Here is a 114,728-nt window from a genome sequence, read left to right on the forward strand (position 1 = left end):
GGAAGCTACAATAATAGCATTGATCGCAAGACGGGAATATTTGATGCCTTCCAGTTTCTTATTCATGGGAACTCCTCCTTTCACTTGGTTAACGGCTTATCCCTGTACTTTGGGCAATGTTTTCAGGTCTGCAGCGGCCGGTGTCATTATCGACAGAATGTAGAGGAAAATCCCGAGATTCATCACTACATCTCCGATGCTGATCGCCTGGGTACGCGGATAAGGGCTGGACAGGGGGATGATATCGCCAAGAAACGGCAGGCGTGTTGAGGCGTCAAGCAGATAGTGCTTGGTCACCACATCGCCGCTCTGCAGCATCTCCAGATAAACCGGATCGAGTACAGAAGCCGCTTCAAAGGATACCGGCATTCTCCCTCCGTTGACGAGCATAACCAGGAAGTTAAGGAATACACCCGTCATAATGAGCCAGAATCCTTTGTTGTGCCGGTTCAACCATAAAAAAATCAGCCCAACCACATACACAGCGGTAAAGATATAACCGCTGGCTGCGGCTACAGTGGACGACCGCTCCTGAATATAATACATAAAAAATTGGAATACCAGTAGCAGCGGGAAGATCCATCCTGCCTTGAGCCGGATGTTGCTGAACTGGACAAGGCCGTGTCTTAAACCGCCCCGGAAGAACCCTACAATTAGACCAAGAATGATGCCATCGTAAACCATTACCCTACCTGCCTCTGTTCAAGAATGGAAAATATGAAATAATTGGATTCCTGAGTCTTTCATTCGTTATGCTTCGCCAAAATACCTTTTTTTAGGAAGGTTATTTTTCCTTGACATACCCATGGGGGGTATATTAAACTTAAATTGCAGCCAGGATACAAGGAGGTGCGTAGATGGCGCCCAAAGAAGAGAAGCTGTCTCCTGAATCATGTGATAGCAGTTGTCATACCCCCGGAGAACGCAAGAGCCACCATTCACCGGAATTCAAGAATGGGCTCACGACCCGCCTCAACCGGATTGAAGGGCAGATCCGCGGCATCAAGGGCATGATCGAACGGGATACCTACTGTGACGATGTGCTTAACCAGCTCGCGGCAGTACAGGCTGCGTTGAACGGTGTCGGAAAGCTGCTGCTTGAAGGACATATGAAGAGCTGTATTATTGAGCGCATTGAAGCCGGTGAGCATGAGGTTATTGACGAGCTGCTGATCACGGTTAACAAGCTTATGAAATAAGGATTGTACGAAGTAGAATCAATGAAGTAAAGCTCACAAAACTAAGCGTATGCTTTCGAAGACAGTTTTGTACGAAGTAGAATCAATGAAGTTAAGCTCACAAAACTTTTAGGAGGTTTTTAATATGTCAAACGTAACGTTAACTGTAGAAGGAATGTCCTGCGGTCACTGTGTCAGTGCTGTGGAGAAAGCCGTAAGCGGTCTTGGCGCTGCCGCCAAAGTCGACCTGCCTGCGAAGACTGTCGCTGTTGAATACGATGAGAACAAGGTAAGCCTTAGTGCGATTAAGACAGCAATTGAGGACCAGGGATACGACGTGGTTTAAGTCGGATGAATGAATATGAGGCTTGGGGCGGGGAACTTTGCAGGTTCCGTAGGCTTCAGCCTTTTCTTTTACACATTAATATACCCCTAAGGGGTATGAGGAGGCGCGGAGATCGTGGAGAAGACGACAGAATCCGGCCTGCAGCAGACAACGCTGCAGATTACCGGCATGACTTGCTCGGCTTGCGCGGCCCGGATCGAGAAGGGGCTGTCCCGGATGGAGGGGGTATCGCGGGCCAACGTTAACCTGGCACTGGAGCAAGCAACAGTGGGCTTTGATCCAGCGGTAGCGGGATTGCCGCAAATTGAAGAGAAGATCCGCTCGCTGGGATACGATACGCTGAAGGAGTCGGCAGATTTTGATATTACAGGAATGACCTGTGCCGCTTGCTCGGCAAGGATTGAGAAGGTGCTTGGGCGCATGCCCGGAATCGCGGCGGTCAATGTGAATCTGGCCCTGGAGACGGCGCATGTGGAATATACACCCGGAAACATCAGCACGGCTGAGATCATTGAGAAAGTAAGCAGCATCGGATATAAGGCTGCGCTGAAACAGGACCGCAAGGACACGGCCGATCAGCGCAGCCAGGAAATTGTGCGCAAGCGGAATAAATGGATCATTTCCGCAGTTCTGTCTTTTCCCCTGCTCTGGGCGATGGCGGCGCATTTCTCCTTCACTTCATGGATTCCGGCACCGGATATACTGATGAACCCCTGGTTCCAGCTTGTACTGGCGACCCCTGTGCAGTTCATTATCGGCTGGCAGTTCTATGTCAGCGCCTATAAGGCGCTGAAGAACGGCAGTGCCAATATGGATGTGCTGGTTGTTCTGGGCACCTCGGCTGCTTATTTCTATAGTCTGTACCTGACGATAGATTCCTTGTCGATGGCAGGCATGAGCCATTCGGTGGAATTATATTACGAGACCAGCGCGATTCTGATTACGCTGATTCTAGTCGGCAAATGGTTCGAAGCACTGGCCAAGGGCCGTTCCTCCGACGCCATTAAAAGCCTGATGGGCCTTCAGGCTAAGACGGCGCTGGTCATCCGTGACGGTGTTGAGCTCAGTATTTCTGTGGAAGAGGTCATTCCGGGAGATATTGTGCTGGTTAAGCCGGGAACGAAGGTGCCGGTAGACGGCGAGGTCGTTGAAGGGCTGTCATCTGTGGATGAATCCATGCTGACAGGCGAGAGCATTCCGGTGGAGAAGAAGCCGGGAGATACTGTCATTGGGGCAACACTGAACAAGAACGGAATGCTGAAGATTAAGGCACTCAAAGTTGGCCGTGACACCGCCTTGGCGCAAATCATCAGAGTAGTGGAGGAAGCGCAAGGCTCCAAGGCTCCGATTCAGCGGATTGCCGATGTGATTTCCGGCATCTTTGTGCCGATAGTGGTCGTAATTGCAGCTGTAACCTTTGGAGTCTGGTATATCTGGGGAGCGCCGGGCCAGTTCGCCGATGCACTGGAGAAAGCCATCGCTGTACTGGTCATCGCCTGTCCTTGTGCACTGGGTCTGGCTACACCAACCTCCATTATGGCCGGATCGGGACGCGCGGCTGAATTCGGGATTCTGTTCAAGGGCGGCGAACATCTTGAAGCCGCACAGGGGATCAAGACCGTTGTACTGGATAAGACGGGAACTGTAACCAGCGGCAAGCCGGTGCTGACGGATATTATAACGACAACGGGAATCGCCGCACATGGCAGAGTACTGGCCGAGAACCGGCTGCTGTCCGTTACGGCGGCTGCCGAGAAGCTGTCGGAGCATCCGCTGGCGGATGCCATCGTGGCTGGTGCTGCGGAAAGAAGCCTGGACCTGCCGGGTGCCGAGCAGTTTGAGGCGGTGCCGGGACGCGGCATTTCTGCGGTGGTTGACGGCCAGAGCATCCGCGTGGGAACACGGCGGATGATGGAAGAAAGCGGTGCAGACACCGGTCCGTGGACCGGGCTGATGCAGAAGCTGGAGCAGGAAGGCAAGACGGCGATGCTGGTATCCGTGGACGGGGCCATTGCCGGGATTGTCGCGGTTGCCGATACCATCAAGGATACTTCGCGGGCTGCCGTAGCCAAGCTGCATGATATGGGCATTGAAGTGGTCATGATTACGGGAGACAACAAGCTGACAGCCGAGGCCATTGCCGGGCAGGCCGGCATCCGTACGGTGCTGGCCGAGGTGCTGCCGGAGGGGAAGGCTGCCGAGATCCGCAGGCTGCAGAGCGGGGGAACCAAGGTGGCGATGGTCGGGGACGGCATCAATGATGCCCCTGCCCTGGCCACTGCCGATACCGGTATGGCTATTGGTACCGGCACCGACGTAGCGATGGAAGCAGCGGATATTACCCTCATGCGGGGCGATCTGATGAGCATTCCGGATGCGATCCTGATGAGCCGCAAAACCATGACCAATATTAAGCAGAATTTGTTCTGGGCGCTTGCTTACAATACCATTGGGATACCGATTGCTGCGCTGGGCTTTCTGGCGCCATGGCTTGCCGGTGCGGCAATGGCCTTCAGCTCTGTATCGGTCGTACTGAATGCGCTGCGGCTGCAGCGGGTCAAGCTGTAAATCTCATAATTTTCTCCACAAAGGGAATGCTCCATTATTGGAGCAGAACGGATAAAAAAGCCGCCGGGCATTAAGCCCCGGCGGCTTTCTTGCGTCCCAGACGGTTGGTGCCAATAACCCCTGCAATAATCAGGAACGATCCGATCCAGTGATACACAGTGATGTTTTCCCCGAGAAACACTGCCCCGGCCACAATGGAGACGATGGTCGAGAGATTGGTGAACACACTCGTAAGGGAAGCTTCGATTTTGGACAAAATATAGGTTGATGTTAGGGTGGTGACGAGCGACGCTATAATACCCAAGTAAAGGGTAGACAAGATAAAGGTGCTGCTGCCGAGCGGTTTGAAGAAATCGCCAAGCGTGCCGCTGGACACATGTCCGGTAAGCGAAATGATCAGGAATGTGGCGAAGCCAATTCCCATCATTAAATAGCTGAGTTCAGCGGGGCTGAAATGCTTGGAGAGTGACCGGGCCAGTACGCTGTATCCGGCAAAAGCCAGACAGGTCAGGAATAACAACACAATCCCGGTCATGTTGGACAGATTAATACTGCTCCCTTTCATGACAAAGATGAACACAACGCCGAATACGGACAGGAAGATACACAGCTTCTGCAGAAGCGTCGTGCGCTCTTTCAAGAATATAGAGGCGATGATCATCGTCACAACCGGGGTGAAAGAATAGAGAATTCCTCCCTCGGCAGAGGTGGCATGCTGGAGTCCGAATACCTGGAGGGTGAAGAATCCGAGCGGGTACATGGCTGCCAGCAGCAGCGCTTTACCAATTGGCTTGCCGCTGTAGGATATTTTGACCCAGCCGAAGGCGACCGGGATCGACATCACTATAAATGAAGCCGCGAAGCGGTAGGTCAATGTATCGAGCGGTCCGGCATGACCGAGCGCTACTTTGGTGAATAAGAATGAGAATCCGATAATAACTGCGTTAAGCACGGCAAATATATAAGCCAGCTTAAGTCCTTTTTGCGGCATAGTAGCATCTCCTTTTCGTTAACAGGACAGGATCGTCTAAACGTCTTATCTGTTACTTTAAAATTAAAGGGAAATGCCTGCCCGAACAATACTATTTTTCCATGACTGTACCGATACAGTTCGTTGATTGCTATATAATGAATAGAGACGAATAGTGGTAACATGAACTTACAGTTAGTGTAGAAGGCCATTCAGGAGGCGCATCATGAAAAAGTATCTTTCGGTCTTGTCCGACATGGAAAACCGGATCAGAGAGGGGCAATACAGCCCGGGGCAAAAACTGCCCTCTGTGCGTAGCAGCGCAGAATTCTACGGCTGCAGCATCAGCACTATTCTGCGGGCATACGGGGAGCTGGAAAGACAACACGCGATTTATTCTATTCCGCAGAGCGGATACTACATGGTTGAAAGGTCTGAAGATGCGGGGCCTGCCAGGGGCAGTGAGACGATTGATTTTGCTTCGGCCTCGCCCGATCTGAATGTGTTTCCGTATTTGGATTTTCAGCATTGTCTCAATAAAGCGATTGACAGGCACAAATACCACTTGTTCACCTATGGAGATGCGCTGGGACTGGGTACGCTGCGCCAGACTCTTGTGCCCCATCTGGCCGAATATCAGGTCTTTGCCAAGGTGGGGCAGATCATCATCACTTCGGGAACCCAGCAGGCGCTGGAGGTGCTGGCCAAGATGCCATTTCCGAATGGCGGGACAGAAATCCTTGTTGAACAGCCCGGATATGATCTGTACCTGCGTTATTTGGAGGCGGAGGGGATGCCGGTGAGCGGGATTGCCCGTTCGGCAGCCGGCATTGATCTGCGGGAGCTGGAGGAGAGGTTCAGCGGCGGGGGAATCAAATTCTTTTATACCATGCCCAGATATCATAATCCGCTCGGAACCTCTTTCAGTACGGAGGAACGGAAAGCCATTGCCCGGTTGGCCGGCAAATACGATGTATACATCGTTGAGGATGATTATATGGCAGACCTGGGTGCAGAACGGCGCTTTGATCCTATTTATGCGTATGACCAGACTTCACATGTTATTTATTTGAAAAGCTATTCCAAAATCATTTTTCCGGGTCTCCGGCTGGGTGCGGCTGTTGTACCGGAAACCCTGTTTAAGACATTCTGCGCGTATAAAGGATACACGGACAATTCGTTATTGTCCCAAGCAGCCCTTGAGGTGTATATCAGGAATGGCATGTATGAGCATCACAAGCACAAAATAAAGGCTCTGTATGCTGAAAGAATCAGCGCAATGTACGAGGCACTCCAGCGGCACAATACGGAAGGTCTGATTGAAGTGTCTTCGGACAGCTCCGGGATCTACATGCAGTATAAGCTGCCGGAGACAGTGAATTTGGATCGTGTGGTCAAGCGGCTCGCGCAGAGAAAGATCAGCGTCGTATCAGGCAAGGGATTCTATATGACCGGTTACGGGAACCGGGAGAAGTTTATGCGGATCAGCATTTCACGTGCCCGGCTGGACCAGATCGACGAAGGCGTCAAGGCTATTGTCCAGGAAGTGAAGCGCGGGGGCGGATGGTAAAAGTGAGGCCTGTATTCATTTGTTTATGCACTGATTTGTGTTCATAATATACTTGAAGTCCAGAAAAGAACGAAGTGCTAATAAGGAGAAAAGAGAGGCGAACAGATCATGAAACCCAATAACGAAACCCTTGAATTATTAAATCAGCATGTCTCCGTCCGCCAGTACCTGGACAAGCCGGTAAGTGAAGAACAGCTTGCTGCCATCATCGGCGCAGGCCAGATGGCTTCGACCTCCAGCAATGTCCAGGCTTATAGTGTCATTGCAGTCACTGAGCCCGTGCTTAAAGCCCAGCTTGCCGCCCTATCGGGCAATCAGGCTTATATCGAGCAGTGTCCGGTCTTCCTGGTCTGGTGTGCTGATCTGTACCGGCTGCATGAAACAACGGCACACTATTTGCAATCCGCCGAATCCTTCGATTCCACTGAAAATTTCATTGTTGCCACCGTTGACGCAGCGCTTGCGGCGCAGAACGCTGCCATTGCCGCAGAATCGCTAGGTATGGGCATCGTCTACATCGGCGGAGTCCGCAACAATATCGCCGAATTGTCGGAGCTGCTGAATCTGCCTGAACGGGTCTATCCGGTATTCGGCATGTGTCTCGGGTATCCTGCCGGGGCCTCCGGACTTCGTCCGCGTCTTCCGCTGGAAGCTGTACTGCACCGGAACGGCTATGACAAGGCCAAAACTGCCGGGCAGGTTGCAGCTTATGACGAAGTGTCGAGTGCCTATATGCGCGAGCGGACGGGCGGACAGAGTGATGCACCCTGGTCGGCTATGATGGCTAAACGTTTTGCGGAGCCGGCCCGCATGCATATGAAGGAATTTCTGCAGAAAAAGGGATTTATGCAAAAATAGCATGGTTATAAGCTTCTTGAAGCGATGCAAAGAGCCTCATGCCAAATGCTTGCCGTTTGGTGCGGGGCTCTTTGCTATGCGTTTATGAGCAAGGTGACAGTTGTCATCTCAAAGGAATGACAGTCCATACTGATCTCATTTCCCCGTTTTTTATACCATAGAAATATAGATCAGGGCTTAAGATACGGAGGGGAACGGACATGGACGGTATAGACAACGTGATCGAAATGGATGGGGTAAGTAAAATATTTCACGGAAAAAAAGCGGTGGACGGCATTAGCTTCAAGATTGGCAGGGGTTCGGTTACTGCGATTCTGGGGCCTAACGGGGCGGGGAAAACGACCGTGTTATCCATGCTGCTTGGACTGAAGGAGCAGACGGAAGGCAGCATAAAGGTGTTCGGGCTTCCGCCCGGGAGCCGGTTGGTCCGGGAAAAAACGGGGGCCATGCTGCAGGAAGTAAGCGTAATGGACCGGCTGAAGGTCCGGGAGATCATCGCTCTGATCCGCAGCTATTACCCGCAGCCAATGGCTATGGAGGTTCTGCTGCAGGCGACGGGCCTTGCCAAGGCCGATCTGCAGCGGTATGCCGAGAAGCTCTCCGGCGGCCAGCGGCGCAGCCTGAATTTCGCGCTGGCCCTGGCGGGCAACCCGGATCTGCTGTTCTTTGACGAGCCGACAGTCGGGATGGATATTACAGCGCGGCGGCATTTCTGGGACAGGGTGCGCGGACTGGCCGCTGAAGGAAAGACGATCCTCTTTACGACCCACTATCTGCAGGAGGCCGAGGATATTGCCGACCGGATTCTGCTGTTCAGCCGCGGCGCTCTGGTGGCGGACGGCAGCCCGGATGAGATTAAGGGGAGAATTGTGCGGCAATCGCTGTCCTTTCTGGCTGCAGGCGATCCTGAAGAGCTGCGCGGACGGCTGCGGCAATTGGCGGCGGTCGAGGAAATGTACGATAAAGACGGCCGGATTGTGGTCACGACAGAGAATACGGACGAGGCGCTCCGTGCTATTTTTACCGGCGGGCTTGAAGTGAAGGATGTACGCATCGATCAGGGCCGGCTGGATGAGGCCTTTGAGCAATTGACAATTCAACCGGAGGAGGGCGTCAAGCCATGAAACTAATTATCAACCAATGCAAGTCCGAGCTGCTGCGGATCTTCCGCAATCCTTATTATGTGTTCTGGTCGCTGGTTATGCCGATCATGTTCTATTTCATCTTCACTAAAGTGGTGAATACAGGCATGGACGACGCGGCCCTCTGGCAGGCTCATTATCTGATGTCGATGGCGGCGTTCAGTGTAATGGGGTCAGCGATCATGACGCTTGGCATCCGGCTTGTGCAGGAGCGGACCCAGGGCTGGAACACCTTTATCCGCATTACTCCGCTGCCGTCCTATGTCTATTTCATCGGCAAAATGTTTGCTCAGATGATCATGCAGCTTTTCTCCGTGGTATGCATATTTGCCGCCGGTTATTTGATGAACGGGGTGTCCCTGACTGCAGGGCAGTGGCTGTTCAGCGGATTATGGATTGTTGTCGCCTCCCTGCCTTTTCTGGCGCTGGGCACACTTGTCGGCTTTATGAAACGGGTAGACACGGCAAGCGGTGTCAGCAATGTGCTCTATATGGGGCTGGCGCTGGCCGGCGGCATGTGGATGCCGCTGGATATTCTTCCGGAGCTGATGCAGCGGATCGGCCGCTGGCTGCCTTCTTATAATTATGGAAACGGGGCGTGGGAGATTGTACGGGGCGGCCATCCACAGTGGAGCGGTGTGCTGATTTTGCTCGGCTATCTGGCAATGTTTATGTTACTATCGCTGTATATTCGAAAAAAACAGGAAGCGGTGTAATACATGTTGTCAGGCAGGAAGTTTCGGTTGTTCCCGCAAAAATACGGTTTTTTCCCTTTTGTATGGATGTTCTATTTGTTGCTTCCGGCCTTTAATCTACAGGAGGAGCGGGGCCTGAAGCTGATCATTGGAGCAGCTCTGCTGCTGCTCTTCGCCGTGACATACCGCCAGTTATACTGGGCCGGTGACAAAGCCTTTAACTACTGGCTGGGGCTGCAAATGCTGCTGATTGTGGTGCTGAGCCTATGCTACAACCCGGTTAATTTTTTTATGGGCTTTTTCTCTTCCAACTTTGTCGGCTGGTATGCCGGTAAGAGAGAGTTCAAGATAGCCTATGTAGTTTTTTGCGGTGTAATTCTGGTACCGCTGGTTATAGCGGCATGGGGGATGAATTTGCATGACCTGCTGTTCTTTTTTCCTTTTTTAATTATCATGCTGGTCTCTCCGTTCGGGGTAAAATCTCTAGGCCGTAGAAAAATACTGGAGAAACAGCTGGATCAGGCGAATGAAGTCATCGAGGAGCTGGTCAAACGCGAAGAGCGGATGCGGATCGCCCGGGACCTGCATGATACGATGGGTCATACCCTGTCGCTGATTACGCTGAAAAGCCAGCTTGTCGAGAGGCTTGTCGCCAAGGACCCGGAGCGCGCGCAGGCCGAAGCCAGGGAGATTCAGCGCACCTCGCGTGCGGCACTGCGCCAGGTTCGCGAGCTGGTCTCGGAGATGCGGGCAGTTACCGTAGCCGAGGAACTGGCAGAGGCCGGGAAAATGCTGCGGGCTGCAGAGATCGCCCTTGAAGTGCAGGGGGAGGTGTCGCTGGAGGACGTGCCTGACCTGACACAGAATATCCTCAGCCTCTGCATCAAGGAGGCGGTGACGAATATAGTGAAGCATAGCCAAGCCACCCGTTGCCGAATCGGAATTGCGCTGACGGAGGGGGCAGTGCGGATCACCGTTGAGGATAACGGAATCGGCCTCACTCCTGATGAAGCAGGACGGGAACGCCGCGACGGCAACGGAATGAAAGGGATGGCCGAGCGGTTGTCGCTCGTTGACGGTTCAATGACATTATGCTCCAATCCGGGCGGGGGGACAGCATTATCTGTAGTGATTCCAAGGATTATCAAGGAACATAAGGAGGGGGAATTGGCATGATAGGCATTGTAATCGCCGAGGATCAGCGTTTGCTGCGCGGGGCGATGGCCTCGCTGCTTGACCTGGAGGAGGACATTGAGGTTCTCGGAGAGGCCGGTGACGGGGCGGAGGCGCTTGCGCTGATCGAGCGGCTGGAACCGGACGTGTGTCTTATGGACATCGAAATGCCGCTGAAGAGCGGGCTGGAGGTTGCGGAGCTGCTGAAAGCCAAAGGCTGCCGGACGAAGATCATTATCCTGACGACCTTTGCCCGGCCGGGCTATTTCGAACGGGGCGTGAAGGCCGGGATTCAGGGCTATCTGCTGAAGGACGAGCCGGTCGACAAGCTGGCGGATGCGATCCGGCGCGTCATGGAAGGGCACCGTGAGGTGTCGCCGGAACTGGTCTTTGGCAGCCTGCGGGAAGAGAATCCGCTATCCTCCCGTGAACGGGAGATTCTGCGGCTGGCCGGAGCAGGGCAGACGGCCGGTGAAATTGCCGGGAGTCTGCACCTCTCCTATGGGACAGTACGCAATTACATCTCGGAAATTCTGGGCAAGCTGGAAGTGAAAAGCCGGATCGAAGCCGTACGGCTGGCTGAGGAGAAGGGCTGGATTTAGGCGTTTATTATCTCTTGATATTTCTGAATGCTGCGGTGGGCGTGCTACAGGTGGATTGTTACTGGTTACGTCCGGATAAATTCTATTAAGGTTGAATGCTTAATGGAGCGGCGGGAAGGGGGCCAGTAGTCTCTTTATGGAGCCTATGTATGCCTATAGCTTAAAGGGAAATGGTCCCGCTAATTATGCCACCGACAGAATGGTGCGGCAATCAGAGGGATTTACTACCGGTAATTCCTTTGAAAACGGAAAAAGGGCTTAGTAATTGAATAATATAGGGAGTAATTCCCTCTAAATCAATAAAAATAGGTTTTATATGAAAATAGCGGGCGTGTTTCCTTTTGTTTGTGTTGCGGAGCCCTGCGCTGCCTGAATCAGTGTCGCATTCGGGTGTGGTTATCTTGAAATAACTACATATTAATAAGACCAGCCGTCCGGTTCATCGGACGGCTGGTCTTTTGCACAGGCTGTTAAGCGGATATCGCTTAAGATTACTTGGCGCTCTTCGCCTGCTCTTCCCGCATCCACTGCGACAGCTGGCGCTTGAGCTGGAGGAATTCCGGCGAATCGGCGATTTCCTCGCGGCGCGGCCGGGGAAACGGGACATCGACCGTATGCAGGACGGAGCCGGGACGTCCGGAGAACACATAGATGCGGCTGGAGAGCAGCAACGCTTCTTCGATGTTGTGGGTGATGAACAGCACGGAGCGGCGGTTCTCCTCCCACAGCTCCAGCAGCCAGCGCTGCATTTCGCTGCGCGTCAGCGCATCCAGCGCGCTGAACGGCTCGTCCAGCAGCATCAGCTCCTGCGGCGCGAGCAGAGCCCGCAGGAAGGCTGCCCGCTGCTGCATGCCGCCCGACAGCATATGCGGGTAGGCCCGCTCGAAGCCGCTAAGGCCGACCTTGGCCAGCCAGTGGCGGGCGGTTTCCCGCGCCGCAGCCTGCGGCGCGCCCTTAAGCTCACCGGCGAGCAGGACGTTGTCCTCGATGCTCCGCCAAGGGAACAGCGCGGGCTGCTGCGGCATATAGCTGATCTCTCCGCGCTGCCCTGTAACAAGGTTGCCGTTCATGCTTACCGTTCCGGCATCCGGCAGCTCCAGGCCCCCGATAATATGGAATAAAGTGCTTTTTCCGCAGCCTGAGGGTCCGACAATTGAGACGAATTCCTGCGGCTGCACTGTTAAGGATACGTTGTCCAGCACGCGGGTTTCGCGGCGGCGGTGGGTGAAGGTTTTGGAGACTCCTTTTACCTCAAGTGCAGGCGGTAAGGTCCTGGATTCAGGAATGCCGGCTGCTTCAGTGCCGGATGGCGGGTTATCTGTAATATGCGGCATTGTCGGCCATCCTCCTTTTCTAGGAACTTTTGCGCGGTTTCCAGCGCACCAGCCATTTCTCCAGCAGCGCGATAAGTGCGAACAGCACAAGACTGAGCAGCACGATGATGGCAATGGCGACGAATACGCGGTCTGTGCGGTAAGCGGATTTTTGCAGCAGCATGTAGTAGCCGATGCCCTTGTCAGCGCCGATCCATTCCGCGACAACAGCGCCCATTACGGCGTAGGTGGCCGAAATTTTAAGTCCCGAGAACAGGGCGGGCAGGGAGCCCGGAAGCTCCAGCTTGGTGAAGATCTGCCATTTGTTCGCGCCGGCCATCTTCATATAGTTCAGCATGGTCCGGTCGCTTTGCATCAGGCCGCCCATGGCAGCGACTGAAACCGGGAAGAAGCAGACCAGCGTAATCAGCACAATCTTCGGCAGCAGCCCGAAGCCGAACCAGATAATCAGCAGCGGCGCGAGCGCAATGGAGGGCACATTTTGACTGAGAATGAGCAGCGGGTAGAGCGCTCTCTTGAGCCAAGGCAGCAGATGCAGCAGCAGGGCAACAATAAGACCCACGCCTGTGCCGATAGGGAAGCCGATCAGGGTAAGGCGCAGCGTAGCCGCTGTATGTGCCCAAATGCCGGAAGCATTGCCCGAGGTTTCCCGGGCGATATCGCTTGGGCTGGGAAGAATCCATGACTCGATATGGAACAGGGATACCGAAACTTGCCATAACCCCAGAAAAAAGACGACCGCCACAAGGGGCGGCCAAATCTGTTTCCAATACGATCTCACGGCCGGTATTTCTCCGTCAGCTTGTCCATGCTGATTCCATTCGGGTTATGGGCAATTTTGATCTGGGAGATGACGCTCGGACTGCCTGCTGCAATCAGCGCTTCATGCATCTGGCGCACAACCTCAAGCAGCTCGGTGATGTCGCCCTCCATCGTGGTCTCCAGCGGGTTCACCTGATGTTTCACACCGGATTTCTGAATCACTTCGATGGCTTTGTCCACGTAAGGAATCGAATCCTCGTTGTTCGGAGTTTTGGGAATTACCTGAATGCTTAGCAATGTATTGGCCACAACATATCAATCCTCTCAGTTTAAATGGGTAATCTGCGTACAGCGCGAAACGAACATTCAATCACTTCATCCTTAATCAGTTAGCTGGCAAAAACTCATTCGTAAATGTGCTTGGAACATCCAGCGGCTGATCGAGCAGCTTCAGGCCATACATCCAGTCGGCGTAATCCTGCCAGACCTCGCTCTTCTGCTCGCCCCAGCGGACGGCATCATCCTTGTATTTCGGGCTGATCCATTTCTGGCTGGCCAGGACCAGCTTGGGATCCAGCTCGGGAACAGCTTTGGAAAGAATGGCTGCGGCTTCCTCCGGCTGATCAATGGCGTATTGATAACCTTTCGAGGTAGCCTTAAGGAAAGCCTTCACCAGCTCCGGATGTTCGGCAATTTCCTTCTCGCTCGTAGTCAGTACCGGCGTGTAGTAATCGAGCTGGGGTGCATAATCCTTGAGGTAGAGCATGTCGAGCGGTTCTCCGCGCAGCTCCGCTTCAATCCCGGTCCAGGCATAGAAGATCCAGGCAAAATCAATGTCGCGTTTCACGGCGGTGAAGAAGTCCGCTTCACCGATGTTCACCAGCTTCACCTTTTTCACATCTCCGCCTTCGGGGTCCATAATGGCTTTCATGGCCGCTTCTTCGGCAGGGGAACCCCAGCCACCGTAGGTTTTGCCTTCGAAATCCTTCGGTGTCTTAATATTGCGGTCTTTCGGTGCAGCGAACCCGGAGGTATTATGCTGAATGATAGCGGCGATGGACACGAGCGGCACCTTCTGCAGGCGGGCCAGCGTCAGCGCCTCTTGGGCACTGATGCCAAAAGCAGCTTCGCCCGAGGTAACCATCGTGTCGGACCCGGCAGCACCCGGCTGCACGATTTCAACATCCAGCCCTTCCTCTTCGTAATAGCCCAGCTCTTTTGCCGCATAAAGCCCGGTATGATTTGTATTCGGCGTCCAGTCCAGCGCGACCTTGACCTTGGTCAGCTCCTTCGGAGCGTCCGTTGCTGCCCCGGCAGTGGTTTCAGGAGCAGTGGTGCTGTTCCCGGCAGTGTCTGCTGCATTCCCGCCAGAGTTCCCATTGCTATTGCCGCATCCGGCAATGGCAAAGACCAGCATGCAGGTGAGGCTGAGCTTTAATACTTTTGTGACTCCCATTTCTCTTCTTCTCTCCTTCCAGCAACCCTAGTCTTCCAAATTCTGAATAGTCCCATACAAAAAAGGCGCCCCGAGAATCGGGACACCAGTTACTTGCGCGAGGTTGTGCTTGGGCCATAAACGGCCGTAAGCGATTGACGATTCCTACGCTGGCATTATCCAGATCAGGTATAAGGGTCAGTATCTTGTGGGATACAATCTCAGCCGGCCAATTCCAGCACCCCTGGTACTATGAAGTTATAGGTATTGCTGTGTTCTTACGGTGTATTATAGACGCCCGCTCCATAGTTGTCCAGTAGCAACTCTGCTTAGCTATCAAGCTTCAGCGGCAGGCGCCACGGCCCTTTGAGCAGAAAATGCGGCTCGGACAGCTTAAACCGCAGCTTATCCTCCCCGGGTTTTGTTTCTAAATGGAGGGTTTTCATCACGCCGTAGGTCTGGTCGGTATTCACCCAAGAGAATGAGCTGTTGTCCGCCTGCCCCGGATAGCGAATAAGGAAATACTTCAGCGTCCGTAGTTTTGCGGCATTGAAATTCACATTCACATCGACGCTGGCAGCCGTCTCGCCGGTACGTTCAATGCGGGTGAACTCTACCGGAAAGCCCGCGATTTCCGCGCGTGTGTGGAGCATTTTCTCCTGGCCGATATCAGGCAGCGGAATCTCTACTTCTGCAGATACGGCGTCACGATCTGAAACTTCAATATAAGGAATGAAGACCGTATAAGGCCAAGTGCCCGCCCCGGCAGTCTCATGAAACCGGAAGTCGGAAGGATAGGACATGGATTCAGGCTGCTCCAGTGCCGCCTTTTCTCCTGCCGCGTTCTCTATATAGAGACCTGATCCAGGCACCAGCGGCTCCAGTCCGTAAGAATGGACAGTCAGCCCGGATTCCGCCGTCAGAGTGGGCAATAACTGGACACGGACAAGCCCGCCGCCAAGGTCCACCGGAAAAGCAGTAATCCGCACATCCTGCTGTATATCGCTTGCGCCGAGTTCCCCGAGCTCCTCAGCTGTCTTCGGAGCGGTGAGCTGTAACGGACCAATGGTTGTGCCGCCCAGATGCAGGGTTAGAAGATTATCCTTCTTCAGTTGCAGCGCTTGAGTTGAACTGTAGCTGCCGTACCACTCTCCCTCCGAGGACGAACGCATATAAGAGGTGAAAGTATAGCGGTTACCGCCGATATCTGCCTCAAACTCGCTGACTTCAGGGACTTTCCGGCCGCGAAGCGTAATGCTCCCGCCAAGCTCTTGCAGGAGAACGGCATCTACGGTCAGACTTCCGTCCCCCACAGCAATGTCATAGGGTTTGCTCAGTACATAGATCCGGTCACCGGGGCTGTTCTCCACAACAGTGCCGAAGCCAGGAAGGAAACTCAGCGCCTTTCTTAACCCGGCCTGTACCTCAGGAGAGAAAGCGAGCATACCGGCAGCGATGAGTATTACTGCCGCTGCGGCCGCGAAGATATTCCGCCTCCGGGATCTCCAGGCGAGGGAACGGAAGGTGTGGACAGCGGCTTCGGGCTCCAGACGGGCAAGTGTACATGCTTTGACGCGGGCGAGCGAAGCTGCCTCCTCTTCGTCTGCCAGGTGCGGACCTTGGTCAACCTCCGGCAGAACACCTAAGGCAAGCTCTGCATCGCTGAAGCTCATAGAATCAATCATCCCGAACAGGCGCTGTTCCTCAATTTTCATGTCTTTGGCCATGTTGAGCCTCCTTTCCCTGACTCTCAGACAGGCCTAGCGCCTGCTTGATCAGCGTCCGGCAACGGTATAAGCGGCTTTCGACTGCCCTTTTACTGAGACTGAAGGTTTGCGCTAGCTGATCAAGGCTCTCATAAAGGAAATATCTGCGCAGAAACAGGCTGCGGTCCGGTTCGCCCAGCTGCTGCACGCAGCCGATCAATTCACTGGCCGTCTCTCGGGAAAGAACTTCCTGTTCGGCGGAAATCTCATTCCATGTAGCTCTGGAGGCAGCTGCTTCTCCGGTTCCGCCCCGGCGCAGCAGCTTGCGTCTCAGGTCCAGCGCTTTGTATTTGGCCAGCAGGAACAGCCAGGTGCGGAAGGAGGCGCGCTCGGGCTCATAACGGCTGATTCCGCTCCATGCCGCCATAAACACATCGCTCACACATTCCTCAACATCCTCCGCGCTTCCGGTGCCGGACAGAATACGCCAGACCAGTCTTTGCACATCAGGGCCAAAGAAATCAATCGCTTCTGCGAGTGCTTTTTTATCTTTGTTTTTGAACCGCCCGGCCCATGCCAGGCTGTCATTAGGATTGAACGTCATAGGCAACCTCCGGCGTATATACTATTCATTACTACGTCGTCCGGAGAGCAAATCACTCATGATTGTTTCCGACAGCTTATCAATCCTTGGAATAAAATCTTTTTCTGCGGCGGCTGCGGATTCCGTTCCACAGCTCTTTCAGTGTCAGGAGGATGCTGACGAGGATGCCGGTGAAGGTGAGCAGCAGTGCCAAATATTCAAAAGGAGAGTATTCCAGCATTTTGCTCCATTCAATACGTCCCTTCAAATCTTCAATGACCTGGTTCATCCCGTAGATGCCGCTCACCACTGTGAAGACGGTCAGAATCATCAGCAGCGTATCCCGGCGTTTAGCCTGGAATTTCTCCTGGTACTGGAACAGGTCGTTCAGGGTCATTTTGACTTCATCAAAAAGGGCGTCGTTGCCGTATACTTTGCGCAGCTGGATGAAGATCTCCCGGCCCTGCGACTGTGAAATCAGCTCCAGAAAATAAAACTTGGCCGAAAACTTGTTAATCAGGAAGATCAGATTCTCAATTTCATCATAATCGTGGTTGATACGCAGCCGGGAGTGGAGATTGGAAAGCTTCAACAGGACGATTTTGTGGAAAATACTAAGGAGCAGCCCGTAGTAATACTGCCCGTACATCTGATTGACCAGTGGAGTGGCTACCTCCGGTTCGGCCCGGCTCAGGCAGCAGAAGGTTTGCTCGTTGGTCATATAGTAGGTATCCGGCCCCCAGCGGTTGTACGAATGTGCCTGGCAGTACTCTTCGATGTACTCGGGATCGCTGGCGCTGATATAGGGTTTTCCGTCCAGATTCAGCCCATCCAGCTGGGAGGCGCGGTAACGCAGCTCCACGCTGATTTCGTCTGCGTCCTCCTGCCGGTTGAAGCCATAAAAGGCTTGGACCAGCATTCGTTCATCAACGAAGAAGGGAAGCGTCTCGAAGTAGGCCCCGTCAATTTCCGATTGGTCCATAAACGGCTGCAGGCCATCGGCCAGATTCCTGAACACAAAATCCTCCACCTGATCGAAGGTTTTGTCCTGGCAATGGATATGCGTATGTTTGTCCTGGTAGGAGACATCCTCGAGTGTGCGGAAACGGTCGGCGAATTCCAGCGCGGTGCTGAAGGGCAGGTTCTCTTCCTCGATGCGGACTCTTACGGTCAGAAATCCAAGCTGAAACGGACAAATGAATACATCCGTCGAGAGTACCCGGAAGTTTATGGATTGCTGTGTCATTTCCAGTATGCAGGCCAGCTCGTTTACCCGGGAAAACCGGCGGAAGGAATCTTCCTTATCCTTGTCCCGCGGGAATAGGACATGGGCTGCGAACGGCAGATAGCTGCGCTCCATTTTCTCATGGGATACGCAGTAGCTTTCGCCGTAATAAGCATCCTCCAGCTCTTTGTTGTCGAGAAAAAATCGGGTGAAGCCGTCAAGCCCAAGCTGCCGGGCCAGGCTCTTGTCCTCACCGTCCTTGATGGAGAAGGGGAAAATAAACTGCAGTAGAACGGTATGTAGTGTAGGTTCGGTGTGTTCGGAGAAATGCTCAGTCATTAACGGTTCCACCCTTATGCACAGGATATTGACATCTTCTATATTACCCTAATTTCCAGGCTGCCAAGCTGAGCACAAATAGGATTCCTGCAAAAATGGCCAGCGCCTGCAGCCACGGCGATGACATACATCCAGCTCCATGGCGGGAGAAAAGCATAAGTGAGTTCATGATTTTGTCCCGGATTCATTCTGAACCGGACGGGTACACTATAATAAGCACACATATTGGAAAGGAGCTGTTTCGTCAATGGATAACAATGAGCTGGAGCAAAATATCATCAAAGCGCTGGATGACAATAAGTTCGGTTCCTTCGGCACGATAGAAGCCGGCAACAAACCTAAGGTGCGTTATATGGCGGTATTTCATGACGGCTTAAACATTTACCTCGCTACCAATCGGAAGACGCATAAGGTAGAAGAGCTGAAGGATAATCCGCATGCTTTTCTGTTGCTTGGATATGAAAAGGGCGGCGGCAAGGATGTGCTGGAGATCGAAGCAACAGTCGCGGTCACCAAGGATGAAGGCTTACGGGCCAAAGTATGGAACAAATCACTGGAGCAATGGTTCAAGGGACCGGATGATCCTGACTATGTCATTCTGGAGCTTGCACCGGCACGGATAGAGTATGTTGGCAAAAACGAAGAGCATGGCGTTTGGCAGCCTACAGCTGCCGTTAACGGCTAATAAACCTAAGATATGAAGCAGCTGGCCATCTTAAACCCTACGGTTTATAGATGGCCTTTTGCCGTCCGGAAGATAGCTGGCTTATGGTAAATCATGTTATAATTACTGGACTGAAATCTGACATCTAGAGGCGAGGAGAATGCACATGAACTGCAGTGAGTGCTCTGACATCGAACCGGTAGAGGACGCAGGAGAATTAAAGATGCGGCCCTGCCCGATCCGGAATAGCCGCCTATGCTTCCAGAGAGGAGCTCATGGATTTGCTGGAGCTTCTGGATGGATTGCAGAATGAGTGGGCTACGCCGCTGTCCCTATGTATAAAAGGGCATACCCGGCGTATTCCTGTAGAAATCTGGCTGACGCTGGAATAGCTGAGCGTCCGGTTTGCCAGTGATAATCTGATAACGATCATTTCCAATCATGATTTCTGCAGCCATTTGCAGCCGATCGTGAACTTTAACGAAGAAATTGTGGGTTTTGAATTGCTGCTGCGGCCACTGCCGCAGGGTAGCCCCTTTCAGCCCTATGAGTTGTTTGACCTTCGAAGCGATTCATCGTTTGGAAGAGGACCCGGAAGATTTTGTATTTGAAGCTTCTGCGATCAGGACGACCGGAAACAGAGAAGCGTACTCAATATTGTGAACCGGGCCGGTTCCTTTGGTGCCAAGGTGCTTGCCGAGGGAATCGAACGGCGGGAAGAGTTCCTCTTCTGCCGGGACATCGGCATTGATCTGGGCCAGGGGTATCTCTTCGGGAAGCCGGATGACAAGCCCCCGGCTAGTTTTGGAAACCGTGCATAATCAATACAACCTATATCCTCCCCGAAGCGCAGACGGTCATCCGCCGCCTTCGGGGATTTTATGATGTCCTGCCATTTCCACCGAGAAAGGGATTGAAAGCTAAATGAGCGTTACATTGTTATATGTTGAAGATGACCGGGAGATTGGCAGTGCGGTTTCCGCCGATCTTCGGGAACGCCAGTATGCCGTCCGCTGGCTGGAGAGCGGTGAAGGGGCAGTGGAGGCGGCTGCCGGCTGTCAGTTGGCCATTCTCGATGTCATGCTGCCCGGTCTTGACGGCTTCACCATTGGGCAGCGGCTGAAGCGGACGTACCCGGGGCTGCCAATTCTGATGCTCTCCGCCCGCACCTCCATCGACGATAAGCTCCAGGGGCTGGAATTCGCCGATGATTATTTGACCAAGCCGTTTCACCCGGATGAGCTGGCTGCACGGATTGAAGTCCTGCTGAGAAGGAGCGGTGCTGCGGCACCTGCACCGCTAAGGATTAAGCATCTGATCGTCCATGAAGGGGAACACCTTATTCAAGAGGCGGCAAGCGGCAAAGAAATCCTGTTAACCGGCAAGCAGTTTCAGATATTCTCCTACCTGCTCCGCCATCTTGGGCAGATTCTGACCAAGGAACAGATCTATGAAGCCGTCTGGGGTGAGGCTTACATAGAGGGGGACAAGACGCTGATGGTACATATCCGTTATTTGCGCGAGAAGCTGGAGCTTGACCCGGCAGCACCGGAGATTATAGAGACGGTCCGGGGAATCGGCTACCGGGTGAGAGCATGAAGGCCAGCGGGCGCTCGCACAAACTGCGCAGCTCGCTGCTCTCCCGTTATCTGCTGATTATTGTTGCTGCGCTGCTGTTCCTGCCTGTCATGATGACGGCAACTTTTGTCGGATACGGCGTATTCAGCGCATGGACCCGGGAAGGTCCGCCTGATGAATATGCCCCTTACTCCAGCATCACCAAGCTGGAGAAGATGTGGCATCAGGAAGCGCTGGGTCTGCTGGGCAAACCGCCGGAGGCGATCAATGAGCGGATGCGGCAACTCAGCAGTGAGTATTCTTTGGCCGGGATGTTCTGGGTAGACAGCCACGGGAAAACCAGGCTAAGCCTTATGCCGGAAGATCCCGAGCTGCAGAAGCAGGTAGAGGGTGATGTTTTGCCCGCGCAGTGGAGTGCTGCAGAAGCGGTTGCCTTTATGAAAAAGAGCACAGAGCTTAATCCGCTCGCCATTGTCGCCTTTGTAGGAGACCGTGCGGAAGCCGGAGAAGGTTTTATGGTGATGCAAATTCCGGATGCATTGAGGGATGAAGAAAGTATTGATGGGCTAAGCTCGTGGTATTTAATCGTTCTGGTTTTGTTTTTTGCCGGCTTCATTGTGGTGTCGCTGCTGTTCTTCATAGGGATCCGAACCCGGCTGCTGCGCCTGCAGACGGCCATGAGTTTCACGGGCGGGGCCGGAATTCCGAAGTCTGTTACTTCCGGCGGCAGAACGGATGAGATTGGCCGTCTGGAGGAGGCCTTTAATACGATGGTGACTGAGCTTACTGCCAGCCGGTCCAGAGAGGCGGAAGAGGAGGGACTGCGCAAGCGCCTGGTTTCGGATCTGTCGCATGATTTGCGGACTCCCCTCACCGTAATCCGTACTCATCTCCATGTGCTGGGCAAGGAAAGCCTATCGCCGCGCGGGCAGGAATCGCTGGAGCTGATGGATGAACGGATTGCCGGGCTCAGCGTGCTGATCGAGAATCTGCTCTCTTATAATCTGCTCAGCAGCGGAAAGATAACGCTGAAGCTGGAGCGCAGGGACGTGCTGCGGCTGCTGCGCGAAAGTGCCGCTGCCTGGTATCCGCTTTGGGAGAAGGAAGGGTTCCAGGTTGATATTGACCTGGAGGGTGAACCTCTATACTGGACTATAGACGAGAGCTGGTTCCGCCGGATTCTGGACAACCTGTTTCAGAATATCCTGCGCCACGCCCGCTGCGGACTATATGTAGGCATTGCGCTGGAAGTCCGGGACAGCCGCCCTGTGATTGTCGTCTCGGACCATGGCAAGGGAATGATGAGCAACTCCGACTCCAAAGGGGCGGGACTTGGTTTGTCTATTGTAGAGCTGCTGCTTAAGCGGATGGAGCTGGAGTGGACGGTCGACAGCAGTGAGCAGGGTACCTCTATTGTCATTTCTCAGCGCCGGGACAAAATTTAAACGAAATTTAAACTTGCTGCCGCCGCTCTTTTAACCTTGGGACGTTATGCTAGTTACCGAGGTGAACGAGAATGAAAGAAACTGTGATTGAAACAAAGGATTTACTGAAGGAATACCGCGGCCGGGCTGCGGTGGAGCGTTTGAACCTGAATATCGGCAAAGGTGAAATTTACGGCTTTCTTGGACCCAACGGCGCAGGCAAAACAACGACTATCCGCATGCTGCTGGGGCTGATCAAGCCGACATCGGGGCAAATTAAGGTATTCGGCCAGGAGCTCCGTAAAAATAAGCTGCAGATTCTGCGCAAAGTGGGGTCACTTGTGGAGTCCCCGTCATATTACGGGCATTTGAGCGCACTGGACAATCTGGAGGCGATCCGCCGGATTCTTAATGTGCCTAAGCAGCGGATCGCCGAGGTGCTGGATATTGTCTCGCTGACAGGAGAAGAAAAGCGGCCTGTGAAGGGCTTCTCGCTGGGCATGAAGCAGCGGCTGGGCATTGCTGCCGCACTGCTCGGCAGTCCGGAGCTGCTGATCCTCGATGAGCCGACCAATGGGCTTGATCCGTCAGGTATACAGGAGATCCGCTCGCTGATCAAGCGGCTTCCGGAAGAGCAGGGAATTACCGTGCTTGTGTCCAGCCACCTGCTGAGCGAAATTGAACAGATGGCGGATACGGTCGGCATCATCCGCCAGGGTAAGATGGTTTATCAGGACTCCATTGCTCATCTGCAGCAGCAGGCGGCAGGAGACCTCCGGCTTGCCGTATCCGAGCCGGAAGCCGCACTGGCGCTCGCGTTGCGAAGAGGCTGCGGCGGTGAAATGCAGGAGGGGCGGCTCGTGCTGCCGCGGATGAGCGATGCTAGAGTGGCGCTCCTGATTAAAGAACTGGTCGAGGATGGACATGCAATCTACCGGGTGGAAGAACGCAGACAATCACTGGAGGAATTCTTCCTGCAGGTTGTTGAGGGAGGCGCATCATGATGTGGCGGGCGTTGTCCGCTGACTGGCTCAAAATCCGCGGCAAAGGCCTGTGGTTCCTGGTCTTTCTCGGCCCCATCGGCCTGCTTGCCATGCAGGGGCTGAACTTTGGGCTGCGTTACGATTATCTGACCCAGCAATATCGTGCCGATTTATGGGGCGGACTGCTCAGCAATGTGGCCGACTTCGTTCCGGTGGCCCTTTATCTGGGGGGCACGCTGATCTGTTCGATGATGGCCAACGTGGAGCACCAAATGAGCTCGTGGAAGCAGCTCCTGGCGTTGCCGATTTCCCGGACCTCTGTCTTTATGGCTAAGCTGCTGCTCTGCCTGCTGCTGCTTACTATCTCCTGTCTGCTGCTGGCGGCGGGTACGGTGGGCTTGGGAGTGATCCTCGGGTTCCAATCGCAGCCAATCCCTTATGCGAAGGTGCTGCAAATCGGCTTTGCTTCTTATGCTGCAGCACTCCCGGTGATCTCACTGCAGCTGTGGTTCTCCCTGTCCAGCCGCAATCAGACGTTTCCGGTGTCGGTGGGAATTACCTTGTCGCTGCTAAGCATCTTCTCCTTGTTTCTGTCGGAATGGGTTCCCCTGAGCTGGCCGGCCCTAGCCTGGAGCGCTCCCCGGCCCTGGCTGTTCAGCGGAGCAGGCTTGCTGCTTGGCCTGCTGATTCTGCTGCCGGGATCCATACATTTTGCGCGAAAGGATGTGGACTAGGATGAGAACCTTTTGGAGAGTTCTATCGGCTGAAAAGCTGAAAATGTCCAAATCTCATGTCTGGCTGCTTATTTTGCTCAGTCCGGCTGTCGCGCTGCCTATCGGAGGGCTAGCCGATATGCAGGATGATGGGCAGATCACCTGGCAGGTGCTGCTGAGTGTAATGTCGCTAATGCATTCAATGTTGTTCCTTCCCGTGCTTGCCGGTATATTTGCGGCTCTAATCTGCCGTTCCGAGCATACCGACGGCGGCTGGAAGCAGTTGTTGTCCCTGCCTGTAACACGAAGTTCAGTGTACCTGGCTAAATTCACACTGATTATGGGAATGCTGGCCGCCGTGCAGCTGCTGTTTATCGTTGTAGTGGTAGGCCTAGGGATATATCGCGGTGCGGAAGGCGCCGTGCCTTGGCAGCTGCTTCTCACCAGCCTCTTCGGCGGCTGGTTCGCCTGCCTGCCGCTGGCCGCGCTGCAATTGGCAGTATCCCAGGGCTGGAGCAGCTTCGGCGCACCGCTGGCACTGAATGTAAGCCTGACTTTACCGAATATGCTCATCTCCAATTCAGCCACCTACGGCCCATATTATCCCTGGGTGCAGCCGATGCTGGCCATGTCCCCTTACGGTGAAGATAAGTTCGGAGCTTTTAATTTGCCGATGGAGAGCTTGATGCTGGTAGTTACAGGAAGCCTGGTTCTCTTTTTGGCGGGAGGCCTGCTCCACTTCTGGCGCAAAGCGGTATAATATCGCGTATGCTGCATGCTGTGCTGAATCCTCTCATGGACATCCGGTGAAGTTTTTTCTATAATTAATCGTAGAAGATACTATTAACAACCAGTAACACCGGATAAGCATATTAGAGGAGGGCGAGAGCATGGAGCCAGCGGCACTTGAAGAATGCGACAACACATGCAATGGTTCGGAGCTGGAACCGGAATCTATAGCGCTGATTCTGCCGGACCGCGGAACAACGGATAAAATGGCGGAAATGTTCAAAGCGCTGGGCGACCCGACCCGGGTACGGCTCATTTACGCTTTGTCGCAGAGAGAGCTGTGTGTGCACGATTTGTCGGTCATCCTCGACATGGGGCAATCGGCCGTATCCCATCAGCTCCGCTATTTGCGCAATCTGCGGATCGTAAAGCGCCGCAAGGAAGGCAAGACGGTCTATTATTCACTAAATGATGCGCATGTGGAACAGATTTTTCTGCAGACGCATGAGCATATCAGACACGAATAGATTTTCATGAGAACTCAGCTGTAAACACAAAACCGTCCTGCGCTGGCTTAGCGCAAGGACGGTTTCTTTTGTTTGCGTCAGGAGATTTCACAGTCCTACTAATGCACGTTAAACCTTCAGGCTTCTGTGCTTCATGGAGGAGTTCTCAATTTGCAGCGTCGAATGCTGAATGCTGAAAGTTTCTTCCACGAGGCTGGTGGCCTCCTGGAGAACACGCTGATGATCCTTATGGTCCTGAATCAGCAGATGGCCGCTAAGCGCATCCAGCCCTGAGGTAATGGTCCAGATATGCAGGTCATGAACCTCGACGACTCCGTCAATGCGCAGCAGCGCTTCTTGAACATCACGGGTATTCACGTTAAGCGGAGTTCCTTCCATTAAAATATGGAATGCCTGTTGTATTACGCCCCAGGCTCCTCTCAGGATGAGCAGTGCGACAAGCACGCTGATGATTGGATCTGCAATATACCAGGAGAATAATTTCATGATTAACCCGGCAAGCAGAGCTCCGACCGAGCCTAGTGCATCGCTAACGATATGAAGATAGGCGCTGCGGACATTGATGTTCTCTTGCACATTGCTTTTTCGCATTAAAGACCATGCACTGACCAGGTTGGCCAGCAATCCGACTGCTGCAATGATCATCATTGTACCGCTTGCTACCTCCGGAGGTGAGAAGAAACGCTGATACGCTTCCCATATAATAAATCCGGCAATGATAAACAGCGTAACTCCGTTGAATAAGGCTGCCATAATCTCGAATCTGTAGTAACCGTAAGAATTTTTCAGAGAAGGGGGCTTTACAGCAAAGATCATGGCGACAAGGCTTAAGGCCAGCGAAACAGTATCGCCCAGCATATGGCCGGAGTCTGACAGCAGGGCCAAGCTGCCCGTAACCAGACCGCCGAAGAACTCCAGCAGCATGATGCTTCCGGTAATGATCAGAGCGATTAATAGGCCTTTGAGGTTATCGGGTGCGTGAGAGTGGGAATGAGAATGGCCGGAATGATTATGTTCCGAATGATTGTGTCCATGCTCATGCCCCTGATGTTCATGCCCCTGATGTTCATGCTTATGGTGGCTATCGTTGTGTTGATGATTTGTCATACAGGTACCCCTTCCTAAAATAACATATGAATGATTGCTCATATGTTAATAGTATTCGCAACTCAGCTGAATTACAAGTCCCTTTTGGAAACAATTGTGATCTTCTTATCATTTAAAAAAAAGTGGTGAAGTATACGGAATCTGCATTGACACTGCAAGTTTAGGGAGAATATAATATGTGTAAGTAAACATATGAACAGATACTCATATATAGTTTTTTCCAAGGGAGATGAGTGATTTGAATGCGGTGGAGGGAAACGTAAGACGTCAGTGGGTGCTTGAGGGTCTGGATTGCGCAAATTGCGCCATGAAAATTGAGAACAAGGTGAAAAAGATTGAAGGAGTGTCATCCTGCTCCGTAAATTTCGCCATGAAGATGATGACACTGGAGACTGCCGCAGCTTATGCGGACACGGTATCCGAAGAGGCAAAGCGGACAGTAACTACCCTTGAGCCGCATGTGAAGCTGAAGGAGGTTCAAACTGCCGGTGCAAGAAAGAAGCAACAGGCTGCTGCTGTGAATTCTGCATCCTCAGTAGCACAAGGGCAAGCCCACAGTCATGCCCAACATGAACATCAAGGCCACACTCACGGACATAGCCAGGGAGAGGCCCACGGACACAGTCACACTCATGGCAGTGATGATGCCCATAATCATGATCATGCACAGGATGAAGCTCATGGCCACACCCATAGCCATGAGCACGGGGAAGGGGATACACGCAAAATCCTGCTGCGGCTGGGCGCCGGCGGAATTCTAGCGGCAGCCGGAATGTTCCTGCCGGTCAGCGGATTCCCGGAGCTGTTGATTTTCCTGGCCGCTTATTTTATTGTCGGCGGCGAGGTCGTCTGGTCAGCCGCAAGGAATATTGTCCGCGGCCAAGTGTTCGATGAGAATTTCCTGATGGCACTGGCGACGATCGGGGCTTTCGCCATCGGCGAGTACCCGGAAGGCGTTGCTGTCATGCTCTTTTATCAGGTTGGAGAACTCTTCCAGGGTCTGGCAGTTAACCGTTCCCGCCGCTCCATTACAGCGCTGATGGATATCCGTCCGGAATTTGCCTTTCTCAAGGAAGGGGAGAAGCTGAGAAAAGTATCGCCGGAGGAAGTAGCCGTCGGAGACATCATTGTTATCAAGCCGGGTGAGAAGGTGCCGCTTGACGGAACAATCCTCGAGGGCAGTGCAATGATGGATACGTCCGCGCTTACCGGAGAATCGGTGCCACGCTCGGCTGAGCCGGGCGCTCAGGTGCTGAGCGGCTTTATCAACCGCAACGGTGTGATTACCGTTCAGGTCACTCAAACCTTCGGGGAATCAGCGGTATCCAAAATTCTTGAACTGGTGCAGAATGCTTCCAGCAACAAGGCGAAAACAGAGAATTTCATTACGAAATTTGCCCGGGCCTACACTCCGGTTGTAGTCATTACAGCTTTGCTGCTGGCAGTACTGCCGCCACTGTTTATCAGTGGTGCCACCTTCTCGGATTGGATCTACCGGGCGCTTGTCTTCCTCGTCATTTCCTGCCCCTGCGCGCTGGTCGTCTCCATTCCGCTTGGCTTCTTCGGCGGCATTGGAGCGGCTTCCCGGAATGGCATTCTGGTCAAAGGCAGCAATTATCTTGAGGCACTGAATGATGTGAAGATTGTCGTGTTCGATAAGACGGGAACACTGACGAAAGGGCAGTTCAAAGTTACTGGCATCTTTCCTGCGGAAGGTATTGCCGAGAGTGAGCTGCTGCGGCTTGCCGCTTATGCAGAGAGCCATTCGCCCCATCCTATTGCAGAATCCATCCGGTCGGCTTACGGCGCAGATATTCCGGGTGAAGCTATTGCCGATTACAATGAAATCTCCGGTCATGGCATAGCCGTTACTGTAGAAGGCAGGGCAGTGCTCGCCGGAAATGCCCGGCTCATGGAGCGTGAGGGAATCTCCAGCGGGACTCCTGAGGTGAGCGGAACAATTGTTCATATCGCTGTTGATAAACAATATGCAGGATATCTGGTCATATCTGATGAAGTGAAGGACGACTCCCTTCAGGCGATCCGCAAACTGAAGGCGTTGGGCATCCGCAAGACAGTCATGCTGACAGGTGACGCTTCATCGGTAGCGGAGGCTGTCGGGCGCCAGCTGGGAATTGATGAAATTCATGCCGAGCTTCTGCCGCAGCATAAAGTGGAAGCTGTCGAAAGATTGGAGAAGGAGAAGTCACAGCGGGAGAAAATTATTTTTGTCGGCGACGGAATCAACGATACCCCTGTGCTGGCGAGGGCAGATGTGGGCATTGCAATGGGCGGACTTGGCTCGGATGCAGCGATTGAAGCGGCGGATATTGTCATTATGACCGACGAACCGTCGAAGATTGCGGAAGCCATCGGAATAGCCAAGCGGACGCGGAGCATTGTCTGGCAGAATATAATTTTTGCCCTGGCCGTCAAGGCGATCTTTCTGCTGCTGGGTGCATTCGGGATTGCTACAATGTGGGAGGCGGTATTCTCGGATGTGGGTGTAACCGTACTCGCTGTGCTGAACAGTATCAGGGCGCTGCAGGTGCCTAAAACAGAATGAATGTCATAGGAATGGAAGTGACGGAGGGGAAGTTTGGAACTGTAGGAGCGATAGCGACCGCCTGAAAGCTTTCCGCAGGAAAGCTCGCTTCGGAAGCATAACCAGTCTACGGATTTCAACCGCAAACAGCGGAATAAATTCAAGAAATCTGTAGACAACAGCAGCCGGAAGTCCAAACATTCACCGCAGTTGCGTTCTATGCCGGCCCGGTAAATTTAAGTTCAACTTGTATAGCTTGAAAATTATGTGAAAAAACATGAAAATAGTATGAAAAAGTAAGCTCTTTAGATTCCATATTGTGGGACTAAGGGCTTATTTTTTGTCGTGAATATAATGATTTATGTCTGTTTTTGCCGATATATTAGTATACATTTACAGCAATTGGAAAACTGTATCTAGTACTGCTAGGAGGACTTAAGGTGGAAGAGACAGAAATGAAGCAGAAAAAAATGAAAATGAAAGCAAAGAAAAGAAAGCCAGTATCCGTGCAGACGAAATGGTCGCTTGTGATTCTTGCCATTTCCATCGTGCCTTTGCTGGGAGCTACCATCTTTTTTATGCAGTATTTCGGCGGTGTAACCAAGTCGGATAGTCAAGAGCTGGCGGAAAGTACTCTGAACATGAATAGTTCCCAGCTCGGGAAATGGCTGGAGTCCAAAACCTCTGCGGTGCAGGAACTGATCGCTATGCATCCCGAGTTCGATACGGCAGTGCCGGAGAGCATTTTTCCGGTAATCAGTGTGCTCGAAGACAGTGACACTCAGTCTGAAGGCTATAGCGTTATCAGTAAAGAAGGCAAACTCAGCAATATGATGGGGATGACGGCGGATTCGGGTGCCTCCCCGTATTTCTTGGAGGCCAAGGAGACACATAAACCGTCAATAGCTGATATGACTTTTCTGGAACAGCTAAATAAACATATCATTACGATTATGGTCCCGATTATGGATAAGAATAACCAGTTTAACGGCGGTATTGCCTTTTCGGTTACACCGGAGATAATGATGGAAATGGCCAAAAATATCAAGGTGGGAGAAACCGGGTACGGATTTATAGTTTCAGGGGAAGGGAACTATTATGCATCCTCTGATCCGAGCAAGATCGGAAAAAATATTGCGGATTATGCAGAGAAACCCGGGACGCAAAATGCGGTTAAAAGTATATTGAGCAAGCCTAACGGTTCGGTAACCTATAAGGGCGAAGAGGGCGAAGCTCTTATTACATATTTCAAAACCATCCCTGGCACCGATTGGAAGCTGCTGATTAATGTTCCCAAAAGCGAAGTTTACGCTAAAGTGAATTCGGCCCAGACCTTGACGACAATTTTTGTAGTCATCGTTATTTTGCTTGTCGTGGTATTGTCCCTCTATCTTACCCGGAAGATTGTTAAGCCGATTGTCGCTATTTCGGAAGTGATGAAAAGGGTGGCAGACGGACGGCTGAATGAGCGGGTGGCTGTTAGCTCAGAGGATGAAATTGGCCAGATGAGCCGGAGTATTAATCATATGATTGAATCCCTGTCCGGAATTGTCAGCAAGATCGATACAACCGTAGTGGAGGTAGCGGTATCTGCGGAAGGTCTGCTGGATTACGCCACTCAGTCCTCCAACACTTCGGCAGAGATTGCAGAGGTGATTCAGGAAGTGGCTCAGGGAATGGAGGAGCAGTTCAGAGGTTCAGAGCAGTCCGCACGGGCTACGGAAGAGATGGCGGTAGGCTTGCAAAGGATTGCTGAATCCTCCGTGAGTGTATCTGATCAGGCGGAGTCCGTAAGTATGGAGGTCGAGAACGGCTATCATGAGATCAAGGCGACTTTTGAACAGATGAAGGTAATCAGTTCTACTGCGGGCCAGACTGCTGAACTCATCGGCACACTGACACAGCAATCGGAACAAATCGGGCAAATCGTCGATGTGATTTCAGAGATATCCAACCAGACTGGGCTGCTGTCCTTGAATGCTTCCATCGAGGCAGCCAGAGCGGGTGAGCATGGACGGGGCTTCGGAGTGGTAGCGAATGAAGTGAAGAAGCTGGCCGAGCGTACCAATACAGCGATTGTGCATATTGTTGAATTAATCAGACAAATTCAGAATTCGACAACGAATGCCGCAGTATCCATGGAGAAGAGCATTTCCGAAATCGGCGATGGTATGGACAAGATGACGAAAGTTGGGGCTGCCTTTGACCATATCCGTTCCTCCATCCGTGAGGTTTCGGTGCAGATCCAGGACGTATCCGCTATTAATGAAGAGATGTCTGCAGGCACGGAAGAAATTACGGCATCCGTTTCCGATATGATGACTATCGCCAAGAATTCCGCGGACAACGCCCAGGCGGTCGCTGAGGCCTCGACAGATCAGAAGAAGCTAATGAAGCAGGTAGTCAATTCTGCGGAATCACTGAATCTGATGATGTCCGAGCTGAAAGAAGAGATCGAAAAATTCCGTTAATCAGCAGATAAAATAAGAACAGCCCCCGGCTTCGCGCGTTGCAGCGCGGCAGCCGGGGGCTGTTTCGTTAAAATATAAGAATTTATATGCTTCACGCTATAAATTATCCTTCTATTTCTCGCTGAAACGGATACCGTCCTTTTGAGGACGGCGAAGCCGTTTCCACTTGAGAATTAAACCTTCTCTTCCAGGTGCAGGCTTTCGATGCCGGATCGGATGATGCCGCATGAAGCATCAAACTTCGCATACTCCTGATCACTGAGATTCAGCTCCAGCAGTTCCTGAATGCCGCCCCCGCCGATAATGGCAGGAGCTCCGGCGCATACATTCTTTTGCCCGTACTCCCCGTCCAGAATCGCCGAGACGGCAATGATTTTGTGTTCATCATTCAGGATGGAGCGCGTGATATAAGCCAGAGCACTGCCGATGCCAAAATGCGTGGAGCCTTTGCGTGTGAAGATCTCCCAGCCGGCATCCTTCGTTTTGCGGGCGAGATCCTCCAGATCCAGATCCCTGAACCGCTCGCGGTGCTGCTCCATAATCTGCAGAAGCGGTTTGCCGCCGATCGTTACATGCGACCAGGCAACAAACTGCGATTCTCCATGTTCGCCGAGTGCATAGCCGTTCACACTGCGGGGATCAATGGAGAATACTTCCGACAGCAGCGTCTTCAGCCGCGATGAATCAATAGAGGTGCCGGTGCCGATAATGCGGTGGCGCGGCAGTCCGGAGATTTTCCATACCATATAGGTGACAATATCAACCGGATTGGCGGCAATTACAAAGATACCGTCGAATCCGCCAGCCATAATTTCCGTAATAATAGACTTGGTTATAACCGCAGCATCATCCAGGACATCAAGTCTGGTCTGACCCGGTTTGGGATTGGCCCCGGCAGTCAGGATAACGACATCCATTCCGCCGCAATCGCTAGCGGTACCGGCATATACTTTGGTGCGTGTTCCTGTGAAATCCATGCAGTGCGAGAGGTCAAGCGCTTGTGCCATGGCCCAGTCATAGGTGCGGTCGACCATCATGATCTCATCGCATATCGCTTGGTTGACCATGGAATAGGCACAGCTGGAGCCCACATTACCGGAGCCGACGATCGCCACTTTTCTCGATTTTGTTTTCAATTGCCTTATCCTCGCTCTCTAAAAAATAATACGTTTCCTATTCCTTGGTGAAGTATGCTTATATTTTAACTGATCTGATTGCAAGTTACCTGACATGAAGGTGAAAAAGCGTGTTTTGACCGAACATTTTTTGCCACAAATGACATGAAAGGTTAGGAATGACTGGGCGGAGTTATAGAATATTCTATGCTTGTAGCGTGAAGGTGGACTTCCGGAAATAAAAAAAAGAGCATTCGTGCGGCCCTAAGGGTCAATGAAATGCTCTTTTTACTCATTTGATGCTTCATTCTTATCCGCGGGGCTGGGGAATAGGTGCCTTCGGCAGAGCCATTCGGGTATAGCGCTTATACATGTACACCCTCCAGTGGAGGATCATGCCAAAGGCCAGAATGAAAAATAATCCGCCTGACTGCGGTATGGATACATATCGGTTGATAAACTCATGAAGCACTGTGCGGATTAGCAGTAATCCGAGCAGAATGAAGGCGAAACTCTTGGAACGCTGGGCGTAGATCAGCCCGTCCCGTTCTTCAAAGACTGTGCTGCGCATTAGCGGATAGGCGAAAATGAACCAGCCGATCAGGAAAGCCGTAACTGCCCACCACCAGGGAAACCGGACCTCTGGTACAACGAACATGGCAAAACCTGTGGACATGCCGAGCGGCGGTATCCATATTTTACGGAGGGTTACCGGTCTCGCACTTGCCTTCAGGCGGATAAAAATAACCATCAGCGCCATAAACACGGCCCCCAGTGTGGAGCCCACATGCAGAAGCGAGGGGTTAATATTGCCCATGATTCACTTTCCTCTCTGTGATTTGTGTCACTATTTCTCCATTATAGCAGAAATTCTGTGATGTTCAGAATCGCAGCTGAAACTAAAATTCAAGCGGGTTTGCTGAGGATCTCTGATCGTCCAGACACAATAAACCCGCCAGGGTGACCCTGGCGGGTTGTGTCCAAATGTTCAACTCATCTGGTCAGCTTCGATCGCCGGCAAGCTTAAGAACGGCTGCGTCCACCGACCGAACGGAGGATCAGGCTGACGATAAAGATCAGGACAATGGCACCAATCAATGAAGGGAAGACGTAGAAATCACTGATTTTTGGTCCCCAGCTTCCGAGCAGCATGCCACCGAGCCATGAACCCAGAACACCGGCAATAATGTTGCCGATAATGCCCCCAGGAATATCTCTGCCCATGATCAGACCTGCCAACCAACCAATTACTCCGCCTACAATTAACATCCATAATAAACTCATTATGCTTCAGCTCCTTTGTGTTTGTTATCTTCGATGGTTACTATTAACCTCAAGCGGAACGTTTAAACCATGTGTAAAATATTGCCTTGCTGCTTATTATCAGTATTCAAGTATGCCCCAAAAGATGCTGTTTAATCCGCATAATGTGTTGGGTATATAAACATGTTATAGTGAAAATGAAGCGCGGATATGAGTGAACAGGGTGCTTTGCAGGGTATATAAGAAGTAAGGGAATACACCTGCAAACGATGGCTCCGAAAGCGGGTCTGCCGGGGTCAAGCAAGATACGCTGCTATTACACTAAAAGGAGACGCTGCTATGCAACAGCCTAATGAAGTACTATTTTATGTAGGGACTTATAATAGCAAGGAAGAGGATGCTATTCTGCTGGGGGCTTTGAACAAGGATACAGGGGAAATGAGAGTTCTGAACGGTACTAAGGGCATTGAGAATCCATCTTATCTGGCTGTAAACCGTGCGGGAACTGTTCTATATGCAGTCAGCGAACAGGATGAGGGCGAAATTCATGCCTTTACCATTGAAGCCGGAACCAAAGCCTTGCACCCGCTAGGCGGCAGAAGTACAGAAGGCGGTGCCCCCTGTTATGTCTCCATTCATCCGCAAGGGGATTACATATATGTCGCCAATTACACGGGCGGCAATGTCAACGTGTTCCCTGTGGGCGGGGACGGTTCTCTCCAAGAGATGTCGGCCCAGGTCCGGCATGAAGGCTCAGGGATTCGCACAGACCGCCAGGAAGCGCCGCATCCCCATTCGGTAATTCCCGATAGTACCGGCGGGCGGGTGCTGGTCTGCGATCTGGGTCTCGATCAGGTTCTGCTGTACCGTGTGCAGGACGGCAAGCTGATTACACATCGTGAAGTGGATCTGCCTCCCGGTTCGGGGCCGCGCCACCTGGCCTATCACCCCACGGAACAATGGTTATATCTGATCAATGAGCTGAACAGCACCATTACGGTATTTGCAAGCGACGAACAGCAGGGGAACCTGAGAGTACTCCAGAGTGTCAGCTCACTGCCGGAGCAGTACACAGCGGGCAGTGATGATACGGCTGCTGACATTCATGTTTCTCCTTGCGGACGGTTCCTTTATGCCTCTAACCGCGGGCATGACAGTATCGCCCTATTCCTTATAGATGCAGCTACAGGTCTGCTTGAACCGGCGGACTGGGTCAATTCGGGCGGCCGGACGCCGCGCAACTTTGCTATTATGGGGGGAATGCTGCTCGCTGCCAATCAGAACAGCGGCAATATCGTCTCGTTTAGAATCGACTGTGAGAGTGGCAGGCTGATTCCTACCGGTAATGAACTGGAAGTTCCTTCACCGGTCTGTATAAAAGCCCTGTAACAAGAAACAAGAAGGAATTGTAATAGGTATAATAGGATAAGGGCCTCTCCCTTCGCTGTTAATCAGCAAAAGGGAGAGGCCCTATTTAGTGCAACCCATTGATTTCGCCGGATCAGTTATAAAATCCGATATCGTCGAGCATGATTTTATCGCCTTCTTCCTGCAGATAGAAGGTTATTTCAGTCAGCTTGCCGGGATCAAGTGCAGGCTCTTCCTCCAGGAAGGCTTCAAGCGGCAGCTCGTAGGTCTGGAACACGGCTTCCGAAAGATCACCGTATTTGCCATCGCTCATCCGTTTTTCCAGCCAGGGATTTACCGTGAACTGGGTTTGGGGCAGCGGCAGAACCTCCATCACCTCATCCAGCGGCAGGCGGGCGGCAATGTCATTGCTATCCGTGAGTTCGACCACTACATCAGGCGAGAGGGAAGGCTTAGTATTGTCGGCAGTGCCGGTATCCTCATCCTCATCCTCATCAGCATCAGCGTTGCGGTTAGCCAGGGAAAAGCTCAGGCCTTCTGCATCGGACTCGGCAATATCGTTAGTGACACTATCCTTAAGCGTGATGGTGTAAGCAGCTTCTTCACCGCTCTTGCTGGCACTGCGTTCCAGCAGGATGCCATGTGTTGCTTTGCTCTTCAGCTCACGGTCCCGGGCAACTTCTTCCGTCCAGCTAAGTCCCGTGGCAGCTGCCGTTCCGCCTAGTACTGTGTTCTTGTTGCGGTCTTCGTCAAAAGTGGCTACCGGGATGAATTCTCCGCTCTGAAATCGGCTATAATACGCAGTATCCGGCAGCCACTTCGCTCCGCTGCGGTAATCGCGGAATAGCCCGCGATAGTCAGCCTCTCCATGCAGGGTTGTTTCCAGGAACGCGGCTACATAGACCTTGGCAATTTGCCGCTGCTCGTCTCCGTCCATAATATGCGTTCGGCTGAGGAACAATCCTGCCGGCAATGACTGATCCAAGAGTCCCCAGTCGGTATTGAACTGGCTATGATTGGCATCGGCGATATATAAAGAGCTTTTGAAAGCGGAGGAGCCGCGGGAATAACTAGAACGAATATACTGGCGGTCTCCATAGAAGTCATGTACATCCCCGTCCCGTGCGCCTTGCAGGGTCAGGTAATTGACGTCAATCAGCTTAGCCTGCTGCTCGTCGATTGCCTTATCTGTGGGAGCGAGGGCAATGACCGAGGCTATCGAAAACTTTTTGGCGTCAGCCAGCACGGGATCGCTTTTGAACCAGCGTTCGGCATCGGCAGCCATGGCAACAGCCTGCCCGCCGCGGCTATGGCCGAGCAGGGCGGTCTTGGTGTAATCCACCTTGTGATAGAAAGGGTTGCCGGCCTGCTCGTTGAAGACACCGATCTGCTGGAGATGCTTCAGAATCATCCAGGTCCGCACCTTGAAGTCGTTGTCGGGAATGCCGGACCAGGCTGAATAATTCAGGAAGTTCTCATCCAGGGAGAGCGCGATAAATCCCCGGCTGGCCAGCAGCTGGCCCAAGTAAGTGTAGCCTTCGTCGGAGTAGTCCTCCATCATATGGTTGCCATGAACCATAAGCACAAGCGGGAAGGGGCCTTCACCGTCGGGCATCCAGACACGGGCATTTAACGGGAGCGAGCTGTAGTCGAATCCCCAGAATATAGTCCGCAGCTTGGGCCAGGTTTTGATATAGGCCGAGGCATCCGCAGTGGAGGAGAGAAGACCGACTTCCTTGCCGTATTCAGAACGGTGCAAGTCCTCGCCGCTGCCGTAAGTAAAGCTGCGATAGGTATAGTCACCGGGCTCTCCCGGATTTGCGGCGGGGATATCATCCTCCATCACCGTGGACGCTGCTAACACGGGCATCGCTCCGCCGTAGCTCTTGATGGGCAGGGCTATCGAAGATAAGGCGACAGCAACTGCGAGCAGCAGTCCCGAAACGATCCGCCTGCTGCGCAGCAGGCCAAGTACGAGTCCTCCGAACCCGCCGAATAAGGCGGCAAGAACAGCAACGGCAGCCGCTGCTTCAATCTCCAATTCAGCATAATAGAGGATTAGCAGAACGGCGCCCGCCGCACTCAATATAGAGCCCGTAAATAACCGCGGGATAGGCAGTCCGGTCAATGCCAGCACCAGAGCCAATATGTTAGCTGCCAGAGCGAGGAAGATGGTCCCGGTTCCGGCCGCCAATATAATATCCGCCGGGGCACCCAGGCCGGTGGGGATGCCCAGAATAGCCGCCGTAAATATAAGAACACATATTATCCAAGGACCGGTAAGTGCCATCCTCCATAGTGCTGTATCATAACGGTAAGTTTCCCTAATTCGCTGTGCAAGGCTGCTGCGTATCCTCCGGTGCAGCCGCGGTCTCCCCGGCGCCGGAGCATACTCCAAATCCATTCCCATGATTGTCTCCCCCGACATTTTGCGGTGATTTCCACTCTCTCTTTTTCCCCTATTAGATGTAGCAATCTTATTACTTTAGAGCTTTAATGACAAGTGGATCTTGCAGGAACGGCCGCCACTTGCTGCCGCTCAGCCGGAGAATGTCTGATTGCCGTCTTTTTCTAAAAAAAGGTTTGACAGGGTAAGGAGCTTTCAGTATTATGTCTTTATAACCTACTAAATGGGTAGGAATAATTGAATAATAGTTCTTACCGTACAGACGGAGGAACGCCCGCTTCAGGCTCGCAGATACGTGTCTTTCAGGACCGATTTGACCTGCCATACGTGGGCCTTCCTCCGTCCTTTTTTTGCAAACATTAGCGCATAGAGAGTTCAGCAATCATCTATTTAAGAGAAAATATGGGGGAGTGATTGTGATGAAGAAAGGGATCAAGAAGGGGCTGCTCGCCGGATTTACACTATTGTTGACGGCAGGGCTTACTGCTTGCGGAAGTAATACTAACAATACGAACAACAGCGCAGGTGCAGCAACCGGTACGCCGGAGAGCACCAATGCGGCGGCAACGGCAGAAGCGACCAAAGCACCGTCTAAAAATCCGGTAGAGCTGCTGAATGTATCCTATGATCCTACACGTGAGCTTTATGAGAGCTACAACAAGGCTTTTTCGGCTTATTGGGAGCAGGAAACTGGCCAGAAAGTAACGATCAAGCAGTCCCATGGCGGGTCAGGCAAACAAAGCCGTGCCGTTATTGACGGTCTGGAAGCGGATGTGGTCACGCTGGCGTTAGGATATGACATTGACGCTTTGCAGGAAACAGGACTCATCAATGAAGGCTGGCAAAATAAATTTGAGCTTAACAGCTCGCCCTACACGTCGACTATTGTTTTCCTCGTGCGCAAAGGCAATCCGAAGGGCATAAAGGACTGGCCGGATTTGCTTAAGGAAGGTGTAGAGGTGATTACACCAAATCCGAAAACCTCCGGCGGTGCACGCTGGAACTATCTGGCGGCTTGGGGATATGCGCTCGACCACAACAATAATGACGAAGCCAAAGCACAGGAATTTGTGCAGGAGCTGTTCAAGCATGTGCCGGTACTGGATACCGGGGCGCGTGGTTCTACGACAACCTTTGTGGAACGCGGAATCGGTGATGTGCTGATTGCCTGGGAGAATGAAGCCTATCTGTCCATCAAAGAGCTGGGGCCGGACAAATTTGAAATTGTGAATCCTTCCGAGAGCATTCTGGCTGAACCTCCGGTTGCCGTAGTCGACAAGGTTGTCGATAAAAGAGGGACACGTGAGGTATCCGAGGCTTATCTGAAATATCTCTACACCGAAGAAGGTCAAAAAATAGCTGCAGAGAACTACTACCGCCCCACACTGGAAAGTGTGAAGGAGCAGTTCAAGGACCAATTCCCGGACATCAAGCTGTTTACACTGGCTGATAAATTCGGCACATGGAAAGAAACGCAGGAGAAACATTTCAATGACGGAGGCATTTTCGACAAGATTTATGTACCGGGCAGCTAACAAATCTTACTTTAAGTGCGGGTCATTTATAACTCGCTGCTGGTGATAGAGCCGCAGGATCTGTAAAGATAGGCTTCGGAAAGTTCGTCCCGTTAAGGGTGCTGATCAGCCCATAAGCTGAAGGCAGGAAAGGATGAATACGTAAATGAATGTCACTACTACGGCTGCGGTGCGGCGTAAGGTGCTGCCCGGCTTCGGGCTTACGATGGGCTACAGTGTACTGTATTTGAGTCTCGTTGTCCTGCTGCCGCTTTCGGCGCTGCTCTTCAACTCCACCGGGCTCAGCTGGGCTAAATTCTGGGATGTAGCCACAGACACGCGCGTCCTGGCTTCCTACCGGGTCAGCTTGGGCACTGCGGCAGCGGCAGCTTTGACGAATGCTTTTCTGGGACTGCTGCTGGCATGGGTGCTGGTACGCTATGAGTTTCCGGGAAAAAGAGTATTCGACGCCCTGATCGATCTCCCGTTTGCACTGCCGACAGCCGTAGCGGGTGTCTCGTTGACAGCACTTTACTCACAGAATGGCTGGATCGGCTCCCTGCTGGAGCCGCTCGGCCTGAAGGTTGCCTTCACGCCGCTGGGCATCACGCTTGCGCTGATGTTTATCGGCATTCCGTTTGTTGTCCGCACCGTACAGCCCGTGCTGGAGGATCTGGACAGAGACATGGAAGAAGCCGCCGCGACGCTGGGGGCAGGCCGCTGGCGGACCTTTCTGCGGATTGTGCTGCCGGAGCTGTTCCCTGCGCTGCTCACCGGCTTTGCACTGGCTTTTGCCCGGGGGATCGGAGAATACGGGTCCGTGGTATTCATCTCCGGCAACATGCCGATGAGAACGGAGATTGCCCCGCTGCTCATTATGACCAAGCTGGAGCAATTCGATTATGCCGGAGCCACAGCGGTGGCGCTTCTTCTCCTGCTGATCTCCTTCCTGATGCTGTTCGTGATTAACCTGCTGCAGCGCTGGGCCCGCAAAAGCTCACGGTAAGGGAAGTGCAAAACTTAAGCGTATGCTTGCGAAGCGATTTTTGTCGAAGCCCATTTGGTGAGGTATTGCTCACAAAAATTAAGCGTATGCTTTCGAAGCCAGTTTTGTACGAAGATTAATCAATGCTGCTTATCCTAACAAAACTTTTAGGAGGAATAATTATGGCCGGTACTGTGCCGATGCTCGCTCCAGGGCGGAAGACCAGCGTATCCTCGCCTGCGACGAACGAATCTCCTGCGGTGAAGTGGGTGCTGATTGCCGCCGCCGGGCTGGTGCTGTTCTGGCTGATCGCCCTGCCGCTGATTGTCGTGCTGACAGAAGCGTTGAAGAGGGGCTGGGATGTCTACTGGGCCGCGCTGACTGATCCCGACGCCGCTTCGGCGCTTCGGCTGACACTGCTGGTGGCCGCGATTACCGTCCCGCTGAATACAATCTTTGGCGTGGCGGCCGCCTGGGCAGTGACCAAATTCCGTTTTCGCGGCAAAGGCTTCCTCATTACCTTAATTGATCTGCCATTCGCCGTATCACCGGTCATCGGCGGGCTGATCTTTATTCTGGTCTTCGGCGCGCATGGCTGGTTCGGGTCCTGGCTCAGCGACCATGATATCAAGATCGTATTTGCGCTTCCGGGTATTGTGCTGGCTACGCTGTTTGTGACTTTTCCTTTTGTGGCCCGTGAGCTGATTCCGCTGATGGAAGATCAAGGTACACAGGAGGAAGAAGCTGCGATTACACTGGGGGCGCACGGCTGGCAGATTTTCTGGCGTGTGACACTGCCCAATATTAAATGGGGTTTGCTGTACGGGATTATTCTCTGTAATGCCCGTGCTATGGGCGAGTTCGGCGCGGTATCGGTAGTCTCCGGGCATATCCGCGGAGAAACGAATACGCTGCCGCTGCATGTCGAGATTTTGTATAATGAATATCAATTTTCGGCATCGTTCGCGGTGGCTTCATTGCTGCTGCTGCTCGCCTTGGTAACGATGATCATCAAAAGCTGGTTATTACGAAAAAATGCTCATTGACAGCTCTTTTGATTCCATGCTAAGTTAAATCTTAGTAAACAAGTTGGTAATAACGGGATTCAAGGCGGAGAACATCCCCTGTCCGGGGAAAGGGAGGCTGGAGAATGGTTAAGCCACTGAAAGTGGATGAGGTATGGCTGACGCGGATTGCAGGACTTCTGGATGACATGGAGTTTGGCTCATTGCACATCGTAGTGCATGAAGGTCAGATAGTACAGATGGAGCGTACGGAACGCAAACGTTTCGAGAACAGCACTGCAAATGCACGATATAGTGGAGAGACCGGAAGCCGGCGCACCGATACCCGTTCTGCGGGACGAGGATAGAAGGTATAAAGAAAGACCTCCATCAGTTGAAGGTCTTTCTTTTTTTTGATTTAACTAAGGCTTCCCATTCGTCAAAAGATAATTTGTCAGTAATATGCTTCAGTTCTGCCGGAACCTTGACAGAGCACATCAGTTCCAGGCTATTGCCATCCGGGGCATTAAAAATAAGTATTGCCTTAATAACGCGGTCCCCGACGGGAAGAGGAGAGGCCTTCAAGCAGTAAGACTATCGCCGTGATCACATGCATGATCCAGCCAACGATCGGAATTAGAGCGACTATCGAGGTAATGATACCAATGACGTTGCCGATAAAAGGCCCCCGTTCCTTAAGCATGATTATAACAGCCACTGCGTGCAGCAAAAAGGCGATGCCGAGCGGGACCCATGCATTGGCTACAACGAACACCCCTCCAATGATCGGCAGGGCCAGGAACGCTTCATAAGTGAAAATCCCCCATTTCAATAATTTCCCCAGAGAAGACATGAGTGCTTCACCAATCCTTTCTTTATGATATTGTGAATATTTGGTTTTATCTCTAGGTTACCCCGGGATGCAGGCTGAGAATAATAGTATTGCTTTTCTAAACAATTTATTAGTTCTGTTACGTCAGAATTCCTTCAACGTTTCAAATCTCCGCATGTACCCATTCCGCCAGCCGGTTACCCGGCCTTGCTTGAAATCAATGCTTAAGTATATATTGGTAACAGCATTGCAGATCCTGAGACCGTTAGTAGGAACGAGAAGGGAAGGACCGTATGGATGCAGCAGAAAAAGTAGAAATTAGACATGAATGCCCCTCGGTGGAGCAATATCTGGCGCTGCGGGTTGAGGCAGGACTTAGTCCGATGAGTATAGAGGGGGCTAAGACCGGACTTCCGCGTTCTTGTTATGCAGTATCCCTCTATGAAGAGGACATGCTGGTAGGGATGGGACGCGTCATTGGGGACGGAGGCTGTTTCTTTCAGGTGACGGATATTGCCGTCAAGCCCTCCCGTCAAGGGCGTGGCTTGGGGAAAGTCATTATGGGTGAGATCAGGGCATTCCTGGATACGGTGCCCAATCCGTCGTATGTTAGCCTCATTGCTGACGGAAATGCTTCGAAGCTGTATGATCAGTATGGTTTTGTTCCGGTAATGCCTTATTCGCAAGGGATGTTCTTGCGGCGGTAGCGGGCCGGAATGGAAGATTGTAATCTTATGATAGTGAGGCTGGCCGACCCCCACCTAACGGGGGTCTTTGAATGCTGCTTCTACCCGAAGGGTTTCAGAACGCCACTATGGGATAAATTAGAATTAGGGCTTGAGAAAGCGAGGAAAACTAGAGATGGATGTTGTTGTGCTAGGTGCGTCGGGGACGCTGGGAAAAGCAATTGTACAGGAAGCACTAAAAAGAAAACACGAAGTAACCGCAGCCGTCCGCCATCCGGATTCGCTGCAAATCGAGCATGAGCGGCTGCAGATTGCCACCGTTGATATCCTGAATCCTTCCTCGGTAGCTGCCGTAGTTGGCGGGCACGGGGAGGTCATCAGTGCGTTCGGACCGGATTCCGGGCGGGAAAATGATCTGCTTGGCGCAGCGGATTCGCTGCTGGAGGGGATGCGTGTAGCCGGGGTGGAACGGCTGATGATCGTCGGCGGAGCGGGTAGTCTGAAGACGGAATCGGGAGAGTGGCTGATGGACACGGCTGAATTCCCGGAGGAGCTGCGGCCGCTGGCTGCCGCACATGCCAACGCCTATGAAATCTATAGAGGTTCGGCACTTGATTATACGTATATCAGCCCGCCTGCGGTCATCGTGCCGGGCCGGCGGACAGGCATGTTCCGCATCGGACTGGACCGGCTTATCGTGGATGAAAATGGTGAGAGCAGCATCAGCGTGGAGGATTTTGCCGTGGCGGTCATTGATGAGCTGGAGGAAGGCAATTTCAGCCGGGAGAGATTTACGGTAGCTTATTAGCCGAGCCGGGTACAGAACAGAAGCAGTTGTAAGGCTGACTTGAACTGAACAACAGGACAGATACAGTGCCGGGCGTGGATTCCGGCTATGCGCAAAGGGTAAGACTTATTGCATTTTATGCCGTAAGGCTTACCCTTTATTGCGATGGACATGTAGCGAAAGGGGTGCGAGTCATGGATCTGGTAACTGCTGAGCAGATGCGGCAATTGGACCGCAAAACGATTGAGGGTTTGAGCATTCCGGCGGTTGCGCTGATGGAGAATGCAGGTCGGGCCATCGCCGAGGAGGTTATTGCGCTGTGCCGTAGCAGGCACGGCGGAGGCGCAGGCGGAGAAGACCGGAACGGTGGACGGGCCGGAACGGGAAACGGCTGGGCTGATGCTGTTATAGCGGGGCGCGGCGGCTATATAAACGGGGGACCGGGTGCAGAGAACGGCAGAGACGAGGAACCGGGAGCAGGGCGTGGCAGCGGCAGAGGTGTTGCTGCCATCCAGGGAAGCGGCGGCCCGGGGATTCAGCTGCCGGGATTCACAGTCAGCGGCGATGCTGCGCTGACCCTGGACTCTGCCGAAGCCGAGCACTGGCTGATTCTCGTCGGCAAAGGCAATAACGGCGGCGACGGCCTCGCCGCCGCCAGGCATCTGCGTGAGGCGGGCCTCGCCGTCACGCTGGTGTACGCGGCCGCGCCGGAGTCGCTGGCCGGCGAAGCCGCGCTGCAGCGGGATGCCGCTGCAGCCATGGGCCTGCCCGCCGCCGTCTACGGCGTGGACCGGCCGGACTTTGCCGCATGCAGCGGCATCGTGGATGCGCTGCTCGGCACCGGCAGCGCGGGGGCCCCGCGCGGTGCCTATGCGGAGCTGATTGCCGCCGCGAACGGCAGCGGCAAACCGGTGGTGTCCGCGGACATCCCGAGCGGGCTGAACGCGGACACTGGCGAGCTGCATGAGCCGTGCATTCATGCAGCAGTGACAGTCTGCCTCGCGTTTCTCAAACGCGGGCTGGTGCAATATCCCGGCGCGGGAGCAGCCGGGCATGTGGTGGTCCGCTCCATCGGCATTCCGGCTGCCTTGGCCCGGGAACACGGCGTGCAGGCTTGCCTGCTGACGCCGGAGGTGCTGCGGACACGTCTTCAGATCGACGTGTCGCGCCGCCGCTCGCCCGAAGGCCACAAGGGCACTTACGGGCATGTCCTGCTGGCCGGCGGAAGCCTGGCCATGAGCGGTGCAGGCCTGCTCTCCGCCCGGGCTGCGCTGCGGGCGGGTTGCGGCTTGGTTACCTGGGCACTGCCCGGCGGGCTGCTGCCCTATGTGATCGGTGCCGCCCCTGAAATGATGCTGGCTGCAGCCGGCAGCGCAGAGGATGGCACCTGGAAAGCAGGCACGGCCGCAGAGGTGCTGCGGCTGGGTGCCGGAAAGGAGGTTATCGCCGTTGGTCCTGGCCTTGGCCGGTTCGAGGGCGATACGGATTGGCTCCGCACGATTTGGGAGAGGACGGAAACGCCCCTGGTCATCGATGCCGATGCTTTAAACATCCTGGCTGATGCCGATTACAGCTCCTGGACCCGCCGGGGGCCTGTGATCTTGACGCCGCATCCGGGAGAAATGGCCCGGCTGGCAGGTCTTCCCACGGCAGAAGTGCAGCGCGACCGGATCGGTCTGGCATTGGACTATGCCCGGGAGCATGGCGTGGTGCTTGTGCTGAAAGGGGCGCATACAGTTATTGCAACGCCTGAAGGACAAGCCTATGTAAATGTCACAGGCCATCCGGGTATGGGAACCGGCGGAGCGGGCGATGTGCTGACAGGCATCATTTCCGGACTGCTGGCTCAAGGGCTGAATGCCGTACAGGCTGCGGCTTTTGGCGTGTATCTGCACGGACTGGCCGGAGAACGGGCAGCCCGCCTGCGGCATCATCCGGCGGCATTAATTGCCGGGGATATCATTGAAGCACTCTGATTGCAGGAAGCTGTGTGGAGAAGCCTGATCACACTATCTTGCCGGATGCATGCCGGTCCGGCACCCGGTGCAACTGCCTGCAGGCTAAAGCAGCAGCAGGCAGAGCAGCGGGATGAATAGCGCGAATACAGGAAGCAGCAGCGGCTGCCGCTCGCCGGCTACCTGGGCGAGCCGGAATACCAGGAGTACAGCTATGCCGTAGATGCCGCAGGTCATGGCTTCTCCGCCCTGCTCCGAGGCCAGCCACAGACCTGCGCCAAAGCCGGCAGCCGCATACAGGACCAGTGACGGCCCGAGCGAAGACGAACGGAACATGCGCAGCAGCAGATCTGCCAGCAGTGCCGCCGGCAGTCCATAAGCGTAAATGGCATAAGGCACCGATATCGGCCAGCCTTCCGGCACTCCGCCTTCGTGCGGAAAGAACAGCATCAGCAGGGAGACGAGCATAAAGGTCAGACCGGCGGCGGAGAGTTTCGCCAGTGCGTACATGCCTGCGGATAGGCGGACGGACGGAAGATCGTAATCCTTGATTTTATTCATCCTAAAACTTCCTTTCAGGGTGGGATTAACGCTACTATGGCGGACTTAGGGCCTCTGCCGGAGGCAGCTCAGCTTGTGACCATGTCCCCTCCATTAACATGAATACATGTGCCTGTGACATAAGAAGAATCGGAACTGGCCAGATAGACATAGGCTCCGGCCAATTCATAAGGCTGAGCCGCACGCCGGAGCGGAGTATCCGTTCCGAAGACGCTGACCTCGGCAGCGGAGTAGCTGGAGGAAATGAGCGGTGTCCAGACCGGCCCGGGGGCGACACTGTTGACACGGATTCCGGTATCAGCGAGCGAAAGGGCAAGAGAGCGTGTAAAGGTGACGATGGCACCTTTGGTGGTTGAATAATCGATGAGCTCTTTGTGGCCCTGGTAAGCGGTGATTGAGGCAGTGTTTATGATGGAGCTGCCTTTTTTCAAATGTGGAAGTGCGGCCTGTGTCAGGTAAAAGAACGGAATAATGTTGGTATGAAAGGTCTGGAGCAGCTGTTCTTCTGAAATATCGAGAATGCTCTTCTGCGGATACTGCACGCCATGGTTATTGACGAGGATATCCAGCTTGCCAAAGGTCTGTACTGTCTGCTCTACGGCATGGAAGCAGTTTTGCTTATGCCGCAAATCAGTTTCGATCCGCAGGCAACGGCGGCCCAATTGTTCAATGCGCTGCTGTGTGACTTCGGCATCCGAGGCTTCGTACAGATAGGCAATGGCTACATCAGCCCCTTCCCTGGCAAATGCGATGGCCGCCGCCTTGCCGATGCCGCTGTCCCCTCCGGTAATCAGCGCCACCTTGCCTTCCAGCTTTCGGCTGCCGAAGCTCTCAGGATTTTCGCTGATCGGGCGGGGGTTCATCAGACTTTCAAGGCCCGGCTGGCGGTTCTGATGCTGCGGCGGAAAGGCAATGGGCTGCTTGCAGCATACCGTCTGTTCCCCATAATAGGGGTAAGTGGGATTCATATCGCGGTTATCCTCCTTGGATGCTGTCATTCGTATATTTTTATGCATGCGCCCAGGAAAGCGTGCGCTTCCGCAGTGTGAATCCGGCATTTGAAGCGGGCAATGATCAGGGGGACAAATCTTGCATTCTATGAAAAAAATTATGATATATTACCTGGGAGGAACGTATGGCGGATCGTGTGAACTGGTTCAATATTGCCTATTTGCAGCAGGGCACGGTACTTCAACGAGAGGTATACAATCTGCTTCAGGAACTGCGGATTATGGAGCTTCTTGCGGACTATGAACCGCTGCTTGCAGGTACGATACCTCTGGGAATTCAAGTGGAAGGCAGCGATCTCGATCTGATCTGCGAGGTACATGACCCCATGCGCTTTACCGCCAAGGTTCACGGTTATTTCGGGCATTGGACCGGATATTCCGCCGTAACCCGGGTGGTTGGGGGAATAACACGCACCAAGATTAATTTTCATGCCGGAGGCTGGCCGATTGAATTGTTCGGGCAAGCCAAGCCAGCGCGGCAGCAGAACGCTTGGCTGCATATGCTGGTAGAGGGGCGGATATTGGATCTGCTGGGGGAAAGTTTCCGCGAAGAAATTATTTTGCTGAAGTCAGGCGGAATGAAGACGGAACCGGCTTTTGCGAGACTGCTGAAGCTGGAAGGCGATCCTTATGAGGTGCTGCTGGACCTTGGCGGGCTTCGTCAAGAGGAGCTGGAACACATGTGCAAGAAGGCTTATCCCTACATACAATGAACAATGGAAACGGGGGAGGAATATTGAAGTACAGAGCAATGGTTGCAGATGATTATGAGGAAGCGTATCTTTTATGGGGGAATACTACAGGCATGAACCTCAGCCAGGCTGACTCCCGGGAAGAAATTGTCCGTTATCTGGAGCGGAACCCCGGACTGAGTCTAGTCTGCGAGAATGAAGCGGGCAAAATTGCCGGGACTGCAATGTGCGGACATGACGGGCGCAGAGGGTATATGTATCATGTAGCTGTCAGCGGAGAATGCCGCGGAGCAGGAGTCGGCCGTGAACTGGTCTCCCGTTGTCTAGGCAGATTGCGGGAAGCCGGCATTGTGAAATGCCACTTGATGGTTATTGAGGGGAATGAGCTGGGCCGCAGCTTCTGGTCGGGCATCGGCTGGCAGGAACGCGATGGGATTGTTCTTTTCTCACAGGATACTTAATCAGGCGGAGAGATTTCAGAGCATCGGCCCTGATAATGATCTATCGTAAGGTGACATACCAATGTAATAGTGTAGCTTCTGCATTCGTGCAGTATAATATATGTGAGTATATTGTCGAATTTTGATAGGTGGCGATCTGAACTATGCGCTTTAAAGATGTATTCTCAATTATCGGCCCGGCGATGGTCGGGCCTTCCAGTTCGCATACTGCGGGAGCGGCCCGGATTGGCAGAGCAGCCCGTCAGGTGCTTGGTGAAGTGCCGGGCGAGGCTGAGGTCATTTTCTTCGGTTCCTTTGCCGCAACCTATCAGGGGCATGGCACAGACCGGGCAATTGCCGGTGGCCTGCTGGATTTCGCTACGGATGACCACCGTCTGCCTGATTCTATCGAGCTTGCGCAAGAGGACGGGATGGAGATTTCCTTCCGGCAGGGAACGGGGCTGTTTCCCCACCCCAATACGGTTCGCCTGCGTCTTGTCGGCCGGGAGACCGGAACAGAAATGACGCTTACGGGGATCTCGATTGGCGGCGGCAATATTGAAATTGTAGATATCGACGGCTTCGGGGTTAAGCTTACGGGAATGTATCCGACAGTGCTGATTAACCATATGGACTATTTGGGAGTACTCGCGAGTGTTACCGATGTAATGCGCAAAGGCCAGTTTAATATCGGACATATGTCCCTGGACCGCAAGAACCGCAGCGGTGCGGCTTTGACAGTGCTGGAGCTGGATGAGCCAGCCACAGCAGAGCTGCTCAAAGATCTGGCGGGCCTGCCGGCCGTGAAGTCGGTAAAGGTTGTTGATTTAAACGAACCAACGCAAGTAAAGAAAGGGAAGGATAGCTCATCATGAATTTTCAAACATTAAGCCAGTTGGCGGTACTATGCGAGGAACGGGGTTTGGGTATCGGCCAGCTTATGCTTGAGGAGCAAAGCGCAGAGTCCGGACGTTCCACAGAGCAGGAGTTCGCCACGATGAGCCAGTACTACGGAGTGATGAAAGAGGCGGTGCACCGCGGCATGCACGAAGATACCACCTCGCGCAGCGGTCTGACCGGCCTTGATGCGCAGCGGGTTGCTGCCTACAATGCGGCAGATGAACCGTGTCTTGGCGGATCTGCCGGTACCGCGATGGCCTATGCGCTGGCTGTATCTGAAGTGAATGCGTCCATGGGCCGCATTATTGCCACGCCGACCGCAGGTTCTTGCGGTATCATTCCCGGTGTATTTCTCAGCTGCCAGGAGCGGTTTGGCTGGGACGATGATTATATGGTGTCGGGCTTGTTCGCCGCCGGTGCCATTGGTTACGTGATCGCCAATAACTCCTTTGTATCCGGTGCGGAAGGCGGCTGTCAGGCAGAGGTTGGTTCGGCGATCGGGATGGCTGCGGGAGCGCTGACCGAGCTGCGCGGCGGAACCCCGGCACAGGCAGTACATGCTGTCGGTTTGGCACTCAAAAATACACTCGGCCTAATCTGTGATCCTGTGGGTGGCCTTGTGGAAATTCCCTGCATTGTGCGCAACGGCTTTGGTGCCGTTACGGCACTCGCCGCAGCGGATATGGCGCTGGCCGGCGTGCGCAGCGTAATCCCTTCGGACGAAGTGATCAAGGTAATGCTGGAAGTCGGTTCCGCTATGCCTGAGAAGCACCGTGAAACGGCAGGGGGCGGCTTGGCTCAGACCCCTACCGGGCGCCAGATTATGAAGGATCTGCGGAACAAGAAGTAATCGGGCCACGCAAATACGGTATTATTTCAAATCATGCGGAACCGCTCCAACTGCTCCCATAATCCCTCCTGCCGGAGTATTTCCGGCTGTTTCGGACCCATAAGATCGAAATGGGGGAAGGGTTTGCGGTTGTGGATATACTGCGGCGGAAGACCCTTCTCCTTACACCAGCGTTTTAGACGGGGCAGGTCACTGCAGCCTACTTTAGTCACTGTAGTAATTCCCGGAAAGCGCGGGTCAATCCAATAATGCGTCAGAAAAGCGATCTCTCCTGCCGAGACTGCCTGTTTCCACCGGGTTAATTCTTCTCTGTTAATTCCGAAGGCCATAGCTGTCCTCATCCCTATTCTTTTCAGTAATTGTTGACTCCATTATAACCTATGAAAGGGGAGAACATCATGAGCGGGCAATCCAGAGCAGACATCCGCCCCGGACTTGAGGTGGATATTGTACTCAAGCAAGACCAGCCAACAGGCAAACTTACGCATGGCACGGTCAAAGATATTTTGACCAATTCGCCCCGCCATCCGCACGGCATCAAGGTGCGGCTGACGGACGGACAAGTCGGCCGGGTTAAGAATATTACCAGCTGAATGAACAAGTCGTTGCATCCCTATTTTTAACTTTCAATAGCGCTCCTCTCGCCTGGCTACTACTGCCCAACAGCACAGCAGCCACCGGCGGAAGGAGCGTTTATTGTTGTTTAGGCACTTGGTGTTGATCATTGGAGAGAAGAGCAAGTTCTGCTTGAATTGAACAATACAATAGAACATGTTATAAACTGGTAAAAATTTAGGGGTGTGAGTGGAATGGAGCCGGGTAGAGCAAGCTTGATCAGCAGGTGGATTTCTAAAGCTGCCCCGCTGCTCTTAACGGCCCATAAATTCTTCTACATATTGGTCCGCTTTTGTCTGGTTGCATTGATTGCAGGCACAGACGCAGTTGTCAGGAGTGGTGTGGCCGCCTTTGGCGCGCGGCAGCAAGTGGTCAATAGTGTCTCCGTACAAGCCGCAGAAATGACAAGTATAGTTGTCCCTGTTTAGAATTAACGCCCGAAAATCCTTATTGCTGTACAGGCGGCGAATCGTGCGGCGGTTCACAACTACTGCGGCATGCTCTCTGACAAGGGTCACAGCCAGCTCCAGATCGATTTCCTGGTGCCAGCGGCGGCCCTTGTCGCTATGTCCGCGCATCAGAATCATCCCCTTAAATGAAGGGATCAGGGCAGAGGCGTCCTGCGGATCGGGCTTCGGTCCGAACGGCTGCGGCGATTTCCGCCGCTGCTCGGCTCCGCGCGGACGCGTCTTTCCCTTGACTGCAGAGGTAAGGGTTGCGGCCTTACCCTCCTTGGAGCGCTCCGGCAAGGAGTGCAGATGGGTTTTGGGTACAGGCGGTTTGGAAGCTGCAGGAGCCGGGGCCGATGGGGCCGGTGGCCGGCGGGACGCAGGTACAGGTCCGGGTTCGGAAGTCTGAGCTGAAACAGCGGACACAGACACAGCTCCCATACCGCGGAGCAGTGCAGGAGTGGATCCCGCTTCGCGGGCCTTGCGGCATTCCCGGCAGGCCCCGCGGCGGGACTGGCCCTTGGAGCGTTTTCCGGTCCGCCGGCGGAATTCGGCAAGTGGTTTTAGTTTATGGCAGTAGGCGCATTGTTTGGATAAAGGCTGGTTCGTATCGGTCATAGGCATGTGTGGATGATGCTTTGCCAGCGTCACCCGGTCCCCTCATTTTTTATGGATTAGTAAAGACTTCCTGTTCAACAGATAATAACTTTAGTATAACGTAAAGTGCGTCTGTTCACACCGCAAGCATAAAAATTCGCAGATTCCCTAATTTGTGACATCTGTCTTAGCGGGGTGGAGGGAGAACCTGTAAAATCTACTCAAAGCAAGTTTAGATCGATATTTTGGGACGATGAATGCGGGGGATTAGCAATGACACAAGCCGGGAAAAGACCGGGTGCTGTAATTTTACTGTATATTCTTCAGGCTTTCCTGGGAGTCGGAGCGATAGGGGGAGGACTGGTGCTGCTGGCAGACCCCAGTGGTGAAATGATCGGGATGCCGTCTTCCGTGCTGGAAAGATCGCCCTTTGAGAATTTTGCAATCCCTGGCATTCTGCTGCTGGTGATCTTTGGACTTCTGCCGCTGCTGGTGCTGTATGGTCTAGTCAAGAAGCCGGATTGGAAGTGGGCGGCCCCGTTGAATCCGTTCAGGACACTGCATAGTGCGTGGGCACTTTCGCTCTATATCGGCTTCGGGCAAATTATCTGGATTATGGTGCAGACCTACATGATGAACGCCGTATCCATTGTCCATGTGGTCTATACCAGCTTGGGCCTGCTGATTCAGGCTGTTACACTGCTGCCTGCGGTACAGGAATATTTTATGCTGGACGGACGTGCGGAAAGACGTTAGAATGGCAGTGAACAAATAAAGGGCTTTCATTTGAGCCGGGGGGAGTGCACCGGAATGACAACTATATATGATATTGCCAAAAGAACCGGTTACTCTCCAACTACGGTATCAAAGGCATTTAATAACTACTCCGATGTGCGGGAGAAGACGCGCCAGGAGATTCTGCGGACTGCCCGTGAGATGGGCTATTTGCCCAATGCACATGCACGCACGCTGACTACGAAGAAATCATGGACCCTTGGCGTGCTGTTCGTAGAGGGCACAGGTGTCGGTATCCGTCATCCGTTTTTCGGCGCGGTGATTGAGAGCTTCAAGCAGGTTGCTGTGGCCAAAGGGTATGCCCTGATGTTTATCTCCAAGGATGTCGGCGGCAAGCAAAGCGGGTATTTGGAAAATTGCCGGATTCATGGCGTGGACGGAGTCGTGGTGTTTCTCTCTGATTATGAAGATCCTTATTTTCAGGAGCTGCTGGAGAGCAATATTCCCACGGTTATACTGGATTATGAAACAACGCAGTCACATACGGTCTGCTCGGACAATATTGCCGGTGCGCTGCAGGCGGTGGAATACCTGACTTCTTTGGGACACCGGAGAATCGCTCATATATCCGGGGGAGAGAATACATTCCCGGGCAAACAGCGAGAGAATGGATATAAGGCTGCAATGAAGCAGCACGGGCTTGAGGTGCAGGAGGGGTATGTTTCAGTGGGGGCTTTTTATTCCCTGGAGAGCGGCTATGCCGCGATGCAGAGTCTTCTTGAACTGCCGGAACGCCCGACAGCCGTCTTTGCTTCGGGTGACTTGCTGGCGTTAGGCGCGGTTATGGCAGCCAAAGACAAGGGGCTGGCGGTACCGGCGGATATTTCCGTTATGGGTTACGATGATATTGAGCTTGCCCGGTATGTTACTCCAGCTCTGACGACTATTAGGCAAGATACGGCTAATCTCGGAACCCGGGCGGCTGAGATTCTTCTGGCTTCGATCGACGGCAATCGGCAAGAAATGGAAGCGCTTGTGCTTCCCGTCGAAGTGGTCGTGCGGGATTCCTGCGCACCGCCAGGCAATGAATAAAAGGAAGTTCGCCTCGGTGCGCTTTTTTTTCGAAATAATCGAAACCGGTTTCGATTATCATAGCATTCATAATTTATCCAAAAGGAGACAGACAAAATGACAAAGGCAAGCACAGTAGTAACTGCCAAAGAAACAGGAGAACGTTTAAGTCCGAAGGAGGGAATCCAGTTTAAAGCCCGGATTGCCGGACAGCAGGCCGATGTGCAGCTGCAGCCCGAGGTGGAATTTCAAAAGATGATAGGTTTTGGTGGCGCTTTCACTGAAGCGGCGGCCTATACTTTATCGCGTATGAGTCCGGGCAAACGTGCAGAGGTTATACACCGCTATTTTCACCCTGTTGAGGGATTGAATTACAGTATGGGCCGCGTGCATATTCATAGCTGTGACTTCGCACTCGGCAATTACACTTATGTGCAGGACCATGATACAGAGCTGGCTACCTTTGACATCTCCCATGACCATAAGTGGGTGCTGCCGCTGATCAAGGATGCCATGGAAGTAAAAGGCGGACCTTTCACGATGTTGGCTTCTCCCTGGAGCCCTCCGGCATGGATGAAGACGAACGGGGAGATGAATAACGGCGGTTCGCTGAAACCGGAATACGGGGATGCCTGGGCGCGTTATTATACAAAGTTCATTGAAGCCTACCGCAAAGAGGGCATTCCGGTATGGGCGGTCTCGGTTCAGAATGAGCCGGCAGCTGTTCAGACATGGGATTCTTGTGTCTACAGCGCGGAAGAGGAACGGGATTTTGTTAAAAATCACCTCGGACCGGTCATGCACAAAGCGGGATTGGCGGATGTGAATATCGTGATTTGGGACCACAACCGCGATATTATGGTCGAACGTGTAACACCTATCCTATCCGATCCCGAAGCGGCGCAATATGTATGGGGCAGCGGTCTTCACTGGTACGGCGGTGAGGAATTCGACAAGGTGGCCAAGGTGCATGAGCTTTTCCCGGATAAGCATCTGCTGTTCACGGAAGGCTGCCAGGAGGGCGGCGTACGGCTTGGAGAGTGGTTCACAGGAGAACGCTACGGGCGGAATATGATCGGTGATCTTAACGCCTGGACCGAAGGGTATTTGGACTGGAATCTGGTGCTGGATGAGACTGGAGGACCAAACCATGTAGGCAATTTCTGCGATGCTCCGATCATTGCCGATACGACGACGGACGAGGTGCACTATAACAGCTCTTATTATTACATCGGGCATTTCAGTAAATTTATCGCTCCGGGTGCTGTGCGGATCGGGCTGGAATCCACTGCAGAAGGTGTGCTTTCCACAGCTTTCCGCAATCCGGACGGCAGCATTGCCGTGGTGCTGATGAATGAGAGCGAGGAAGAACGTTCCCTGACCCTGGGTCTGGGTGCAGAGCTGGCCGAATGCCGCCTGGCGCCGCACTCCATCGTCACGCATGTCCTCTCGTAGGTCAGCATAAGCTCACAAAACTTAAGCAAATGCTTCCGAAGCGAGTTTTGTACGAAGCTAATTCAGGAAGCATAAGCTCACAAAACTTTTAGGAGGGCTTGTCATGAGTAAATCTTATTTTGATGCAGGCAAATTTGTGATGGAGCAATTTCACGAGAGTAAGCCGTTTGCCAGCTTTTTGCCCGGGCTCGCCGGGCTCAAGGGAATTCCGATGTGGACCTTCTATGTCAACCGGGGCCAAGGGGTCTGCAGCTTCGGGGTACGGGATAAAAACTCGCCGATCATGGAATTTTCTCCGGCGAATATTTCTTATAAAAATGTAGCGTCTTCCGGCTTCCGCACCTTCATCAAGCTGGGTAATACGCCGGAAATTTATGAGCCGTTCCAGTCGGCACGTCCTGATCCAGCAGCCAAGCGGACCATGACCATCCTGCCGAACGGGCTAACCATTGAGGAAGCTCATGCCGGGCATGGATTAAAGACGACCGTACACTACTTTAACCTGCCAAATGATGACTACGCCGCGCTTATCCGGCGGGTGGAAATCGAAAATACGGGCACTGAGAAGCTGGAGTTTGAGCTGCTGGACGGGTTGCCGGAGATTCTGCCTTACGGTGTGGAGAACAGCGGCTACAAGGAAATGGGCAACCTGCTGCGCAGTTGGATGGATGTATACAACCTGGAGAATGGCATTCCATTCTACAAGCTGCGCTCCAGCACGAATGATGATGCGGAAATCAGTGAAATCAATAACGGCCATTTCTACCTTTCCTTCACAGCGGAGGGGGAAATGCTGGCGCCAATTGTAGATTTCGAGCTTGTGTTTGGCGGAAACACCTCGCTTGCCTACCCGGACGGCTTTGCCGGACAGCCACTTGCAGTGCTGCTGGAACAGCCGCAATATCCGGTGAACAAGGTGCCTTGCGGCTTCAGCGGTACAGCACGTACGCTTGCTCCCGGCGGCAAGCTGACGCTGAATACGATCATCGGGCATGTCAACGAGATCGGGAAGATCAATCAGAAATCGGCAGAGATCTGCCGCGAGGAGTATATTACAGCCAAGGCGCAGGAGGCAGCCAGCCTGACCGAGGGGCTGACGGCGGATATCGCCACCCATACCTCCTCAGCAGTGTTCGATGCCTACTGCCGTCAGTCCTATCTCGACAACTTTCTGCGCGGCGGCTATCCGTTTATCTTTGACAACGGGGGAGACGGCTTTGTCGTACATCTATACTCGCGTAAGCACGGTGATATGGAGCGGGATTATAATTTCTTCTCTCTGGCACCGGAATATTATTCCCAGGGCAACGGGAATTTCCGCGATATGAACCAGAACCGGCGCAACGATGTATTTTTCCATCCGCAGGTCGGCAGCTTCAACATCAAAATGTTCTACAGCCTGATTCAGGCGGACGGCTATAATCCGCTCAGTGTGCAGGGAACCAGCTTTGAAGTGCTGCCGGAGAATGCGGAGAAGCTGAACGGTTGGATTGCCGATGCTGCAGCCGATCACCGGGAGGAACTCGTGAAGCTATGCGCAGGCCGCTTCACACCGGGCCGCCTGATCAATTACATCGCCGACCACAACGTTACGCTGAAGGTAGACGAACAGCAATTGCTCAGCGGTGTGCTTGCCCTGTCGCAGCAGAATATAGAGGCTGCCTTTGGCGAAGGCTTCTGGTCCGACCACTGGACGTACAATCTTGATCTGGTCGAAGGTTATCTGGATGTATTCCCGGATCAACAGCAGGAGCTTCTGTTCGGGGATGAATCCTACACGTTCTATGACAGTCCGGCCTATGTGCTTCCGCGCAGCGAGAAATATGTGCTTAGCGGCGGGAAGGTCCGGCAGTACGGTTCGCTGCTGGAGGACGAGGAGAAGCTGCACAGACTACAGCGCAAAGCCGGAGATACCCAGTGGCTGCGCACGGAAGGCGGGTTCGGGGAGATTTACCGCACGAACCTGTTCGTGAAGATGATCTCGCTTGCCTTGAACAAATTTGCGACTCTTGATCCGTACGGCATGGGCGTGGAAATGGAGGGCAACAAACCAGGCTGGAATGATGCCATGAACGGGCTGCCCGGATTATTTGGTTCAGGGATGAGTGAGACGTTCGAGCTGAAACGGATGATCCTCTTCTTACTGGAAGCGCTGGAGAACGGGGGGGACGGCACCGAAGCTGTAGCGCTTCCGGTGGAGATGGCGCTGCTGCTGGAGCGGGTGCATCAAGCCGTGACGGTTATGCTTGCCGGCGGGACCAGCCAATTTGGCTACTGGGATACTGTGGCTTCGGCACGTGAAGCTTACCGGGAGAGCATCCGGTTCGGAATTGCCGGTGAATTGGCAGAGGTCACACTTGCCGTCATCCGTGAGGCGCTTGGCAAATTCCTGCTCAAAATTAACGAAGGCATTGATAGAGCCGTAGAAATGGGCGGCGGGCTTGCACCAACTTATTTCCGGTTCGAGGCCGTGCGCTTTCAGCCGGTGACGGATGAGGCGGGTAAACCGGTAATCAGCGGCTACGGCTTGCCGAAGGCTGTGGTGGAAGAGTTCGAAGCCTATGCCCTGCCGTATTTCCTGGAGGGGCCAACCCGCTGGCTCAAAACGCTGGAAAGCCCGGAGCAGGCCAAGGACATCTATACCAGAGTCAAAAATACCGGTCTATACGATCCAGTCACTTCGATGTACCGGACGTCGGTCTCGCTGGAGCAGGAGTCGAACGATATCGGGCGGATACGGGCGTTTACTCCGGGCTGGCAGGAGCGGGAGTCCAATTTCCTGCATATGTCCTATAAATATTTGCTGGAGCTGCTGAAATCAGGGCTGTACGAGGAGTTCTTCAGTGAAATGAAGACTTCGCTGATTCCGTTCCTCGATCCGGCTGTATACGGGCGCAGCACCCTGGAGAATTCCTCGTTCATAGCTACGGGCGGAAATCCGGACCCGGGCACTCATGGCCGGGGATTTGTAGCCAGACTCAGCGGTTCCACCGCAGAGTTCCTGAGCATGTGGAGAACGATGATGGCCGGAAGCCGTGTGTTCACAGTAGAGGATGGTGAGTTGACGCTGGCGCTTGCACCGGCACTGCCGGGCTGGCTGTTCGATGAGCAGGCCAATCTGTCGTTCACCTTCCTGGGGGGCACGGAGATCACCTATCACAACCCCAAACGGGCCAATACCTTTGGAGCAGAGCGGGCGGTGATCCAGAACCTTACACTGGTCTACCGTGACGGGACCGTTACCGCTATTTCGGGAGCGCTGCTGCGCGGTGCGGAAGCTGAAGATCTGCGCCGGGGAGAGATTGTGGCGATCCGTGCAATTATGGGTTAAAGAGACTGTACAAATGAGGAAGGCTGAAAAAGCCTTTCTCTTTTTTTTGTGAAATATCTTAAATTTCGTCCTTATCCGAAAAATGAGCCCCTAAATATGAAAATTGCGGCCTTTCGGGGAACGCGGAATACAATTACAATAAATACATAGAGCTGTAAGCGCTTTAAATATAGATAGATTGGTTTTGGAGGTCCATATCATGGAGAACAAAAGAGGCGACGGAATAAATCCGGCGAAACGGCCGCTGATTCCTGCGGCAATCGAAACCGGTTTTGGTAACAAACGGCCATTCTGGAGGAGATTTCTGGCCCAGCGCCATCTGCAGACAATGGCATTGCTCGGCGTGGTCTGGATGATCATTTTCAACTATATTCCAATGTACAGCATCATCATCGCTTTTAAGGAGTACAACATCGTCAAGTCGATTTCCGAGGCCCCCTGGGTAGGTCTTACCCACTTTAGGGAGTTTCTAGCGGATGATAATTTTGGGAATGTCATGAAAAACACTCTGGGGATCAGTTTAATCAAGTTGTTTGTCGGTTTTCCTTTGCCGATCATATTCGCACTTTTTCTGAATGAAGTCCGTTCGATCCGGTATAAGAAAACCATTCAGACGATTTCCTACCTGCCGCATTTTCTTTCCTGGGTAGTGCTCGGCGGGATTCTCGCCACATGGCTGGCGGATGTCGGGATCATCAACCATATCTTGATGGGGCTTCACTTAATCGACCAGCCCATTACTTTCTTGGCTGAGCCCAAGTATTTCTGGACCATCATCATCACCTCTGATATTTGGAAAGAGCTTGGCTGGTCAGCTATCATCTATCTGGCAGCGATCGCCGGTGTATCTCCCGAGATGTATGAAGCAGCAACGATTGACGGAGCCGGAAGGTTCCAGAAGATGTGGTATGTTACTTTGCCATCGATCAAATCGACGATCAGCATCCTGTTTATTCTTGCGGTCGGCGGTGTGATGAACTCCAACTTTGACCAGATTCTGGTCCTGCGCAATTCGCTTAATGACAGCAGAAGTAATGTAATTGATTATTATGTTTACCAGACCGGCCTACTTTCGGCGCGTTTCTCTTATTCTGCTGCTATCGGGCTGTTCAAATCAGTTATCGCTCTCATTTTGCTGCTGATTGCCAATCGAGTAACCAAAAAAATCAACGACACATCGTTGTTTTAGGCCAAGGAGGACCTGCACATGTTTGCACTGAATCGCAAAACAAAGGGCGAAGTCATCTTCGATCTAGCCAACAATGTCTTCATGTTATGTATATGTTTCATTACCCTATATCCTATCTGGTACGTGCTGATCAACGCCTTTAACGATGGCAAAGATGCCATGTTGGGCAATATTTACTGGTGGCCGCGCATGTTCACCTTTAAGAACTTCGAGGCGGTATTCGCAAGCCCTGGCATCATGCGGGCCATGTGGATTACCGTGGCTAAGACCGCAATCGGTGTAGTCGCCCATGTATTCTTTACAGCCATGGTAGCTTATGCGCTTTCCCGCAAGGATCTGATCGGAGGCAAAATTTATATTCTGATGGGTACAGTAACTCTCTTCTTTGCGGGGGGGCTCATTCCAAGCTATCTGCTCATGCGGGATCTGCATCTACTAGAGAACTTCTGGGTTTATATTGTTCCAGTGTTGTTCAGCTTCTACGATCTAATCATCCTGATGACCTTCTTCAGGGAAATTCCAGACGGATTGGAAGAGGCGGCCCGGATTGACGGGGCCAATGACTGGTCGATTTTCCTGCGGATTATACTGCCGGTATCCATGCCCGTCCTTGCTACGATTGCATTATTCCATGGTGTGTATCAATGGAATGACTATTTTACAGGGATGATCTATATCAACAATGAGAGTATGCAGCCCATTCAGACCTATTTGTACCGTGTTGTGGCCCAGTCCAGTTCAAACCAGATGATGGTTGCCGTTCAGGGCAGCGCCCTTACCAAAACGGTAACGTCACAGTCGATTAAATTAGCGACTATGGTGGTCACTACACTTCCAATTGTATTCGTATACCCGTTCCTGCAGCGTTATTTTGTCAAGGGAATGATGATTGGCTCGATCAAGGGCTAAAAGTGACCTGTAAAACAAAGCTTCGGCACACCAAGGTAACTCCTCCAGTCGTTTCGCAACGGTTCTGGGGTTATAGCTAATAATTACACATTCTCAGAAAAGGGGTAAAAAAGCATGGGAATAAAACGTAAGCCAAAGAAAATGGTGCTTCTGCTGTTGACATTAATCATGTCACTTTCAACAGCAGCCTGTTCCAGCGGCAATGGTGAGAAGAATAACGAGGGTAAGGCTAATAACGGGAAAGCGGCCAATGCGTCAGCAACAGCAGAGGCGACTAAAGCGCCCGCATCTGCGGATGAACCCGGATGGAAGTCCGATACTTCTCCGATTACCTTTGACTGGTATCTAAATTTCGCCTGGTTCCCTAATAAATGGGGTGTAGACCCAACCTCCCAATATATTACCAAAAAAACCGGTGTAGATATTAACTTCATCGTTCCTGCAGGTAATGAAAATGAAAAACTGAATACCCTTATGGCTTCCGGTAAGCTGCCCGACTTCATCACGCTGGGCTGGTACGAAGATGCTGTTAAGAAAATGATCGAAGGCGAGCTTGTGCTTCCGCTTAATAAGCTGGCTGATGAATATGACCCTTATTTCTACAAAGTATCCGATCCAGACAAATTAGGATGGTATACTCAAGCGGATGGTAATGTTTACGGCTATCCTAATGCTTCCTCTTCTCCAGCCGACTACGAGAAATATGGCGATAAATATGTATCCAACCAAACCTTCGTTGTCCGCAAGGATATGTATGAGGCTATCGGCAGCCCAGACATGCGCACACCGGAAGGATTCCTGAACGCGCTGAAGGCTGCAAAAGAGAAATTCCCTGATATCGATGGACAGCCGATGATTCCGCTGGGTCTGCATGAGTTTACCGCAACCGGTAACGATTCGTTGGAGCAATACATTCAGAACTTCCTGGCGATTCCAAGAGAAAAAGACGGCAAGCTCTACAACCGCGAGACAGATCCTGAATATATCAGATGGATGAAGACACTTCGCCAAGCTAATCAGGACGGACTGCTGGCCAAGGATATCTATATCGACAAACGTCCGCAAATGGAAGAAAAAATTGCTCAAGGACGTTACTTCGCAATGCTGTATCAACGTACCGACTTTGGAACACAGCTTGGTACACTGTATCAGCAAGATCCGAATAAAATCTATATCGCTGTAGACGGACCGGCTAACACGAACCTGGATGCGCCTACGCTGAACGGACCTGCCATTTCCGGCTGGACAGTAACCCTTATCTCCAAAGATGTGAAGGATAAAGCCCGTGCCATCAAGTTCCTCAGCTACCTGAACAGTGAGGAAGGCAATAAAGACCTTTATTTAGGGGAAAAAGGTGTGAGCTACGATACCATCGATGGCAAAGATCAATTCAAACCCGAAGTATTTGAACTGATGAATAAAGACCGTTCGGCATTCGACAAGAAATACGGCTCCTCCTTTACCTTCTGGATGCTGATGAATACCAATATTACAGATCAATGGACACCCAAATCGGTAGAGCCTTTCAAACAGCTTGAAGACTGGACCCGGGGAAAAACACACAGTATCTCCGAGTTTGACCAGATTGATCCATTGGCCAACTCTCCAGAAGGGATTATATTAGCCAAAGTTAAAGAGCTGCGCAGCAAAACACTGCCGAAGCTGCTGATGGCTTCTTCGGACGGGGAATTTGACAAAATTTGGACAGAGTACATCGACAAACAAAAGGATCTGGGCCTTGAAAAGGTGCAGGCTTTCCAACAAACGAAATATGAAGAGAACAAGAAGAAACTCGGCATGTAAAATAGTAAGGTTCAAAACGCCCGCTGACCGCGGGCTTTTGGGCGTTTAAAATAAGTAGTCGTACTAACGGTGAGGTGAACGTTACAGCGTGAAACTGGGCAAGCGTACTCGGGATATATGGGAATCATTTTTTTATTGGTGGGGGAGGCGTTCACTGCAAAGCCGCTTAATCGCCGCATATATTTTTATTATTTTGGGCCCCTGTTTAATGGTGTCCTTTTATTCGTATAAGGCTATCAACAATACTTACTTCAAGGATGCTATCGACAAGAACAGCTATCTGCTGCAGATGGAGAAGCTGCATATCAATAATCAGGTCGAAGCGATGGAACGTGCGGTTCAAATGGCCTATGAGGATAAGGAGGTACAGGATTATCTGGCAAATACGGAAGAACCGGATCTGGTAGAGTTAGTGGATTTTAATACCAATGTCTTTACGAATATGACACGCATCCAATATAACAATCCGAACATCGAACACTTGCGCTTGTATTCGAATAGTAATGTTCATGAGATTTCGCCCATTATCTTCCGTGAAAGTCGTGTAGCCTCTGAGCCTTGGTACCAGAAAGCAGAAAAGCTGAAGGGGAAATTTTCGTGGTCTTTTCTAAATAGTGACCGGGATCTGCTGGAGCGTTTTTACGGACAAAAACCAAAGCTTGTGCCAAAAGTATCGCTGCTGCGTGAAATGAGTATTCCAGCGGATAACCATATCGGAATGGTTCAAGTCGACATGCTGCTGGAGCGGTTTACGCCTAAGACTTATACAACTGTACAGGATAGCCAATCTCAAATGTTTCTGGTTGATGGGGAGATGCAGCTGTTTACGCGGCCAGACCACTCTTTTCTGCAAGAGAACAGGAAGATGGCTGCAGCAATTACGGATCGTCTGCAATCGTATAATAAGACAGGGAATTGGGATATTCACTATACGGAGAACGGAAAGTCTTTTCTGTTGATTAATACTCCGCTGGAACGGATTGATGCGCACCTGCTTAATGTAGTCTCCATGGAAGGCGTCATGAAGGAGATTTCACATACACGGAATTTAATTATCGGCGTTAACATCGGTTTTATTATATTAGTGACCGTTATTGCTTACGTGCTTAATGCATTTATTCTTAAGAACTTGCGCCGCTTGACCGAAACGATGAAAAAAGTGCGTAGAGGTGAGGCGTACACGGGGATTACGATCCGGGGGGGCGGGGAAGTGGGCGAACTCGCGCATCATTTCTCAAAGCTGATGAACACGATTAATACATTAGTTGCTCAGGCCGTACAAAAGCAAGCTCTATCCAAGGAGGCAGAGCTTCGTACATTACACAACCAGATCGATGCCCATTTTCTGTATAATACACTCGAAAATATTAAAATGCTGGCTGAAATGGAGAATCAGCGTACGATCTCCGATGCACTGACCTCGCTCGGCGGCATGATGCGTTATAATTTCAAATGGTCTGGCGAGTATGTAAAGCTGCGTGATGAAGTCCGCCATATCGAAAATTACATTGAAGTGATGAATATCCGCTTCGAGTATCCTATTGTTTTGAAGCTTCGCATTGAAGCTCGCTATTTAGAGCTGGAGGTACTGAAGATGTCATTACAGCCTATAGTTGAGAACAGTGTTAAGCATGCCTGGACCGGAGATAAAGAGGAAATGAAGGAGAGAATCATCTGTATTGATATCTCGGAATCCGAAGGCGATATCTTTATAGCTGTCCATGATAATGGGATCGGGCTTACGGCGGAGCGGTTGGCCACTTTGAACGAGAGCGTGTACGCTGTCAAAGAAGAGCAGCCGGCCGCAAGCTTTAGCGGTACGGGAGCTAATAATCCTAGAGCAAGCGGAATCGGGCTAAGGAATGTGCACCAGCGGCTGCAGCTATTTTATGGCGGCGCTTACGGGCTGGAAGTGCAGAGTGAGCCAGGGAAATGGACTACGGTCTTCATGACGCTGCCTAAAGTTCTTTTGACGGGGGATAAACAACCATGATGAAACTGCTGATTGTAGATGATGAAAAAATGATCCGCCAGGGCCTGCAAGCGATGATCGAAAGGGAATATCCGTCGCAGTATAGTATTGCGCTGGCAGGTAATGGTGCGGAGGCGCTGGAGCTGTTCAGGCAGGAACACAGAGACATTATTATTACGGATATCCGCATGCCGGTCATGGATGGCATTGCACTGCTGGAGCACTTGTCTGCGGAGGCAGCGCCGGGTGAAGACCCGGCTGTTGTCATCCTGAGCGGCTATGATGATTTTGAATATGCCAAAAGTGCCATCCGCTTCCGTGCCAAGGATTACTTGCTAAAGCCTATCCGCCGGGATGAGCTGTTCAGTATTCTGGAGCAAATCGTTCAGGAGAAGAAGGAGCGTGAGTCCGGCGTCCACAGACTGGAGCTAGAAACGGAGGGTTTCCGCAGGGAGCTGCGTTCTGCCCGTTTGAAGGGATTGCTGATGCCGCAGAAGGTGCAGCCATCGCCCGAACAGCAAGAGGAACTGGGCCGGTTGGAGCTGCCTTTTACAGTTGGTGTACTGAATTATTATTACAGTGACGGCGCGCGAATGAAGCCGGAGGAAGTGCAGGGGATGGCCGAACGGCTGGTCGGTCCGCTGGAACAGAAATTTATCGAGATTCTGACGGATTGGGAGGGGAAGCTGGTGCTGGTCGGCAGCGGCAGGGAAGGTTTTCTGGAGCTGTCCCGGCAAGCCGGGGCCAGGGAGTTGAAGGGGCTGCTCATCGGTATAGGCAGCAGAGGCTGCAGTCCGGAGGAATTCCAGACCTGCTACAAAGAAGCCTGCCGTGCGCTGCAATATACCTTCCTGTCTCCGCAGGCAAGCTTTATGGATTATACCGATATCCAGGCCGACCGGCTTAGCTTTCCGTCACCGGACGAAGAACTGCGCAAGCTGCTCAACATGCTGGGCACAGACCGTGAGAAGGAGATCAGGAATCTCCTGGGCGTTATTTTTCAGATCGAGCATTTGCCGCAATTGGATTTGGCTTACCTGGAGAGTGTGGGCCGGAGTATGAATGAACGTGTGCTGGATGAGGTGTTCCGGGTACACGGAGAGGCCTCCGTAGAGGTACTGAAGCTGTATCGTACGGTCGGTGATTTGTACAATTACCGCCATTTCCATGACTATTACCGTGCACTGGAGCATTTGCTCATCAGTATAAACGATTATATTATAGGCATTAGGACTGCTCATAGTGAGCATGCCGATATGGAAGAGGCACTGGCTTACATCGAGGAGCATTATTCCCGCCCGCTGAATATGGCGATGGTCAGCAATTACGTTTCGCTTAGCTACTCCTATTTCAGTGAAGCCTTTAAGGCTTATACTGGCGAGAGCTTTGTCGTATACTTGAAAAAGGTCCGCATCCGCCATGCAAAGAAACTATTGTCCGAAAACTGCATCAAGCTGGCGGAGGTGTCTGAGGCTGTCGGGTTCGAGAACAGCAAGCAGTTTGCCCGCGTATTTAAGGAACTGGAGGGCATCTCCCCGGGGGAATTCCGGATGAAGCAGCTGGAGAGGACGCCTTCCCGCGCGGATAACAAGGAATTCTATTAGCTGTTTGGAGGGTTTAAAGTGGAAGAAATACAAGGGGATTTGATTACGGTTGAGACGCTTGCGGCAGATCTCCGGAAGCTGGGAGTAACCGAAGGTATGACTTTGCTGCTGCATTCGTCCTTTAAATCGCTGGGCCAGTGGGTAGCCGGCGGACCGGTGGCGGTTATTCTCGCCCTGGAGCAGGTGCTGGGAGAGGAAGGGACGCTCGTGATGCCTACCCACTCCTCCGATCTCACCGATCCGGCCGGCTGGAGCAATCCGCCGGTGCCCAAGGAATGGTGGCAGAGTATCCGGGAGCAGATGCCGGCCTATGATCCGGACATGACGCTGCTGAGGGGAATGGGGATCATACCCGACTGCTTCCGCAAGCAGAAGGGGGTTAGGCGCAGCAGCCATCCAATCCATTCCTTCGCCGCATGGGGGAAACACCGGGATGTGATTATTGACAGCCATGCGCTGGATTTTGCCTTGGGGGAGCATTCTCCCCTCGCCCGGATCTATGATCTGAATGGAAGCGTGCTGCTGCTCGGAGTGGATCATGTCAACAATACCTCACTTCATCTGGCCGAGCACCGGGCCAGTTATGCCGGGAAGCAGGAGGTCACCGCCGGAGCGCCAATGCTGGTGAACGGAACCAGACAATGGGTGGAATTCAGAGATTTCAACTGGGATTCGGATGACTTCGCAGCGCTTGGCGAGGAATTTGGCCAAGATACGGGGCGGATTACATATGGTATGGTTGCCGCCTCTGCAGCTCAGCTGATTCCGCAGCAGGAGATTGTTGATTATGCGGTGAAGTGGCTGGAGAAGAAGCGGAATCTTTGAATCCGCCGGAATGAATGAATCACGAACAATCTGAACCAGGAAAAGGGGAGCGAACATGGGGACGACAACAATATATCTCACACGGCATGGACAGACGGAGTGGAATGTCCAGCAGCGGATGCAGGGACATCAGGATTCGCCGCTTACGCCGCTTGGCGTGCAGCAGGCGGAATGGTTGAACCGTGGATTAAACAAGGTACAGATTGATGCCGTCTACGTAAGCTCCAGTGAGCGGACCCTGCGGACGGCAGAGATTATCTGTGGAGAACGAACGCTCCCGGTAATCGCTTGCGATGAATTCAAGGAGATCCGAATGGGCTTGTGGGAAGGCTGCGAGTCTGCGGAAATTGAGCTTGCTCATCCGGAGCAGCATCATCATTTCTGGAAAGACCCGGAGAAATTCTCTGTTGAAGGCAGCGAGACGTTCCGGGAGGTGCAGGAACGGGCACTGCGGAAGCTTCTGGAGATTGTGGACAAGCATGAAGGGCAAACTGTACTCATTGTTACGCATACTGTAGTGATTAAGGTGCTGATGGCCCATTTTGAAGGCAGGGCAATGAAGCAGCTATGGGATCTGCCCTATATTTATCCGACCTGCCTGTGCAGAATTGATATTACGGACGGTGTGCCGGAAATTGTGCTGCATGGCGATACGAGCCATTATGAAACAAGCGAAGCCGGAATGGAATCCTAGCTGATTCGTGATTTGTGTTCCTATAAATTATTAATCAAATAGATGCGGCCAACAGGTGATGATCCGGGAATCCGGCATCGCCTGTTTCCGGTGGACTGATCTGAGCATTTATTTGTTCCGTCACTGTTCGGCGATTGCGCTTTGCGCTACAAAGGTCCCGCCGCTCTGCCGGGTCTTAGCTTCAAGTGCAGACAGGTCACCGTCCAGCGCCTTCAGGCCCGGGAGCAGCAGCGCCAGTCCGGCACAAAGGAGAGGAAGCAGCCCGGCGGCCAGGAACAGTGCAGGCACGCCGTAAAGCTCGGCGACGGCTCCGCCTGCAAAAGCGCCAAAGGGCTGCAGGCTGCCGCCGATCAGGAAGCGGATCGAGTTGACCCGGCCCTGCAGGTTGCCGGGAACCAGCCGGCCATGCAGGGAGGAGCTTAACGAGCCGAAGAAGGGGCCCAGGACTCCGGCAGCGAACACGGCAGCGAGCGCAAACGGAAAGCTCGGAATCAGGCCCCAGAGCGCAGTGGAGAGCCCGATGGCTCCCAGGCTGCCCAGCATCACGAAACGTCTTCGTTTGATTTCACCCAGCAGGGAAATTATGCCGAGTCCGGTTAAGGTTCCAAGTGCGGAAGCTGTTGTTAGTGTGCCCATAGCCGCCGCGTCACGGTGGAGTACCTCGCGTACATAGGGAACCATCATAGTCCAGACGGCAACGGAGCTTAAGTTGCTGATGGAGGCCATCATCATAATGGTCAACATCGCCGGAAACTGCTTGTAGAAGGTGAAGCCTTCGGCAATCTCCCGCATATAAGCCGGTATGGAGAAGGTGCCGGAGCGCGGCGATGGCTTCGGCATCTTCGGCAGGCACAGAAGGGTGGCTATAGCAGCGGTATAACAAACCGCGTTGATACCAAGCGCCGGCAGGGCACCGCTGGCGGCGGTCAATACACCGGCCAGCGCCGGGCCCAGCAGCGCGGCCGCGCCCTTGCAGCCGTCGATAATGGCGAAGGCGCGCATCAGCTTCCGGCTGTCGGCGACGCCGGGAATCACCGCCATGGCCGTCGGCATGAACAGCGCGGCGCAGGCCCCGCTGAGGCTGGCGGCGGCGAAGAGATGCCAGAGCTCCAGCTTCCCGGCCAGGCCCATGCCCAGCGGCAGCGCAATTGCCAGCAGGCGGATAGCCGCCAGGCAGGCCATGAAGCGCACGCGGTGCAGCCGGTCGGACAGCGGCGAGCCCAGCAGGCGCAGAAGCAGCTCCGGAATGCCGGAGCTGAGGGCCAGTGCCCCCATAGCCAGCTTGGAGCCGGTAAGCTCGTAGACCAGCCATTCCATGGCCAGCAGGCCAAAAGCATCCCCGAAGGCGCTCAAAGATATGGTGGACAGCAAACCATAATAGCTGCGTTTTTTCACAGGATGTACTCCCCTTTCAAGGCAAACCTTACTAGATCAGTTCCAATCACTGCATCAGCTCTCCAGGTAGGCCCCGATCTGATGAGGCAGATTGTCCAGTGCTTCAAGGCGCAGACTGTACGATACGCTTTTTCCGCTGGAGTGGACAATGACGAGACCAGCTGCGCGCAGAGCGATAAGATGATAATGAATCGTGCTTTTGGACAGGCCGACCTGCTTGACGATCTCGGTGAAGTTCAGCTGTTTGCCTGCAAGCAGGCGGAGAATGTACAGCCGCGTCTCATCGGACAGCGCCCGGGTAAGCCGGAGCAGTGCGGGAGCCGGACGTCCTTCTTCCGGAGGAAGAACATCACAAGAGTAGCTGGTAAATACAAATTCATCGTACATAGCGGAAGTAACCAGAGGCCGGGGATGATATTGCGGAATAATAATCACCTGCTTCAGCTGCTCGGCAGGATACAGCCGCATGCCCTCGGTTGCCTGTTCGAAGACCTCCATATCATTCCCGCCGTTCAGCATCGCCCGTCTGGCTTCAGCCTCCCGGCTTAACCCTTCAAGGATTTCGGGATTGATTCCACTGAAATAACCTGCATCCCAGGCACGCAGAATTTCAGAGGTGGAGTTCCGCAGCTCCGCAAGATTGGACGGGATGGATTGTCCGAAGCGTCCGGCAATCTCAAACAGCTCACCCGCAGACAGATTCTCGAACCAGTGCATAAAGCCGCTGACCGAACGGTCCCCCGGACAACTCCAAATATACGGCGCCAAACTGAAATCCTCGACAAGGGTAATAATCTCCCGCATTCTCTGGAGCTGCACCGGTGCAAATCTGGCCTGGACCTCACGGACCCAGAGCTTTCCGCCATCCATGGCATTATGATTCTGCTTCCAGAGAAAAGCGTTCAGGCTGGCGATACATTCATACATAGGCGCAAAGTCGACTTCTACTTTGTACATTGTTGGGGTTCCTCATTTCCTTCTGTAAATGTGTGTGCAAGATATTTGTTCTATAAATATAGAACTATTTATTTGTTTTATTATATGCGAACTAAATAATAATTTCAATATAAAGGAAAAATAAAAAAAGGCGGTTCCGCCGGACGCCATTTGCGCCTTTGGAACCGCCTTTTTATGCTGCTGTAAAAGTTGTCTCAGCTTAGTTGATGAACTGAAGGGACTTCAGAGTCTTCTCCAGCATGGTAACTGCTTCCGCGCGGGTAGCAGACATTTGTGGAGCGAATGAGCCGTCCGCTCTGCCCTGGATGATGCCCGCTGCAGCAATTTCCTCTACCGCACTTTGCGACCATGCGGCAATGTCGGCGGCATCGCTGAATTTCGCAAGCCGGGCCGGATCGGCAGTTAAGGTTGCCCCGGTGTACTTCATCGCCTTCGACAGAATGGAGGCCATCTCCTGACGGGTGATTGGACTGTTCGGCTTAAAGCTGCCGTCTGTGTAGCCCGTGATCAGGCCCGCTGCGGCTGCTGTGTGAATGGCATCGGCATACCATGCGCTTACACTGACATCACTGAAGGCTGCTCCGCTGCTTGTTGCCGCAAGGCCAAGGGAGCGTGTGATCAGTGCCGCAAATTCCGCCCGTGTCACCTTCTGGGCAGGGGAGAACGCCGTATTGCTGGTTCCGGTAATGATCAGCTTGGAGGCCAAGAGATCAATGGCCGACTTGGCCCAGTGCCCCGTGATGTCTCCGAATGTTTTGGCTGATTTCACAACCGTGTAATAGCTGTTGCTGTTCCGTTTAATGGTGACATCGGTAGTTCCGTCAGCCTTTGTTGTAAAGAGAGAAGGCACGAAGGAAATTTTGCCCGTTGCCGGATCAAAGGATACCGCTGTTGCACTCTCGGAGTTCAGTTTTCCTGGAGCAGTGATACTCCGCTTCACATAAGTGCTTCCGAAGCTGTTGAGCGGCACACTGTTAGTTCCCGCTTGTGCGGTAATACTGAATTCAATGACCGGAGCCGCCAGAGTGACGGAACCGGCTTGGGAAGCCAGCGCCTGATTCACGCTGCTGAGTGTTGCCGGACTTGCCAGCAGCATGGAAACTGTAATCGTAAAGTCCGTGGTGCCAAGCTGCGCAGCCAGTGTTGTTCCGTTCAGGACACTTAACGGAAACGAGTAGGAAGCTCCCTGTGAAGTGAACGTAAGAACTGTCGCAGGGTTGGTTGCGGCCTGTTTGACCAGCACGCTGCCTGGCAGTACAACCTGTACTCCGCCTGCTGTGGCGGTAACCGGAATGACGAGCTCATTGCTGCCGCTAGGCAGTGATGCCAATTTGCCGGTCAGATCGGCTGCTGTAATTGTAGTCACCTGCGGTGCTGCTGATGGTGCCGGTGTTGCACTAGGTGCCGGTGTCGGCGTTGGCAGCGATCCGCCACCAGTGGAAGGTGGTGTTGTTGGCGTCGATCCTTTCAGATCGGTAATACGGCCTTCCGTAGCAGGGTTTACAGTGCCGGATTTTTTCAGATAGTCGGTAAAGACCTCATAATCCGGCAGGTATAGTTCATAGAACCGGCCGTCTGCCTTAGCTGTAGCCAGTGAGCGGTAGAAATCTCCGCCGCCTGCCATGAAGGAGTTCGTGGACAGGATATAGTAAGCTGCAGGGTCAATGGCAACGTAGCTGCCATCGGCTTGTTTAATATCAACCGAAACTATGCGCGCCCCTTCCTGCTCCAGAACGTTTGTAGTTGCATTGATTTTTTCTGCCGGTTTGGTGGAGTCGTAGGTATAGCGCATACCCGAAACCTGTGCGAACCGTCCTTGGTCGGTTTCAAGTCCGCTGACACTGTTCTCCAGAGAATCAATAATCTCTTGTCCGGTAACCTTGAGAGCTACCAGACTGTTGGAGAACGGCATTACAGTCAGCACTTCACCAAGTGTAATGTCTCCCTGATCAATGCCGGCACGGATGCCGCCGCCATTCTGAATAGCGACAAAGCCTTTAATCGTGGATAGATCTTCGGCAGAAATCAGCTTGCTTACCAATTCCTTGGCTTTGGCGTTAATGCCGTCGGCAATGAGATTGCCCAGATTGGTTTCTTCCTTGCGTACAACACGGGTTGTTTTTCCGTCTACAAGTCGTTCATAGACCAGAGGCACATCGGTTTTGCCGACAAGGGTCTGGCGGATTTCCGCAAGCTGCACGTCATATTTGGCCAGCATTTCCTTAGCGGCCGGATCATCGGCGAACTTGCTTACGTCCAGCAGCTTGCCCGTATAGTTGGTAATAACGCCGTTGTCGTCGAATTCAACATCCAGTTCGCCGAGGTTCTGGCCATACTCACCGGTCTGTACAACCAGTGTCGGTTCGCCGTCTTTATTGAAGATTACAGGAGCGTCCAGCTTGGTATGGGTGTGCCCGCCGACAATTACGTCGATGCCCGGCACCTGAACAGCCAATTGCTGATCCATGTTGTACCCCAGATGGGAGACAGCAATGATTTTGTTGATGCCTTGTTCCTTCAGTGCTTTCACTGTGTTCTCTGCGCTTGTTTTGTAATCTTTAAAGGCAATCTTGTCACCCGGTGAAGACAAGCCTACGGTATCCTCGGTGGTGAGTCCGAATATGCCGATTTTTTCACCATACACATCCTTAATGACCGAAGGATAGATGTGGCCATCCAGTGCTGGTGTGGCGGTAGTGCCGCCGGTTTGATTTACAAAAATATCCTTCAGCTCGTTATCCTTGCTCGTGAAGTCGATATTTGAGCTGATGAACGGGAATTTGGCCTCATTAATAAACGTTCTTAATGCAGGCAGGCCTTTATCAAACTCATGATTTCCGAAGGTCATAGCGTCATAACCGATATAGTTCATGAATTCAAGATCAGCCAGTCCTTCGAATTTCGTAAAATACAGTGTGCCGGAGAATACATCCCCTGCATCAAGCAGGATGGAGTTGCCGGTCCGTTCTTGCTTGATCGCTGTCATCCGTTTAACTACAGTTTCCAGATGGCTGTGCGTATCGTTGGTGTGCAGAATGCGTAAAGAGAAGTCTTCGTCCGGTGACGGAGTTCCCTTCAGGTCCGTGATACGGCCCTCGACTTCGACATTGACCGGTTTATGCTTATTCAAATAGGACAAGAGAACTTCGAAATCCGGAAGACCAAGCTCATAATAACGTCCGTCTGCCTTGGCAGCAGCCAGGGCACGATAGAAGTCTCCGCCGCCTGCCATGAAGGAATTCGTGGACAGAAGATAGTAAGCGTTCGGGTCAACCGGTGCGTAGGAGCCGTCAGCCTGCAGGATATCGACGGATACGATACGTTCCCCGGTTTGTGTTACTTTACCTGTTATGGAATCCACAATTTCAGGTGTTTTCGTGGAATCATACGTGTATTTCATGCCGGAAACCTGAGCAAAACGTCCTTGGTCGGAGCTCAGGCCGCTGACCGAGTTCTCCAGAGAGGAGATGATTTCCGAGCCCGTTACCTTGAGCGCAGCAAGACTGTTGGCGAAAGGCAGTGTGGTCAGCACTTCGCCCATCGTGATGTCGCCTTTGTCGATGGCTGCACGGATGCCGCCGCCATTCTGGATGGCCACAACGCCCTTAATGGAAGCAAGGTCGCTTTCCGGCACAAAATTCGGCATAAGCTCTTTGACTTTTTCCGCGATACTGTCGGCAATCATGTTGCCGATCGGTGTTTCTTCCTGACGCACAACACGTACAGACTTACCGTCGATGGTGCGGTTGGTGTAGAGGTCGACGTCAGTGAAGCCTACGACTTCGCTGCGGACAGCCGCCAATTCAGCGTCGTAAGGAGCAAGTAAAGCTTTGGCTGCAGCATCCTCGCCGAATAGATTAACATCCAGCAGTTTGCCGTTGTAGGCGAGAATTTCACCGTCTTTATCAAAGGTTACGTCCAATTCGCCGAGGAATTGGCTGTATTCACCGGTCTGCACGATCAGTACATTCTTGCCGGTTCCGGCATTAACAATTGGCGTCGGAGGATTATCGACCTTCGTATGCGAATGTCCGCCAACGATAATGTCAATTCCGGGAACAGTCTTCGCCAGTTGCTGATCAACAGTGTAACCCAGATGGGTAACGGCGATGATCTTGTTAATTCCCTGGTCCTCCAGCATTTTAACTGTGTTTTTGGCGCTTTCCACATGGTCCTTGAAGCTGATTTTATCACCTGGCGATGCCAGTCCAACGGTGTCCTCGGTTGTTAGGCCAAAAATACCGATTTTCTCGCCGTAGATATCCTTGATGACCGCAGGATAAATGTTACCATCCTTGGCCGTGCTCAGGGACTCGTCGGTTTCCAGCGTTCCGATCGTATTGTGATAGAGCTCCGCGAGTTCACTTTTCTTCGTAGTGAAATCGATGTTGGAGCTGGCGAACGGGAATTTGGCGGCCGTCACGAAGTCCTTCAGCACTTCCGGCTGATCCTTGTTCAGATCGAACTCATGGTTGCCGAATGTCATCGCGTCATAGCCGATGTTGTTCATGAACTTGATATCTGCCTGCCCCTTGAACTGGGTAAAATACAAGGTTCCGGAGAACACGTCCCCTGCATCCAGCAGCACCGTGTTGCCTGTGCGTTCGCTGCTGATCGCCGACGTGCGTCTGGTTACATTCTCCAGGTGGCTGTGCGTATCATTTGTGTGCAGCACACGCAGGTTGAAAGTGCCGGTACCGAAGTCAATTTGAGTCAGCAGCGGGTCATGGTCGCTTACCCGTCCTTCTTCTTCCTGGAAGTCGGCATTGATGTGCACGATGTCGAGTGTGGATCTGGAGGCCAGCTTATTGTTGACCAGCATGTGATCCAGCGTTTGGGAATTGCCCTCATAAATATAGGAGTAGCGCTCTCCCAGAGGCAGGGTGTCGATCAGATTGGTCAATGCGCTGCCTTTCAGGACCTTTAGTGTATTCGAGAACTGGAAGTCATTCAGATCGCCAAGAACGACGATATTGGCATCCGGATTCTTGGTCAGGACATCTGACACGAAGCCATTTACCACGTTGGCGATTTCCGCCCGTTGGGTTTCACTTGCCTTAACCGGAGGCTGTGTGCCGCCATAAAGGCCAGTATCGCCTGTTTTGGAATTGAAGTGATTAGCGATAACCATAACTTTTTCATTGTTAAACATAAATTCGGCCGCAAGCGGCTTGCGGGAACTCTTGAATGCGGAGTGGGTTGGATCAATCCGGCCCGGATTCAGGCTGAGTCCGCCGTCTTTAGTGTAAGCAACTGCTGTTGTTGCGTCACCTTTGCTGGCTGATCCAGCCAGTTTAACGCGTGCAGTGTTGTAAATAAATCCGGCCCGGATGTTAGCGCCTGGTGCACCGCCATCCATGTTGTTTGCAGGGGAGATGTCAGTATAAGCATAGACTGGACCGCCTTGTGCTGTGATGGCGTCGATCAGCGCCTTGTAGCTCTCAGCTGCATCGACATTGCCGCTGTCCGCGGCACCGTCATTGTCCTGGATTTCCAGCAGGCCGACGATATCCGGTGTTTTCAAATTGCTTACAATCGCTTTGGCTATATTTTCAATTTTATTGGGTTTTTTGGGATCTATGATCTTGGAGAAATTCTCCACATTAAATGAAGCGACCGTCAATTTGTCCGCTTCGGCTGTCAAAGCGGTAGTTTCCCGGTCCTTGGAGGTTCCCGGGTTTACCGCAGGCAGTTCGCTATCCGGACGCACTTTGAAATTTCCGTAATCATAGCCGAGAATACCGGTGATGTTGCCGGCAAAAACCTGCCCTGTTTTGACCGGGCTGCTTGGTTTCTTGGCAATCAGAATCCGCTGGGGATTATAGTCTGCTCCTGTCAGGACCAGACCGCCCGCCGGGGAGCTGACTTCTGTCGTGCTGGTACCGTTGTTTACGGTAACCGGAATTTCATGATCATAAGGTCCGATAATCTTTGGGGTATTGAGCTGAACGCGCATGCCTTCAAGGCTCTCGTAGAAGTCGAGCGCATATTTGGCAGGTTCAAGCTCTTTGCTCAAACCGGCCGAAATGAGAGCAGTGGGAATAGCGCGGCCACCGGTGCCAAGAACGGTAGCAGCGGGAAGAGCGTTTCCGGAAGATATGACTTTTGCCTGAGCTGCGGCAATTTCCGTAGTCAGCAGATCTACGGCATCATTATATCCGCCTTCCTTATACTCCTTGACCGATCCGTCCACGAGCACGGAATCGCCAACCTTCACCTTGTTCCCGGGAAGGTAGACCATGATCGCCTCGGAAGTCCGGACATCGCTGTCTGGCGTCGGGTTCTGGATATAGAAGGTGCTGCCGCTTGTGTAAGTCACAATGCCCGGCACGCCTTTCACCAATTGACCAGTATAAGTAGAGGATTGGACGGTGCCCTGGATCTGGGGAATCGTCAGTCCGCTCACGGCATCCTTGGTCGTATAGTTAAACTGTGAAATATCGCTGTCGGGTTTGCCTTCTTCTTTAGAGAAAGCTTTGATCAGGATACTGTCATCCTGCAGAACAATCGGGGCATTATACCATGCGTAATCTGCTAAGGCGTCAGTGCTGCCATTTGCATATACACTGTAGTATACGCTTGCGGTTACACTGCTTGTAGTAAGGGCGAGTTCAGTTCCCTTGCCCACGAGCAGGCCGGAAGCGATGGATGCGGCAACGGCCGGAGATTTGGGGTCGACTACCCCGGAACCGGAACTGCGCGGATCTGGTGCTTGTGTAGTAATAAAGTCTGCGGCATTATCATTGGTATCTTGTCCGCGATTTCCGGATGGTAAAGCGTTAGATGACTTGCGCACGGCCGCAGTTGTGTTGGTTAAGGGACCAGTTGGGCCTGAACCCTCAAAAATACTTGCAGAACCATACCCCACAAGGTCCACCCGGGTGCCTGAAGCATCCAACAGTTCAACCTTGCCACTTGCACCTGCCATAGAAATGACAGCGGTACCTTCGGAAACCAAATTAGGTGCCGGCAAGGCATCAGTACCTCCAGAGCCAGCCGCTTCCTGTATCAAAAAGAATCCGCCAGGAGGGATACTCCCGCTTAATGGGGTGAACATTTTTTCTTTATCTTCAAAATTGGATGATGCACCAGCTGCTGCATATCTAACCTTCCAGCCAGTCAGATCGACAGCTGTATCTGTCGGATTATAAAGCTCAATAAAGTCATTTTTGTACTTGGCTCCGGAGTTTCCTCCGCCGCCATATACCTGGGAGATTACGGGTGAGCTGTTATCCTCGGCCGCAGAAGCGGTCTGTGGTGCGGGCAGGGCAATACCGGTAACGAGCAGCATTGAGAGTGCCGCAGACCACCATTTTTTTTGCCTTGATGAGATTTTCATTTGTTCGAATCTTCTCCTCTCGTTTACGATAATCACTCAACCTAACCTAACTCTATCATTTGTTCATTAAATGATAGGTTGTCTACCATTAAATATATATTAAACATGGGTTGAATAACATAGAAATATTGGAAGTTTTGGTTCAGAGCACAAAAGACGATGATATTTTTCTCGTTCAATCCAAAGAGTTGTGTTGAATTTATGAAATGATAGGTTTGAGACTATCTTTTTCTAATTTAGCTAGTGTTATCTGTATGTTATGTTTATGTGAAAAGAACATAAAAATGCCCCCGGCCGCAGTAAGGCCAAGGGCATTTATGAAACGATAAAAAGATTTGCAGGATCGTATTCTGCTATTTCTCTGTCTGTGCCGGAGCAGGGAGGGAGTCTAAGCCCCCCATATAAGGCTGGAGCGCCTTTGGAATATAAATCGTTCCGTCCTCCTGCTGATGGTTCTCGAGCAGCGGAATCAGAATCCGCGGCGTAGCCACTGCGGTGTTGTTCAAGGTGTGACAGTACTGCAGCTGTCCGTCCTCATCCCGGTAACGGATGCCCGAACGGCGGGCCTGGAAATCGAGCAGGTTCGAAGCCGAATGGGTCTCCCCATAAGCGCCTCTGCTGGGCATCCAGGTCTCGATGTCGTATTGCTTATGCGTTTTCAGCGCCATATCACCGCTGCAGACGGCCACGACCCGGTAAGGCAGCTCGAGCAGCTGCAAAATATGCTCGGCATTCGCCAGGATTTCCTGCAGCATTTGCTCCGAGACCTTGTTATCGCCTCTGCATAACACAACCTGTTCGATCTTCGAGAACTGATGCACGCGGTACAGGCCGCGCACATCGCGTCCCGCTGAGCCGACTTCGCGGCGGAAGCAGGTGGACATCCCGGCTAACCGCATAGGCTCCGCAAGATCGACAATCTCATCGCTATATAATGAAACAAGCGACACTTCCGAGGTTCCGGCCAGCCAGCGTTTTTCACCTGTCAGCTCATAGGTCTGATCCATGCCGCCGGGAAAAAATCCCGTCCGCTCCAGCGCCTCCGGCCGGACGATGACCGGCACATCCATTGTCGTGAAGCCGCGTGCTGCCAGCACATCCAGGGCCAGCCTCTGCACAGCGAGATGCAGGTTCAGACCCGCACCTTTCAGCACATAGCTGCGCGGTCCGCCAGCCTTGACGCCACGCGGTATATCGATAATATCATGCAGTTCGCCGAGCTCGACATGATCGCGTGGCGCGAAGCCGAAATCCGGCAGCGCACCGGTCCGCCGCAGCTCCACATTCTGGCTGTCATCGCCGCCGATAGGCGTATCACCCGATACCGGGTTCGGGGCGAGCAGCAGCAGCTCTCCGCAGCGGCGGTCCGCCTCCGCCAGATCAGCTTCAAGCTTGCCCAGCAGGGCGTTGATCTTCCGCACCTGTTCCTTGGCAGCTTCTCCGCCTTGGGTGTCACCTTGCCGCAGCAGCTGTTCCACTTCTTTGGTCAGCGTGTTGCGCTGTGCCCGGTGCTGCTCCGTATCCCGGCGCAAAACCCGCCGCTTATCGTCCCATTCCAGCAATTCATCCAGCGGGAAATCCACCTTTTTCCACACTGCCGTGTTTCTTACGAGTTCCTCATTCTCCCTGATCCAGTTCATGTCCAGCATACCGCTTCGCTCCTTTTGGTTTAAAAAAATGCAAAAAACGCCCTCATCCATGGGACGAGGAGCGTCAGCTCGCGGTGCCACCCAGGTTGACCGAATCCCTGTAAAGCTGCTTCAGTAGCGGAATCCGATCCTCTTTGGTCTTCGCGGTAACGGGCGAAACCCGGTAAACTTAGGGAACAAGTAAATGCTCCGGTCGCAGACGCCTCACGGTTGGATGCCGTTCATTGGCCTGGTCGGGATATAGTATTGCCGCTTATTATATCCCATGATTTTGCGGGGTGCAAGGGTAATTCCTGTTTGACATTAATCCTTGCTCTTTGATAGGATTATTACTAATTTAAAGTATTCAGGCTTGAGATCAGGTGCATCTTGCATATATTGTGATATGAACGAAAGAGGTGGAGGAATGGGCAAAATAGTTGTGATCAACGGAACGCCGTCTCTGGTATCGCGGATCAACGCGGTTATTGAATATGCGGAGGACGATTTACGCGGGCGCGGGTTTGAGGTGGAGCGCATTAATGTCGCTGAGCTGCCGGCGGAGGATTTGATCCATACCAAGTTTGAAAGTGAAGCGATCGTCAAAGCCAATGGTCTTGTAGCCGAAGCAGATGCAGTAATCGTGGTTAGTCCGGTGTATAAAGCCTCCTATACAGGGGTGCTCAAGACCTTCCTCGATTTGATCCCGCAAAAAGGGCTGGCCGGCAAAATCGTGCTCCCGCTCTTTATGGGCGGCAGCCTGGCACATTTGCTCACCATAGACTACGCACTGAAGCCGGTATTGTCCGTGCTGGGCGCACGGCATATTCTGGGCGGCGTATATGCCGTGGACTCACAGGCTGTGCGGAGTGATCAGGGGATAGTTGAACTGGCTGAGGAACTCAAGCTGCGGCTGAACAGCGTACTGGCGGAGCTGGCGGAAGAGACTGCGCATAAAGCGGCCCGCAAGGCCGGAGAGTAACCAACTGCGCGAGCCATGCCTGTCGTACAATAATACCAAAGAGCTCCTTTTATCCGGTGGATTCAGGGGGCTCTTTGATGTGTGGAAGGGGGTGCTGCGCAAACTGGCTGCATCTCGTGCGGGATCATGAGGACGGTTCAAGTCCGTTTTATATCTGCTCTTAAATTGAGTAAATACCAGTATTTTCGAAATCTAAAGTTACAATAGCAGTTTCAAACTTAATTTCAAATAATATCAGGAAATCACCAGCCTGCTCAATGGTGTTTTTGTAGTCGGGAATTTTATGAACGAATCCGTCTTGTACATCATGAATGTTTTTTGCACTTTTTACAGCAAGACCTTCCGCTTTTACATGCTCATTGCCGCTCGATGGAATGGTTGTGAATGCCACTCTGTTGTTTTTTTCTATCTCATTGACTTTCTGATTGTCGGCAAACGTTGAAAAGAAAAGGGAATGTGATCTGTCATCGTAGTAAAAATTTACAATTCTAACCTTCGGGTGGTTTTCTGCAATGGTTGCCAATGCTATTTCTGTTTGCTGTGCCATCATTCTTAGAAACTCTCTTTTCGTATCCACAATTATTCCTCCTTTAATATCTCCTGCATGTAAAGTATACTGCTGAAAGGTATCATATTTTGACACCTTTCAGATCGTGAGGAGATAACAAATGAAAAAGTCGGAACGGATAAACGATATGATTATTTTTTTGAACGGGCAGGAGCAATTTAACTTAAAGGACATTATGGACAGATACAATATCTCTAAAAGCACAGCCTTGCGGGATATCCAGTCATTAGAGGAAATAGGGATGCCTATCTTTTCTGAATTGGGGCGATACGGAAAATATGGGATCTTGAAAAATAGATTGTTGTCACCTATTGTGTTTACAGTAGATGAAGTATACGCTTTGTATTTTTCAATGCTGACACTAAAAACATATCAATCGACACCCTTTCATTTAAGTGTTGAAAAATTGAAGAAGAAGTTCGAATCCTGTCTTTCCAGTGAGCAGATACTAAGGGTCTTCCAAATGGAACGACTATTAAAGCTGGAGACATACAAGCATGCTAACAGCAGTCCTTTTCTCCAGGAAATTCTAAGAACTGCGCTGGAGGAAAAAGTATGCGAGCTTGGATATGCTAAAAATGGTGCCGGGGAATCCTATACGATTCAGTTTTTTGATATCTCAGCATCTTATGGACAGTGGTATGCCACAGGATATAATTTTAAGAATAATCAGGTGCAGGTTTTTAGGTGCGACAAAATAATATCAATACAGGAATTGAAGGATCATCCTTCCAAAAAAGCGGAAGAGTTAACGTCATCCCCTGCTGACATGTATAAATTAGAGGGGGCCGTTGATTTTGAGGTGGAGATTTCGGAAAAGGCAGTGGATTTGTTCTATAAGGAGCATTATCCGTCTATGACGTTAAGTGTGAATAAGGAGAAATATGCAATCTGTGGATTTTATAATAAAGGAGAAGAAAAATTTATTTCGAGCTACTTCATCAAATATGGAACAGCTATTATCTCTATCCAGCCTTCTTGCTTGAAGAATTTAGTTGTTACTGAACTAGAGAGGATATCAGGATATTATAAAAAGCTGTGACTTTGAATAGCAGAAGAGGAAAAAACCCGGAGAACCTTGATTATCTAAGGCTTTTTCCGGGTTTTTGAGGTTATTTCCTGGACCTGCTATCTGCAGCCGGCTGGGTCGAATCTTACAAATCGTCGAACCCGTTGTCGTCGCCGACTTTGCCGTAATTGCGTGACTTGGCTTCGAAGAAATCGGTTTTGGTGGCGTTCAGCGCTTCGTCGGAGAAAGGCTTAATCCATGGCATGCAGTTGACGTCCACGCCTTTATAGGCTTTTTCCATGCCCATCAGGGTCAGGCGTTTGTTAGCGGTGTATTTGATATAATCGCTCAGCTCGTTCATGTCAATGCCGCGCACGTTGGTGAGCGTGTAGTGACCCCAGTTGGTTTCCAGCTCTACGGCGCGGTCGATGGTGCGGTACACATAATCCATATTCTCCGGAGTGTTGAGCTCTGGGAAATCCACGAGCAGCTGCTTGAACACTTCCGCGAAGAAGTAGCAATGCTGGTTCTCGTCGCGCTGGATGTAGGAGATCATCTGGCTGGTTGCCATCATCTTCTGGTCACGGGCCAGATTATAGAAGAAAGCAAACGTGCTGTAGAAGAAAATCCCTTCCAGAATGAGATCGGCTACCAGCGCGCGGAAAAAGGTTTCCTTCGACGGCTCGTCGCGGAACTCCTGATAAATATCGGAGATGAACTGGTTGCGCTCCAGCAGGACCGGATCATGTTTCCAGTATTCGAAGATTTCCTTCTGCTCGCTGTCCGAAACAATGGAAGAGAGGACGTAGGAGTAGGATTGGTTATGCACAACCTCCTGCTGTCCGATGATCGCGGAGATCGCCTCCAGGGAAGAGTCGGTAAAATACCGCTTTACGTCGCCCACAAACATGGTCTGCATGGAGTCCAGTACCGCGAGCAGGGAGATGTTGATCTTGAACACACGCTGTTCTTCAGCCTCAAGCATCGGGAACTGCTGGGCATCCTTGGACATCGGGATTTCATCGGCGATCCAGTGGTTGAGCAGCAGCACCTTGTACAGCTTATACATATGCGGCATGCGGATATCGTTCCAGTTCAGAATGCCCGAGCATTCCCCGTCAATGATGCGGGTAGACATATTCGGCGCTTCTGTATTAAAAATCTTTTGCAGTTGCATTTTGTTTCCCTCCTGTATTTTGCACTCAAACTGTGGATGGGTTTCCGCCGCCATGCCCTCTCGCCGGAACGGGCTTCCAAATGGAGAGGGGGAGCAAGCTTCCTGGCTCCTAAGGGGGTAACGGGAAAGTCACCCGGTAATTTTGTATGAATGGTTCTATTTATTCTTATAGAGGGAATTCATGTCGCTATTATGGGCTGTTTATCAAATAGAGCCCTTTTGTGAAAACTTAGCGGGCAGAATTCCCGTTCCTTGTGGGATTTTCAATCCAGGGGCACAAGTAGCGGCAGGAATTCCCGTTATTGATTAAAAATGGGTAAAAAATGGCATGCTGCGCATTGAACAAGGAAGAGAAAGCCTGAATTGGTCAACCGCCAATCTTGATATTGGGACAACGTTCGCGCAGCTAACTGGTGAATGCTTACTTTAAAAACCAGCGCTTAGTCACGGAGAGGAAGTTTGGAGCTGTAGGAGCGACAGCGACCGCCTGAAAGCTTTCCGAAGGAAAGCTCGCATCGAAAGCACAGGCTGTCATCGGATGTCGTCCGCTATGAGCGGTACAATCAAGACATCTGATGACAACAGCGGCCGGAAGCCCAAACATTTCTCGTAGTTACGAATACATCACCGTGTTTCTATTCAAGGCATGAAGACAATTAGCTGGCGCAAGATTCACACTCTTCTATGGTTAATGCACGGCTCCGCACATAATACGTCGACTTGAGTCCGCCCTTCCAGGCGTTCAGATGCAGGTTCAGGAAATCGGTGGCCTTGATGTCCGGCGTCACGTACAGATTGAAGCTCTGGCCCTGATCGACGTGGCGCTGGCGGGCTGAGGCCATGCGGATCGACCAGTTCTGGTCAATCAGGAACGCCGTTTTGTAGTACCAAATCGTCTTTTCGGACAGATCGGGTGCCGGGTTGGCGATCTTGTAGGTTGTTTTCTCCTCGTAGGAGAGCAGCTCGTACAGAGGATCAATACTGGCTGTGGAGCCGGCGATGATCGAGGTCGAGCCGTTTGGAGCGATCGCGAACATCCAGGCATTGCGTACGCCGTCTTTAGCTACTTCCTGCTGCAGCTCACGCCACTGCTCAGTTGTCACATATTTGCCTTCCTGCTCGCCGCTTGTATAACCGCGCGAGTCGAAGTAGGCTCCGGTATCCCAGTCGGAGCCGGCAAACTTCGGATAGCGGCCCTTCTCGCGGGCCAGCTCCATGCTGGAGTGTACCAACAGATAGTTGATGTGCTCATACAGGTGATTGTTGTATTCCACGGCTTCGTCGGACTCCCAGCGGATGCCCTCCAGCGCCAGCAGGTGATGCAGGCCGAAGGTGCCGAGGCCGACTGCACGGTATTGGCTGTTTGTGTACTGCGCCTGCAGCACTTCTATATTGTTAATGTCGATGACGTTGTCGAGCATGCGTACCTGAATCGGCACCAGCCGCTCCAGCACTCCGGCCGGGATGGTGCGTGCCAGGTGGATGGAGTTCAGGTTGCAGACTACGAAGTCGCCGGGAACCTTCGAGATAACGATCCGGGTCTGGCCGTCTTTGGTAACCAGCTCTTCACTCTCAATGACCGTTGGCGACTGGTTCTGCATAATTTCCGTGCACAGGTTGGAGGAGAAGACCATCCCCTGGTGCCGGTTCGGGTTGGAGCGGTTCACCGTATCGCGGTAGAACATGTAAGGTGTGCCGGTTTCCAGCTGTGATTTCATAATCCGCTTCATGATGTCGATGGCCGGAACCGTAATTCGGGACAGCTCCAGATTGGCGGTAGCTTCGGCATATTTGTCGCGGAATGCGCCTTGGCCAAGCTTTTCGTCATAGAAATCCTCAAGGCCAAGTGCGCGGCCGTTCTCATCTTTCCAGCCCATTACCATCTTCACCTCATGCGGGCAGAAAAGGTTCCAGTGGCCGCGCGCTTCTACGGCCTCCATGAACAGATCCGGCAGGCAGACGCCGTGGAACACGTCATGCGCGCGCATCCGCTCGTCGCCGTTGTTCAGCTTCAGGTCGAGGAAGGCGAGAATATCTTTATGGAAGACGTCGAGGTAGACGGCAACGGCACCCTTGCGGGTACCCAATTGGTCGACGCTGACGGCGGTATTGTTCAACTGGCGGATCCATGGGATAACGCCGGAGCTGGTGTTCTTGTGGCCGCGGATATCGGAGCCGCGGGCCCGCACCTTGCCGAGGTAGACGCCGATGCCGCCGCCCATTTTGCTCAGCCGGGCTACGTCGGTGTTGGAGTCGAAGATACCTTCGAGCGAGTCGTCGACGGTGTCGATGAAGCAGCTGGAGAGCTGTCCGGCAACCTTTTTACCAGCGTTGGACATCGTTGGCGTTGCAGCCGTCATATAAATGTTGCTCATCGCCCAGTAGGCTTCTTTGACCAGATCCAGACGTTTCTCTTCCGGCTCTGTGTGCATGAGGAACATAGCGATAATCATATAACGCTCCTGCGGAAGCTCCATCACACGCCCGTCAAAGTCATGGGCCAGGTAACGGTCGGACAGGGTAAGCAAACCGATGTAATCGAACAGCAGGTCGCGTGTATAATCAATGCAGCTGCCAAGCTCGGCAATCTGTTCTTTGGTGTAGTGGGTCAGAAGCTCTTCACGGTAGATGCCCTTCTTCACCAGATCGGAAATCAGCGGGTACAATTCGCCGTATGGCTCATCCGGGTATGCTTTATAGCGGCGGTTAACTGCGGCTTTTTTGTATAGGGTCGTCAAAAGCGAGCGGGCAGCAGCGAACTTCCAGTCCGGTTCTTCTTTGGTTACGAGCTCAAGGGCGCTCATGGTGAAGGCACTGCTGATTTCTTCTCCGCTGACCTCACTCCGGCGAAGCTTGGACTGCACCCCGCGCAGCAAGGTTTCTTTGCTTAATTGCTCAAGGCCGTTCAGGATACGGTCGGCGTAAACGGAGAGGCGGATTTGATCAAAAGCCAATTGGCGGTTGTCGGGTTTCACTACGAGTTCTGGCATAGGGGATTCATCCTTTCGTATTTGGGTTTAATTTTCAATATTAAAAATTGATATATTATAGCGCAGAAAGCGGCCAGGAAATGGCGGCTCAGCCGACATTTCAAAGCTGCCTTCGAAACAGGCGATAGATCGTATCGCGTGCTAGAATCCGAGTCTGCGGAAAACAGAAGCTTAAAGTATACCATGAAATTTATATTTCCAAGAAGCTAAAGTACAGCAGGCTGCCAATGGATGATTTCCTTGCCGGCAAGGCTGGCCGGAATGTCGATAATCCGCTGGTTGCTGCTTCCCCGGTAGGGAAGGGTAGTATCTTTAAGCTCTTCTACAAATCGTCCGTCAATCACTACATGGCACAAGGCCAGCAGATTCCATTCCGGCGAGCCCGGAGAAGCCGTCAGCTCTTCATACGTATAACCGGTATAAATCCAAATTGAGAAATCCGGCAGTACGGCGCGAAGCTCATGGATAAAGCCCGCAGCCTCTTCTGCCGAGAAAAAAGGGTCCCCGCCGGCCAGCGTCAGGCCGTCCAGCAGCGGATTAGCAGCAATTTCAGCGATAATCTCACGCTGCCGCTCCAGGGTGAACACTTCACCGAAATTGAAATTCCACGTTTTCGGATTGAAGCAGCCCGGGCAGCGGTGGCGGCAGCCGCTGAGGAAGAGGACGGCCCGCATGCCCTCTCCCTCATTAATTGATTCCGGGTAGTAGCCGCAAATATTCATAGATGCTTGATGCGGTCTCTTACTTCGGCCTGCTTGGCGGCGTTGAAGCGGGTCTGGTAGTCACCGGTCAAATATCCGGTTACCCGGCGCAGGCGGCGGATATGGGTGTCATGCTCATGCGCGCCGCAGGAAGGGCAGTTCGTGCCGATAACCCCTTCATAGCCGCAGCCGGAGCAGCGGTCAATTGGGTGGTTAATGCTGAAATAGCTGATTTCCTGCTCCAGCGCGTAGCGGATGATTTTGACAAAAGCCGCCGGGTTGCTGCGGGCATTGCCGTTCAGTTCCACATAGGAAATGGCTCCGGCGTTGCAGTACTCATGGAAAGGGGCCTCAAGGCTAATCTTCTTGGCCGCACTGATCTCGTAATACACAGGAATGTGGAAGGAGTTCGTATAATATTCGCGGTCGGTTACGCCGGGAATTGAGCCAAGCACCTTGTGGTCCACCTTGGTGAATTTGCCGGACAAGCCTTCGGCAGGTGTTGCAAACAGCGTGATGTTAAGATCAAGTTCTTCGCTCTTGCGGTCGCAGTACTCACGCATATGGCGGACAACGGCGAGCGCTTTGGCATGGACCTCCATGTCCTCGCCATGATGTTTGCCGTACATGGCCTTCATGCACTCCGCCATACCGATGAAGCCGAGCGACAGACTGCCGTGCTTCAGCAGATCGCCTACGCTGTCCTCTGGAGCAAGCTGCTCGCCGCCTTCCCAGACGCCTTCGCGCATCATGAAATCGGAGGCTTTGGCTTTTTGGGCCGCCTGGATCCGGAAACGGTGCAGCAGGCCCTCCAGCGCAATATCCATATAATGATTCAGGTCGTCGTAGAAGCCTTCCTCGTCGGGAGCAAGACGGCGGCCTGTCACAGTGCCGTGAGCAAGGCCTAGACGGACCAGATTAAGGGTGTTGAAGGACAGATTGCCTTTGCCTGAGCAGTGATCGCGTCCGAAACGGTCACCCAGCACCCGGGTGCGGCAGCCCATCGTAGCAAATTCAGTGTCCGGGTCAGCCGGATCATAGTATTGCATGTTGAGCGGAGCATCCAGATTGGCAAAGTTCGGATACAGTCTGCGTGCGGAACATTCGGCTGCTTTAAGAAACAGCTCATAGTTCGGATCGCCCTGCTGCTGGTTGATGCCTTGCTTGCATTTGAAGATTTGGATCGGAAACACCGGTGTTTCTCCGCTGCCGAGGCCGTTCATGGTGGCGGTCAGCAGGGAGCTGATCACAAGCTGGCCTTCGGGGGAGGTGCAGGTGCCATAGTTGATGCTGGTAAAAGGAATCTGTCCGCCGGAACGGCTGGACATCGTATTGAGATTATGTATCATACTCTCTGCTGCCTGTAGTGTTTCGCTTTCGGTCTCTTTCTGCGCAAAGCGGAAGGCGCGCGGGTACTGCTCCGCCAGATCGCTGCGGCTCATTGTGATTTCGCCGAGGTGATCACCGGCTTGTCCTTCTTCAAAGTATTCCAGTCCCTTGCGGAACAGCTTAGCGAAGGATTTGGTCACGTATGGGGCAAGGTCGTAATCCAATTTATTGGCGGATACGCCGCCGTACTGGGCATTTTGCTGGGATTGGAAAATAATCGCCACCAGCGACATTGCGGTCATAATTGAGTTCGGAGGACGGACACTGCCGTTGCCGGTATTGAAGCCTTCGCGGAGAAGGCGCTCAAACGGGATGAAGATGCAGTTGGTCGTTCCGATGGCGTATTGATCCAGATCGTGGACGTACACGACATTATCCTGAATGGCCTGCACGAGCTGTGGCGGCATCGTGAAGTTGCGGGCATACCACTTGGAATATTCACTGCCGAATTTGCTCATTTTGCCGGAGAAGCTTTCTCCGTTCAAATTGGCATTCTCGCGCAGCAGATCCAAATCCCGGCTGTCGATAATATCCCGTCCCAAATGAATAACTTCCTCCAAAAGAACTTCCTGTGCAGCTTGTCCACCGTTGTACCGTTTCTCCAGCAGCGTCATTGTCTAGCTCTCTCCCCTCGGTATAGTAAGAACGAAGTATATACTTCCTGATAGCAGTAAAAAAGCATCTCCCGCCGAGGAGGCGGGAAATGCCCGAATGCGTACGAAATATCCTTAAAGGATATTTGCCGGTTGTCTTGATGAACATATAAGCAGGGGACAGGGGTAATCTCTGTCCTGTTCTTATATATTCCGCAGAAGCCGATACCTGAGGGCGATAACGGTTTATCGCCTTCAGGTATCGGCAGCCTTGGCTCCTTAAAACACGGGAAGGCTATGTCTGCTTGTGCAGGCCGCATTGCGGACACCTCACCTGGTCCTCGCAGGCATGAATGATGGTGTCGGCGAAACAGGCAGGTCTCCTGGCTTCCGGTGAATCTTCCGGCGCCTTCCCGAGAGCTTTACCGCCCCTCAGTGGCTATTGCCGGTAGACGCTGCTTCGCGGGCTTCAGAAAGCCTGCAGGCATCCGGTTACAGTGGCGGGACCACAGCGGATTTGCACCGCGTTTCCCTATTAAGCTTCAGCTCGCTTGAAAGAGCGAAACACCTGTTTCCACTATATTTTGTTGTCGTTAGATAAAAATAACCCAATATGTTGTGTTTGTAAACCATTTTTTGAAACTCCGCGCGGGGAGCGGGTTCTGCGGTTTTACTCACAAATGATCCACAGTTAGTCCACAGGTAATCCACAAGTTGGGTACAAAAAGTGTCTGGATAAAGTCATAAATTGTCTTAAAAGATGCCACAAAGAATCCATAAATATAGTGAGCGTGACACTGGAGTGCCTAACGGAGAAATATGGGGAGGCGAAGGTTACGGAGGGTGTTAAATGGAGCAACAGTCTTCACGGCGATTTGTGGGTGTGCGGCGGAGTTGCTACAATAAGAACAGGCCGGAGACATATATCAGGAGTTTTAGGTTTATAGTCCGGAATGAGTTACCACGAGGAAGTTTCCATAAAGGGTTTTGCTTTACAGCATATTAAGGAGGGGTTCAGGATGGCAATTGGCGAAGTAACTGTAATTCCGATCGGCACAGGCAGCACGAGCCTTAGCAGCTATGTGGCCGATATGCAGCGTGTGCTCAGGGGAGTGGAAGGGATCACTTATGAGCTTACATCCATGGGGACGATTATCGAAGGGCCGATCCCGCGGATTCTCGCTGCCGTAGAAGCGCTGCATGAGTCGCCTTTCGCTGCCGGGGCGCAGCGGGTATCCACGTCGCTGAAGATTGATGACCGCCGCGACAAGCCGTCTACAAGCCGCAGCAAGCTGCAGTCCGTTGAACGCAAGCTGGAGGAGAATTGAAGCCCAGATGTTGTAAAAAAATGTTGCGTTTTTGGCTGGAAGTTGTATAATATTTTTTGTTTGACAGAAAAAATGCTTTAAGCTGGTGTAGCTCAGGGGTAGAGCAACGCACTCGTAATGCGTAGGCCGGGGGTTCAATTCCCTTCACCAGCATCCTTAAAACCTTTGTGTGGCGCGGTTTTCCGGTATTTCGGGGACTGCGCCTTTTATGTTCTTCTACCATTCTTCTACCCTTCATTCGACTAAAGTGGCATTCTGGGTAGTTTCTTCTACCAAAATAGGCTTGCGATCTCCTGTAATGGAGTCACCAATATTCTTTAGTACAGCTTCCTGCAGGTTCGGAAGTACGTGGGAGTATGTGTCCAATGTGACGTTAATCGAAGAATGCCCCAGGCGCTCTTGAACGATCTTAGGATGTATACCGGCCTTCAGCAGTAGCGTGGCGTGAGTGTGCCGAAGATCGTGGAAACGGATGCGTGGGAGATCGATGTATGGTTCACCGGAATCTTTTAGTTTCTCCTGTTCTTTCTGGATTTTTTCAATGATAGCGTAATAATTACGCATAAGGTTCCGGGGATTGACCGGCGTTCCAATTCCACTCTGAACAACCAGACCGCTGTCATTGTACAGTGGATTATCTTTAGCTAATTTAACAATATCTATAAAGTGATTCTCTAGCATATCCACTGTATTTTTAAACAAAGCAATGGATCGCTGACTACTATCATTTTTAGTATCATCAAAGTCATGCCCAACCTCAGCGAGTGTATATGCTTGCCGCACAGAGAGCATATTCTTAGTTAAATCTACATCTTTCCGTCTGACAGCCAGAATTTCGCTTTGACGCATTCCGGTTGATGCCGCAAGCTCGAAAGCTACATGATGCTGATCGTGAGCCGCCTCTTCCAGAAATAGATTAAGCTGCTGCTCATTCCAAACTTCAAATTTCACTTTCTTTCCTTGAGGGAGTGTGACTGCAGTTGCTACGTTTTGCGTAATCTCTCCCCATACTACGGCTCGGTTCAATGCATCCATAATAAGTACATGCGCCTTTTTAATTGAGCCTACTGAAAGTTTCGGCAGTAAAGTTTTGTGATATAGATTATGAAAGTCTTGTGGTTTGAGTCTAACAGCTTGTATGTTACCGAGTGCCGGGATAATATGAGTATTCACAAGCCACTCGTATGACTTCCAAGTATTATATTTTACTGATGTGCGCTTATCTTCCAACCATTTCTCCATGATCTCCCCGAATGTTTTCTTTGTTGGCTCAACATATGTCCCCTTTTGAAAAGCACTTAGAATATCGGGCATGGCTCTTTCTGCATCCTTTTTTCTATCAAAACCACCATCCGGCCCTGATATCCATTTCCGTACCCTCTTGTTAGTCACCTCATGTTTCGTCTCAATTACTATGTAATACTTTTTTCCTTTTTGAGCAATGTGACCTCGCACGTTCTCGCCTCCTTAGGTATTAAAAATTAATAGCATCTTCTAGATCTTCCACAGTTAGAAACAATTTATTGGCGGTATGACCATACCTGGAAGCTATACGCCCCATGTCGATCATTACATATCCAGAGTTGCCCAAAGGGACAGAAAGATCGCTTGGACGAACAATGGCACCATCCCGGATAGAGGCCGGACGAACATCGACGCTTTTAAAGGTTCCATTAACTTCGATATAGAGCGGCTGATTCCACTCAAAGCCTCCGCGCTGCTCAATGACTAGCGTGTGGGGCCTAGATAGATCGTCAAGTCCGTAGACACCTCGAATGATCGGCTCTGTTACTGCTGCGCTTGGCAAGGGTTTTTCATTGGTCGCAGCAGTATATGTAAAAGCGGCCATAAATTCGACGTTAGAAATTCGCTCGCGAATCTGTTTCAGCCGCTGAAGTGCGAATTCCGGAGGGACTTGGAATACTGCTGCAAGTTTCCCAGCGGCTTCATCTTCTACAACCGGGAGTTGCAGTTTTTCAAGCATGAAGAACGGGATCGCAGAGTATAAGCAAAAACGTTCTGCATCGGCTTCCTGCATTTGCCGGAAAAGCCTCGACATTTGACGTTGATCTCCGGCATGACGAAGCACGTGACCAAGTTCGTGAAAGAAAGTTTTACGCTGCTCGTCTCGTTCATCCTGTTGATTGATAACAATCACATATAATTCATTATCAGAAAACGATTTAATGCGTTTTAAATGTACATCTACATTAAATGCATTAGATACTCGTTCTATGGTTAAATCCTCTGGCCTCAAGATAGCCCACGAAAGGTAGTAATCCTCAATCGTTTGCTCCAACGGAGTTTTGAAGTATTTGGATAAGTTCATATTGAATTCCTCCATTTAGCGCACATATGTTCTGTTTTTTATGTAAAAGAAAAGCCATTGCTGGCAATGAATAAAACCTCATTATTTTTCTTTATTCGCTTTATTTAAAGCTCTCTGTCGTGCTTCTCTAATTTCCTTTATAAATTCGTCCGCAGCTTTAAATTCATCTTCTGTCCAATCTGATGAACCGTCGTAGAAAGATAGGCTGATTTCTGGTTTCTTACGTATATTCGATCTGCCACTTAAATAATCAGTGTCACAATTGAATATGTCACCTATTTTATTCAATGTATCCACGGGTGGTAATTTTGTACCGTTCTCATAAGCGGTGTATGTTGACCTAGCAATACCAACAAGATCGGCGACATATTCCTGAGTCCACTTTTGATCTTGCTTTTTAAGGGTCTCTCTTTCACCCTTTATTCGTTTGCCTACTATCTCCATGTACACAACTCCAACTATACAAGATATACCCATTATAATGTTCCTGAAAGAAACTTGAAACATATGTTACTAAAAGAAACAAATATGATTGACATGTTTCTTTTAGTAACATATAATCGAATTACAAAGTTACTTAAAGGAACATTGGAGGTGATACTAAATGAGGATTTGGTTAAAAGAACTCCGCGAAACAACGGGAAAAACTCATGAGCAGGTAGCAGATGAGGCGGGTATCTCGCGGAGTTATTATACAAATATTGAAAGTGGCACTAAAACTCCTGCTGTTCCAGCTGCAAAGGCTATTGCTAGTGTTCTTAAGTTCCCGTGGGAAAATTTTTTTAAGGACGAATGTTCCTTTAAGGAACAATTAGCAACGAAAGAGGCGATTTAAATGAATAATCAAACATCAGTTGCGATCCCTTTCTCAGAAACAGACGTGATAACCGTTCCTGAACTAGCAAAACGATTGAAGGTATCTAAGGACCAAGTATATGACATTGTTTCTATAAAGGGCTGCCCAGTATATGACTTAGGCGGTGAGCGACAGAAACGCATCATTTGGGGCGATTTTCTTAGTTGGTTTAGAGAAAACTTCAAAGCTTCTAGTAATGAAAAGACCGCCGCACTTTGACTTCTGCGGCGGCCGGGAATGGTGGGCAAGGGGAATTGCTTGACATAATCATACATCATGCCTCTGTCCAAAAGCATTCCCTATATTTGGACAAACATAGGAGGATTTGATATGGCAGTTGGACATTTTCCGTCAGCACTTAAAGAAGCTATGAAACAGCGAGGTGACACCTTAGCCCAAGCAGGAAGGGCCGCACATGTGGATGGTTCGCAGATTGGGAAGATCGTAAAAGGGAGCCGCAAGGCATCTGAACCGGTTATGAGGGCAGCGGTACAACATTATGATGATCCGCAACTGGTGCTTGCAGCTGCGGCAGAGGTAACAGGGGGCGCTTCAGTTCCATGGCTGGATAACGCCGATCTTCATCCCAGCTCAACCCACATCAAAACCATCGAAGAAATTCAGGAGGCATTGCAGGCATTACTAAGGCTTCCGATCACAAAGAGCCTTGAACAATTGACATCCAGCGACCGGGAGCTTATCAAGAGCGGTCTTATGGAGCAGATCGAGGCAATTACGGCACTCACACATAATACAGCTGCACTTTGCTGTAAATATGAATTCTCATACATAGCCCTTTGGACAGAGCATCGGGCCGAGCTTAAAGCAAAAAACTATGTGAAATGAGGTAGAAGGATGGAAAGAAAAGCATTGGTTGCCGAAGCGAGATCTGCCGGGAAGACAGCGAAGCATAATTTGCGGGTGATCCGCAAGCAGCCGGATAAGTTGTTGCCGGGGAAAGCATGGGACGCTGAGGTTTACCTAAATACCATGATCCGCATAGCAAAATTGGAAATGAAAAACGACCGCCGGTCAGGGCAGTCGCAGTCTAGAAACCGTCTTATGAGTCTCATTGTGTCCATTTTAACCGTAGAACGAGCAGAGCGCAAGGGGGCCGAGCGATATGTTGGATTATGATTTTCACTATAAACAAAATCTGGAGCTATTCAAAAAGTACAAGGATGAATTTGAATTTGAGTTCCAGGCACAGGACATGTGCCGAAGGTTTTATGTTTCTATGGTCAACAACGTGTTGATGAGAACATTTCAACCAGATGAAGAAAAATTAATTGAAATTAAAGCTATAAATGACGCCTTAAATGATAGTTTTCCCGCCTGACGAGGCCCGATGGACACGGGCCGAAACGCTGTGAAGCGTCGCGGATATCCGCAAATTTGATTAAAGGGGGAATGGCATTATGATACCTGAACATTTACTTCAGGATCGTTACTGGCGGGGGCTGCTTCACATTTTTACGAATCATAACAAGCTTAAACAGTTACTGTTGAATCCGGCACTTATTGATTTTGAAGAACTTACAGTCCATGCAGATGAATTGGTTAAGGCTTCGAAAGGATGGAGCCCTTCTGAAAAATTCATGCTTACAGTTGCTCTTCATTTGTTCAATGGCATTAACACCATTGACATTCAGCAAGCAGACCGTTTAGACGACAATAGTACAAAAATCTTGCAGGAAGCACTGCAACTTCGACTAGCGAGATAAGGAGGCTGCGACATGCTTCTCGTACTTAAAGGCGATACAGTGCGGACAAGCTGCGGCCTGTCCGGTGAGATCACAGATACATGGGGAGTCGCTCGGCCTTGGGCTAAGCTCCGGCAGGAAGATGGCAATTTAGCCTTTATCCTCCGAACGGATGTGACTGAGATATTAAAGCGCCCGCCGGTTAAGAGGGGCAAACGATGATAAGGCAGCAGAGGTGAGAATATGCCCGCAGATAGCTTTCCCTTTCCAATGTTCTCGGGGCTGCTGACGCCGGATCACTGTAAAAAAATTGGCTCAGCATTATGGCTATTTGTCTGGTGCATTAGCTCCACTACCGCCGAAGTCGAAGACGATGGAACCGTTTGGGGGATTGTCCTTGGTGGCAAGCCGATGAAACTATCTGAAATCGGCGCGAACTTCGGGGTAAAAGACAAAACAGTCAGTAGGTGGATCAGTGATCTGCAGGATCATGGATACCTTCATATCACCAGAGCGCCCCGGGGTTTGATTATCAAGGTCAAACATTCGAAAAAAGGGCTTTTGAAGAGATCGGACAAAAATGTCCGTTCACCGGAAAGCGATCAGACAAAAATGTCCGTTCATGGTGAAAGTGATCAGACAGAAATATCCGATCACAATGACAGAGATCAGACATATTTGTCCGTTCACTGTGAAGGTGATCAGACATATTTGTCCGTTCACAGCGATAGTGATCAGACAGAAATGTCCGATCATGGGCCGGAATTGGGTAGTGATCAGACAAAAATGTCCGATGCAAAAGATATTATTACTACTACTACTATTATTAAATTAGAAAAAGAGTGGTGGGAAGAAGAACCGAATCAAAACCCACCCGCCGACGATGGCTATCTTGCCATCTTAGACGCTTATTGCAAAATGCACTCAAAATTTGACATACACGTTTCTACTGCTGAACGACATGCCATGGGTCAGATGGTCGCCGGAGGGATTTCAGCCCCTTTTACCATCCAAACTATGAAAACCATGTTTAAGGCGAAGCAGGCAAAGCAAGCCCGAGACGGTGATCCTTTTGAGCAGCCAAACAGCTTTGCTTATTACGAAAAAGGCATTAAGGAAGCTTGGAGAAAGTCCCAGGTAGTCAGCAAGCCTTCTAGAAAGCCTAAAACTCAGGCAGCTCAGTCAGAGCCGCCGCGCAAAACTAAGCAGCAGCAGGAACTTGAAGACCTGAAGCGTCGAGCAAAGGAGGCTAAGGAGCTTGAAGAGAGCACAAGTTATTGACTTGCTTATTAAGCTCAAAGAGGAATATGCACATCAGATCGACACTAGCGATCCTGAGATAGACAGGCTTTACGAACACCTAAAGGACTTCCCTTTTGACATAGCTGTCCAGAACGTTCGGAAGCACATTCAAACCAATTCCTGGCCGCCGAAAATCGCCCAGATACGTGGCGGACAGGGAGACATAAAAGAGGATATTCGGAGTAAGGTTGAGGCCGCGCATATCCTGGCGGAAAGAGAAAATAACCGCGCAGATGTGGTGCTGCCGCCTGCAGGATATAAGGAGGCCCTTTATGCAAAGCTCGGAATCAACTCGCGTCCTACCAAATAGCCCGGCTTCTGAAGCAACGGTACTGGGTGCTGTTCTCATCGACAAGTCAGGGGATGCCGCAGATAGTGCATCTTTGCTGGAGCCTGCAGTATTCTTTAATCCGGCACACCAGCAGATATTTAAGGCCATTCTCAATCTGTACAAAGTCGGGAGTCCCATTGAGCTTCCCGCGCTTGTGAATGAATTGAACGGCATGAAGCAGCTTGAGAAAGTCGGTGGTGTTAGCTATCTGGCTAAGTTGGCTCATGCTGTACCTACTGCGGCCAATGTTGGCTATTACATCGGCGACCTTGAGGACAAGCATACTTTACGAAAAGCCATCTTTGCCGCCGAACGGCAGATGCAGCTCGCTTATGATAGCGACGACGCCGGACTGGTTGTCAGCAGCATGCTGAATGATTCTGCACTTCTTTCGGATCAAGCATCCTCTAAGGCTGATTTCAGATCTATCAAAGATGTAGTTATAGAAGTCGTTGAAAACACTGCAGAAAAGGCAGAAAGCGTCATAAACGGCGAGATTACGGGAATTCATACGGGTTACACGGACTTAGACCAAATGACCACAGGGTTTCAGAAAGGTGACTTGATTATTGTTGCGGCTCGGCCATCGGTCGGGAAAACGGCCTTTGCTTTAAACATCGCGCAGAATGTGGCTGTTCGTTCCAAGGAAACAGTCGCGGTTTTCAGTCTTGAAATGTCCGCGCCGCAGCTTGTACAGCGTATGGTTAGTGCGGAAGTGAATTTAGATGCCGGAACACTGCGGTCTGGAGCCATGCGGGAAGATGATTGGACCCGGTTAGCTACTGCGGCCGGAATACTGGGAGAATCGGACATTTTTATTGATGATACAGGAGTCATAACAGTACATGAGATTCGGGCAAAGTGCCGGAGATTGAAAAAGGAAAGAGGTCTTGGCCTGATCGTCATTGACTATTTGCAACTCATTGCTGGTCGCGGCAGCGAGAATAGGCAGCAGGAAGTTTCCGAAATATCGCGGACGCTCAAACAAATAGCCCGTGAACTTGACGTTCCGGTTATTGCATTGTCCCAGCTCAGCCGGGGCGTCGAGCAGCGTCAGGACAAGCGTCCTATGATGAGTGACCTTCGGGAATCCGGTTCCATCGAACAGGACGCCGATATTGTTGCCTTCCTTTACCGGGATGATTACTACAACGCCGATTCGGAGAAAAAGAACATCATCGAAATTATCATTTCCAAGCAGCGTAATGGCCCGGTAGGAACCGTTGAACTGGTATTCCTTAAGCAGTTTAACAAGTTCGTCAATTATGAACGGGCGCACGCCTCATGATCTGCCTGGAGTGTTGTGCCGGGATGGTGGAGATCCGGGAGGACTTTTACCGCTGTCCGTGCTGCAGATTTGAGGCGGAGCAGTAACCATGAAAGGGATGGATTATATGGATTCAGCTATTAGAAAAATTCAGAAGGCTCTTAAGTTAGCTAACGGTAATTCAAATGCGGATGAAGCGCAGGCTGCGATTTTGCTTGCTCAACGTTTGATGGCAAAGCACGGTTTAACAGCACAGGACGTTGGTGCTGAGGAAGAGGCAGCGCCCGAAGCACGGAAGAGTTCTATACGTAAAAGTCGGGTTGAATGGTGGCACCGCAAGCTCAATAGTATCATTGCCGATAACTTCCGCTGCTTTGGATTCTTCACCAGCGGGCGAAATATTGGATTTCTAGGTTTGCCTGAAGATGTTGATATTGCAATTGAGGTGTACGGATTTGCTGAAAGTGCTATTAAGTACCACGCGAGTGAATACCTGAAATACAATTCTTATTCAAGTTCCCGTAGGGTTTCCAATGGGATCAAAAATGATTACATTTCCGGGTTCTTGGAGGGTTTGCGAGAGAAATTCAAAGAGCAAGTTGCATTAGAGTGTTTCTCATTGGTTCTCGTGAAACATGAAGTTGTGATCAAAGCTCATGACAACGCTGGATGGACAGCCGCAAAAACTATTCAAGTAAATAGCATGGGGGACAACGAAGCGCGTACGCAAGGTTATAGAGACGGTCGGGATTTTAATAATCCTGTTGGGAAAATGATTGTATAGGAAGGAGGGGCAAAAATGAATAAAGAGTGGTACGAGCAATTGGATAAATGGGTGACACTGCTGCAAGAGGGGAATATCGAGGAAGTCATTGCGGAAATGCACGACCTTGTGTGTGGATATGAGCAGTCCTGAAGAGTACGAAGACATTGAGCAATAGACGCATATATCGAAATTAAAAACTAAGGAGGGCATACGATGCCTAACCATATTACCAATATCATTACAATTACTGCTCCTGAAGGAAGATCGGTAAAGGAAGTCTTGGATTATGTTAAAACAGACGACACACTGTTCGACTTCAACTCGCTTATTCCGATGCCAAAGGAAATTGAGGAATCATTCGGAACGCCAGGAATTTCACCGCCTTGGTATGAGTGGAGCATTAAAAATTGGGGAACGAAATGGAACGCCTATGAGATTGAAGGCCAGGAACAAGGTATTAAGTTTGAAACAGCTTGGAACGCACCAATGCCCGTTATTGAAGAACTGGCTCAGAAATTCCCTGATTTCTCTTTTGACTTTAAATACGCTGATGAGGACACCGGGTATAATTTTGGACACTTGAAGATTGACCGACTCGGAACCTTGATCTACTCTCTCCCGGAAAAAGGGACGCCAGCGGCAAATAAATGGGTGTTTGATAATGTAAAGGAGCGCCCTGATTACTACGATGAAGAAGGAAATTACATCGGAGAAGATTAATGCGCAGTCCGAAAATGCCGAGCTATTGACGCATATTGTTCAATAGCTAACGAAAGGAAGAACGCCAATGTTAGAAGGAGTAGTAACAGAAGCGAAGCATGCTTATCAAAGAAAAACCTTTGTTAAACCAACTGCACATCATTACGAAAACCCAGGGGAGAAGCCTTATATCAAGTATGGTTGCCCCGTATGTGAGTTATTAGGTAATAAATATCAAGTGTCTATTGGTGTGAGTAATTGCTCCTTGTGTAACGTTAATCTAATCTGGGAAGAACAAGCGTAAGACTCAGTACGAGAGTACCGCACCGTTGACGCCTATAGCGAATTAGAGAGGAGCTGAAGATGGAGCGGAGCAGGAAGAAGAGATATAAGCGGCTACGGGAGATAAGACAAGAACGGGACTATCAAGTAGGTGTACTCCAATTTGCTAATAGACCGTACAGTTTTCGTACAGCAAGAGTTAATTTTAAAAACGGGAGAATTAGCCCTGTCTATACCACAACCAATCAGTTCATTAAAGAGCATCGCATTAACTTGTACTGAACAATACGAAGGAGGAAAGTAAGATGGCTTTTAAAATCCTTAAAGAACATAAGTATTTTCTTAATATTGGAGCGAAACGTCCAGAAGGATTTACTGGAATCATGACATCCAGTGAGCATATAGCAACATACAAAGGGAAAAAGGAAGATGGAACATTCATCTTTGATGAAAAGGGTTCTGAGTTGCTGGTATGTCCGAGCGATATCAGAGGGATATCAAATTTCTGAGTTCTGCTGTGCAGTGCGACACAAACTATGTAATAAGGAGGGAAATACTGCATGGACGGTCTGGTCATAAAACCCAAATGGGCTGACTTGATTCTATCTGGACGGAAAACTTGGGAAATTCGCAGCCGGATAACTTACAAACGCGGCACAATAGCAATTGTTAAAAGTGGTAGTGGTCTGGTTTATGGTACAGCGCAATTAGTGGACTGTATAAAGCTTTCATCAGAGGATTTTGCAAAAAGTCGCCATAAGCATTGCATTCCAGCCAGTGAATCAAATTTAGTTAAGCATTATAGAGAACTGTACGCTTGGGTGTTGGAGGAAATACAAGTTTTCCCTGAGCCGATAAAATACAATCACCCACAAGGGGCAGTGGTATGGGTGAGGTTGCCGGAGGGAGTTAATCTAAATGAGTACCTTATCCCCAATCCATCCACAGGCGGTTAACATGATCAATATGGCATTAAGTAGGGTAATCCGCAGAGGCAGGAAAATCGAACGTATGCAGTTATGTGTGTGCTCTCGTTCCGAATTGGCTCAGCATCAAATAGTAAAAACAGCATTCGGAGATTTGCGGATTCATACTGGTGACTTTGTTCCAAAGGGGTATTCCTACCTGATGGAAGATCCGGGAGGTGATAAAAGAGGATTCGAGTGGGTGTCTGTACCAAAGAGTGCAATCATAATGGAGAATCGAAGAAAGGAGGCATAAGGGTGATCATCAAGACAGTGAAAAATGTCAATTCACCGGCTGGCTGCATCGTTTCCGGGGTTTCCTTCCGGGCGCAGCACGAACGTAACGGCTTCAAAATTACATTCGGTGAATTCAAGGGACAATATATTCCGGCAGACTCGGCAATTATATTAAGCAATATTGTGCTGGATGAAGACGGCAAGATCCCGAGAGGTCAAAGATATGCATGAACATGAAAAGACCCCCTAATCCTTGGCCGGTCCCGGGGGTCAATAAACAGTAATTTCTACCTCAACCCATTATAACACAAAGGGGATTGAGGGGAATGGCAATGGTGTGGGAACAAGGGGAATTGTTTCCCAGTGCGGATAAATCGGACGTCGATAGAACCAGAATCCTGCTTGAAGAATACTCTACAATGGTCGATATTGTTAGCGGTCTTAAAGAGAGAGAAGTTCGTTCGGCTGCTGAAGAAAAACTGCTGCGGGAATGGGAACCGGCGATTCATAATATAGTGCTAGCAATCGAAGCTATTAAAAATAGAGAAATCAGAGATATTATGAAATATCGCTTCCTTAATTTTTACCCGCGAAAGGCAGCAGTTGTAAAATGGCACTCATTTTCCGAACGGTCCTTAGATCGAAAGATACTGGAAGGAATCGGAATGGTAGCCTCAACGCTGAAGATGCTCGGCATCATGTAAAACGTGTCTGTATTCTGTCTGTATTGAGTCTGTTGACTGTCTGTTTAGGGTCTGTTTTGCGTCCGCAAAGCGTCTGTATTTTGGCTTTAAAGTAGGGACATAGGGAATTTGCTTTATTATTCCCGGGTGTCCCTGCTACCCCTTACCCCAGCAGGACTCGGCCATGCTGAATCAGTGATGAAACACCTTTGACAAGCGCAAGACGCAAAGGGAGTGGAGCTGTAGCACAAGTAGCAAGTAGGTGTTCGCGGCGGTATGGTGCGGGGAATGAGAGTTGAAGATGCTCTCAACGCGCTCCACCCGGGCGCGATATATTGGCGTTGTGATTAAGCCGGCGCAAATACGGGAAATGGCAAATAAATGTAAATACTCAAAGTCGCTCTTTTATAAGGGCGGCTTTTTATATTGGGGGAAAAGCAATGAATGAGATAAGGAGGCTTAGGGAACCGCCAGAACCGAAACAGCCGGTTAATTGCAAGGGTTGTATATGGGGGAAATGGGAAGCAGCAGCTCAGTTCTGTTCCAAACCGTCAGGTTGTATTAAGGCGGACGGTGAGAGCAAATGAACTTTGTTCAGCCGATTCGTGACCCGGAAACGCTGCAAGACATTAAGGATTATCTTAAGAATAAGAATCTTAGAGATTTCATAATGTTCCTGCTGGGTATTTATACGGGCCTGCGGATCAGTGACATTTTGAGATTACGTGTTAAGGATGTATCGGGTTCTCACATCTCGATTAGAGAGAAGAAGACCAATAAGCAGAAACGTATATTCATGGCTCCCGAACTGAAGAAGGAATTGTTGTCTTATATAGAGGGGAAGCCACCGAATGAATTTCTGATCAGAAGCAGAGAAGGAATGAATCGGGCGATTACCCGCGAAATGGCATACAAGGTTATGCGTTCTATTGGTGACGAATTCGGTCTCTCCGAAATGGGCTGTCATACATTAAGGAAAACATTTGGCTATATCTTCTACAATGAGACAACGGACAAGGATATCGGCATGCTGATGGACTTCTTTAACCATGCTTCTCCTAAGATCACGCTTCGGTATATTGGCATGGAACAAGACAGCATGGACATGGCCTTGAAGCGTCACAAAGCATAGTCAGTTACTCATATTAAGGATAGGTGAAACTCATTTCTGGGACAGGCTGAGAGGCCTTATAGAGCAAGGGTTTATGACAGGTGAATGAGTTTAACACAATGTAAGATATGTGTAATTAGATCGCACAGGATTTACCAGTTATTCAGCAGCAGCAAAGGGGTTAATTATGGCGCAATCACCACTTAAACCATGTAGTCGTGTAGGATGTAGGAACCTCACTAGGGGCCGTTACTGTGCTGACCATACACAAGAGAAGCACCGCTATGATAGATACCGTGGGACGGCTGCACAGCGCGGCTATGACGGTCAGTGGCGTAAGGCTCGGCTTGGATATTTGCGGAAGCATCCGGTATGCGTGTATTGCAGGGAGGCAGGTAAGGTGATTACTGCAACCGTGGTTGACCACATCGTGCCGCATAAGGGCGACAAGGAATTATTCTGGGACCGCAATAACTGGCAAGCGCTGTGCAAGGCATGTCATGATGCCAAGACAGTTAGAGAGGATGGAGGATTTGGAAACTCTATGAGATAATTACGGGTAAAGGAGAGTGAACCGTTTAATGATAGTAAGATACACCAACCCAAGCCGTATAAGAGATCAACTGATTAAATGCATTAATTTACTTGGTGGAGAATACAGCGAATTAGATTATACAATTGATGTGTACAAAACCAAGGCTAGGCTTTTGAAAGAAAGAGATGAAGCGCCTGATTTGCTACCTGAGCAATACAATCAAGTTCTTTACGGTGAAGTGCTTCCACCAGGGCTAACAGATGAAATCCGGCGCACAATCAAGATTTTCTACTTCAACCTTTCTCCTGATTCACCTCAACGAGATTTGGATTTAGTGTTTAATTTGTTTCATGAAATTCGTCATGCGTGGCAGAATACTAACGGTCTGTATACTGACGAAGAAGGTCAATTAAATATTGATAGCAGTTGGGATGAATATAAAAATAGTCCATCCGAAAAAGATGCAAATGAATTTGCAATCTCGAAAGCGATGGAGCACAAAGAGCAAATCAAGAAGATTTTCAGATTACCTGCGAAACTAGATTATAACCTTAAATTAAACTGGTGAAGTCGCCTTCGGGCGGCTTTTTGCATCTCAGAGGGCCCCCCGGGGTTTTGAAAAAAATAATTTACCCCCTAAGAGACCGCATCGGACTCTTGTGTGAAAAAATGTCCCCAGCGAAAGTTTCAAAAGGAGGTGCGGAAAATATGTCAGATATTGTTAATTTTAATCACATGCGGGTGGGACAGAAAGGCGGTGGCAAGCATTGGACAGAATCCGAGGTTAATGCCCGGGAAGCTGCTTCGAAAAAATTCGAACGAAAAAAGAAAAAGCAGATTCTTAAAATTCCCGGATGGCTGAACGACGAAGCCCGGAAGGTCTGGCGGAAGACGGTTAAGGACATGGCCGAATTCGAAGTGCTGGACAAGGTGGACGAAGATGTGCTGGGCGCTTATTGCGATGCAGTAGCGAAGTACCAGGACGCGAACCGGCTGATTGACATCGAAGGCTATACAGAAATAAATGCTCAAGGGAATATGGTTGTTAGCGCTTATGTGAAAATGGCGCAGAGCTATTCCCGTCTCATTCTTTCTTATTCCAACAAGCTGGGGCTTAATGCGGAAGCACGTGCGCGACTAGCAAAGAAGACGGCGGACCAGGAGGAAGACGAAAATGCCGGACTCTTCGATTGATTGGGAAGACGTCCATCCAACAAATCTTTATGCTGGTGAGGTTGTATCTGGGATGCGCTTGGCATGCAAGCGTGAGCGGCAAGCATGTAAGCGACATTTATCCGATCTGCAGAGGCAGGCAACGCCGAACTTCCCGTATGTCTTCGATGAATCTCGGGCAGATCGTATCTTTGAATGGTTTGAGCGTTGCTGCCGTCATGTTCGCGGTCCGTTCTCTGGACAATTGATTAAGCTGCTGCCCTTCCAAAAGTTCGACCTAGGCTTTGTTTACGGTTGGGTGCATATGGATAGCGGAAAACGGAGGATTACTAAGGCGTTACACCTTCGGGCGCGGGGAAACGTTAAATCCACAGAAATGTCGGGTTTATCCTTATACGGCATGTGCGGTGATTGTGTATATCCGCCCGGCATGCCACATTTGAAGCGTTATGAAGATAGCCCAGAAGTGGAATGTGCGGCAGTCGACAAGCAGCAGGCTAAGCGGGTATGGCTGGATGCTAAAGGAATGGGTGAAAAAAGCCCGGATATTTCAAAACGTTTACGGATTAAACGCACCTACATTGAGCATGCCAAACGTGGTGGATGGCTCCGGCCATTGTCAAAGGATACAAAGAATAAGGATTCAGGAGCGCCTTGTCTTGTTATAGTTGACGAATGGCATGCTCATCCTACCAGTGAAATTGTAGACGTATCTTATTCAGGTTTTGGTAAGAGGCTGCAATCATTAATGCAGATTATATCAACCGCGGGAAAGGATGCCGAGAATAGCCCTTGCAAGAAGGAATATGATTCGTTATGCAAAATGCTTGACGGGGAAAGTCCTATGATAGAATCTTACTTTGCCATGATTCGGGAGTTGGACAAGGGAGATGATCCGCATGATGAAAAAAACTGGCCGAAAGCAAATCCCATTCTTCAGGAAGAAAATGAATATTCAGCAGAATTACTCAAGCAGATCCGAATTGAGCATGATGAAGCGTTCAATTCAGGAGATCCACAAAAAATCCGGGAATGGCTGACAAAGCGGGTAAATCTCTGGCAGGCGGATAGTGAAAATAAATATATGTCCGGCATTATGGACAAATGGAAAGCACTCGCCGTGTCGCGAAGTGTTTTTTTAGATTTGGTTCGCGGTTATGCGACCCGCAACGGATTGGATTTATCCAAAACGACAGACTTGACCGGCTCTGGCTTTGTGTTCCGGCTGGAAGACGGGAGGTATGCAGTGACGGCTCACGGATTTATGCCGGAGGAAACGGCTACCAAGCATGAGCATAGTGACCGGGTTCCTTATCGGCAGTGGGCTGCAGAGGGGTGGTGTACACTTACACCCGGCTCTGTCGTGGATTATAGCTTCATCAAATCTCATATTCAGCAAATGGAGCAGAACGAATCCTGGTTTATTGAAGAGGTTTGCTATGATCCATACAACGCGACGCATTTCACACAGGATTTAGAAGCGGAAGGGTACAACCGCGTTGAGATCCGGCAAGGCGTTCAAACTCTTTCAGAACCGACAAAGTTCTTCCGTGAGCTGATTCTACGCGGCTTAATCGTTCATGACGGCAGTCCATTGCTGACTTGGTGCTTGTCTAATGCCGTTGAAGTTGCGGATAACAACGGAAATATTAAGCTTTCGAAGAAGCATAAGGACGACAGTCAGCGGATTGACTTGCTTGCGGCCATCATAAATGCCATGGTCCGGGCAATGGTGGGCGACTCCACCATTAACCTGAATGATCACATCATGAGCGAGGACTTTTCCTTTTAGCAAGGAGGTGAAATGTGAAACGAAGAAACTTTGTGCAGCGCTGGTGGAACCGGCGATCTTCGGAGGACAGTCTGTTGAATCCTCCGCAGTGGCTGCTTGATCTTTTTGGTGTCTCCAACACAGCCAGCGGGGAAACGGTAACTGCAGATTCTGCGCTGCTAAACAGCAACGTGTACACCTGTGCTTCCGTCCTTGGCGGGGACATCGGTAAGCTGCCGATTCAGGTTTTTAAAAAGCGCGGAGCGGGGATCGAACGTGACAGTAGTCACCCTGTTTCTAGGCTGCTGGGATCTCGTCCGAATCCATACATGAGCGCGTACACATTCAAGGAACTGATGCAGGTTCATGTCACGGTCTGGGGCAACGGTTATGCAAATATTGAATGGGAGACAAGCGGACCCAATAACGGATTTCCAAGAGGGCTATGGCCTCTTGATCCATCGAAGACAGACGTCCAGGTCGATAAAGATACTGGTCAGGTTTGGTATGTGACGACACTGCCCAATGGGGAAATGCGGAAGTTGAATCATTTTGACGTTCTCCACTTTAAGAGCATCAGCAAAAGTGGTCTTAAGGGAATTACCCCGATCTCCGTTATCCGCGAGGAGCTGGGGGTGCAGAAGTCACAGCGCAAGTTCCTGGGTTCCTTTTATGCCAATGGTACGGCCACGCGGGGAATTCTGAAAATACCGAATGGTACCCTGGATAAACCGGCCAAGGATAAAACGCGAGACGAATGGCAGAAGGCGAATTCTGGACTTAACAACGCGCACCGGATAGCTATCCTGGATGCTGGGATGGAATATCAAAACCTTGGCATGCCCCTGAATGATGCTCAATTTATTGAAACCAGCAAATTCGGCATTATGGAGACCGCCAAGATATACAAGGTGCCGGGCTATAAGCTGGGCCTGACGGATGTAAAGTTCAGCAATATGGAAAACCAATCTTTGGAGTATGTGAAGAGTACGCTACAGCCTATCACCACGAATTGGGAACAGGAATGTGATTATAAGCTGTTCACGGAGTCGGAGCGAAAGAAATATTACACCAAATTCAACATGTCTAGCGAATTGAGGGGAGACAGCACCAGCCGCGCAGCCTATTACAAGGAAATGATTGCAATGGGCGCTTACACCATAAACGAAGTGCGGGAACTGGAAGAGCGGGACAACATTGGCGACAAAGGCGACGTGCACTTTGTCAGCCTGAACTATGTCAACCTGGAGAAGATGGACCAATATCAAATGTTGAAAGCGGGCCTTAGTAAAGATGCCTCGAACGAAGGGGGGTGACAACAACAATGAGTGAAAAGGTTATTCGCTATTTGCCAGCTAAAATTGAGGTGCGCAGTACGGAGGGCGAGGGCGAAAGTCAGACCCAGACCATCGGCGGGTATGTCGTCAAGTTTAATCAGCGCAGCCAATTGATTTGGGGCGAGTTCTACGAGCGTGTAGCAAAGGGGGCATTCTCCCGCAGCCTGCAAGAGAACGTGATTAAGGCCTTTTGGAATCATCGGAGTGACTTTGTTCTTGGATCGACGAAGCCGGGGACGCTGCGGTTGCTGGAAGATGATGTGGGCCTATCGTTTGAAATTGATCTACCAAACAATACATGGGGTAATGATGCTTTTGAATCTGTGCGGCGCGGCGATGTTGACGGTGTGAGCTTTGGCTTCTATGTTCGGAGTAACGGGGACGCTTGGGAGTATATAAAGGAAGAGGATGTATATATCCGAACCTTGCTTGATATCAATTTGTTTGAAGTATCACCGACTCCCTTCCCGGCATACCTGGACAGCGAAGTGGATCAGCGCAGCATTGATCAGCTGGGCATTACGTCCAAAGAGCAGCGGAAAAATGAAAAAGAAAAGCTATTACTCGAAATCGACCTGTTGGGGCTTGCCTAATACGTCGATTTTTTGTTTTCCAAAAAACTAAGCGGAGGTACATTATGGACCCGAAAGAGCGTGAATTGCGCCAGAAACTGGCGGCAAAGTTGGAAGAAGCCAGGTCACTCATGGAAGGCGGCAAGCTGGAAGAGGCTCGGGCGGCGAAGGATGCGGCCAAGGAGCTGCGCAATCAGATTGATTTGATGGTGGAAATGAGAGAGTTGGACGCGCCCGGGGACGCTGTGCCTGCCGAACCGGAGCAACGGGACAACAAACCGGGAAAAGATGAGCAGTACCGTAACGCTTTCCTGAAGGAGCTGCGCAAGCGTAATCTGTCTACAGAAGAACGCGCCTTGCTGGATGCTTCCGCAGAGGAAACGCGCGCAGGCATGAGCGGCGAGACGGATGAAGACGGCGGACTCATTGTTCCCAAGGACATTCAAACAATGATCTTGGAAAGAAAACGTCAATTTGTCTCATTGGAACCTTATGTCACGGTGGAGCCAGTGACAACCCGTGCTGGTTCGCGGGTTATTGAAAAAAATGCCGATATCACTGAATTTACAGAGATTACGGAACTCACTGACCTTGATGATATGGATAATCCCAAATTCACGCCAATTTCTTATACCATCAAGGACCGGGGCGGAATTCTTCCGATCTCAAACAGCTTGATTCAGGATACAGATCAAAATCTGATGGCTTATATTGCGAAGTGGATTGCCAAAAAATCAGTAATTACACGTAATAAGCTGATTCTGAACTTGCTTAATTCGCTTACGAAGGTTGCTGTTGATGGGCTGGATGCGATTAAAGATATTCTGAACGTAACACTTGACCCGTCTATCAGCCTGGGTGCAACCATTATCACGAATCAGGATGGGTTCAATTTCCTTGATCATTTGAAAGATGTTGACGGAAAGGCGTTGTTACAGCCCAATCCTACACAACCCACGCAGCAATTGCTTTATGGTAAACCGGTTGTCGTTATTGCTAATCGCTGGTTGCCCACGACTGGAACAACCGTGAAGAAAGCACCGATTATCATTGGGGATCTGAAAGAGGCGATTGTCCTCTTTGATCGCCAGCAATATTCCCTGGCTTCGACCAATGTCGGCGGGAAATCTTTTGGACGCAATTCCACTGATGTTCGTGCCATCCAGCGGGAAGATGTGCGCTTTTTTGATAACGAAGCCGTTGTATATGGTCAACTGACCATTGCTGGCGCCTAATGCTGACAACGGTAGAACGTCTGCAGAAGGCAATGGGTATTCTAGGTGATTCGCTTGAAGACGAGATGCTGCAGATACAAATCGTAGCATCTTCTCAGGCGATTGAAAATTATTGCAAACGTTCATTTAAGCTGCAGAGTTACACTGAGCGGCACAGCGGGAATTCCCGTTCCTCATATATCAACCTTCGGAACTATCCGGTGGAGAATATTGAAGATGTGGTTATTCCCGGAAAGCCAGTAGGAGAGTATGAGCTGCTAGAAGAGGGGCGGATATTTTGCCCTTCCGGTTGGCCTGCGGGTGAACACAATATCAGGGTGACGTACACCGCCGGTTATGTGCTGCCTTGTGATGCGAATACGGAAAAACCGCGCACACTGCCGGAAGTGCTGGAACTGGCTTGTATCTTCCATGCCCAATTGATGCTCCGTACACCTGGAGTGACAGCGGAGCGGGTAGGTGATATTTCTGTTAACTATAGTGCAGAAAGTGAAGGGATGCCGCCTACCGTGATAGCCCTTATTTCTCCGTATGTTGGGAGGTGGGTATAATGGCAAGCCAAAGAAGCCGGGCGCGACGGGTGGGGGTTCAGGTGACCGGGGATGATAACCTGCGGCAGCTGGCCGAACTGCTGCGGCCTCTGACAGATCAAAAGGTCCGCATTGGTATGCAGGGTGACGCCGAGCTGGCTATGATTGCCGGGGTCCATGAGTACGGGTCGGTAAAGATGAACATTCCGGCCCGGTCCTTCATTGGAACCGGCAAGAAGAAGGGGCAAGCCGCCATCGGCAAGCTGGTCCGCGCCGGGGTGACAGAAATCGCCCACGGCCGTAAATCTGTGGCCTCTCTTTATGCGGAGATTGGCGAAACGGGGCTGGACCGCATGAAGAAGAATTTCGAGCGGATCAAGCAGCCGCCATTATCTGCCCGGTATGCAGCCGGAAAGACTGGGTCCCGGAAACTGCTGCACCGGGAAGACGACCTGCGGGACAGTCTGACTTATGACATTGTTCCGAGGGGGCAGTAAGGATGAGGCATTTTAGATTTGCGGGTGTGGTCCGCAAGTATTTCAGACCTTATACGCTAGTCCGAGACAGCGGCGGCACATGGGTTAAGGGTAAATGGGTGCCGTCGGAGCCGGAGCGTTTACAGCGGAGCGGCAGCATCCAGCCTGTCAGCGCACGCCTGCGGGCAGCGGAGGGCGGCAATTATACCGAGACAGACCGTATGCTGTACACGACGTCCACGCATATCACCGGGGAGCGTATCGAGTACCTGGGCGTACAGTATATCGTCGCGGAGTCGCCGGACCGCGAGTATAGCGACGTCAATCAATTCCTGCTGAGGAAGGTGATTGCTAATGCTCCCGTTTGAGGAAATTCGCGTTGCTATTGTCGAGGGATTGGAAGCGGCGTCCGGTGGGCTGGTGATCGAAATGAATGGCGGCGGGGATCAGCCTCCCGGTGATTTCATGACCTACAGTTTTGTCGGTGGTTTTGAGTCCTCCGGCGGACAGCCGATTATTACGCAGCAGGCAGGGCAGCAGTATCGAAGGGAGACGGTGACATTTACCGTCTCCTTTAATTGTTACGCCGATGATTCTGACGTTGCAATGGTCAATGCCATGCTTGCCCGTGACTGGTTTAAGACAGCTGGTCGGGAGCTTTTGAAAGACACACTGAACGTGATTGTTATCAATATCGGAGAGGTCCAGAACCGGGACATTAATATCGGTGAGGAATGGGAGCGGCGGCAGGGCTTTGATGTTGATTTTCGGGCGACGGATCTTGTGATTACCGATCTGTCCGGTTGGATCGAGACAGCACCAATACAAAGGAGTGATTATTTTGAGCATTAGCGACGTTACAGTAACCATTGCCGTGCAAAAGCCGACGCCTATCTTGGGTGGATTCGGCAAGCCCTTGATTCTCGGGGCGAGTACGGCAGGCAAGGATTTCAAAAATTACGCGGATATTGAGGCAGTAAAGACCGATTATGTGGTTAGCACAGAAGAGTATAAGGCGGCATTTGCTCTTTTTGCCCAAAAAAACCCACCTGCTGAGATTGCTATCGTGGCCCGCAAGACTGGAACAACACCAGTAACGTTGGCGGATATGCTGCCGACTCTGTTTCTCAAGGACTGGCACTTTCTTGTCACCACCATAACCACAGTGGAAGATTTGACCTTGATTGCTGACGCCGTGGAGGCTGATAATTCCCGGCAATTTTTTGCCCGGACCAGTAGCAAAGCGGACTTGGCGACCATCAAGGCTAAAAACTATGACCGCACAGAGGTAATCTATCACACCACGGTCAATAACTACCCTGAAGCGGCTTGGGTGGGGGCTGTCGGTAGTCTGCCGGTGGGATCGGTAACCTGGAAGGGCTGGACACTGGTCGGAATTACACCGATGGACATTGACGCGACAGAGCTTAATGCAATCCATGTGCTGGGGGCTAACACCTATGTCACCAAAGCCGGAACCAATGTCACAAGCGAAGGCAAGGCGGTTAGCGGGGAGTTTATTGACTTCATCCATTCTCAGGATTACATCGTGGATTCTGTGCGGTTTGCTGTTCAAGACCTGTTCAACCAGGCGCAAGCGGCTCTGTCCAAAATCCCATTTGACAACCGAGGAATTGCACAGATTGAAAGCGCGGTTCGGACAGTGCTTCAACGGGCTTATCTCAATGGCATGATTGCTGCAAATGATGATGGAGTGCCTTTGTACAATACGACGTTTCCGCCGCGCAGCCAAGTGGACCCGGGGGAAATTGCTGCCCGTAATTACCCGGACGGTCAATTTGATTTTGTCGTTGCTGGAGCTATCCATAAGGCCGCCATTCGCGGCACCATTAAATTTTCATAGGAGGAATTCAAGTGGCTGAAGCAAAAACATATGATCCGATGGACGTCTCTGTAATTGTGGGAGGCGTTTTTTTAACGGGATTCGGTGAGGACCTGGTGTCCGTTGCGAAAGATGAAGATAATTATTCGACGTCAGTCGGCGCACAAGGGGACGTGGTGCGGACCAAAGTCAACAATCCTTTGGGTACGATTACCATAACATTACAAGGCACTAGCCCACAGGTTCCGTATCTGGATGGCCTAAGCAATAGTAATAAAATCGTTCCCGTATCCGTGGTTTTTTCTGGTACACCGAAGCAGACAAACACAGCTACACAGGCATACATCAAAAAGCCTGCGGATCGGGAGTATGGAGCCGAAGCGGGAGACCGTTCTTACGAATTTCAATGTCTTGATCTTGCGATGAACTAAAATTCAAAATTTGAGAGGGGTTTTTATCATGACAAATACAAATTTCAAACAAAAAAGCATTACTACAAAAGCTGGCAAGGAGTATTTATTTCAGCATCCAGGTGTTCGAAACGTCTCCCGGATCAATGACCGCGTAAAGAATAAACACGGAGTGAACTCCGAAGAGAGAATTTGTGAAGAAATGTTTAAACATGTGGTTGTGAAACCGAAAGTGACCATGGATGATTTTGAGGACTATCCTGAGATGATCGAAGTGGCTACTGCAGCGTATTCATTTGTAACCGGAACGTCTGACCCAGACGAGGCGTCCAAGGAATCGGAAAATGACGGTCAGTAAGAGCGAAGCTAAACGCCGTGCGCTTGAAAATTGGGGCCAGTGGCGTTTGCTGCTCTCGGATATGGGAATCACATACTCGGACTTGCTGATCATGGATGATGATGATGTTGCCGAGGCGAACGCTGCCCTAGATATCCATATCAAACAGCAAAAAGAACTTAATAAGAGCAAGAAATAGACGTCCTTTCCTGGGCGTCTATTTTTGTTTGCTGGAAAGGAGGGAACATATGGCAGGCGGCATTATAGGATCACTCATGTATGCAGTGGGATTTAAGTTTAATTCCAGTGGCTTAGACCAGGCGGACAGCAAGGTCAAGGCGCTGACCAAAGGTGTAATCGGACTTGGAGCTTTGGCAACCACGGCGATGATTGGGATCGGGACGGCAGCTCTCACAGCAGCCAGCGGGTTCGAGGAAGCAATGTCTAGTGTGCAACTCACAACCGGGCAAACCACCGATCAAATGGAAGCCACTCGGGAAATCGCTAAGAATTTATATAACCAAAACTTCGGGGAAGATTGGGCGGATTTGGGTGGATCAATATCCGCAGTTGCCAAGGCTACAGGACTTACAGGAGACGCGCTGGAGTCGGCATCCCGCGAGGCGATGCTATATGCTGGTGCGTTTGATGGTGATGTTACAGAGTCCATAGCCGGGGTAAGTGTGGCGATGAAGAACTTTGGGGTCACTAGCACCGAAGCATTTAACTTGCTTACACAGGGACAGACCAACGGAACCAACACTCAAGGCGACATGCTGGACAGCATAAATGAGTATTCCCAAGCTTTTGCGTCAATGGGCTTTACGATGGAAGATACAATGGGGTATCTCACAAACGGGCTTAAAGCTGGTGCCAGAAACACAGACCTTCTCGGCGACGCCATGAATGAGTTTAGCATCTTGTCTATCGAAGCCGGGGGTACGGCAGAAACTTCATTTCAGGCCCTGGGTTTGGATGCCAATAAAATGATGCAGACTTTCTCAAAGGGCGGACCGACAGCAAAAGCGGCCTTTAAGGATATCGTATCCATGATATCGGACATTGAGGATCCGGTGCAGCAAAATACGATTGGCGTCGGGTTGTTCGGAACTATGTTCGAGGAATTAGGTGTCAAAGCCTTCAGCGCCTTGGACGATGTGAACAACGGGTTTGATAAAAGTAAAGATTCAGCTGCAAATCTCAATAACGGGTTTACGAATATTGGTGAGTCGTTGCAGTATTTCAAACGACACATCGAAACAGGAATCTTGATACCTATCGGTCAAAAGCTGCTTCCATATCTCAGTCAGTTCGGTTCCTGGATATCAGGCCATCAGTCGGAAATCGCCGCATTCGGAGAAATGATTGGTAACGGCTTGGGCGCAGCCATTGAAAAGGTGAGCGGATGGGTGCAGGCGGCAATACCCTATTTGCAGCAATTTGGCGCTCAGGCCGCGCAGGCTTTTGGTTACCTGATAGATAAGGGCAAGGAGCTTTGGACGGCGATCCAGCCGGTAGTAACATTAATCGGCACTCAACTGGTCGCGGCTGTCGTTGCCCTTTGGCCGGAGATTCAGAACATAGCCGGGAAAATGGTTGAAGTGGGTAAAGCGGTATGGGAGTGGGAACCTTTTATCCCTATCGTATCTGGTATTGCTGCAATACTCTTAACCTATAAAACCGCTATGATGGCCGTATCGACGGCAACCAAGATAGCGGGTATTGCTACAAAAGTTTGGAGCGGAATAACCAAGGCGTTTACCGCCGTGCAGACAGCGTTCAATGCGGTACTGGCGATGAACCCGATTGCTCTTGTTGTGTTGGCCCTGGTAGGGCTGGGTGTGGCGCTGACAGTGGCCTACAAGCGTTCTGACAAGTTCCGCGCGTTCATAGATAAGATGTGGGCCGGGATCAAAAAGGCGACCACGGCAACGCTGGACTTTTTCAGAGTTACGATTCCCAAGGTATTCAAAACCGCCTTTGACGCTGTAACGGGATTCTTAAAAAAGTGGGGCATTACCATTCTGGCCGTCATAGGTGGACCCATTACCATGATTGCCCTACTGGTGTACAAAAATTGGGACAAGATCAAATCGGTAACTGTATCTGTATTTACAGGGATCTGGAACTGGCTCAAATCGGCTTGGGGATGGATAACAAGTACCATATCCGGCGCAGCGTCCGGAATTTGGAACACAGTAACCGGAGCCTGGAATAAGGTCAAAGAGGTCACTACATCCATTTTCACAGCGGTCTGGAACAAAATCACTGCGGTATGGGATGGGATTACCGGCACGGTAACTGGAGCGGGGTCAAATGTCTGGAGCGCAGTAAAGGGAGCCTGGAACAAGGTGTTTTCAACTACTAACAGCCTTATGACTCAGGTCTGGAACAAAATCACCGGCATATGGGGGCAGATTGTCGCAGGAGTGAAGACAGCCGGCACAAATCTCTGGACTGCTGTTTCTGAAATGTGGGGCAAGGTGACTGGGTTCTTTGATGGGATCAATCTATTTACGATTGGCGAAAACATCATTCAGGGTTTGATTGATGGTGTTGGTTCCATGGCGTCTGATCTGATTTCCAAAATCGAGACTATGGGATCGGATTTTATGTCAAGTGTCAAGCGGACCTTCGGATTCAAAGCAACGGCAAACGTTTCTGTTGATACGGATGCAGTACTGGGTGGAAAAGTGGACGGGAGTCATGCTAATGGTTTGTCCTATGTGCCTTGGGATGGGTATATTGCTGAATTGCACAAAGGAGAGCGCGTCCTAACCAATGACGAAAACCAAGAGTATTCCCGGTATACGCCTGAATCAGCGCCTGCCCGGACCACTAATAATACCAGTAAGGCAGAGATAAATCCTGTAATTAATATCAGCATACAAGGCAATGCCGATGAAAAAACAATAGCAAGCTTGAGGGCCGCGATCCGCGAGGAAATGCAGGACATATTCGATGCGGCTTCCCGGATCATGGGGGTGGAGATTAGTGGCGCTAATTGATGGCATCTATATCACAGTGGAGCAGGAGTCGCCGAGTTTTCCCGTAACAGTCACAGAGCAGCCGGTTGA

General features: G+C 51.2%; 112 protein-coding genes, 1 tRNA gene, 1 pseudogene and 2 riboswitches (1 of these 116 only partly in view). Of the genes and pseudogenes, 82 read left to right on the forward strand and 32 right to left on the reverse strand.

Annotated elements, in window-relative coordinates:
* Positions 1-96: 96 nt before the first annotated feature.
* Positions 97-684 carry a DUF5317 domain-containing protein gene (locus tag ACAN56_RS09220; protein ID WP_038585121.1) on the reverse strand — a complete coding sequence of 196 codons (588 nt, stop codon included), beginning with the start codon at positions 682-684 and terminating at the stop codon, positions 97-99.
* Positions 685-857: 173 nt separating this feature from the next.
* Between ACAN56_RS09220 and ACAN56_RS09225 the strand changes: the two genes are divergently transcribed.
* The 3 genes from ACAN56_RS09225 to ACAN56_RS09235 all read left to right on the forward strand — a co-directional run bounded on the left by ACAN56_RS09225 (position 858) and on the right by ACAN56_RS09235 (position 4,092).
* On the forward strand, positions 858-1,199 hold the full coding sequence (locus ACAN56_RS09225) for a metal-sensitive transcriptional regulator (RefSeq protein WP_038585124.1): 342 nt from the start codon (positions 858-860) through the stop codon (positions 1,197-1,199).
* A gap of 124 nt (positions 1,200-1,323) precedes the next feature.
* Positions 1,324-1,524, forward strand: coding sequence for a copper ion binding protein (locus tag ACAN56_RS09230; protein ID WP_038585127.1), 201 nt, complete (start codon positions 1,324-1,326; stop codon positions 1,522-1,524).
* Between the two features lie 114 nt (positions 1,525-1,638).
* Positions 1,639-4,092: a heavy metal translocating P-type ATPase gene (locus ACAN56_RS09235; protein ID WP_038585130.1), complete on the forward strand. Its 2,454-nt coding sequence runs from the start codon at positions 1,639-1,641 to the stop codon at positions 4,090-4,092.
* 70 nt (positions 4,093-4,162) lie between these two features.
* On the opposite strand, the gene ACAN56_RS09240 is transcribed toward ACAN56_RS09235, so the two are convergent.
* Complete coding sequence (locus ACAN56_RS09240) at positions 4,163-5,083, reverse strand: DMT family transporter (protein ID WP_038585132.1); 921 nt, start codon at positions 5,081-5,083, stop codon at positions 4,163-4,165.
* Positions 5,084-5,288: 205 nt separating this feature from the next.
* Here ACAN56_RS09240 and ACAN56_RS09245 point away from each other — a divergent pair, with 205 nt between their 5' ends.
* From ACAN56_RS09245 to ACAN56_RS09270, 6 genes are all read left to right on the forward strand, one after another.
* Complete coding sequence (locus ACAN56_RS09245; RefSeq protein WP_038585135.1) at positions 5,289-6,632, forward strand: aminotransferase-like domain-containing protein; 1,344 nt, start codon at positions 5,289-5,291, stop codon at positions 6,630-6,632.
* Between the two features lie 108 nt (positions 6,633-6,740).
* A complete protein-coding gene (gene nfsA / locus ACAN56_RS09250; RefSeq protein WP_379142227.1) occupies positions 6,741-7,490 on the forward strand; it encodes an oxygen-insensitive NADPH nitroreductase in 750 nt (249 codons plus the stop codon).
* Between the two features lie 209 nt (positions 7,491-7,699).
* The gene (locus ACAN56_RS09255) at positions 7,700-8,614 is read left to right on the forward strand and encodes an ABC transporter ATP-binding protein (RefSeq protein ID WP_081966085.1); all 915 of its coding nucleotides are present in this window, start codon (positions 7,700-7,702) and stop codon (positions 8,612-8,614) included.
* Positions 8,611-9,348 carry an ABC transporter permease gene (locus tag ACAN56_RS09260; protein WP_038585143.1) on the forward strand — a complete coding sequence of 246 codons (738 nt, stop codon included), beginning with the start codon at positions 8,611-8,613 and terminating at the stop codon, positions 9,346-9,348. The genes ACAN56_RS09255 and ACAN56_RS09260 overlap by 4 nt, the downstream gene beginning before the upstream one ends.
* A gap of 3 nt (positions 9,349-9,351) precedes the next feature.
* The gene (locus ACAN56_RS09265; RefSeq protein ID WP_156130797.1) at positions 9,352-10,503 is read left to right on the forward strand and encodes a sensor histidine kinase; all 1,152 of its coding nucleotides are present in this window, start codon (positions 9,352-9,354) and stop codon (positions 10,501-10,503) included.
* Complete coding sequence (locus ACAN56_RS09270) at positions 10,500-11,102, forward strand: response regulator transcription factor (RefSeq protein WP_038585146.1); 603 nt, start codon at positions 10,500-10,502, stop codon at positions 11,100-11,102. The genes ACAN56_RS09265 and ACAN56_RS09270 overlap by 4 nt, the downstream gene beginning before the upstream one ends.
* A gap of 491 nt (positions 11,103-11,593) precedes the next feature.
* On the opposite strand, the gene ACAN56_RS09275 is transcribed toward ACAN56_RS09270, so the two are convergent.
* The 7 genes from ACAN56_RS09275 to ACAN56_RS09305 all read right to left on the reverse strand — a co-directional run bounded on the left by ACAN56_RS09275 (position 11,594) and on the right by ACAN56_RS09305 (position 18,486).
* Positions 11,594-12,436, reverse strand: coding sequence for an ABC transporter ATP-binding protein (locus tag ACAN56_RS09275; RefSeq protein WP_081965650.1), 843 nt, complete (start codon positions 12,434-12,436; stop codon positions 11,594-11,596).
* Between the two features lie 19 nt (positions 12,437-12,455).
* Entirely contained in the window at positions 12,456-13,217 is a 762-nt protein-coding gene (locus ACAN56_RS09280; RefSeq protein WP_038585149.1) for an ABC transporter permease, read from the reverse strand.
* Complete coding sequence (locus tag ACAN56_RS09285) at positions 13,214-13,507, reverse strand: thiamine-binding protein (protein WP_038585151.1); 294 nt, start codon at positions 13,505-13,507, stop codon at positions 13,214-13,216. Before ACAN56_RS09285 ends, ACAN56_RS09280 begins: the two co-directional genes overlap by 4 nt.
* Before the next feature lie 76 nt (positions 13,508-13,583).
* Positions 13,584-14,654 carry an ABC transporter substrate-binding protein gene (locus ACAN56_RS09290; protein ID WP_038585152.1) on the reverse strand — a complete coding sequence of 357 codons (1,071 nt, stop codon included), beginning with the start codon at positions 14,652-14,654 and terminating at the stop codon, positions 13,584-13,586.
* A gap of 124 nt (positions 14,655-14,778) precedes the next feature.
* A riboswitch (TPP riboswitch) is annotated at positions 14,779-14,889 on the reverse strand.
* A gap of 73 nt (positions 14,890-14,962) precedes the next feature.
* A complete protein-coding gene (locus tag ACAN56_RS09295) occupies positions 14,963-16,360 on the reverse strand; it encodes a hypothetical protein (protein WP_038585155.1) in 1,398 nt (465 codons plus the stop codon).
* Entirely contained in the window at positions 16,338-16,943 is a 606-nt protein-coding gene (locus ACAN56_RS09300; protein WP_052091761.1) for a sigma-70 family RNA polymerase sigma factor, read from the reverse strand. Before ACAN56_RS09300 ends, ACAN56_RS09295 begins: the two co-directional genes overlap by 23 nt.
* Before the next feature lie 79 nt (positions 16,944-17,022).
* The gene (locus ACAN56_RS09305; protein ID WP_052091762.1) at positions 17,023-18,486 is read right to left on the reverse strand and encodes a hypothetical protein; all 1,464 of its coding nucleotides are present in this window, start codon (positions 18,484-18,486) and stop codon (positions 17,023-17,025) included.
* 247 nt (positions 18,487-18,733) lie between these two features.
* Between ACAN56_RS09305 and ACAN56_RS09310 the strand changes: the two genes are divergently transcribed.
* From ACAN56_RS09310 to ACAN56_RS09345, 8 genes and pseudogenes are all read left to right on the forward strand, one after another.
* Positions 18,734-19,171, forward strand: coding sequence for a pyridoxamine 5'-phosphate oxidase family protein (locus ACAN56_RS09310; protein ID WP_038585158.1), 438 nt, complete (start codon positions 18,734-18,736; stop codon positions 19,169-19,171).
* Between the two features lie 611 nt (positions 19,172-19,782).
* Positions 19,783-19,971, forward strand: a pseudogene (locus tag ACAN56_RS09315) (EAL domain-containing protein); the annotation flags it as partial.
* A 103-nt stretch (positions 19,972-20,074) separates the two neighbouring features.
* Positions 20,075-20,749, forward strand: coding sequence for a response regulator transcription factor (locus ACAN56_RS09320; RefSeq protein ID WP_038585160.1), 675 nt, complete (start codon positions 20,075-20,077; stop codon positions 20,747-20,749).
* On the forward strand, positions 20,746-22,173 hold the full coding sequence (locus ACAN56_RS09325) for a sensor histidine kinase (protein ID WP_038585163.1): 1,428 nt from the start codon (positions 20,746-20,748) through the stop codon (positions 22,171-22,173). Before ACAN56_RS09320 ends, ACAN56_RS09325 begins: the two co-directional genes overlap by 4 nt.
* Positions 22,174-22,244: 71 nt before the next feature.
* Positions 22,245-23,156 (forward strand): ABC transporter ATP-binding protein, encoded by a 912-nt coding sequence (locus tag ACAN56_RS09330; RefSeq protein WP_038585166.1) that lies wholly within the window; start codon positions 22,245-22,247, stop codon positions 23,154-23,156.
* Positions 23,153-23,869, forward strand: a complete 717-nt coding sequence (locus ACAN56_RS09335) for an ABC transporter permease (protein ID WP_038585169.1) — start codon at positions 23,153-23,155, stop codon at positions 23,867-23,869. The genes ACAN56_RS09330 and ACAN56_RS09335 overlap by 4 nt, the downstream gene beginning before the upstream one ends.
* A 1-nt stretch (position 23,870) precedes the next feature.
* The gene (locus ACAN56_RS09340; RefSeq protein WP_076111667.1) at positions 23,871-24,608 is read left to right on the forward strand and encodes an ABC transporter permease; all 738 of its coding nucleotides are present in this window, start codon (positions 23,871-23,873) and stop codon (positions 24,606-24,608) included.
* Positions 24,609-24,738: 130 nt separating this feature from the next.
* Positions 24,739-25,104, forward strand: a complete 366-nt coding sequence (locus ACAN56_RS09345) for an ArsR/SmtB family transcription factor (protein ID WP_038585175.1) — start codon at positions 24,739-24,741, stop codon at positions 25,102-25,104.
* Positions 25,105-25,212: 108 nt separating this feature from the next.
* On the opposite strand, the gene ACAN56_RS09350 is transcribed toward ACAN56_RS09345, so the two are convergent.
* Complete coding sequence (locus ACAN56_RS09350) at positions 25,213-26,211, reverse strand: cation diffusion facilitator family transporter (RefSeq protein ID WP_379142239.1); 999 nt, start codon at positions 26,209-26,211, stop codon at positions 25,213-25,215.
* A 238-nt stretch (positions 26,212-26,449) separates the two neighbouring features.
* Here ACAN56_RS09350 and ACAN56_RS09355 point away from each other — a divergent pair, with 238 nt between their 5' ends.
* Together ACAN56_RS09355 and ACAN56_RS09360 are read left to right on the forward strand one after the other, a co-directional pair.
* A complete protein-coding gene (locus tag ACAN56_RS09355; RefSeq protein WP_379142241.1) occupies positions 26,450-28,777 on the forward strand; it encodes a heavy metal translocating P-type ATPase in 2,328 nt (775 codons plus the stop codon).
* Between the two features lie 419 nt (positions 28,778-29,196).
* Positions 29,197-31,227, forward strand: coding sequence for a methyl-accepting chemotaxis protein (locus ACAN56_RS09360; RefSeq protein ID WP_379142242.1), 2,031 nt, complete (start codon positions 29,197-29,199; stop codon positions 31,225-31,227).
* 173 nt (positions 31,228-31,400) lie between these two features.
* Here ACAN56_RS09360 and ACAN56_RS09365 read toward each other — a convergent pair whose 3' ends face one another.
* The 3 genes from ACAN56_RS09365 to ACAN56_RS09375 all read right to left on the reverse strand — a co-directional run bounded on the left by ACAN56_RS09365 (position 31,401) and on the right by ACAN56_RS09375 (position 33,626).
* Positions 31,401-32,363 (reverse strand): L-lactate dehydrogenase, encoded by a 963-nt coding sequence (locus ACAN56_RS09365; protein WP_340895204.1) that lies wholly within the window; start codon positions 32,361-32,363, stop codon positions 31,401-31,403.
* Positions 32,364-32,652: 289 nt separating this feature from the next.
* Complete coding sequence (locus ACAN56_RS09370) at positions 32,653-33,159, reverse strand: CcdC family protein (protein WP_038585185.1); 507 nt, start codon at positions 33,157-33,159, stop codon at positions 32,653-32,655.
* Positions 33,160-33,365: 206 nt separating this feature from the next.
* Positions 33,366-33,626, reverse strand: a complete 261-nt coding sequence (locus tag ACAN56_RS09375; protein WP_038585188.1) for a GlsB/YeaQ/YmgE family stress response membrane protein — start codon at positions 33,624-33,626, stop codon at positions 33,366-33,368.
* Positions 33,627-33,944: 318 nt separating this feature from the next.
* On the opposite strand from ACAN56_RS09375, the gene ACAN56_RS09380 reads away from it, so the two are divergent.
* Positions 33,945-34,994, forward strand: coding sequence for a lactonase family protein (locus tag ACAN56_RS09380; RefSeq protein WP_379142246.1), 1,050 nt, complete (start codon positions 33,945-33,947; stop codon positions 34,992-34,994).
* 112 nt (positions 34,995-35,106) lie between these two features.
* Here ACAN56_RS09380 and ACAN56_RS09385 read toward each other — a convergent pair whose 3' ends face one another.
* Both ACAN56_RS09385 and ACAN56_RS09390 read right to left on the reverse strand, forming a co-directional pair.
* Positions 35,107-37,383 (reverse strand): alpha/beta hydrolase, encoded by a 2,277-nt coding sequence (locus ACAN56_RS09385; protein WP_379142248.1) that lies wholly within the window; start codon positions 37,381-37,383, stop codon positions 35,107-35,109.
* Between the two features lie 70 nt (positions 37,384-37,453).
* Positions 37,454-37,705: a hypothetical protein gene (locus tag ACAN56_RS09390; protein ID WP_038585195.1), complete on the reverse strand. Its 252-nt coding sequence runs from the start codon at positions 37,703-37,705 to the stop codon at positions 37,454-37,456.
* A gap of 94 nt (positions 37,706-37,799) precedes the next feature.
* Here ACAN56_RS09390 and ACAN56_RS09395 point away from each other — a divergent pair, with 94 nt between their 5' ends.
* From ACAN56_RS09395 to ACAN56_RS09410, 4 genes are all read left to right on the forward strand, one after another.
* The gene (locus tag ACAN56_RS09395) at positions 37,800-38,915 is read left to right on the forward strand and encodes a sulfate ABC transporter substrate-binding protein (RefSeq protein ID WP_379142252.1); all 1,116 of its coding nucleotides are present in this window, start codon (positions 37,800-37,802) and stop codon (positions 38,913-38,915) included.
* A 145-nt stretch (positions 38,916-39,060) separates the two neighbouring features.
* Positions 39,061-39,900, forward strand: coding sequence for a sulfate ABC transporter permease subunit CysT (gene cysT / locus ACAN56_RS09400; protein WP_379142255.1), 840 nt, complete (start codon positions 39,061-39,063; stop codon positions 39,898-39,900).
* Positions 39,901-40,061: 161 nt separating this feature from the next.
* Positions 40,062-40,925: a sulfate ABC transporter permease subunit CysW gene (gene cysW / locus ACAN56_RS09405; RefSeq protein WP_342438105.1), complete on the forward strand. Its 864-nt coding sequence runs from the start codon at positions 40,062-40,064 to the stop codon at positions 40,923-40,925.
* Positions 40,926-41,029: 104 nt separating this feature from the next.
* On the forward strand, positions 41,030-41,251 hold the full coding sequence (locus ACAN56_RS09410) for a YezD family protein (RefSeq protein WP_038585204.1): 222 nt from the start codon (positions 41,030-41,032) through the stop codon (positions 41,249-41,251).
* A 176-nt stretch (positions 41,252-41,427) separates the two neighbouring features.
* Here the strand turns inward: ACAN56_RS09410 and ACAN56_RS09415 are convergent, their stop codons facing one another.
* Positions 41,428-41,736: a hypothetical protein gene (locus tag ACAN56_RS09415; RefSeq protein WP_379142258.1), complete on the reverse strand. Its 309-nt coding sequence runs from the start codon at positions 41,734-41,736 to the stop codon at positions 41,428-41,430.
* A 272-nt stretch (positions 41,737-42,008) separates the two neighbouring features.
* Here ACAN56_RS09415 and ACAN56_RS09420 point away from each other — a divergent pair, with 272 nt between their 5' ends.
* The 3 genes from ACAN56_RS09420 to ACAN56_RS09430 all read left to right on the forward strand — a co-directional run bounded on the left by ACAN56_RS09420 (position 42,009) and on the right by ACAN56_RS09430 (position 45,164).
* Positions 42,009-42,422, forward strand: coding sequence for a GNAT family N-acetyltransferase (locus ACAN56_RS09420; RefSeq protein ID WP_038585211.1), 414 nt, complete (start codon positions 42,009-42,011; stop codon positions 42,420-42,422).
* Between the two features lie 154 nt (positions 42,423-42,576).
* Positions 42,577-43,209 (forward strand): NAD(P)-dependent oxidoreductase, encoded by a 633-nt coding sequence (locus ACAN56_RS09425; protein ID WP_379142261.1) that lies wholly within the window; start codon positions 42,577-42,579, stop codon positions 43,207-43,209.
* Between the two features lie 173 nt (positions 43,210-43,382).
* Complete coding sequence (locus tag ACAN56_RS09430) at positions 43,383-45,164, forward strand: NAD(P)H-hydrate dehydratase (RefSeq protein ID WP_379142263.1); 1,782 nt, start codon at positions 43,383-43,385, stop codon at positions 45,162-45,164.
* An 84-nt stretch (positions 45,165-45,248) separates the two neighbouring features.
* Here the strand turns inward: ACAN56_RS09430 and ACAN56_RS09435 are convergent, their stop codons facing one another.
* Both ACAN56_RS09435 and ACAN56_RS09440 read right to left on the reverse strand, forming a co-directional pair.
* Positions 45,249-45,704 carry a hypothetical protein gene (locus tag ACAN56_RS09435; protein WP_038585218.1) on the reverse strand — a complete coding sequence of 152 codons (456 nt, stop codon included), beginning with the start codon at positions 45,702-45,704 and terminating at the stop codon, positions 45,249-45,251.
* A 68-nt stretch (positions 45,705-45,772) separates the two neighbouring features.
* Positions 45,773-46,672 carry an SDR family oxidoreductase gene (locus ACAN56_RS09440; RefSeq protein WP_379142265.1) on the reverse strand — a complete coding sequence of 300 codons (900 nt, stop codon included), beginning with the start codon at positions 46,670-46,672 and terminating at the stop codon, positions 45,773-45,775.
* A gap of 167 nt (positions 46,673-46,839) precedes the next feature.
* Here ACAN56_RS09440 and ACAN56_RS09445 point away from each other — a divergent pair, with 167 nt between their 5' ends.
* From ACAN56_RS09445 to sdaAA, 4 genes are all read left to right on the forward strand, one after another.
* Positions 46,840-47,427 carry a DUF4269 domain-containing protein gene (locus tag ACAN56_RS09445; protein WP_379142267.1) on the forward strand — a complete coding sequence of 196 codons (588 nt, stop codon included), beginning with the start codon at positions 46,840-46,842 and terminating at the stop codon, positions 47,425-47,427.
* A gap of 23 nt (positions 47,428-47,450) precedes the next feature.
* On the forward strand, positions 47,451-47,867 hold the full coding sequence (locus ACAN56_RS09450) for a GNAT family N-acetyltransferase (protein ID WP_340895187.1): 417 nt from the start codon (positions 47,451-47,453) through the stop codon (positions 47,865-47,867).
* 143 nt (positions 47,868-48,010) lie between these two features.
* Positions 48,011-48,721, forward strand: a complete 711-nt coding sequence (gene sdaAB, locus ACAN56_RS09455) for an L-serine ammonia-lyase, iron-sulfur-dependent subunit beta (RefSeq protein ID WP_340895185.1) — start codon at positions 48,011-48,013, stop codon at positions 48,719-48,721.
* A complete protein-coding gene (gene sdaAA / locus ACAN56_RS09460) occupies positions 48,718-49,596 on the forward strand; it encodes an L-serine ammonia-lyase, iron-sulfur-dependent, subunit alpha (protein WP_038585233.1) in 879 nt (292 codons plus the stop codon). The genes sdaAB and sdaAA overlap by 4 nt, the downstream gene beginning before the upstream one ends.
* Before the next feature lie 26 nt (positions 49,597-49,622).
* On the opposite strand, the gene ACAN56_RS09465 is transcribed toward sdaAA, so the two are convergent.
* A complete protein-coding gene (locus ACAN56_RS09465) occupies positions 49,623-49,925 on the reverse strand; it encodes a hypothetical protein (protein WP_038585236.1) in 303 nt (100 codons plus the stop codon).
* Positions 49,926-49,994: 69 nt separating this feature from the next.
* On the opposite strand from ACAN56_RS09465, the gene ACAN56_RS09470 reads away from it, so the two are divergent.
* The gene (locus ACAN56_RS09470) at positions 49,995-50,189 is read left to right on the forward strand and encodes a YwbE family protein (protein ID WP_038585239.1); all 195 of its coding nucleotides are present in this window, start codon (positions 49,995-49,997) and stop codon (positions 50,187-50,189) included.
* Positions 50,190-50,465: 276 nt separating this feature from the next.
* Here ACAN56_RS09470 and ACAN56_RS09475 read toward each other — a convergent pair whose 3' ends face one another.
* Positions 50,466-51,311: an HNH endonuclease gene (locus ACAN56_RS09475; RefSeq protein WP_379142272.1), complete on the reverse strand. Its 846-nt coding sequence runs from the start codon at positions 51,309-51,311 to the stop codon at positions 50,466-50,468.
* Positions 51,312-51,530: 219 nt separating this feature from the next.
* Here ACAN56_RS09475 and ACAN56_RS09480 point away from each other — a divergent pair, with 219 nt between their 5' ends.
* The 11 genes from ACAN56_RS09480 (at position 51,531) to ACAN56_RS09530 (ending at position 66,845) form a co-directional block, all read left to right on the forward strand.
* Positions 51,531-52,013 carry a hypothetical protein gene (locus ACAN56_RS09480; protein WP_038585243.1) on the forward strand — a complete coding sequence of 161 codons (483 nt, stop codon included), beginning with the start codon at positions 51,531-51,533 and terminating at the stop codon, positions 52,011-52,013.
* 54 nt (positions 52,014-52,067) lie between these two features.
* Positions 52,068-53,084: a LacI family DNA-binding transcriptional regulator gene (locus tag ACAN56_RS09485; RefSeq protein WP_038585246.1), complete on the forward strand. Its 1,017-nt coding sequence runs from the start codon at positions 52,068-52,070 to the stop codon at positions 53,082-53,084.
* 96 nt (positions 53,085-53,180) lie between these two features.
* Positions 53,181-54,518, forward strand: coding sequence for a glycoside hydrolase family 30 protein (locus tag ACAN56_RS09490; protein ID WP_379142275.1), 1,338 nt, complete (start codon positions 53,181-53,183; stop codon positions 54,516-54,518).
* A 103-nt stretch (positions 54,519-54,621) separates the two neighbouring features.
* Positions 54,622-57,849 (forward strand): cellobiose phosphorylase, encoded by a 3,228-nt coding sequence (locus ACAN56_RS09495; RefSeq protein ID WP_379142277.1) that lies wholly within the window; start codon positions 54,622-54,624, stop codon positions 57,847-57,849.
* Between the two features lie 199 nt (positions 57,850-58,048).
* Positions 58,049-59,038 carry an ABC transporter permease gene (locus ACAN56_RS09500; RefSeq protein ID WP_038585255.1) on the forward strand — a complete coding sequence of 330 codons (990 nt, stop codon included), beginning with the start codon at positions 58,049-58,051 and terminating at the stop codon, positions 59,036-59,038.
* An 18-nt stretch (positions 59,039-59,056) separates the two neighbouring features.
* Positions 59,057-59,947 carry a carbohydrate ABC transporter permease gene (locus ACAN56_RS09505; RefSeq protein WP_038585257.1) on the forward strand — a complete coding sequence of 297 codons (891 nt, stop codon included), beginning with the start codon at positions 59,057-59,059 and terminating at the stop codon, positions 59,945-59,947.
* Between the two features lie 114 nt (positions 59,948-60,061).
* Entirely contained in the window at positions 60,062-61,750 is a 1,689-nt protein-coding gene (locus ACAN56_RS09510; RefSeq protein WP_052091763.1) for a type 2 periplasmic-binding domain-containing protein, read from the forward strand.
* A 208-nt stretch (positions 61,751-61,958) separates the two neighbouring features.
* Positions 61,959-63,743, forward strand: a complete 1,785-nt coding sequence (locus ACAN56_RS09515; protein ID WP_231578366.1) for a cache domain-containing sensor histidine kinase — start codon at positions 61,959-61,961, stop codon at positions 63,741-63,743.
* Positions 63,740-65,326 carry a response regulator gene (locus ACAN56_RS09520; protein ID WP_379142281.1) on the forward strand — a complete coding sequence of 529 codons (1,587 nt, stop codon included), beginning with the start codon at positions 63,740-63,742 and terminating at the stop codon, positions 65,324-65,326. The genes ACAN56_RS09515 and ACAN56_RS09520 overlap by 4 nt, the downstream gene beginning before the upstream one ends.
* An 18-nt stretch (positions 65,327-65,344) precedes the next feature.
* Complete coding sequence (locus tag ACAN56_RS09525) at positions 65,345-66,151, forward strand: AAC(3) family N-acetyltransferase (RefSeq protein ID WP_038585265.1); 807 nt, start codon at positions 65,345-65,347, stop codon at positions 66,149-66,151.
* Between the two features lie 55 nt (positions 66,152-66,206).
* Positions 66,207-66,845 carry a histidine phosphatase family protein gene (locus tag ACAN56_RS09530; protein ID WP_038585268.1) on the forward strand — a complete coding sequence of 213 codons (639 nt, stop codon included), beginning with the start codon at positions 66,207-66,209 and terminating at the stop codon, positions 66,843-66,845.
* A gap of 120 nt (positions 66,846-66,965) precedes the next feature.
* Here ACAN56_RS09530 and ACAN56_RS09535 read toward each other — a convergent pair whose 3' ends face one another.
* The 4 genes from ACAN56_RS09535 to serS all read right to left on the reverse strand — a co-directional run bounded on the left by ACAN56_RS09535 (position 66,966) and on the right by serS (position 78,185).
* Positions 66,966-68,240: an MFS transporter gene (locus ACAN56_RS09535; protein ID WP_379142285.1), complete on the reverse strand. Its 1,275-nt coding sequence runs from the start codon at positions 68,238-68,240 to the stop codon at positions 66,966-66,968.
* A gap of 54 nt (positions 68,241-68,294) precedes the next feature.
* Entirely contained in the window at positions 68,295-69,197 is a 903-nt protein-coding gene (locus tag ACAN56_RS09540; protein WP_379142287.1) for an ArsR/SmtB family transcription factor, read from the reverse strand.
* 199 nt (positions 69,198-69,396) lie between these two features.
* Positions 69,397-76,536: a 5'-nucleotidase C-terminal domain-containing protein gene (locus ACAN56_RS09545; RefSeq protein ID WP_379142289.1), complete on the reverse strand. Its 7,140-nt coding sequence runs from the start codon at positions 76,534-76,536 to the stop codon at positions 69,397-69,399.
* Positions 76,537-76,889: 353 nt separating this feature from the next.
* Positions 76,890-78,185: a serine--tRNA ligase gene (gene serS, locus ACAN56_RS09550; RefSeq protein WP_379142291.1), complete on the reverse strand. Its 1,296-nt coding sequence runs from the start codon at positions 78,183-78,185 to the stop codon at positions 76,890-76,892.
* A 406-nt stretch (positions 78,186-78,591) separates the two neighbouring features.
* Here serS and ssuE point away from each other — a divergent pair, with 406 nt between their 5' ends.
* The gene (gene ssuE, locus ACAN56_RS09555; protein ID WP_038585274.1) at positions 78,592-79,146 is read left to right on the forward strand and encodes an NADPH-dependent FMN reductase; all 555 of its coding nucleotides are present in this window, start codon (positions 78,592-78,594) and stop codon (positions 79,144-79,146) included.
* A gap of 160 nt (positions 79,147-79,306) precedes the next feature.
* Here the strand turns inward: ssuE and ACAN56_RS09560 are convergent, their stop codons facing one another.
* Complete coding sequence (locus ACAN56_RS09560; protein ID WP_038585276.1) at positions 79,307-79,723, reverse strand: pyridoxamine 5'-phosphate oxidase family protein; 417 nt, start codon at positions 79,721-79,723, stop codon at positions 79,307-79,309.
* A gap of 91 nt (positions 79,724-79,814) precedes the next feature.
* On the opposite strand from ACAN56_RS09560, the gene ACAN56_RS09565 reads away from it, so the two are divergent.
* Positions 79,815-80,756, forward strand: a complete 942-nt coding sequence (locus ACAN56_RS09565) for a helix-turn-helix transcriptional regulator (protein ID WP_379142294.1) — start codon at positions 79,815-79,817, stop codon at positions 80,754-80,756.
* Positions 80,757-80,868: 112 nt separating this feature from the next.
* Here ACAN56_RS09565 and ACAN56_RS09570 read toward each other — a convergent pair whose 3' ends face one another.
* The 4 genes from ACAN56_RS09570 to ACAN56_RS09585 all read right to left on the reverse strand — a co-directional run bounded on the left by ACAN56_RS09570 (position 80,869) and on the right by ACAN56_RS09585 (position 87,594).
* A complete protein-coding gene (locus ACAN56_RS09570; RefSeq protein ID WP_038585280.1) occupies positions 80,869-81,900 on the reverse strand; it encodes a ribonucleotide-diphosphate reductase subunit beta in 1,032 nt (343 codons plus the stop codon).
* Positions 81,901-82,556: 656 nt separating this feature from the next.
* Positions 82,557-84,890, reverse strand: a complete 2,334-nt coding sequence (locus ACAN56_RS09575; protein ID WP_379142297.1) for a ribonucleoside-diphosphate reductase subunit alpha — start codon at positions 84,888-84,890, stop codon at positions 82,557-82,559.
* Between the two features lie 206 nt (positions 84,891-85,096).
* Positions 85,097-85,612 carry an anaerobic ribonucleoside-triphosphate reductase activating protein gene (nrdG, locus tag ACAN56_RS09580; RefSeq protein ID WP_038585284.1) on the reverse strand — a complete coding sequence of 172 codons (516 nt, stop codon included), beginning with the start codon at positions 85,610-85,612 and terminating at the stop codon, positions 85,097-85,099.
* Complete coding sequence (locus tag ACAN56_RS09585; RefSeq protein ID WP_076113855.1) at positions 85,609-87,594, reverse strand: anaerobic ribonucleoside triphosphate reductase; 1,986 nt, start codon at positions 87,592-87,594, stop codon at positions 85,609-85,611. The genes nrdG and ACAN56_RS09585 overlap by 4 nt, the downstream gene beginning before the upstream one ends.
* A 335-nt stretch (positions 87,595-87,929) precedes the next feature.
* Positions 87,930-88,160: riboswitch (cobalamin riboswitch) on the reverse strand.
* 432 nt (positions 88,161-88,592) lie between these two features.
* Between ACAN56_RS09585 and ACAN56_RS09590 the strand changes: the two genes are divergently transcribed.
* Complete coding sequence (locus ACAN56_RS09590) at positions 88,593-88,901, forward strand: MTH1187 family thiamine-binding protein (RefSeq protein WP_038585290.1); 309 nt, start codon at positions 88,593-88,595, stop codon at positions 88,899-88,901.
* Positions 88,902-88,982: 81 nt separating this feature from the next.
* A tRNA-Thr gene (locus tag ACAN56_RS09595) sits at positions 88,983-89,054 on the forward strand.
* An 81-nt stretch (positions 89,055-89,135) separates the two neighbouring features.
* On the opposite strand, the gene ACAN56_RS09600 is transcribed toward ACAN56_RS09595, so the two are convergent.
* From ACAN56_RS09600 to ACAN56_RS09610, 3 genes are all read right to left on the reverse strand, one after another.
* Complete coding sequence (locus ACAN56_RS09600; protein WP_379142300.1) at positions 89,136-90,356, reverse strand: site-specific integrase; 1,221 nt, start codon at positions 90,354-90,356, stop codon at positions 89,136-89,138.
* Between the two features lie 19 nt (positions 90,357-90,375).
* The gene (locus ACAN56_RS09605; protein ID WP_341119359.1) at positions 90,376-91,230 is read right to left on the reverse strand and encodes an ImmA/IrrE family metallo-endopeptidase; all 855 of its coding nucleotides are present in this window, start codon (positions 91,228-91,230) and stop codon (positions 90,376-90,378) included.
* 81 nt (positions 91,231-91,311) lie between these two features.
* Entirely contained in the window at positions 91,312-91,674 is a 363-nt protein-coding gene (locus ACAN56_RS09610; RefSeq protein WP_341119360.1) for a helix-turn-helix domain-containing protein, read from the reverse strand.
* A 160-nt stretch (positions 91,675-91,834) separates the two neighbouring features.
* Here ACAN56_RS09610 and ACAN56_RS09615 point away from each other — a divergent pair, with 160 nt between their 5' ends.
* The 35 genes from ACAN56_RS09615 to ACAN56_RS09785 form a co-directional block, all read left to right on the forward strand.
* Positions 91,835-92,065, forward strand: a complete 231-nt coding sequence (locus tag ACAN56_RS09615) for a helix-turn-helix transcriptional regulator (RefSeq protein WP_341119361.1) — start codon at positions 91,835-91,837, stop codon at positions 92,063-92,065.
* Positions 92,066-92,305, forward strand: coding sequence for a hypothetical protein (locus ACAN56_RS09620; RefSeq protein ID WP_341119362.1), 240 nt, complete (start codon positions 92,066-92,068; stop codon positions 92,303-92,305).
* 111 nt (positions 92,306-92,416) lie between these two features.
* Positions 92,417-92,932 (forward strand): helix-turn-helix domain-containing protein, encoded by a 516-nt coding sequence (locus ACAN56_RS09625; protein ID WP_341119363.1) that lies wholly within the window; start codon positions 92,417-92,419, stop codon positions 92,930-92,932.
* Between the two features lie 9 nt (positions 92,933-92,941).
* Positions 92,942-93,223: a hypothetical protein gene (locus ACAN56_RS09630; RefSeq protein WP_379142305.1), complete on the forward strand. Its 282-nt coding sequence runs from the start codon at positions 92,942-92,944 to the stop codon at positions 93,221-93,223.
* On the forward strand, positions 93,210-93,425 hold the full coding sequence (locus ACAN56_RS09635; protein ID WP_379142307.1) for a hypothetical protein: 216 nt from the start codon (positions 93,210-93,212) through the stop codon (positions 93,423-93,425). The genes ACAN56_RS09630 and ACAN56_RS09635 overlap by 14 nt, the downstream gene beginning before the upstream one ends.
* A gap of 79 nt (positions 93,426-93,504) precedes the next feature.
* Positions 93,505-93,810 carry a hypothetical protein gene (locus tag ACAN56_RS09640; RefSeq protein ID WP_379142310.1) on the forward strand — a complete coding sequence of 102 codons (306 nt, stop codon included), beginning with the start codon at positions 93,505-93,507 and terminating at the stop codon, positions 93,808-93,810.
* A 12-nt stretch (positions 93,811-93,822) separates the two neighbouring features.
* Positions 93,823-94,011, forward strand: a complete 189-nt coding sequence (locus tag ACAN56_RS09645) for a hypothetical protein (protein ID WP_379142312.1) — start codon at positions 93,823-93,825, stop codon at positions 94,009-94,011.
* A 21-nt stretch (positions 94,012-94,032) separates the two neighbouring features.
* Positions 94,033-95,070, forward strand: coding sequence for a hypothetical protein (locus ACAN56_RS09650; protein ID WP_379142314.1), 1,038 nt, complete (start codon positions 94,033-94,035; stop codon positions 95,068-95,070).
* Positions 95,048-95,401 (forward strand): replicative helicase loader/inhibitor, encoded by a 354-nt coding sequence (locus ACAN56_RS09655; protein ID WP_379142316.1) that lies wholly within the window; start codon positions 95,048-95,050, stop codon positions 95,399-95,401. Before ACAN56_RS09650 ends, ACAN56_RS09655 begins: the two co-directional genes overlap by 23 nt.
* On the forward strand, positions 95,364-96,710 hold the full coding sequence (gene dnaB, locus ACAN56_RS09660) for a replicative DNA helicase (RefSeq protein WP_379142318.1): 1,347 nt from the start codon (positions 95,364-95,366) through the stop codon (positions 96,708-96,710). The genes ACAN56_RS09655 and dnaB overlap by 38 nt, the downstream gene beginning before the upstream one ends.
* An 88-nt stretch (positions 96,711-96,798) precedes the next feature.
* Positions 96,799-97,473, forward strand: coding sequence for a DUF2786 domain-containing protein (locus ACAN56_RS09665; protein WP_379142321.1), 675 nt, complete (start codon positions 96,799-96,801; stop codon positions 97,471-97,473).
* A gap of 195 nt (positions 97,474-97,668) precedes the next feature.
* Complete coding sequence (locus ACAN56_RS09670; RefSeq protein WP_379142324.1) at positions 97,669-98,175, forward strand: DUF1281 family ferredoxin-like fold protein; 507 nt, start codon at positions 97,669-97,671, stop codon at positions 98,173-98,175.
* A gap of 67 nt (positions 98,176-98,242) precedes the next feature.
* On the forward strand, positions 98,243-98,458 hold the full coding sequence (locus ACAN56_RS09675) for a hypothetical protein (RefSeq protein ID WP_379142327.1): 216 nt from the start codon (positions 98,243-98,245) through the stop codon (positions 98,456-98,458).
* 283 nt (positions 98,459-98,741) lie between these two features.
* Positions 98,742-98,945, forward strand: coding sequence for a hypothetical protein (locus ACAN56_RS09680; protein WP_379142329.1), 204 nt, complete (start codon positions 98,742-98,744; stop codon positions 98,943-98,945).
* Between the two features lie 51 nt (positions 98,946-98,996).
* Complete coding sequence (locus ACAN56_RS09685; RefSeq protein ID WP_341119373.1) at positions 98,997-99,392, forward strand: ASCH domain-containing protein; 396 nt, start codon at positions 98,997-98,999, stop codon at positions 99,390-99,392.
* Between the two features lie 267 nt (positions 99,393-99,659).
* Positions 99,660-99,869, forward strand: a complete 210-nt coding sequence (locus ACAN56_RS09690; protein WP_379142331.1) for a hypothetical protein — start codon at positions 99,660-99,662, stop codon at positions 99,867-99,869.
* A 95-nt stretch (positions 99,870-99,964) separates the two neighbouring features.
* Complete coding sequence (locus tag ACAN56_RS09695) at positions 99,965-100,342, forward strand: hypothetical protein (protein WP_379142334.1); 378 nt, start codon at positions 99,965-99,967, stop codon at positions 100,340-100,342.
* Positions 100,343-100,904: 562 nt separating this feature from the next.
* On the forward strand, positions 100,905-101,453 hold the full coding sequence (locus ACAN56_RS09700; RefSeq protein ID WP_341119376.1) for a site-specific integrase: 549 nt from the start codon (positions 100,905-100,907) through the stop codon (positions 101,451-101,453).
* A gap of 166 nt (positions 101,454-101,619) precedes the next feature.
* Positions 101,620-101,985 carry an HNH endonuclease gene (locus ACAN56_RS09705; protein ID WP_379142337.1) on the forward strand — a complete coding sequence of 122 codons (366 nt, stop codon included), beginning with the start codon at positions 101,620-101,622 and terminating at the stop codon, positions 101,983-101,985.
* 16 nt (positions 101,986-102,001) lie between these two features.
* A complete protein-coding gene (locus ACAN56_RS09710) occupies positions 102,002-102,535 on the forward strand; it encodes a hypothetical protein (RefSeq protein WP_379142339.1) in 534 nt (177 codons plus the stop codon).
* Positions 102,536-102,675: 140 nt separating this feature from the next.
* Positions 102,676-103,161, forward strand: a complete 486-nt coding sequence (locus tag ACAN56_RS09715) for a phage terminase small subunit P27 family (RefSeq protein ID WP_379142342.1) — start codon at positions 102,676-102,678, stop codon at positions 103,159-103,161.
* Positions 103,142-104,932 (forward strand): terminase large subunit, encoded by a 1,791-nt coding sequence (locus tag ACAN56_RS09720; RefSeq protein WP_379142345.1) that lies wholly within the window; start codon positions 103,142-103,144, stop codon positions 104,930-104,932. Before ACAN56_RS09715 ends, ACAN56_RS09720 begins: the two co-directional genes overlap by 20 nt.
* A 14-nt stretch (positions 104,933-104,946) precedes the next feature.
* Entirely contained in the window at positions 104,947-106,227 is a 1,281-nt protein-coding gene (locus ACAN56_RS09725; protein WP_379142347.1) for a phage portal protein, read from the forward strand.
* A gap of 8 nt (positions 106,228-106,235) precedes the next feature.
* On the forward strand, positions 106,236-106,841 hold the full coding sequence (locus ACAN56_RS09730; RefSeq protein ID WP_379142349.1) for an HK97 family phage prohead protease: 606 nt from the start codon (positions 106,236-106,238) through the stop codon (positions 106,839-106,841).
* Positions 106,842-106,885: 44 nt separating this feature from the next.
* Complete coding sequence (locus ACAN56_RS09735) at positions 106,886-108,055, forward strand: phage major capsid protein (protein ID WP_379142352.1); 1,170 nt, start codon at positions 106,886-106,888, stop codon at positions 108,053-108,055.
* Positions 108,055-108,606 (forward strand): phage head-tail connector protein, encoded by a 552-nt coding sequence (locus tag ACAN56_RS09740; protein WP_379142354.1) that lies wholly within the window; start codon positions 108,055-108,057, stop codon positions 108,604-108,606. The genes ACAN56_RS09735 and ACAN56_RS09740 overlap by 1 nt, the downstream gene beginning before the upstream one ends.
* Positions 108,606-109,082 (forward strand): hypothetical protein, encoded by a 477-nt coding sequence (locus ACAN56_RS09745; protein WP_379142356.1) that lies wholly within the window; start codon positions 108,606-108,608, stop codon positions 109,080-109,082. The genes ACAN56_RS09740 and ACAN56_RS09745 overlap by 1 nt, the downstream gene beginning before the upstream one ends.
* A gap of 2 nt (positions 109,083-109,084) precedes the next feature.
* Positions 109,085-109,429 carry a hypothetical protein gene (locus tag ACAN56_RS09750; RefSeq protein WP_379142358.1) on the forward strand — a complete coding sequence of 115 codons (345 nt, stop codon included), beginning with the start codon at positions 109,085-109,087 and terminating at the stop codon, positions 109,427-109,429.
* Complete coding sequence (locus ACAN56_RS09755) at positions 109,416-109,913, forward strand: phage neck terminator protein (protein WP_379142360.1); 498 nt, start codon at positions 109,416-109,418, stop codon at positions 109,911-109,913. The genes ACAN56_RS09750 and ACAN56_RS09755 overlap by 14 nt, the downstream gene beginning before the upstream one ends.
* The gene (locus tag ACAN56_RS09760) at positions 109,903-110,925 is read left to right on the forward strand and encodes a DUF3383 family protein (protein ID WP_379142362.1); all 1,023 of its coding nucleotides are present in this window, start codon (positions 109,903-109,905) and stop codon (positions 110,923-110,925) included. The genes ACAN56_RS09755 and ACAN56_RS09760 overlap by 11 nt, the downstream gene beginning before the upstream one ends.
* Positions 110,926-110,936: 11 nt before the next feature.
* A complete protein-coding gene (locus ACAN56_RS09765) occupies positions 110,937-111,335 on the forward strand; it encodes a phage structural protein (protein WP_379142364.1) in 399 nt (132 codons plus the stop codon).
* Positions 111,336-111,363: 28 nt separating this feature from the next.
* Complete coding sequence (locus ACAN56_RS09770; RefSeq protein WP_379142366.1) at positions 111,364-111,672, forward strand: hypothetical protein; 309 nt, start codon at positions 111,364-111,366, stop codon at positions 111,670-111,672.
* Positions 111,659-111,850 carry a hypothetical protein gene (locus ACAN56_RS09775; RefSeq protein ID WP_379142368.1) on the forward strand — a complete coding sequence of 64 codons (192 nt, stop codon included), beginning with the start codon at positions 111,659-111,661 and terminating at the stop codon, positions 111,848-111,850. Before ACAN56_RS09770 ends, ACAN56_RS09775 begins: the two co-directional genes overlap by 14 nt.
* A 49-nt stretch (positions 111,851-111,899) precedes the next feature.
* Entirely contained in the window at positions 111,900-114,659 is a 2,760-nt protein-coding gene (locus ACAN56_RS09780; RefSeq protein ID WP_379142370.1) for a phage tail tape measure protein, read from the forward strand.
* Positions 114,646-114,728, forward strand: partial view of a phage baseplate protein gene (locus ACAN56_RS09785; protein ID WP_379142372.1) — the beginning only. The gene runs 454 nt beyond the window's last position; only the first 83 of its 537 coding nucleotides appear in the window; the start codon lies at positions 114,646-114,648; the stop codon falls past the right edge of the window. The genes ACAN56_RS09780 and ACAN56_RS09785 overlap by 14 nt, the downstream gene beginning before the upstream one ends.

This window comes from Paenibacillus paludis, from assembly GCF_042610515.1.
Taxonomy (GTDB): Bacteria; Bacillota; Bacilli; order Paenibacillales; family Paenibacillaceae; genus Paenibacillus_AQ.

Excerpts from the sequence above, each read along its gene's own strand:
- ACAN56_RS09695 (WP_379142334.1), top strand. The coding sequence starts at position 99,965 with ATGGCAATGGTGTGGGAACAAGGGGAATTGTTTCCCAGTGCGGATAAA.
- ACAN56_RS09720 (WP_379142345.1), top strand. The coding sequence starts at position 103,142 with ATGCCGGACTCTTCGATTGATTGGGAAGACGTCCATCCAACAAATCTT.
- ACAN56_RS09715 (WP_379142342.1), top strand. The coding sequence starts at position 102,676 with ATGTCAGATATTGTTAATTTTAATCACATGCGGGTGGGACAGAAAGGC.
- ACAN56_RS09575 (WP_379142297.1), bottom strand. The coding sequence starts at position 84,890 with ATGCCAGAACTCGTAGTGAAACCCGACAACCGCCAATTGGCTTTTGAT.
- ACAN56_RS09300 (WP_052091761.1), bottom strand. The coding sequence starts at position 16,943 with ATGACGTTCAATCCTAATGACAGCCTGGCATGGGCCGGGCGGTTCAAA.
- ACAN56_RS09465 (WP_038585236.1), bottom strand. The coding sequence starts at position 49,925 with ATGGCCTTCGGAATTAACAGAGAAGAATTAACCCGGTGGAAACAGGCA.
- sdaAB (WP_340895185.1), top strand. The coding sequence starts at position 48,011 with ATGCGCTTTAAAGATGTATTCTCAATTATCGGCCCGGCGATGGTCGGG.
- ACAN56_RS09730 (WP_379142349.1), top strand. The coding sequence starts at position 106,236 with ATGAGTGAAAAGGTTATTCGCTATTTGCCAGCTAAAATTGAGGTGCGC.
- ACAN56_RS09665 (WP_379142321.1), top strand. The coding sequence starts at position 96,799 with ATGAAAGGGATGGATTATATGGATTCAGCTATTAGAAAAATTCAGAAG.
- ACAN56_RS09225 (WP_038585124.1), top strand. The coding sequence starts at position 858 with ATGGCGCCCAAAGAAGAGAAGCTGTCTCCTGAATCATGTGATAGCAGT.
- ACAN56_RS09240 (WP_038585132.1), bottom strand. The coding sequence starts at position 5,083 with ATGCCGCAAAAAGGACTTAAGCTGGCTTATATATTTGCCGTGCTTAAC.
- ACAN56_RS09290 (WP_038585152.1), bottom strand. The coding sequence starts at position 14,654 with ATGGGAGTCACAAAAGTATTAAAGCTCAGCCTCACCTGCATGCTGGTC.
- ACAN56_RS09700 (WP_341119376.1), top strand. The coding sequence starts at position 100,905 with ATGAACTTTGTTCAGCCGATTCGTGACCCGGAAACGCTGCAAGACATT.
- ACAN56_RS09495 (WP_379142277.1), top strand. The coding sequence starts at position 54,622 with ATGAGTAAATCTTATTTTGATGCAGGCAAATTTGTGATGGAGCAATTT.
- ACAN56_RS09680 (WP_379142329.1), top strand. The coding sequence starts at position 98,742 with ATGGCTTTTAAAATCCTTAAAGAACATAAGTATTTTCTTAATATTGGA.
- ACAN56_RS09545 (WP_379142289.1), bottom strand. The coding sequence starts at position 76,536 with ATGAAAATCTCATCAAGGCAAAAAAAATGGTGGTCTGCGGCACTCTCA.
- ACAN56_RS09630 (WP_379142305.1), top strand. The coding sequence starts at position 92,942 with ATGGAAAGAAAAGCATTGGTTGCCGAAGCGAGATCTGCCGGGAAGACA.
- ACAN56_RS09440 (WP_379142265.1), bottom strand. The coding sequence starts at position 46,672 with ATGAATCCCACTTACCCCTATTATGGGGAACAGACGGTATGCTGCAAG.
- ACAN56_RS09675 (WP_379142327.1), top strand. The coding sequence starts at position 98,243 with ATGTTAGAAGGAGTAGTAACAGAAGCGAAGCATGCTTATCAAAGAAAA.
- ACAN56_RS09345 (WP_038585175.1), top strand. The coding sequence starts at position 24,739 with ATGGAGCCAGCGGCACTTGAAGAATGCGACAACACATGCAATGGTTCG.
- ACAN56_RS09510 (WP_052091763.1), top strand. The coding sequence starts at position 60,062 with ATGGGAATAAAACGTAAGCCAAAGAAAATGGTGCTTCTGCTGTTGACA.
- ACAN56_RS09540 (WP_379142287.1), bottom strand. The coding sequence starts at position 69,197 with ATGTACAAAGTAGAAGTCGACTTTGCGCCTATGTATGAATGTATCGCC.
- ACAN56_RS09425 (WP_379142261.1), top strand. The coding sequence starts at position 42,577 with ATGGATGTTGTTGTGCTAGGTGCGTCGGGGACGCTGGGAAAAGCAATT.
- ACAN56_RS09260 (WP_038585143.1), top strand. The coding sequence starts at position 8,611 with ATGAAACTAATTATCAACCAATGCAAGTCCGAGCTGCTGCGGATCTTC.
- ACAN56_RS09335 (WP_038585169.1), top strand. The coding sequence starts at position 23,153 with ATGATGTGGCGGGCGTTGTCCGCTGACTGGCTCAAAATCCGCGGCAAA.
- dnaB (WP_379142318.1), top strand. The coding sequence starts at position 95,364 with ATGCAAAGCTCGGAATCAACTCGCGTCCTACCAAATAGCCCGGCTTCT.
- ACAN56_RS09470 (WP_038585239.1), top strand. The coding sequence starts at position 49,995 with ATGAGCGGGCAATCCAGAGCAGACATCCGCCCCGGACTTGAGGTGGAT.
- ACAN56_RS09390 (WP_038585195.1), bottom strand. The coding sequence starts at position 37,705 with ATGGCAGGTCAAATCGGTCCTGAAAGACACGTATCTGCGAGCCTGAAG.
- ACAN56_RS09415 (WP_379142258.1), bottom strand. The coding sequence starts at position 41,736 with ATGTCTTCTCTGGGGAAATTATTGAAATGGGGGATTTTCACTTATGAA.
- ACAN56_RS09645 (WP_379142312.1), top strand. The coding sequence starts at position 93,823 with ATGCTTCTCGTACTTAAAGGCGATACAGTGCGGACAAGCTGCGGCCTG.
- ACAN56_RS09505 (WP_038585257.1), top strand. The coding sequence starts at position 59,057 with ATGTTTGCACTGAATCGCAAAACAAAGGGCGAAGTCATCTTCGATCTA.
- ACAN56_RS09670 (WP_379142324.1), top strand. The coding sequence starts at position 97,669 with ATGCCTAACCATATTACCAATATCATTACAATTACTGCTCCTGAAGGA.
- ACAN56_RS09265 (WP_156130797.1), top strand. The coding sequence starts at position 9,352 with ATGTTGTCAGGCAGGAAGTTTCGGTTGTTCCCGCAAAAATACGGTTTT.
- ACAN56_RS09750 (WP_379142358.1), top strand. The coding sequence starts at position 109,085 with ATGAGGCATTTTAGATTTGCGGGTGTGGTCCGCAAGTATTTCAGACCT.
- ACAN56_RS09590 (WP_038585290.1), top strand. The coding sequence starts at position 88,593 with ATGGCAATTGGCGAAGTAACTGTAATTCCGATCGGCACAGGCAGCACG.
- ACAN56_RS09780 (WP_379142370.1), top strand. The coding sequence starts at position 111,900 with ATGGCAGGCGGCATTATAGGATCACTCATGTATGCAGTGGGATTTAAG.
- ACAN56_RS09230 (WP_038585127.1), top strand. The coding sequence starts at position 1,324 with ATGTCAAACGTAACGTTAACTGTAGAAGGAATGTCCTGCGGTCACTGT.
- ACAN56_RS09340 (WP_076111667.1), top strand. The coding sequence starts at position 23,871 with ATGAGAACCTTTTGGAGAGTTCTATCGGCTGAAAAGCTGAAAATGTCC.
- ACAN56_RS09735 (WP_379142352.1), top strand. The coding sequence starts at position 106,886 with ATGGACCCGAAAGAGCGTGAATTGCGCCAGAAACTGGCGGCAAAGTTG.
- ACAN56_RS09420 (WP_038585211.1), top strand. The coding sequence starts at position 42,009 with ATGGATGCAGCAGAAAAAGTAGAAATTAGACATGAATGCCCCTCGGTG.
- ACAN56_RS09275 (WP_081965650.1), bottom strand. The coding sequence starts at position 12,436 with ATGCCGCATATTACAGATAACCCGCCATCCGGCACTGAAGCAGCCGGC.
- nrdG (WP_038585284.1), bottom strand. The coding sequence starts at position 85,612 with ATGAATATTTGCGGCTACTACCCGGAATCAATTAATGAGGGAGAGGGC.
- ACAN56_RS09480 (WP_038585243.1), top strand. The coding sequence starts at position 51,531 with ATGACACAAGCCGGGAAAAGACCGGGTGCTGTAATTTTACTGTATATT.
- ACAN56_RS09485 (WP_038585246.1), top strand. The coding sequence starts at position 52,068 with ATGACAACTATATATGATATTGCCAAAAGAACCGGTTACTCTCCAACT.
- ACAN56_RS09605 (WP_341119359.1), bottom strand. The coding sequence starts at position 91,230 with ATGAACTTATCCAAATACTTCAAAACTCCGTTGGAGCAAACGATTGAG.
- ACAN56_RS09395 (WP_379142252.1), top strand. The coding sequence starts at position 37,800 with ATGAAGAAAGGGATCAAGAAGGGGCTGCTCGCCGGATTTACACTATTG.
- ACAN56_RS09370 (WP_038585185.1), bottom strand. The coding sequence starts at position 33,159 with ATGGGCAATATTAACCCCTCGCTTCTGCATGTGGGCTCCACACTGGGG.
- ACAN56_RS09410 (WP_038585204.1), top strand. The coding sequence starts at position 41,030 with ATGGTTAAGCCACTGAAAGTGGATGAGGTATGGCTGACGCGGATTGCA.
- ACAN56_RS09375 (WP_038585188.1), bottom strand. The coding sequence starts at position 33,626 with ATGAGTTTATTATGGATGTTAATTGTAGGCGGAGTAATTGGTTGGTTG.
- ACAN56_RS09770 (WP_379142366.1), top strand. The coding sequence starts at position 111,364 with ATGACAAATACAAATTTCAAACAAAAAAGCATTACTACAAAAGCTGGC.
- ACAN56_RS09705 (WP_379142337.1), top strand. The coding sequence starts at position 101,620 with ATGGCGCAATCACCACTTAAACCATGTAGTCGTGTAGGATGTAGGAAC.
- ACAN56_RS09565 (WP_379142294.1), top strand. The coding sequence starts at position 79,815 with ATGAAAAAGTCGGAACGGATAAACGATATGATTATTTTTTTGAACGGG.
- ACAN56_RS09520 (WP_379142281.1), top strand. The coding sequence starts at position 63,740 with ATGATGAAACTGCTGATTGTAGATGATGAAAAAATGATCCGCCAGGGC.
- ACAN56_RS09245 (WP_038585135.1), top strand. The coding sequence starts at position 5,289 with ATGAAAAAGTATCTTTCGGTCTTGTCCGACATGGAAAACCGGATCAGA.
- ACAN56_RS09775 (WP_379142368.1), top strand. The coding sequence starts at position 111,659 with ATGACGGTCAGTAAGAGCGAAGCTAAACGCCGTGCGCTTGAAAATTGG.
- ACAN56_RS09745 (WP_379142356.1), top strand. The coding sequence starts at position 108,606 with ATGGCAAGCCAAAGAAGCCGGGCGCGACGGGTGGGGGTTCAGGTGACC.
- sdaAA (WP_038585233.1), top strand. The coding sequence starts at position 48,718 with ATGAATTTTCAAACATTAAGCCAGTTGGCGGTACTATGCGAGGAACGG.
- ACAN56_RS09330 (WP_038585166.1), top strand. The coding sequence starts at position 22,245 with ATGAAAGAAACTGTGATTGAAACAAAGGATTTACTGAAGGAATACCGC.
- ACAN56_RS09620 (WP_341119362.1), top strand. The coding sequence starts at position 92,066 with ATGAATAATCAAACATCAGTTGCGATCCCTTTCTCAGAAACAGACGTG.
- ACAN56_RS09310 (WP_038585158.1), top strand. The coding sequence starts at position 18,734 with ATGGATAACAATGAGCTGGAGCAAAATATCATCAAAGCGCTGGATGAC.
- ACAN56_RS09445 (WP_379142267.1), top strand. The coding sequence starts at position 46,840 with ATGGCGGATCGTGTGAACTGGTTCAATATTGCCTATTTGCAGCAGGGC.
- ACAN56_RS09530 (WP_038585268.1), top strand. The coding sequence starts at position 66,207 with ATGGGGACGACAACAATATATCTCACACGGCATGGACAGACGGAGTGG.
- ACAN56_RS09385 (WP_379142248.1), bottom strand. The coding sequence starts at position 37,383 with ATGGGAATGGATTTGGAGTATGCTCCGGCGCCGGGGAGACCGCGGCTG.
- ACAN56_RS09615 (WP_341119361.1), top strand. The coding sequence starts at position 91,835 with ATGAGGATTTGGTTAAAAGAACTCCGCGAAACAACGGGAAAAACTCAT.
- ACAN56_RS09430 (WP_379142263.1), top strand. The coding sequence starts at position 43,383 with ATGGATCTGGTAACTGCTGAGCAGATGCGGCAATTGGACCGCAAAACG.
- ACAN56_RS09570 (WP_038585280.1), bottom strand. The coding sequence starts at position 81,900 with ATGCAACTGCAAAAGATTTTTAATACAGAAGCGCCGAATATGTCTACC.
- cysT (WP_379142255.1), top strand. The coding sequence starts at position 39,061 with ATGAATGTCACTACTACGGCTGCGGTGCGGCGTAAGGTGCTGCCCGGC.
- cysW (WP_342438105.1), top strand. The coding sequence starts at position 40,062 with ATGGCCGGTACTGTGCCGATGCTCGCTCCAGGGCGGAAGACCAGCGTA.
- ACAN56_RS09320 (WP_038585160.1), top strand. The coding sequence starts at position 20,075 with ATGAGCGTTACATTGTTATATGTTGAAGATGACCGGGAGATTGGCAGT.
- ACAN56_RS09650 (WP_379142314.1), top strand. The coding sequence starts at position 94,033 with ATGCCCGCAGATAGCTTTCCCTTTCCAATGTTCTCGGGGCTGCTGACG.
- ACAN56_RS09755 (WP_379142360.1), top strand. The coding sequence starts at position 109,416 with ATGCTCCCGTTTGAGGAAATTCGCGTTGCTATTGTCGAGGGATTGGAA.
- ACAN56_RS09220 (WP_038585121.1), bottom strand. The coding sequence starts at position 684 with ATGGTTTACGATGGCATCATTCTTGGTCTAATTGTAGGGTTCTTCCGG.
- ACAN56_RS09625 (WP_341119363.1), top strand. The coding sequence starts at position 92,417 with ATGGCAGTTGGACATTTTCCGTCAGCACTTAAAGAAGCTATGAAACAG.
- nfsA (WP_379142227.1), top strand. The coding sequence starts at position 6,741 with ATGAAACCCAATAACGAAACCCTTGAATTATTAAATCAGCATGTCTCC.
- ACAN56_RS09270 (WP_038585146.1), top strand. The coding sequence starts at position 10,500 with ATGATAGGCATTGTAATCGCCGAGGATCAGCGTTTGCTGCGCGGGGCG.
- ssuE (WP_038585274.1), top strand. The coding sequence starts at position 78,592 with ATGGGCAAAATAGTTGTGATCAACGGAACGCCGTCTCTGGTATCGCGG.
- ACAN56_RS09350 (WP_379142239.1), bottom strand. The coding sequence starts at position 26,211 with ATGACAAATCATCAACACAACGATAGCCACCATAAGCATGAACATCAG.
- ACAN56_RS09490 (WP_379142275.1), top strand. The coding sequence starts at position 53,181 with ATGACAAAGGCAAGCACAGTAGTAACTGCCAAAGAAACAGGAGAACGT.
- serS (WP_379142291.1), bottom strand. The coding sequence starts at position 78,185 with ATGCTGGACATGAACTGGATCAGGGAGAATGAGGAACTCGTAAGAAAC.
- ACAN56_RS09685 (WP_341119373.1), top strand. The coding sequence starts at position 98,997 with ATGGACGGTCTGGTCATAAAACCCAAATGGGCTGACTTGATTCTATCT.
- ACAN56_RS09325 (WP_038585163.1), top strand. The coding sequence starts at position 20,746 with ATGAAGGCCAGCGGGCGCTCGCACAAACTGCGCAGCTCGCTGCTCTCC.
- ACAN56_RS09435 (WP_038585218.1), bottom strand. The coding sequence starts at position 45,704 with ATGAATAAAATCAAGGATTACGATCTTCCGTCCGTCCGCCTATCCGCA.
- ACAN56_RS09635 (WP_379142307.1), top strand. The coding sequence starts at position 93,210 with ATGTTGGATTATGATTTTCACTATAAACAAAATCTGGAGCTATTCAAA.
- ACAN56_RS09640 (WP_379142310.1), top strand. The coding sequence starts at position 93,505 with ATGATACCTGAACATTTACTTCAGGATCGTTACTGGCGGGGGCTGCTT.
- ACAN56_RS09610 (WP_341119360.1), bottom strand. The coding sequence starts at position 91,674 with ATGGAGATAGTAGGCAAACGAATAAAGGGTGAAAGAGAGACCCTTAAA.
- ACAN56_RS09500 (WP_038585255.1), top strand. The coding sequence starts at position 58,049 with ATGGAGAACAAAAGAGGCGACGGAATAAATCCGGCGAAACGGCCGCTG.
- ACAN56_RS09380 (WP_379142246.1), top strand. The coding sequence starts at position 33,945 with ATGCAACAGCCTAATGAAGTACTATTTTATGTAGGGACTTATAATAGC.
- ACAN56_RS09585 (WP_076113855.1), bottom strand. The coding sequence starts at position 87,594 with ATGACGCTGCTGGAGAAACGGTACAACGGTGGACAAGCTGCACAGGAA.
- ACAN56_RS09515 (WP_231578366.1), top strand. The coding sequence starts at position 61,959 with ATGGTGTCCTTTTATTCGTATAAGGCTATCAACAATACTTACTTCAAG.
- ACAN56_RS09295 (WP_038585155.1), bottom strand. The coding sequence starts at position 16,360 with ATGGCCAAAGACATGAAAATTGAGGAACAGCGCCTGTTCGGGATGATT.
- ACAN56_RS09305 (WP_052091762.1), bottom strand. The coding sequence starts at position 18,486 with ATGACTGAGCATTTCTCCGAACACACCGAACCTACACTACATACCGTT.
- ACAN56_RS09740 (WP_379142354.1), top strand. The coding sequence starts at position 108,055 with ATGCTGACAACGGTAGAACGTCTGCAGAAGGCAATGGGTATTCTAGGT.